Raw genomic sequence first — 115,343 nt, 5'->3', positions numbered from 1 at the left:
TTAAATGCTCTGGTTGCATCTGTGAGCATTTCTTCAGCATTGCTCAGATAGCCATAGCCTTTAATGACATCTGTAACTCTACTATTTTGTTGTTGAATTACTACTCCCATTGTGTAAATTACACCAGGTACAACTTCTTCTCGTCTGGAATTATTTGGTAGCCTACCGCCAATTCCTTGTTGTTGTAATTGTAAATATCTACCATAAAAATGTAAGCCACCAATATCATTAGCGTTATAGATTTCTCCACAAAAAATATGTGTAAATCCCCGTTGTTTAGACCATATATTGGTTAAATCTGCGAGAAATTGGTCTGGCTTGCGTCTGCCAGGACGTAGTTCTCCGTCACTGGCTTGCTGAATTTTTTGTAGTACCTGTGGGTGAGAAGATAATAATTGTTTAAATTGAGCCGGACTCACCTTTGTACCGATGGGGCCACAGGTTTTTAAAACAGCTTCATCAAAGGAATTGAGTGTTGGTGGTTTTGGTGTGATGTCTAATTTCTGTCCTCTGGGAAAGTGAACAGGAACTGGGTTATCAACATCGTCAAAAAATGGCAATAATTGATTAGATTGAGCCTGAGCAGAAACAGTATTTTGTAATCCTATAAAGCCAGTTAATACTAATATATGTAGGGAAGCAAGTAGTGTTACAGATGATATTTTTGTGTTCATAAAAGCAGTTTAGATGAAATTACTGAGATTTTTTCTAATGGCGAAAAGTTTGGTAATAAATGTGTGAGTGCTAGGTTTAATTTGAACAAGAATTGTGACAGATAAAGGACTAAAAAGCGTATTAATCACACTTACTAAAATCCAATATCTAGAGTGATCTGAGTTAACGCAAAACTACTGATATCATACCTCTATGCATCACTAAAAAACAGTGTATTTGCTGCTTACATTAGAATATAGCCTCAGTAATATAAAGTAGAACTTTTTAAAAGCTCATACTTTTTGAATTTTCCCCTAAAAAAATCAGACACTTTTATGATATCTAACAAAGAAGTGAAGAAATAAAATTGTCTAATTTTTTCGATAATTAAATATATATCTCCTAATGTTTGTAGTTATGCAACTTATTTGCATAATTAAAAATAAATCTCTGAATTTTCACAATTATTAGCTGGAAAAAATAACAATTTATGCCACGACAAATTGCGATTTTGGTGAAAGCGAAAGAACATTTATTTCAGACAGAATTGGTGAAATATGGCGTAGAGTCGGAAAAAGCAGCTAAATTAGCTTATATTCTAGCTTCAGAGCCGGAAAATCAATTTTTAACTAATGAAGAAATTCAAATTTTCACAGATGTTGGTCAAAAGTGGTTACTCACTGTAAAAAGCCACAAGCAAGAACGGTTATCACAAAAACGTAACTAATTAGATGAAGATGATTATGAAGTGAGATGACTATGAAACAACCTTCATTTTGGCGAGTTGTAGGTACTGATTATTGGTCTTTGTTGCTGTTTTTGCTAACTGTTGGTTGTATAGTTGCTTTCTTCTTTGTTGTAACGATTCCCCTGGCATTTTTATCAGGTTATTTTTTAATTAAACGCACTGCCATGATTCGTAATGTTTTTGAACATGGAGTGACAGTTACAGGACAATACGGTTCAGTTAAGAGAATAGTAGGTTGGGTGTAGCGATAGCGTAACCCAACAAAGTATGCGTCAATGTTGGGTTCCGTTCCTCCACCCAACCTACACCAGTCTAAGTTGTTGCCTTAACTGAACTGTATTGAGTTACAGGATTAATTACTAAAAAAAGATTTACCAGAGATGAAATATAAATAGAGACGCGAAATTTCGCGTCTCTAAAATTATAGAATGTGGGATAAGTTTAAACTTTTTTCAGCCAGCTAAACATTGCCCGTAAGTCTTTACCTACTGCTTCAATGGGATGTTCAGCTTCTTGACGACGCATAGCGGTAAAACCAGGTTTACCAGCTTGGTTTTCTAACACAAATTCTCTAGCAAATTGTCCTGATTGAATTTCGCGGAGAATTTTCCGCATTTCGGCTTTGGTTTGTTCGTTAACAACTCTAGGGCCGCGAGTGTAGTCACCATATTCTGCGGTGTTAGAAATGCTATCACGCATTGTGGCTAAACCACCCTCAACAACTAAGTCAACAATTAATTTGACTTCGTGCAGACATTCAAAATAAGCTAATTCTGGCTGATAACCAGCTTCAACTAAGGTTTCAAAGCCAGCTTTGATTAAGGCACTCAAACCGCCACATAATACTGCTTGTTCGCCGAATAAGTCGGTTTCGGTTTCTTCGCGGAATGTGGTTTCGAGAATACCAGCACGAGTGCCGCCAATACCTCTAGCATAAGCCATTGCGCGATCGCGTGCTTGACCACTGGCATTTTGATACACTGCAAACAACGCAGGTACGCCTTGCCCTTGTTCATAAGTCCGGCGCACTAAATGACCAGGGCCTTTGGGCGCAACCATCACAACATCAACATCAGCAGGTGGTAAAACTTGTCCAAAGTGAATGTTAAAACCGTGGGCGAAAGCTAAAACATTTCCAGCTTCTAAACTAGGTTCAATTTCGTTTTTATAAACTGTTTTTTGAACTTCATCCGGTAACAAAATCATGATGAAGTCAGCCGCTTTAGCAGCATCGGCGACATTCTTCACGGTTAACCCAGCAGCTTGGGCTTTTTCTGCTGACTTACTGCCCGGATATAGCCCAACAATCACATTCAAACCGCTATCTTTTAAATTTAAGGCGTGAGCATGACCTTGGGAACCATAGCCGATAATAGCAATAGTTTTTCCGGCCAAAAGGTCTAAATTGGCATCTTCGTCATAGTACATCCGGGCCATAGAAGCATCTCCTGTCAGCAAGCATCTTCAATTATTTATTGGCAGGCTTTTGATCTTACCCCAAATTGAGTAACTAGAGATACATTATGGAAGATTGAATTTATAGTAGGGAAATGGGAACAGATTTTAACGCCCCTTGAAGTTTATTTCTGAAATTACGTTGCTTGATCGATTTTTTGAATTTCTGCTGGCGAAAGTTTAATATCAACGGCGCGTATCGAGTCTTCAATGCTGGAAATTTTGCTGGCGCCAGGAATTGGTAAGATACTGGGTGATTTAGAACGTAACCACGCCAACACAATACAGTATACCGATACACCTTTGGCTTTGGCTAGTTGGGCGATCGCTGCAATATCTTGCAAATCTTGATGGCGACGACGGCCACCAAAAGGACTCCAAGGCAAAAAAGTTAATCCTTCTTGTTCACAGTAGTGCAACACACCATCAGTTTCTGGCTGTCTTTGCCACGGGCTATATTGATTCTGCACTGAAACAATATCCACCACATCCCGCGCCTTTTTAATTTGTTCTACCGAGAAGTTAGACACACCCACAAACCGAATCAAACCTTTATCTACGGCTTCTTTGACAGGTGCAAGGGACTCCTCAATAGTATATTGCGGATCTGGGGAATGATATTGCCACAAATCGATAGGTGTTTTGCCTCCCAAAGCCTCAAAGCTGACACGAATAGTCTCACGTAGATGTTGTGGGTTGCCATTATTTACCCAGTTACCATTGGGACGCATCAAACCGCCTTTGGTGGCGACAATTACATGACTTACATCACCTTGATAGCTAGTAAGTGCTTGATGAATTAATTTCTCGTTGTGGTGCTTATCTGATTCATCCTTGCAGTAAGAGTCAGCCGTATCAATAAAGGTGATACCTAAATCTAAAGCCCGATGAATAACTTCAATTGATTGGGCTTCTGGAGGACGATTATATACCGACATCGGCATTCCACCCAAACCAATTGCACTGACAAATACACCTGTTTTTCCTAGTTGTGTTGTTTCCATCTTTTAGTTTTTGCTGACTACATTATTACTTATATAAACGGGTCAGGCATATTTTGGTATTCATCTAGAGATAGGGATATAATTCACGCACAGGCGCAGAGAGTCTAATAATTAATCACAAACTAAATTCTGCGGCATCATCTTCATCAACACCTACAGTTTTACCTACCGTTGTAGGCTGGAATTGAGAACCATGAATTAATTCTTTAAATGACATTTGAGGATTTTGATGCAGGATATTTAATACACTAATAAAATCCCGCACAATTTCACCGGGCGTTAGTAAGGCTTCTGCACCTAATCGGTTAACAATTTCTTGTAAAAACTCTTGTAATTCTTTATTATTTAACGGCTTTTCTGTACCGTAGTGAGTTGTATGAATTTCTGTGAGACGTTGTAAAAGTGTCGAAATTTCTACTTGACTCAACGGGTTTAATCGAATTACAGGCCCTAAAAACTCTTGAACATTAGCTTGGGTGGCAAAGCGGCTTTCTTTTGTGCGTCTACGCCATGCTTGATCGGCAAATAAACCTCTATTTTGGTCTTCTAAAAACTTAGTTGTCCCACCTATAAAAATACCTAAGTGCTCGGCTTTGCATTGCATCGTATCGTTAAACATTGCTAGCAGTCTATTGTAATTCTTTTCTCTGGTAACTGTAGTAGAGATTTGATATAAATTTACTGCTTCATCCAATAAAACTAAAAGACCTTTGTAACCTATTTCTGCCACAAATTTGCCTAATAATTTAATGTAATCGTACCAACTTTCATCATCAATAATTACACGTACACCCAAAGCTGCTTTGGCTTCTGTTTTGGTGTTAAATTCTCCACGTAACCAACGCAATGCTGCATTTTTTAAATTATCGTCATCTAACCGATAACCACGCCAATAAGCAATAATGACGTTACCAAAATCAAACCCGTGAACTAAGTCTTCAATATAGTGAACTACTTCTCTAATTTTGGCTTCAACTTGGTCATCAAACCCCTCATCAGTAGGGCGTAAATTTGTTTCTTTAGCAACTTCTTGCTGAATTTTATTAATCCAACCTTCTAAAATTGAGACTATTGCACCACCATCAGGACGAGTTTTGGTGGAAAGATGACTCATTAATTCTCTATAGGTTGCTAGACCTTCATTGTTACTACCTGCGAGGCGGCGTTCATAGGATAAATCAGCATCAGCTACTACAAAACCTTGCTCCATTGCACGGTTGCGAATCATTTGTAGAATAAAGCTTTTACCTGAACCATAGTTACCAATAATAAAGCGAAATGCTGCTACACCTTCTGCAATGTCATCGAGGTTTTGTATCAGGCTTTTAAGTTCATTTTCTCGACCGACTGCTATATGTTCAACTCCTAATCTTGGTACTACTCCCGCACCGAGGGAATTAATTAAAGCAGTGGAAATTTTCTTCGAGATTTTGAGCTTTGCCATGTATTTCACTTTACCGGAGGTTGAATGCAGAGGCATATAGAGTTATAGCTATGTATATGCCCAGTTACTCACCATTTTACGATAGCAGACTTTAATTTGATGAGGCAGGTCTACCCATGAGGTCTTGATACATAGCAAGCATTTTTCTGACGTTGGCTTGATGTTCTTGATAAATTTCGGGTGTGTCTTCACCTGGCTCAATGATTAATTCCCCAAGTGCATCATTAGCACGTTCATTAATAGAGTCGATTAAGAGATTGGGCATTGTAATATTGGCTTCGGCAATCTGTTTAATTATAGCTTTGGGATTATCTTCTTGAATAATCGCTCGGAGAACTTCGATTTCGTGACCTGGTAATTTTTCTAACAAATTAGTCCATTCTTCTGGTAAATTTTCATTGATTTCTTCTGAAGGTGCAATTAAGTCAGCAAAGGGAAATAATTCAATTTCATCTTCCGTTGCAATATTGTCAGCGATATTTTCTAAATTAAAAGTTTCTGTTTGTTGTAAGAGTTCCCAAACTTGATTTTGCAATAAATCGCGTTCGCTGTGGAGAACTGAAATCTGTCCGGTTAATTGTTGTAATTCTGATTGTTTGGCGGCGATTTGGTGATTTAATTCTGTAATATTATTGACAATAATATTTTTTTCTGTATTGGTATTGGTTAATATTTGATTTTGTTGGCTAATTAGAATTTCTAGTTCTTGAATTTCAATTCTCAATTCATACATTTTTTCTTCGAGTTGAGGTTTTAGCCGTCCAAGCAAAGTTAAGCTGTTATCAATTTCTGCTTTGTCTTGTCGCAGTGTCTCAATTTGTGTTTGTAACTGGGCCATTTCTGCCCGGAGAACATTACTATTTAGTTCTAATCGGCGTTTTTCTGCTGTCAGATTAGCACAACTATTACTGAGGTCGGTGTGAGTTTTTTCTAGTGTTTGAATGGTATTTTTAAGGTTGTTAGCTTCGGTTTCTAATTGTTTTTTTTGGCTAGCGCAATTACCTAACTCTCGATGCAGGCTGTCTCGTTGGTTACGAGATTCATTAATTTGATTTTGTAATTGCTGCGACTCGGCATAAATTAAACTACGATGCTCTTCGATTTGTTTAATTTCTCGATAAATGCGATTTTTTAATGCTTCTTGCTCTTTGATACGTTTACGCAGTGTTAATAGTACTAGCATTTCATGGTTTCTCCGCCGTTTATCGACAAATAACGCCGCGGCATAAGTAGCTAGTACACTAATTATAGCTGTGAGAAAGGCTCTACCAAAATCCCAGTTGGGAACGAGGCTGAGACCAAAACTGACACTAAAGGCAACTATGCCCAAGAGAAATCTATTACTTAGTATTACTGCTTGCATATTGCTGGTTTTTAGCAAAGTAAATCTCATGCGGAATTCATCATTAATCAGATTGATTGTTAGTTGGATTCAAGAGGGACATATCTGCTTTTAAAAAATCAATAAATTGCCTAGCGGTACGTCCAGAACGACCATTATGACGAGTTGCCCACTGTAATGCTTGATATTCTAAATCTTCTGGGCTGATATTGATTTTAGCTTGTGCTGCTAAATGACGAATAATTGTTAAATATGTCTGTTGATTTGCTGGCTCAAAGGTTAGGGTTAAACCAAAGCGATCGCTAAACGATAATTTCTCTTGCATGGTATCCCAAGCATGGACTTCTTCGTGGTCTTTGGGTGCGGGTCTATCAGCAAAATACTCCCTAATTAAATGGCGACGGTTAGAAGTAGCATAGACAACTACGTTTTGTGGTCTGGCGGTTAAGTTACCTTCTAAAACTACTTTCAAGGCTTTAAAGGCATCATCATCTTCTTCAAAGGATAAATCATCTACAAAGATGATGAATTTTTGTGGTAAACCGCGTAACTGTTCTACAATTTTGGGTAAGTCTTGTAAGTCAGATTTTGTGACTTCTAATAAGCGGAGGTTGCGTTCTCCGTACTCGTTCAATAAGGCTTTGACTAAGGAAGATTTGCCGGAACCGCGACTACCATAAAGTAATACGTGCAGTGCAGTTTCACCAGCTAATAAAAACTCGGTATTTTTCAATAAAGCATCACGCTGCCATTCATAACCTACCAATGTACCCAGCTTAATGGGGTCAGGGTGAGGTATGCCGATAAACTGTCCACTGTGCCAACGCAAGGCGCGATATTCGGCAAATATCCCTGCACCAAATTTGCGGTAATAAGTGGCTAACTCTGGTACTGCATCAGCCCAGTTTTCCCAATGTTGTAAATAAAAGGTTTGTTGAGTGTTGACATCCTCCTCATTGTGTTCTTGATACCAGACAACAGGGGATACAGGTAAATGTGCTACAGCTTGCACCCACTGGCTTAAACAAGCACTGCTGCATTCATACAAGCTTTGTAATATATGTAAATCATTCTGGGCTGCGGCTACTAAAGCTGGCGGTAACTCCTGAAAGTCTTTTTGTTGCGCTTGTTGGCTAAAAGGATTTTCACAAAACAGTATTTGCGAAATTAAATAGTCTTCCCAGTTTTGATTTCGCGCTGCCAAGGCGTGAAAGTAATTCCCATAGGCTTGAAGACAGCCTCTAGCATCGGCATCAGTGTAACGTATTGCTTGCAACAGTTCTAAAAAAGCGATCCCGGCTTCGCTCTGGAGAACAGATTGGTAGAGTAAAAGAGATGCTGCTTGACGCTGGAGGAATTGAACCTGGGTATAGGATGAAGGACTTGCCGTTGGCATCGCTGAAATATCCATCAATCAACAAGGTGATGTAGCTCAATAGCTATGGTAAATTGTCTGCCGACCTTGGCAGGAAAGTCAAAATCTACATAGGGCTTAACAATGAATTTAGGTATAATTGCTGCTCTTGCCTACGGCATCTTAGCAATTGTTGGTGGCATCATTGGTTATGTTCAGGCTCGTAGTCAGGTTTCTCTAATTAGTGGTATTGTTAGCGGTTTGTTATTGATTTTAGCTGCTTACTTTCAACTCCAAGGGCAAAGCTGGGGGTTGATTTTGGCTGCTGTGGTAACTGGTGTTTTGGTAGTTGTGTTTGCTGGAAGGTTAGCGAAGACACGTAAATTAATGCCAGCCGGGTTGATGACTGGTTTAGGTGTTTTGGCACTGGTTGTAATGGTGCATCAGCTTTTGGTACTGTAATCTTTGATAGTACATTTATATTATTTTACATCTGTGGCGATCGCTAGTACAACAAGGCAAAAGTAAAAAGAAACAATACACATATCTTGCACGCCTGCGACTGAAGTCGCGGCTACACAGACAAAACCCGCCTGCGCGGGTTCCAAACCCTTGATATTGAGTTAGTCCGCATAGGCGGACTTCGTTTGTATAGCCGCGAATTCTATTCGCTGGGGCTAGGTGCAAGATGTGAAAATAGTAAGACCACAAACCTTTTAGCAACTTCAGATGGTCACTGAGCTTTGTCGAAGTGTGGTCTGTTTATTTCCGCCAACCTGTACTAGTAAACAAAAGCTTAGATTAAATTTTTGCGATCGCGTAAATGTCATCAAATAATAATATTTGATGATAGAAAATTCATTATCTTCTTCTAAACCATCCGGTTTTGTTAATTAACTAATGATAAATAAAAATAATATTGCATCTTAATGATTGCAGTTTTGGGTAGAACCGCGAGTTTAGCTTTTGAATAGCCAGGGATTTTCTGCTTGGACTCGGCTGCGAATGCAATTAATTTCTACAAAGATTTTTTTAGAGTGATTTTAAATGTTGACTGAGTAATGAATACTCATATTTTGCTATAGCATTTGTATTTAATTTATCAAATTAAAATTGATTTGAAAAAAAGTAACTATTACAACACTAATACTTAATCTTGGTGAATAAATCAAACAATCAAATATTTGCATTTAAAACTAGTATTTTTTCAAGAAAACATAAATATGTTTTTTGCCATTATGGCAGTTTTAGATTTCATAAATAATGTATTAGTAATTTATGCACAAAATTACTTATATCCAGGCACTTACAGCACTCTACTTAAACTCGCAAAGTAAAAAATATTCTGACAGTAATTAATTGATTTTCTCAGCAGTTTTACGAGTAGGAAATAATATATGTTATTATCACTATCTTCTCAAAATGTTATTCAGTATTTGCAAGCAGCAGGACTGTGTAGCTTAGAAGATGGCATAACAGATAAGTCTGAGTTGCCAGGAAGTAGCAAAAAGAATTTCAATTTAAGAGTGACTTTGGCAGATAATCACAAACTACTCATTAAGCAAGAAAATCGTTTAGCTAATGAGAATCATCCCCACGAATTTTTTAATGAGTGGCTATTTCAGCAACTACTGAGCAAGTTTCCTGTGTTAGGTAATATTGAAGCGATCGCATCATTAGTAGTACATTATGATGCAGAAAATTATATACTTGTCCGCAATTATTTAAGTGACTATCTCGCACTCCAAGATTTTTATCAAAATCATCATCTTTACCCAGTAGAAATTGCCACAGCTATCGGTACAACAATAGCAAGTTTACATCGCGCGACTTTTCAACGCCGAGAATATCGGGATTTTATGTTAACTGCACCTGAAGGAATGTTTCGCTATCATTTTTACAACCCCGCACAGGGTATAGAATCACTTACTCCCGAGATTTTTGGTGCAGTTCCTGAAGAAGCATTACAATTTTATACTTTCTATCAAAGATATGAGAGTTTAGAATCTGCGATCGCAGATTTAGCTTATGAATGGCAACCATGTTGTTTAACTCACAATGATTTGCAATTAAACAATATTTTGTTACATTCTCGCTGGGATAAATTAGATAATTGTCTAGTAAAATTAATCGATTGGGAAGCTTGCGCGTGGGGAGATCCCGCATTTGATTTAGGAACTTTAATCGCTAGTTACCTCAATATTTGGCTGTCTAGCTTGGTAGTAGATCCTATCTTAGATTTAGAAGAATCCTTACAGTTAGCAATCACACCCCTAGAAATTATTCAACCTTCATTGCTAGCTTTAATCCAAGCATATTTTCAGGAATTTCCGGCAATATTAGAACATCGGCAAGATTTTATAGCACGAGTCATTCAGTTTGCTGGACTAGGATTAATTCATCAATTACAAGCGAAAATTCAATTTCAACAGCAATTTGATAATGCTGATATGTACGCGCTACAAGTCGCACAAGACTTACTCACTACCCCTGATAAATCTGTAGCCACTATTTTTGGCGTTTCTGAATCAGCTATTGTGGTAACTATGGCAGAACCGCATCAAATTTATCAACCCCAAAAAGAGCAAAAATTAATTCCTTTATACTACACAAAGACTCGTCTCCGTGGATGCTAAAACTTACTCATTTGTCATTTTACTTAGTAAAAATGCAGTAGCCTAAAGTATAAAATTTCATACTTCATACTTCATACTTCATACTTGTTTCATGCCAAACTCTACCAACCAACTGTTAAATTCTCTCGTTGATATTGCTAGTAATATCCAGATTGAATCTAACTTTTCAATTCACCATCCTCATTACCAACCGTTTGCTCTACCTGCCAATGTAGCAGACAGATTTCAGCAGAATTCTCCTGTTTTAAAACAGAAATATCTTACTTTGTTACTGCGTAATTTCCTTTATGGTATTTATTACAATGGGTCTTTACAAAGCACTTTAGCTGTCAATACAGAAACATCTCATGGCTTAGGAAATCAAAATTTAGGAATTGATTGGGAATTTTACGAACAGCTACACACTCACAACCACGGTAAAGGATATTTTGACTCTAGTTGGCAAGTTTTACGTCAAGAACCTGATGGGAGTATGGCTGTAACTAAAGGTGGTTTAACATTATATGTTGAGCCAGATTGCCATCTTAAACCTAATAGTAAATCTGCTAAACCTGGTGATTCCGTTGCAATTTGGATGCCAAAAAATCATCTGCAAAATGGTTGTTATGTGGCGGTGAGTGATGTGGGACAAGAACAACAAACCCTAGATACAGATTTGGGGATAGGGCGGATTTATTTTAATATTACGGCAACAGGGGCGATCGCACTTATGGATACCCTCACGCAGCAACTCAACAAAGCCACTCTGCCGTTTACTTTTCAAGTGCTATATAATCCTTGTGCTTACGGACGTTACGACTCAGGAATACTTTATTTTGAGCGGGAAGATTACCCAGCAATTCATCAAATTCTTCAGGCTGTATATGCAGAATTTCAAGCTGATTTTCAGCCAGAAATTCCCTTATTCACCAAGTTTTTAGCTCCAGGTTTGAGTTTAGCTGAAGAACCCATCCAAAAATTTGCTGCACAAGAAAGTTTCGGGATGAACCGTTGTCAAATTGTTGCTCATGCTTTGTTAGAAGTTTGGCAAAAAGGTAAGGATGCAATTGAGGAGCGGATGAAATCTATTGAAAAACACTTTGAAATGAACTCAGTTGACTTGCAACGTCCTTATTTAAATCCTAGTTCTGACGATATTTACTACCCCTTAAATTAAGTAGGAATTACGTAAAAACTTTCTTCAACTTTGATTACTCTGTGTTCTTTGCGTCTGGAGTGGTTAATTTTTGATTAATTTATGTAACTTCTGTAACTTTTATATTTACAGTAATATGATTTTGGATGGCAGGCTATAAGCCTGCTATTTTGTTTTTTAATTTTTCATTTAAAAAATATGCCTTTTACCTATAACCGTACCGTTCACTTTGCTGACACTGATGCGGCAGGTGTAGTTTTTTTTGCTAAAGTTTTGAGTATTTGTCATGAAGCTTATGAAGCGTCTATTGCAGTTTCAGGAATTGATCTTAAGGATTTTTTCACTCATCCTTTAGTGGCTTTTCCTATTGTTCACGCTAATGTTGATTTTTTTCGTCCTATGTTTTGTGGAGATGAATTAAGTATTAATTTAATTCCTCAAAAATTAGGGGTTGATAAGTTTGAGATTGCTTATGAAATTTTGATTGCTGATGTACTAGTTGCTAAGGCAATTACTCGCCATGTTTGTATTGATGTGAAAAGTAGAATTAAGCAAGAATTAACTCCGGAAATTTCACAGTGGTTGGCAGCGAACCGCAGAGACGCAGAGGGCGCAGAGAGAAGAAAATCGCGTGAGGCAATGTAAGTTAATTGGGGATTTGAGAGGAAAAATTAAGTAGTATTTTTTACTCTTCACTTTGGCTTTTTTCGACTAATTGGTCTAACTCAAACTGCATCTTACTCACAACTATGTTGTAGCATTGATCAACATAAGCGCGATCGCTTGCGGCTTCTCTACCGTAACGTTCAAAAACAATTGGTGGGCAAACTTGTGTGTGAATAGTTACCGGGAAGGGAATATTAGGCAACGGGCCAATCGCTAATCCCCAAGGCCAACCTAAATAAATTGGAAATACTACCGGATCGATATTCAACAACCAAGGCATTCCTAACTCATGGAGTCGATGCACATTTTTGTAAATATCTGCCAAAACAATTAATGTATCATGCGCCCCTGTGGAAATTACAGGCACAATCGGCACATTTTCTCGCAGTGCCAACTTGATAAAACCTTGCCGCCCGGCAAAATAAATTTTATTTCTTAAAGAATGGGGTCGAAATACATCTTCGGCTCCGCCTGGGTATACCAAAACACTTGCCCCAGAACGTAACGCAGTGTAAGCCATCTTAGGATGAGCCATGATTGCACCCGTCTTGGCAACTAGTTGAGCCAGTGGCGGAACAACTTCCCATACTCTAGGATGCATCAAACCATAAACAGGTTGTTCCACACCGAAGCGTTGAAACCAGTCGTACATCATCATCAACATATCAGGCGCAGACAGTCCACCATTATGAGAACCAACAAACAGGACTTTTTGATCAGGTTGGATGTGATGCCAACCACTAGTTTGCACCCGAAAATAATAATGATAGAAAAAGCCCAATAGGGGCATTATAGATTTGATAAAGTTTGGGTCTCGCTCATCTAAAGACCAACCGAGTTTTTTGTCCAATGTATGTTGCTTTTGTAACATGAAAAAATATTAACAGTATTTATAAAAGTCTGACTAGGGCTTTTTGATGTGGCAGAACCAGTAAGGTCAGTTTTACGCAGATCATCATTCAATTATGAATGATTCAGATGTTGCTACATACTGCTGGAAACGCTTTCCGCAGCTTCTAGATTAGAGATAATATCTCCAAAGCAGTAATTTCTATCATCTATGACTCAAGCCGTACCCAAGCTAGTAAACTTTGAGGAATTCGTTGATTGGCTGCCCGAAAATCCTGGGGTACGCTACGAACTACATAATGGAAATATTATTGAAATGGCGCAACCAGTAGGAGACCATGAGGAAGTTAAAGGTTTTTTGACAATCAAGCTGAGTGCTGCAATTGACCGATTAAACTTCCCCTACATTGTCCCTAATCAAGCTATAGTTAGACCTCTGGAGAAAGATTCTGGTTATTTTCCCGATGTGTTGGTGCTAAATCGTGCCAATCTGGCAAATGAAAAATTATGGAAAAAAGAATCTATTGTCAGTTTAGGCGCATCAATACCATTAATTATTGAAGTTGTCTCAACTAACTGGCGGGATGATTACCACTTAAAATATGCTGATTACGAAGAGATGGGTATTCCCGAATACTGGATTATAGACTATGCAGCGTTGGGCGGACGCAATTTTATCGGTAATCCCAAACAACCAACAATCTGTGTCTGTAATTTAGTGGATGGAGAATATCAAATCAACAAGTTTCGAGATAGCGATTCCATTATCTCCCAAACTTTTCCTGACTTGAATCTTACCCCAACCCAAATTTTCCATGCTGGTTTGGTGTAGCGGGGAAATTTATATTCAGCACTATGGTAAATACTCCGCCCCTGGGCGGTCTTTTAACTCAGCACCCAGCACTTTCAATTCAGCACTCTTCATATTCAGCAGGTTGTGATACGCTATCTGCGATGAGAGTATAAAGGTACTGAAAATGACTAAGCTCAGGGTGGGATTGCTGTTTGGCGGACGTTCTGGAGAACATGAAGTCTCGATTAGTTCGGCAAGGGCGATCGCAAAAGCGTTAAGTGCAGACCAAAATGCTAGTAAGTACGAAATTTTGCCTTTTTATATTCAAAAAGATGGTCGCTGGTTAGCAGGAGAAGCACCACAAAAAGTGCTAGTTTCCGGTCAACCCTTACTAGAATCGCCAGACTCGGCAAGCCCCGAACATAATCAACTAACAAACGCCCAAAGCCAAACCCTCGGCCGTTGGCAATCTCCTTCCCAAGTTGCAGAAGTGGATGTTTGGTTTCCCATTCTCCACGGCCCCAACGGAGAAGACGGCACAATTCAAGGGTTATTGACGTTAATGCAAGTTCCTTTTGTGGGTTCTGGGGTGTTAGGTTCAGCGTTAGGGATGGACAAAATCGCTATGAAAATGGCATTTGACCAAGCTGGATTACCTCAAGTTAAATATAAGGCGTTAACCAGAGCGCAAGTTTGGTCAAATCCTTGTGTATTTCCCAAGCTGTGCGATGAAATAGAAGCGACATTGGGCTATCCCTGTTTTGTCAAACCTGCTAACTTAGGTTCATCAGTAGGTATTGCTAAAGTGCGATCGCGTTCTGAATTAGAAACTGCCCTTGACCAAGCCGCCAGTTACGATCGCAGAATTATTGTTGAGGCGGGAGTTGTCGCCAGAGAAGTAGAATGTGCCGTATTAGGTAACGACCAACCACAAGCTTCTGTTGTCGGTGAAATTACCTTTGACAGCGATTTTTATGATTACGAAACTAAATATACCGAAGGTCGAGCCGATTTATTAATTCCTGCACCGCTTCCCGAGAATATCAGCCGTCAAATTCAAGATATGGCTTTACAAGCTTTTGCGGCAGTGGATGCAGCCGGATTAGCTAGAGTTGATTTTTTCTACGTGGAAGCCACAGGCGAAATATTAATTAATGAAATTAATACATTACCCGGTTTTACAGCTACGAGTATGTATCCCCAACTTTGGGCTGATAGCGGCGTACCCTTTACAAAATTAGTCGATAGATTGATACAACTAGCTTTAGAAAGACATTCTCCGGTTGGGCAAAAGCAAGAAATATAACACTTACCTATGACATCGGCTAAATACCCAGTCTCTAGCCTCTAACCCCTAACCTCTAACTGTGTCCCTAGGCAGAAATAACTATAGTGATTTTGGATCATGAATTCTTTATCTGCCTGACTCACAAATTGGCTAAAAGTACTGATTTGAGCGAAAAAGTGAGAATTTTATCGCTTCAGGTTTACAAAAAAGCTACTTTATACCAAAATCTGGCTACGGATACTGGATAAGTAACTCCTCAAGTACAATCATGGGACGAGAAGGGTACTAACTGGAAAGCGATCGTGGAAAAAAGTCAAAGTGTAAACCATGAGCCAACCCAACTGATAGAACCCAAACCAGAACCGACGAAAAGTCAATTGGGTTCCAAAGGTCGCTCAAATATTGTGATTTATCTACTAACACAGCAACCTTGGCTGTTGTTAGTGGGATTATTTACTGCAATGCTTGGTACAGCGACTGTGGCATATTACAGCCTTAGTCATGTTGGTGGCGTAGAACAGGCACAATCAGAACCACTGCCTGTGATAGTAGAAGAACCAGTAATAACTGAACGTAGCAATCCTACACCGTTCTGGATGGTGATGGCGATCGCACTCAGTTGTGGTAGTGGCTGTTATGTAATATTTCGGCTGTTTAACCGTCCTCAACAGCGTTACAAAGTTCTCAAACGCGTCACTCAACAATCTTTAAAACCCATCTCTCAACCAAGATGGGAGGTACAAACATCTAAGCCTTTGCCAGCGATGGCATCACTACAACCACTCAACCAAACTAAAACTAAATCTCTCGTGGCGGTTTTGCCACCAGCACAACAATATCGTTTAGATAAAGGAAAAGAATCGCTAGCAGAGTTAATGGATATTCGCAAAGAACATTCTTTATCAACACTTTTACAAAAATACTAATGTAATTATCACATCATAACCATTAACTCTCAGGGTACAGGATTCTGTACCCTGATTAATTTGTAATCACACATAGCTGTATTAGCCAAGTTATTACAATATTTATACCTCCTAGAAAACCTGCCAAAATGGCAACATAGCTTAGAGAAACCAAGCTAAATTTATCAAAGATAAACGACTTCAAGGGTTTTGTTATCAGGGTCTACCAAGCAGCTACATTACCTTGTTAACTACCTAAAATGTATTTTCAACTATTGAATATATACATTAAGGATAAAATTTCAGAGTCATCATCTGAGACAGATTTATTAATTTATCAGGCTTGACATTTGCTGCAATAGGAAAATGTAAATTGTATAGACGTTACCGTTTTCTTACACTTAGCCCCCCTAAATAAAGGGTAGTGTCTGTACATATTCCTGTACGCTACAGCAGCGAATGTTGAGTGGGAGAATTAGGCGTTTGGTATGCCTACTCCCACTCTCTTTTTATTTTTGAAATGCCTAGATCCCTAACTGATAAAAAAATCACGATTTTAATAGGGATTAATACACTTTAAATGCTGACAACCCAAGTTTTGAGTCATCATTGCAGATAATTGTTCCGAAGATTGTCCATCAAGATTTAATTCTTGCTTTTCCTAAATGGATGAGCTTATCGAAGCTAGCAGACGATATATAACAGGTGATAGATAAAAGTTCATCATTTTCTGATTTACTCTTCCCTACCTAAAAATTTGTTTCCTGCAAAAACTCTACAATAGCCGCATTGATGACTTGCGCCGAACCAGTAGAAGCATCATGATAACAGTCAGACAAAATTTGAAACTTAGAATGAGCAATACATTGATGCAGTTTTTCTCCATGACTAGCAGGGAACCAACTATCTTTATCGCCCCATAAAATTAATGTGGGACATTCAATATCAGTTAGCTTGCTTTGAATCCTACTCAGCATATTTGGTTGATTTGCTTGTAGATTTTCAATTTCCTTGGCCGCTAGTTGTAAATCTTCAGCAACTTTTACTAAAGTTCCCGGCATTTCTACAAAAGGATAAGTTATCCAATAAACATCTTCTGACGATAAAATTGATGGGTCAAACAAGACTCTGCGTCTTTCAATTGCCATAATTTCTCTAACTATGGGTGCAACTAAATATGGCAATCGTAAAGAGTCTATTGCTTGTAATAACTCTATTGGTGTATGCGCCAATACTGACATAGCCCAATGGGGCAGACGTTCCGCAAAAATAGGTACATTAACTACTATTAATCGCGCAATTAAATCTGGCCTTTCTTCTGCCAAAGCTAAGGCAACTAATCCCCCTAAAGACTCGGCGACAACGACAGCAGGTTCATCACATAATTCTTGAATAATCCGTTCTAATTCTATTACTTGATGACCATCATGTTCCCGTCGATAACAGGGTTTTTCAGAAAAGCCAAACCCTTTAGCATCAAAACAAATAACCCGAAAATATTTAGATAGAGGGTCAACACTATAACGCCAGTTATAGCTCCAACTACCCATCCCGTGTAACAAAATTAAAGGCTTACCTGTACCTTTTTCTCCATAAGCAATTTGTACAGGATATCCTTGAGCATCAGTAATAATTAAACTTTGCCGCCCTTGAGGAAAAGTCGCTTGCCACCAATCTTTCATGCTTTTAATATTTCAATCTCTAAGCCCCAGTCAATATTCGCCACAATGCGCTAATTAATATTACTGGTATTGTAATTAAAACTATGCCTATTAATAATAGACTAAATAAAACGAATACGACAAACCACGTATCTGCTTTTTGAGTACTGCGGGGGCTTTTTAAGTGTTCTTCTAACAGCTTAATGTTATATTCATTAGCTTTCCACGCAAAATCAAACAAGTCTCCAGCTACAGGTAAACTCCCAACTAAGCTATCAATAATTATATTTAAAATCATTCTGCCTAAAGTAGCTTTAGGGGTGTTTAATCTTGCAGCTTCTAAAATAATATAGGCGGAAAATATTAATCCTAAAACATCACCACCAACAGGTAAAAGCCCTATGATGGGATCTAAACCCACACTAAATTCTGTACCAGGAATAGTGATGGCTTTGTCCAGCACTCTACTCAGTTGGCGCAGTCGCCTTAAGGTCAGTGCTTTAGCATCAGGCTCAATATGAGAAAACTGTGGGTAAGAATCAGGCATGAAAGCGATCGCTTCTTTTTGGTTGAACCGTTCAATATTTTACTGCTGTGGAGCAATTTGACAAGAGTTTGTCTTAATATTTAGTTTAATCAAAATTTCGTTCTGTTTCCGGCTGGGGAGCTTTTATCTGAGAATTGCGCATATCTTCACCAACAATCACGTTCATCTGGTCGCCGATAAGTAAAACCGCAGCACTCATCCATAGCCACAGCATTAAAACTATAAAAGTCCCGACAGTACCATAAACTTTATTGTAATTACCAAAGTTGGCGACATACAGCCGAAACAGCGCCGAAAGTATTGCCCAGAAAATAGCCGCTAAAATTGCCCCTGGCATAATTGGTGTGCCTGAATTCCATACACTAGGGCCGTAGCGATAAATAAAACTAAAAGTAGCAGCAACAATACCTAAAGTTACAGGCCAGCGTAACAATAACCAAAGATGTAATAAAAAAATTAAAGAATTGTGTTGGTATACAACTATTCGTAATACTAAATCGCTGACAAAAACAAAAAAAGAAGCCAACATTAAAAGTAAAATCGTGCCGATTGTTAAGCCTAAAGATATCAGTCTGGCTTTCCAAAAAGGGCGTATTTTCTCTGGCGGAATTTTATGAATTTGATCGAAAGCAGTCATGGCTGTACTGACTGCACCAGAAGCAGTCCAAATAGCGATCGCAAAACTCACAGAAAACAAACTACTGTTTTTAGAATGGGCAATTTCTCTGGTAGTAAAATCTCGAATCAAAATCATCGCTTCATCTGGTATAACTTGGCTTAATAACGCTGCTAGCTGTCTAAACGTATCTTGTAAAGACTCTGCCAATAAGCCAATAGCTGTTAATACCGCCAGAATTGCCGGAAATAAAGACAACATTGCATTAAAGGCAATCTCAGCAGCCAGTCCCAAAAGTCGGCGTTCAATTGTCCGCGCTAAAGTTTTTTTGAGTGTGCGCCAATTGAGATGACGAAAGAAGCGGACAAAACGAGGCTGAACCATGATTTCTCGTGATTTCTACTGAGTATCATCCCATAATCTGCCAGATATACACAGCGATCGCATCTATCTTTTTAGTTTTTTAATGGCAGCATTCACCAGAAATACAGAAATATTGTCACAATAATTAAAAGATTTAGATAATTTCATATTTTTATTAATTAAGTAAGTTCACAAAATCTTGTTCTATTCTTCATAAATAAAATTAAAAATTTCTCTTCTTTCATTTAGCTCTAAATCTTATCCATGCTGCTGTTTACAGCTTTAAATTTATTTTGCAATATTTAAATTTTTTAAATCTGCAGACAATTACTACTTATGAATAACCATGATTTTTGTTATTCATAAAGTAGTGATTTATATATGGTTATTAACTGTTGTTTTACCTGATAAGTCATTTATTAGTGTGAAGTGATCTCGGTTATTACTATTAAGTGATCGCGGTCACATTGTTTTTATTTTTGTTAAACAAAAACCTAAATTATGCCTAATTCAACATTTAATCTCTTTGATTTAAACGGTACTAACGGCTTTACTATCAACGGTACGCAAACGATTGGTTACACGGGTGTTTCTGTTAGTAATGCTGGAGATATTAATAACGATGGCATTGATGATCTAATTATCGGAGCTAATTTTGCTGATGGTACTGATGGCACAACTGATGCCGGACAGAGTTATGTAATATTTGGTAGCAAGAATATCGGTGTTAACGGCACTTTTAACCTCGCTAGCCTCAACGGTACTAATGGTTTCGTTATTAATGGCAAATCTCCGTTTGACTACTCAGGTAATGCAGTCAGCAAGGCGAGAGATATCAACGGCGATGGTATTGCTGACCTAATTATTGGGGCTAACTATGCTAGTCCTGGCGGTAAAAAACGTGCGGGGCAAAGCTATGTAGTTTTTGGTGGCACAAATGTAGGGAGTAATGGTACTTTTAACCTCGCTAACCTAAACGGCACTAATGGTTTTGTCATTAATGGCATCAATCAAGGTGATGATTCAGGTATTTCTGTGAGAGATGCGGGAGATATCAATAACGATGGCTATAATGACCTAGTTATTGGTGCTGATTATGCCACTGCTAATGGTAGACAATTTGCGGGACAAAGCTATGTGGTATTTGGCGGCAAAAATGTAGGTAGTAGTGGCACAATTAACTTGGCTCAATTGAATGGTAAGAATGGCTTTACCATCAACGGATTGAATGCTGCTGATTTTTTAGGTGTTTCTGCTAGTCATGCAGGCGACATCAACGGTGATGGGATAGATGACTTAATTGTGTCAGCATTCCTGGCTGATCCCAATGGCAACTCTAGTGCGGGGCAAAGCTATGTAGTATTTGGCAATGCCAATATAGGTAGTAGCGGTAGTGTTGCTCTTTCCACCCTCAATGGTAGCAACGGCTTTGTGATCAATGGCATTGCTACAGGTGACTTCTCTGGTAGATCAGTTAGTAGTGCAGGAGACTTTAACGGTGATGGTTATGACGACCTGATTATTGGCGCAGATGGAGCTGATCCTGATGGAAATTCTGCGGCTGGGCAAAGTTATGTAGTGTTTGGCGGCACAAACGTAGGGGCTGGCGGTCGCCTCAACCTTTCTGAACTCAATGGGACTAATGGCTTTGTCATCAACGGTGTTGCTGCTGATGATGGTTCAGGTTTATCAGTTACCAGTGCTGGAGATATTAACGGTGATGGCTATCAGGACTTGGTTATCGGCGCGCTTAGAGCTTCTCCTGGTGGCAAATCGTATGCTGGGCAAAGCTATGTGGTCTTTGGTGGCACAAATGTAGCGAGTAAAGGTTATCTAAACCTCTCAGAATTGAATGGTAGTAATGGTTTCGCCATCAATGGCATTGCTGCGGGTGATTTTTCTGGTGTTTCTGTTAGCAAAGCTGGAGACATCAACCACGATGGAATTGATGACGTAATTATTGGGGCTTATTTAGCTTCTCCCAATGGTATTACTAATGCTGGACAAAGCTACGTTATTTACGGAAATGTTGCTCCTATTCTTGACCTCAATGGTACTAATGCCGGAATTAATCACACCGCTACTTTTAATAGTTCAGCGATAAAAGTTGTCGATACTGCCAAACTGAGTCTGAGTGATAAAAATACTGCCACTCTCCAGCAAGCCACTATTAAAATTACCAATCTCTACGATGGTCTAGCCGAAAGCCTGACTGCTAACACAACTGGTACAGGAATTACTGCTAGCTACGATGCTAGCAAAGGTATTTTAACTTTAAGCGGTCAAGATACAGTAGCAAATTACCAGCAAGTTTTAAAGACAATTACTTATAACAATAGTGCGGCTTCTCCTAACCTAAGCAGCCGGAATATTGAGTTTGTTGTCGATGACGGACAAGCCCATACCAATACTAGTCAAGTTGCTATTACTACTGTGAGTTTTGTTCATAAGTATGTATACACAGGCACTTCTAAAGATGATATTTTGACTGGTAACGCTAGTCGAAATATCCTGTTTGGCAGAGGTGGAAACGATACTCTTAACGGCGAGGGTGGCAATGACGTTCTCGTTGGTGGTGCTGGTAATGATACTCTCAACGGTGGTGCTGGATATGACAGCTTGATTGGCGGTAGTGGTAGCGATCGCTTTGTATTTAACAGCGATAAACCTTTTAACCGTGCCGACTTGGGTGTAGATACTATCGTTGATTTTCGTCGTCATCAAGGCGACAAAATTGTGCTAGACAAAACTACCTTTACTGCTCTCACAACTGCACCTGGTAATCAGCTTAATGCTATTGATTTTGTTAGTATTGGTCGCGGTACTAATCAACAACCGTTACTTCAAGGAACTAGCCAAGCCGCAATTATTTACGATTCTATTAACGGTCGGTTATTCTACAACGCTAATGGCATTTTGCCGGGATTTGGTGATGGCGGTCTATTTGCAGAACTTACTGGTTCTCCTACTCTGACTGCATCAAGTTTTGTAGTGCAAGCTTAAAGAAGGCAGGAGGTTAAATTTCTGACTCTAGAGCAGATAAATCTTGAGTAACTCTGTTAATAGTTCTATGGGATGGGTATCTTATGCCTATCCCTTGTCTATAATTTCATCTACCAAGTCTTCATCAATAAAACAGGTAAGCATCTATGGCTCAAGATTTGACACAACAGTGGTTAGAAGAAATTCAAGCACTTAAACGACAATTGGCACAAAAGCAGCTTGACCTAAATTCTGCGTGGGAAAGTGCGGAAAAATGGCGCAAACTTTACAATACAGAAGCCGAACAACGCCGCACAGACGCACATCTTTTCCAACAGACGATCGCATCTCTGAAAACAGAAATTCACAAACTGCAAGGTATCGATACATCAATACTTGCTGATGGTAAAGCTACAGCTGCGATTCAAGCAGAAGTTAAACAAATTCAAGCTGTGGAGGAATTGCAGGCGAAACTCATTACTGTTACCAAAGAACGCGATCGCCTCTTGCAAGCTTTTAAAACTGAACAAGAAAATCACGCCCAAACGCGTAAAAGCCTAACCACTGCTTTAGGCGATGCGATCGACAGCTTGGCACGGGAAAGGGCGGAGAAGTCTGAAGTCTGAAAAAAGTCTGAATTATGAAGTCTGAAGTCTGAAAGTTAAAACCTGTCGCTTCAAAATTTGATTCTTTACGTGCCACAAAATTCATCCCATGAATCAGCACATTTCATACTTCATACTTCACACTTCACACTTCTTAAAATCCCATCGCCTCAGCTACGGCTTTTAGGTCTGCGGGAATGCCTTGTTTAAATTGGCTGTGATTGTGCTTAATTGCTGTGTCTGGGTCTTTGAGTCCATTACCTGTCAGGACACAAACCACTGTTGCGCCTGTTGGTACTTGGTCTTTGACTTTTAACAAGCCTGCTACAGAAGCCGCACTGGCTGGTTCACAGAAAACTCCTTCTGAGGATGCCAACAGCCGATAAGCCTCTAAAATTTCTTCATCGGTGACAGCATGGAAACTGCCTTGGCTGGCAGATTGAGCGGCGATCGCTTTGTCCCAACTTGCTGGGTTGCCGATGCGAATCGCTGTGGCGATAGTATCAGGATGGGCTACTGGTTGACCGTGAACTAAAGGTGCTGCCCCTGCGGCTTGAAATCCCATCATTTGCGGTAGGCGATCGCATTTTCCGGCTTGATGATATTGACAAAATCCCATCCAATATGCTGAGATATTGCCTGCATTTCCTACAGGGATACATAGCCAATCTGGGGCATTACCTAAGGCATCAACTACCTCAAAAGCTCCTGTTTTTTGCCCTTCTAAGCGGTAGGGATTGACCGAGTTCACCAAAGTTACCGGATAGCTTTCTGCCATCTCGCGCACAATTTCTAGGGCTTGGTCGAAATTCCCTTTAATGGCTAGCACTTCCGCCCCATACACCAAAGCTTGGGCTAATTTACCAAGAGCGACATAACCATCAGGAATCAATACAAAAGCCTTCATCCCGCCGCGTCGCGCGTAAGCGGCAGCGGCCGCTGAGGTGTTTCCTGTACTAGCACAAATTACTGCCTTTGCCCCAGCTTCCTTGGCTTTGGAAATCGCCATAGTCATTCCCCGGTCTTTGAAGCTACCGGTGGGGTTAAGACCGTCATATTTGACAAACACGCTTACTTGTCTGCCAATGCGCTGGGCGATCGCAGGCGCCGGAATCAAGGGTGTATTACCCTCTAAGAGAGTCACAACGGGCGTTTTTTCGCTGACAGGTAAGTACTCACGATAGGCTTCTATCAGTCCGGGCCAAGATTGGCGATCAGATTTAGCAACAGACAAGCTCACAGTCACAGGATTTAACAGGTTTTCGCTAAAGATTTGCAAATTCGGAAGCTTCAGAAAGCAAATTTTTGCCCTCTGCTGCCATATTGTAGATTTTGGATACTAAAAGAAAATAACCTCTTTTAGTCTAAGTGTTTTATTGATGATTGTATATTTATGCAGAATGTTAGTTTACCATACTCAGCACGCAGCACTTTGAGTAGGGAACAAAACTAGGTTGATTGTTGTCACTTATCACAAAACCAGAAAAGTATTAGAGGATTTGATGAAAACTATACAATCATTTAACAATCCTTAAACCAACATTACTATAATATTTAATATTGGTGTGAGTTGAGTTGTGTATCTATTTAATAAGCGATGTCTACTTTATCTACAGTTTCCGAAAGAAAATCCCAAGCTACCTTGGTTAGTGACTTAAATAAATCTTTTTATCAAGCAGATCAGCAAGCAAAGTTTAAAAATCTCCAAGCAGAGATTGACTCTCTGTTAGAGCAATTACAAAATTTAAAAGAGCAAAAACTAGCTGAACCTGAATCAGAAGCAGAAATTTAATCTGATTGAGGCGAGCGCCAGAATTTATAGCAATCCCATTTAACTAGCTAAACTGCCAATCAAAGCAGCACCCAGAACTCCCACAAGGATTGCTATAGAGCCTCTGATTTTAGGCAACTTACTCAAAGCGTTGATTTTTATCTGACCAACGCTGGAGATTGTAACTTTGCTCACTTTCTACGAGCAAAGTCAAAGATTTTTCATGGGCTAATTTAGCGATCGCCACTAATGCATGTGGGCTATTATTTTGAAAATCTGTATAAATAACTTTACCGCTATCAGACACAATTAACGTCCGGGGGCGCTGCTGTTGTTGATTCTGTGACTTGTCAGATAGGGTATCTTTTAGGGTAGCGATCGCTTCAGCTGAGATAGTTAATACAGTCTCAGGCTTGTTGTTGTTGGTTAAGTCGATGGTTTGCACAGGCCAGTCAGCTAACTTTTCTTGTAATTGAGAAAAATCAGGTACTTCATCTGGTGTGACATCTCCCGACTGTTGCAAATAACGCCAGAGAATTGGTAACAAAGTCTTCACGCCTTGAGGATTGTGCCGCGCCAGTTCTGCTACAGTAATCGGGGAAGGTTCCACCCATTCTAAAGCTTCCTTGGTTAAAGCTAATGGGCGTGAGCCAGAATTATTATTTTGACTTTCTGGTATTGCTTCACCAGCTGCCAACAACTGCAAATCACCATTTTGAAACTGTACACCTTTGATAGTCGCAGTCGTTCTTTTTTGTTCTCCGTTGGGTAGGCGGGCAATTATTCCAATAGTAGAGTCAACATTAATCCCCAAACTAGCCCACAAAAATTTGCTTGGGTCTTTTTTTTGTGAGTGTACATCCTCAAACGGATAATTCAACCAACGTTTACCATCTTGAAATGCCCTGACTGTGATGCGATACCAAACTTGATTTTCCGTGAGTTTCAGGTCAGATGACGCATCTGCCAATAGCCATTGCTGGGGTTTAACTTGAGAGATGACTTGTGCTACACCTACAATTTTGCTGGGATGATTAGCTGGGATGTAAGATTTTGCAATCTCAGCATTCAGCCGTTTGATTAAACTTTGAATCTCATCCAGAGTTTCTTCTGTCATTTTTGGTTGTTTTTTCAGCCAAGCGTTCGCACTGTCTTCTCCCTGTTGTACAGCTAATATCAATGCCCCCCAGGCTAGCACCTCTGGTTGTTCGGGGTTAACTTGTAATGTGGCGACTGTACGATTCCACAGCTTGCCTTTATCGGCTTTTAGTAGAGTAGAAATTTCTTGGATATTTTGCGATGATGCTTTAAATACTTTTAAAGCCTTGCTCCAACGACCATCAATCAAGTCTGCCATAACTTGTTCGCTGGGACTCGCCCAAGTTTTATCGGCTTGTGCTTTGGTGATTTGAGAGTATAAACCAATCAAATCGAGTTGAGCTTGGGCTGTGGGTGGGAAAGCGACTTTGCGTTGTTTTTGGATTGATTGTAAAGATTCTAAAGCTGTTGTCCATAAACCACTACGGGCAACTTTTAACGCATTTTGGTACGTCTTATCTTGAATGGCTGGTGTTTTGAGACTAATTTTTTCTAACTGAATTGGGTTGAGATATAAATTTGTAGGTTTGACTTGGTAAATTTGTAACTGCGGTTCTAAACCCACTGTTTGGTTAATGACTAATTCCTGACCACTACCACCTGTAACTTCTTGCCATTTAGGCAATTGAGCGTTTGCAGTCTTCCAAGTTAAGAGTTGTTGGAGGTTACTGCGATCTGGATTGTAGTAGAAAATTTGACCGTAGGAAATTGTAGTTTTGCCCAGTTTATATTGACCCCGCAAATTAAACCAAGCACCCTTGGCTGGTGTCTCACCTTCAAAGCGTTGCACTTGGGTAAGAGGCAAAAAAGTCGTGGTTTCGTCGTTTTCTGCAGTTTTATCAATCAACGATTTTTCGATCCCAGCGATGGATAGTTGCGTAGCCAAACGATAGTATTTTTCTGATTTTGATTGAAACTCTGTGTCTGTTGCTAATTGATACACCCGGAGTGCAACTAGTTCTTGACAGTCTGACTGACAATTAGCCCGTTGCTGAAAAATCGGTAATAAAAATGAGTTTTCGCCCTGATTTAAAGGTAAATTCGTCCCGGATGTTTGTTGTTGTTGCTGTAAGCTAGTTTCGATTTCTGCCAAGGTGTGGGGATGTTCACTATAACCAAAAGGTATTTGCGCCCATTCTGGTAAAAACCTGTTCATCCAGCTAATTTTTTCTGGATTAAAGATAAATAAGGTACTAATCCAAGTAAAAACCAAAATTAACCCAGCACTGGTAGTTAATACAGCGATCGCTACTGTTGATGATAGCAAAGCTCCCTTTTGTGCCTCTGATGGGTTAGCTTCGACTTCTGGGGAAGCTTGAGTACGTCTAAAGAATTTTGGCGATAGCTTGCGCGAGCGATGTGCCATATTGCTTCTGAATTAATTTACTAAATTCGGGATTATTTTTTCTTTTATACTCGCGCTTTCCCGGAATGACTAGGCTTGATTTTGTCTCATCTAGTACAAAGTCGGTAAAAATTCTCATGTCAAAATTGATAATTTTGCTTACACTCAAGCTTCAGTGTGGTGTAGAGAGCATAATACCTTGAAAGCTATATTTATTCATAATAATTTTAGATTCTGGCTGTTGATATCTTTCTTGGTTGCCGGATTCAATAGTGTATCAGAAAAAGCTCTGGCTCAAGATTACACTAGTAACGAAGCCGCAGAAAGTAAAAATTTAATTACAAATTATCAAGATAAATCTGTTACATCATTAGCAGAGAATTCTGTACAAGAAAATACTGAACCGATGGCTCAAGTCACATCGGTTTCACAACTCAACGATGTGCAACCGACAGATTGGGCGTTTGCGGCATTACAATCTCTAGTAGAACGCTATAACTGCATTGCTGGTTATCCGAATAATCAATTTCGTGGCGATCGCGCTGTTAGCAGATATGAATTTGCCGCAGGGATGAATGCCTGCTTAGACAGAATCAACGAAATCATTGCATCTTCAACCGCAGAATTAGTCACCCGGGAAGATTTAGCCACTATTCAACGTTTGCAAACCGAATATGGCAGCGAGTTAGCAACTTTGCGGGGGCGAGTCGATAATTTAGAAGCCCGCAACGCTGAACTCCAAGCTAACCAATTTTCGCCGACAACCAAACTGAATGGGCTGTTAATTGTCGGGATTCAAGGGCGGACTTCTAACCGTGCTGATGTTAAGCCAAGAGATGGCATCAAAGATACAGATGATCCTGGTATTAACACAAATATTGTCACTTTTTCCTATCTGGGTTTAACTAGCCAATTGACTCCGAGAAGTTTCTTATTTACAGGATTGTTGGCTGCGGATGGTAGCAGTAAGCCTAGATTAAGCAATGATGTGGGACTAAGCTACGAATATCCTACAAATAATAAATTAACCATCACCGACCTGAATTATCGCTGGTTAATTACTGACAAATTAGCCTTAATGGTGGGAACAGAAGGCGTAAACATGAGTAATGCTTTCCGTGGCCCTAACAGAGTGGAAAGTGCCGCCACAGGCCCGTTATCATTGTTTGCCCAAAGAAACCCGATTTTAAATACAGGTTTTGGTCATGGTGGCATTGCTTTAGATTGGCAATTTGCCAAACGTGCCAGCTTGCAAGCTTTGTATACTAGTTACACTCCCGGAAATCCAACTCAACGCAATGGTTTATTTGATGGCAATACCACAACAGCCGTGCAGTTGCTATTAACACCGATTGATACGGTGGATTTGAGTTTGTATTATGTCAATAATTATGCTTCTGATGGTTGTTTGCTAACTTTTGTGGGTGATGAGTGTTTGACAGCAAATAATCCAAGTATTGGTAAGTCAGCCCCCTTACAAACCAACGCTTATGGAGCTACTGTCAATTGGCAAATTTCGCCCCGTGTAACTTTAGGTGCGTGGGGTGGCTACACTAAATCAAATATTCCCGGGCAATCGGGCCATGTGGAAACGACGAATTACATGGTATTTCTCAATTTTCCTGATTTGTTTGCTAAGGGAAATTTGGGCGGGATTTATGTTGGGCAACCTCCAAAAATCACTAGTAGCAGTTTACCTGTGGGGAATAATGTTCCCGACTTTATCAATACAGGTTTAGGACGTTCTGGCGGACAACCAGGCACAACTACGCAAATCGAAGCTTTTTATCGTTTTCGGGTAACAGACAACATTAGTATCACTCCTGGGATCATTCATATCATCGAACCAGGACATACACCAGACAGCGACCCGATTACTATTGGTATTCTTCGCAGTACTTTTGCCTTTTAGGGTGAAAGATGGGCCAGGCTGGCGACTACAGCAACTAATTGTGTGGGTTCTAGGGGTTTGGGAATGTGCATTTCGTAGCCACAAGCGATCGCTTTGATTTTGTCTTCTTCCCTGGCAAAGGCTGTAACTGCAACAGCCGGAATATGACTACCTATTTCCATTTCCTGTTCTCTGACTTTGCGGATAAAATCGTAGCCGTCTTCCTGGGGCATCCCGATATCGCAGAGAATAGCAGTGGGTTTCCAGGTGAAGACTGCTTGAATTGCTTCGGCAGCTGAAGCACAGGTACGCACTTCGGCCCCTTGTTGGATGAGTACGGCTGAGAGGAGGTCGCGCGCGTCTGGTTCGTCATCTACTACTAACACCCGCATATCTTGGAGTTTGTCAAGGCTTTTGCCTAGTGAAAGCTGACCATCCACAGATTGTAAGAATGAATCACTGCTTTGTTGGCGAGTGATGAGGGGAAGTTTAATTGTGAAAGTTGACCCTTGAGCGATACCTTTGCTATCAGCTTGCACTGTGCCACCATGCAATTCGACTAAGTGACGGACAATTGCCAAACCCAGTCCTAAACCGCCAAATTCTCTGGTAGTTGAGCCGTCTGCTTGGCGGAAGCGATCGAAGACATATGGTAAGAATTCTGGTTTGATACCTATACCAGTGTCGCTGACAATAATCTCAGCCATTGAATTAGTTTGCTGAAGTTCTACAGCAATCCTTCCACCCTCAGGGGTAAATTTCACCGCATTCGACAGAAGATTCCACACTACTTGCTGAAGCCGATTTTGGTCTCCTAACACAGGTTCAACGTTAGCTAGTTGTAGCTGTAAATCAATATTTTTCGCTTCAGCTGCGTGACGGATGGCATCGATCGCACTCATAATCACAGTGGCTAAATTTAGTGGTTTTGCTTCGAGGCGCAGTTTGCCCACTATAATCCGCGATGTATCCAAGAGGTCATTTACCAATTGTGACTGGGCTTTGGCGTTACGTTCAATAGATGCGATCGCGTCTGAGGTGATAATAGCCGTAAGCACGTACCGCAACTTGCCATTACGCATGACTGGTACGCGCACCGGGAACGCCCATTGGTGCTTGAGACGCGATAATGCGAGATACCCCACTGTCGGTTGGTGTGTTTGCACTACAAGCCGCACACTTTCTGGCTCATTTGCTGAGGGTAAGGCAGTACCGAAGGGACGACTAGTATTCAAGACTTGTTGTTCGTCTGGAGTTAAGAGAATCGCACTCAACCAAGTTGGCTGCGTCTGCACCGTACGCTTAGCTTCGTGATAAAAGCCTTGTAAGTCATTTTGGTCGATTTTGTTAGATGCCGCCAGTGCTTGTAATGTTCTGGTTGTAATGGCTACTTCGCGCTCTACTTCTTGCGTGAGATTGCGGGCGGCTAGAGCCAAGCGACGTTCTGATTCTCCACGCTCGTTCAGCGAGAGTTGATGTACAACTGCAACAGCAAAAAGGACAACAGGCAGTAAAGTACCTGCAACCAGCAACACCAAGTGCCACTTCAAAGCCAGTGTACGCCTGCTGAAAGTATTTAAGTTAGATTTTATACTTAATTGACGTGAACCAATTTCTATTTGTGAGGTAGATTTGGTTTCCTTTGCTCTTGTCATGCTCTTTTGCTGAAAGCACACTAAGTAATTGTGTACTGTAATGCTTGGATTATAACTATCAATTTATCTTTGACTAATTAAGTCGGTGGAAAAACAAACTATATGAAGAAAGGTAAATTGAATTAATATCCACGTCTCTCCTAGCTTCAAGATAGTAATCGCTCTTAAAGACTCTAAATTAATCAACAATTGGCGATTTTTGATTGTTATTTAATCTACACTGATGCTAAGTGTCTTACTGATTTTCGCTTTTATTAGCGTTTCAGCTTTTTTATGCTTTTTTTAGCTGATTTAATTCAAAACAAATTGATTTTGAGGCCAGTAATTAGGGTAGCGATCGCCTAAATTTTCTGCAAATATGTAGCTTGTATTAATGTGAGTAGATTCAGTATAATTTAATGTTTATCTAATTTTACCTAGTTATAAAGAAAAAAGGTTTGGCTCACCACCAAACCTGAATATAAATCCAGTGCATAACAACATCCCGCACCTATTTACTCATGTTTTTCACTCTAAAGCATCTTCCTCAGGGATGTATCCAAAACTTGTAAAAACTGATATATAGATAGTATTGGTATTATTAAATACATCTAAAATAAAAATCATTTATAGCGTTTCCTAGTCTGCTGAAGTACAAATTTCTGCGTACCTCTGCGCTTAACTCTGCGACCCTCTGCGTTTCAAAATATTACCTGTACCTCACTTAACTGGGAATCGCTATATAGTAAATATTGTAAAACTTAAAACTGCTGATATTGCAGACATAATATCCTTTTAACTAAATATCCAATCATCAAGGATAGCAAGGGTGCAGAGGTTATACCAATTTGCAATTCGCAATGCGCAATTCTCAATTAAAAAGAGAGGATTAGCAAGAGTTTCAGGATTTATATTTGTATCAGATTTTTCGTGAAATGGTATTACACCGAGAGAAAAAGATTCTTGATGAGAATTTTGGCACTTGTTGGTTGAATAATTTAATTTCTGGAAGCCTTTAAAAAAATTACATAAATATCTACTGACTATTTCTGTCAATGGTTAGTAGTAAATAAATCAAAAATTAGTAAGGAGAAAAGACGGGTTTTATCCCGTCGCAATAGCTTGAAAGGGGCAATACACCTTGGACTCTGGAAATAATGAAATTTAAATTTTATAGTCCTTCAGGAAGACTGATTTTATATACATAAATACAGCAATTTATTACGGTATTTAAGTTTTTTATTCAGTCCTCACTTGGAGTGTTTATTAATTTAGCAACGGGAAATTTTAAAAAACTGCCAAAATGCCACAATTTTCGCTACAAAAACTACTGATTTTTAATAATTTTAGTTGAGCAATTAACATTTTTATTAACTGCTGAGGGAGAAGTAACAAATTTTACTTAATAGGATTTAGACTCTTTTCCATAACAGTTACTTATGTAGCTTTAACTCTCATTGCCATTCCATGATGATCTAAGATTGTTGGGTATTCTCTAGTTTGCGATCGCCACCCTTACCTATGATTGAAGTCGAACATCTCAGTAAAACATACGGTTCTACCCCAGCAATTACTGATGTGAGCTTTAGAGTTGAGCAAGGTGAAATTTTAGGCTTTTTAGGCCCAAATGGCGCGGGTAAAACCACAACCATGAGAATTTTAGCAGGTTATTTACCTGCAAGTAGTGGCACAGCGAAAATTGCTGGGTTTGATGTCCATGAAAATTCTTTGGCGGTGCGTCAGCGAATTGGCTATTTACCAGAGACACCGCCGTTATATCCAGAAATGACGGTAGAGGGATTTCTAAACTTTGTCGCCCAAATTAAAGGAGTACCCGCAGGAGATCGCGTTGCGAAAGTCAAAACAGCGATTGAAAAGTGCAACTTACAAGAAAAGCGACGGGTAATTATTCGCAAACTTTCTAAAGGATATCGCCAAAGAGTCGGCATTGCTCAGGCGATTGTTCACGACCCGCCAGCGATTATTCTCGATGAACCCACAGTCGGACTTGACCCCCGCCAAATCATTGAAGTGCGGAATTTAATTAAAAGTCTAGCGGGGACACACACAATTATTCTCTCTACCCACATTCTGCCTGAAGTGAGTATGACCTGTAGCCGTGTGGCAATTATCAATCGCGGTAAAGTTGTAGCCACAAATACACCAGAAACTCTGATGACCCAGTTGACAGGTGGTTCCGGCTATGAAATAGAAATTGAAGGAGAAGTCAACCTGGCCAAACAAGTATTGCAAAACGTAGCCGGCGTGAGTTTGGTAGAATCAATTCCTGGTCATCACCTGAATGAGGCGAGAGACGGACGCAGTTATTTGCGAGTCATATCTCATCCTGGAACTGAACCAGGAAAGGATATCGCCGCCATCTTAATTCGTGCAGGGTTTGGCTTACAAGAAATGCGCCGAGTGAGCGCGACTTTAGAAGATGTGTTTTTGCAATTGACCACCGAAGAAAAGAATTTTGTCACCGAGGAAGAATCAACAGCCAACGAAGGAGAAGCAGCATAAATGGGTATCGTGCTGGCAAATATTATTGCTATTTATCGCCGAGAGTTGCAGAGTTATTTTGGCTCGCCTTTAGCTTATGCGATCGCTTGTGTATTTTGGTTCATCGCCGGAATATTATTTTTCTTGATTTTGCTGGGGCCGACAGGCTTAATGGCGGAAGCTGCTTATGCAGATTTACAAGGTCAGCAATTTGGCGTACCCATCTCCTTAGATGTTGGTGCGAGATTAGTGCAAGATTTTTTAAATGGGTTAGCGTGGATATTATTGTTTGTGCTACCGATGCTGTCAATGGGACTTTACGCCGAAGAACGCAAACGTGGCACATTAGAACTATTAGCGACATCTCCTGTGACTAATTGGGCGATCGCTGTTGGGAAATTATTAGGAGTAGTAACATTTTTTACTACAATGTTTTTGCCGATGGTATTGTTAGAGGCGATCGCTTTGAGTCGTGCTAACCCTCCTATCCCGCCGACAATGCCTTTGTTAGCACATTTAGGATTAATTTTGTTAGCAGCATCAATCTTGTCTTTAGGGATGTTTATTTCTTCCTTAACAGACAGCACTATTTGGGCGGCTGTCTTTACCTTCGCCGCAGGCTTTTTACTATTATTAATTCCCGACTTGATTTCGCAAAGAATTGGCGGTGTTTTCGGCGAATTTTTGGGGAATTTATCACTCGTTAAACATTACAATACTCTGGTTCAAGGTATTTTTGATACCAGCAGTTTAATTTTATTTGCCAGTTACATCTTTTTGGGAATTTTTCTCACGGCTCAATCAATTGATGCCTTACGCTTCCAAAGACAGTAATAATTTCGGATTTTAGATTTTAGCTGCGGTAATTTTGAATTGTTTAATTACAAATCTAAAAACTAAAATTTCGAGTCAAGGTAAAGAAAAAATGACGAAAAAGATGAAAAAAATTACAAAAAAATCACTTTGGCAATATTTATTTTGGCTAGGCCCATTTTTTTTAATTGCTGGTGTTACATCTGGGATTGTAGCTGGAAATTGGGGAACAATCCCCCTCGCAATCATCAGTTTAGGACTTTTGATTATTGTTCTATGGCTAGCATGGCAAATCCAGCGTCATAATTGGTTTGGTCGCCGTTCTACTCAAGCTGGAACTAATGCCATCATTGCCACTTTATCTGTCATCTTCATATTAGGATTAATTAATTTTTTAGGTAGTCGCTATCATGTGCGTGCCGACTTAACAGAAACTAAATTATTTACCCTTGCACCCCAATCACAAGCCCTAGTTAGTAACTTACAACAGCCTGTCAAAGTATGGATATTTAGTCCAAATCCTAACAACCGCGACAGAGAATTATTAGAAATTTATCGTCGGCAAAACCGCAACTTTAATTTTGAATATATTGACCCTCAAGCTAGACCAGGAGTAGCAGAAAAATTTGGTGTAAAAAATTTTGGCGAAGTTTATCTCGAATCTGGGGATAAACGCCAATTAGTCCAAACTGTCAATGAAAACGAAAGACTTTCAGAAGTTAAATTAACTAATCGCTTACAACAAATTACTAGTTTAACTACAGCTAAAGTTTACTTACTGCAAGGTCACGGCGAGCGCCCACTAGATAATAATGAAGGTGGTATTGCACAAGCTGTCAAAGCCTTAGGTGACAGAAACTTTAATACAGAACCATTAAATTTAGTAGAAAGTACCAAAGTTCCTGATGATGCTGCTGTGGTCATCATCGCCGGCCCCAAACGCGGACTGTTTGACGCTGAGGTGACAGCCTTGCGTGATTATCTTAATCGTGGTGGTAATCTGCTGATGATGATTGACCCATCCACAGACCCTAAACTGGGCAGTTTGTTACAAGAATGGGGTGTACGTCTAGATAATCGTTTAGCCGTTGATGTCTCCGGTGCAGGTGTAGGACTAGGCCCAGCTGTACCCATCATCAATGACTACGGACAACACCCAATTACTAAAGATTTCGGTAACGGTGTTTCTTTTTATCGCTTGGCTAGACCAATAGAAATTACGCCTGTAGCTGGTGTCCAGTCTACACCCCTATTACGTACCAAACCTTACCCTAGTAGTTGGGCGGAAAGCGATTTGCAAAGCGAAAAGTTAGAGTTTAATGCTGATAAAGACCTCAAAGGGCCACTGACTTTAGGTGCGGCATTGACGAAACCATTATCAGCAACAACCCCAACAGCTACACCTACACCTACACCTACACCTTCACCTTCACCCACAGCAGCAACAACCACCACAACTCCCTCACCAGCACCGACAACCCCAACACCAACACCGACAACCACCACAACTCCCTCACCAGAACCGACAACCCCAACACCTACTCCCACAACCACAGAGAAATCTGCACCAAAATTCAAAGAATCAAGATTAGTAGTATTCGGAAACTCTGACTTCGCCAGCAATGGACTATTTGAACAACAACTTAATGGCGATGTGTTTCTCAATTCTGTTACATGGCTGAGTCAACAGGATCAGCAACCTCTTTCCATTCGTCCGAAAGAAGTGAAAAACCGCCGACTCAATTTATCAGGTATCGAAGCTAATTTCTTAGCCGTAACATCCTTGTTATTGTTACCTGCCATTGGTTTATTAGCTGCTGGCTTGATCTGGTGGCGACGACGTTGAGGAAAGACAAAGCCTAGAGATGAATTAAAAATTGATACTTCAGACTTCAGACTTCACACTTCATACTTCAGACTTCACACTTCATACTTCAGACTTCAGACTTCATACTTCATACTTCATACTTCATACTTCACACTTCATACTTCATACTTCAGATGAAATTGCCACGCACGACTTTAATTTTGGTATTGTTGGCGCTGGGTTTGGGTGGTTTTGTATATTTCCATGAAATTAAAGGCGCAACCCAGCCAGAAGAAGCTAAAGATAAACAGCAGCAAATCTTTGCGTTTACAGAAGCGGATGTGCAGTCTTTAACTGTGCAGACTAAAAATAACACTTTGGTTTTAGAACGCAACAATCAATCTAGCAATCCTAAGTGGTTGTTAAAATCGCCAGTATCACAACCTGCAAATGATGCTATTGTTTATTATTTAATGGATTTGTTGGTTAAAGGTAAAAGCGATCGCATTTTATCTACCCCCGCTAACCAACTGGGAGAATTTGGTTTAGACCAACCGCAAGCAACTATTAAAATTAACCTAAAAAATCAGAAAACTCATCAATTAGTTTTGGGGAAATCTGATTTTAATAACCGTTTTGTGTATGCTCAAGCTGACTCAGCTACGCAACCAAATGGCAATATCAATGTATTATTGGTATCTACAGATTTTCAAAATGCCGTAAATAGGGAGCTATCAGAGTGGCAACAAACGCCTAATAATAGTCAATCAACACCATTACCTAGCCTGACTCTACCAACGCCAACTAATACTAAATAACCACAAAAAAGCAACCAGCGATTAGAAATCGCTGCTATACAAACTAAACCCGCTTGCGCGGGTTTTTAGATCCGAATTTAAGTTTGATTTACTATCTTTCACCCTGTCATCTGCCTTTTATGTCCAACTCAACTGCAACCTTGCTGATTTCTTGCCCTGACCAAAGAGGATTAGTCGCCAAAATTGCTAACTTTATCTATGCCAATGGTGGCAATATTATTCATGCAGATCAGCACACCGATTTTTCGGCTGGGTTATTTCTCACCCGGCTTGAATGGCAGTTGGAAGGCTTTAATTTACCGAAAGATTTAATTGCACCAGCTTTTAATGCGATAGCCCAACCTTTAGGTGCAAAATGGGAATTACATTTTTCTGATGCTGTACCCCGTATAGCTATTTGGGTCAGCCGTCAAGACCATTGTCTTTATGATTTGATTTGGCGATATCGTGCCAAAGAATTCGCGGCGGAAATACCTTTAATTATTAGCAACCATCCTCATTTAAAAGTAGTTGCTGACCAATTTGGTATTGATTTTCATCACATCCCTATTACTAAAGAAAACAAACTAGAACAAGAAGCTAAACAACTAGAAATACTCCAACAATACAAAATAGACTTAGTTGTGTTGGCTAAATATATGCAAATTGTCAGCGCAGATTTTATTGCTAAATTTCCCCAAATTATTAATATTCATCACTCATTTTTACCAGCTTTTGTTGGTGCTAATCCCTATCATCGCGCTTTTGAAAGAGGCGTAAAAATTATTGGTGCAACTTCACATTATGTTACATCTGATTTAGATGCAGGGCCAATTATTGAGCAAGATGTTGTGCGCGTCAGCCACCGCGATGAAGTTGAAGATTTAATGAGAAAAGGTAAGGATTTAGAGCGAGTTGTTTTAGCTAGAGCCGTGAGATTACACTTGCAAAATCGCGTCTTAGTTTATGGTAATCGCACTGTCGTATTTGAGTAATAGGGAACAGGACATGGGAAACAGATTTGTTTGCATTTCCTACACGGATTGCTACAGCTTATTACTTTATGTGTATTGTCAGCAGGCAATTAAATCCAAAATTGTATAAGGTGTCAGCGATCGCTACATAATTAAGAAAGATTAAGTTATAGTTAAAAACTCAAAATGAGCCAGACAGCCCTGAATTTAGTAGCTATCTCCATCTTTCTCATGACTTTTTCGGTACTGTTGGGGCCGTTAATTAACTTATCGCCCACAGTACCCGCCCTCGTCACCTTCGCCATCTTGGGAATCGCCACTTTAGATAGTTTTAGTTTTCAAGGTAAAGGCGGAACGATTTTTTTAGATTTGATTGCGGGATTTTCTCAGGAACACCGCGATCGCATTATCCATCATGAAGCCGGACATTTTTTAGTCGCTGACTTACTGGGCATTCCTGTCACTGGTTACACCCTCAGCGCGTGGGAAGCGTGGAAGCAAGGACAAGCCGGACAAGGCGGCGTAACTTTTAATGATGCTGAGTTAGCCGCCCAATTAGAAAAAGGTACAATCAGCGCGCAAATGCTAGACCGTTACTGCACAATGTGGATGGCTGGTATTGCGGCGGAAGCTTTGGTATATGAGCGTGCCGAAGGTGGCGGTGATGATAAAACTAAACTAGCAGAAGTATTAAAAATTATCGGTTTTTCCGAGTCAGCCTTTCAGCAAAAACAACGGTTTCACATCTTACAAGCCAAAAATTTGTTACAAGAAAATTGGGAAAGTTACCAAGCCTTAGTTCAAGCTATGCAACAACGCGCCTCTGTTGCAGAATGTCAAAGTGTTATAAGTCAAAAGTAAAAAGGTAAAAGTAAAAAGAAAAAACAGATAAATTGCTGAGATGAATCTTCTATGCCCTACTTGACTGAGAAGAGTGAAATTTACGATATCGTTGCTAAATATACCCAAGCTACAGCTTTGTGGATAGATACAGAAGTAGCTGAATTTAATAGTCGCCATCCCCGATTATCTCTGATTCAAATATTAGATGATCCCGATGATATGAGTGGCGATCGCGTCTTTATTTTGGATGTATTAAATCAAACTGATGTCGTAGCTGATTTCATTGAGCTAATTATGCTCAATCCCGCTATCAAAAAAGTATTTCATAATGCTAGCTATGATTTAAAGTTTTTAGGTAATAAAAAAGCCAAAAATATTACTTGTACTTTAGAAATGGCCAAGAAAATTCCTTACTATCTCTTGCCAGTTTCTAACTATCAACTCAAAACTCTAGCCAGCGTTTTATGTAACTTCCATCACATTGAAAAAGCCGAACAAAATAGCGATTGGGGACAACGCCCTTTAAGTGAAGACCAAATAGATTATGCTTACCTTGATTGCATTTATCTTGCTCAAGTGCATAGCCGTTTGTTAGAATTAGAAACAGAAAGTAATCCTGATCCAGAAACAGAAAATTTAATAGCTCTCGGCCGCAAATACACACAACTAGAGGAGCAATGGAAGCTATTAAATTCTGAATATGAGCATTTGCAAGAGCGAATTAAAAAAGCTATGCAAACGCAAAATGTATCAGAAACATCCTTTTGTCAGCTGAGTGGTTATGAACGCAAAACTGTTAAAACCCAATTTGCAGAATTAGCTAGGCTAGTACAGACTAAAGGCATAAATTTAGATTTCCCCGTGACATTAACTCAAAAATTACAAAAAGATTTAGGGGCAAATCTCGAAGAACTTTCTGTAGAAATAGATACAAATACAGCTTGGCGGCTGACTTCTAAATCTCAGGAAGAAAATCAAGCAGAATTTTAATAGCTATTTATCAAGTTATAGTAATTTTCAATTAAATTTAGAGTATCAGAAGTTACAACTCAAGATATAACCAATAGCATAAAAAGTAACTTCTAAATTGTTCAATAACAGATATAAAGTTGATAAAGTTCCCGGTTGAGGCGGCAGATATTCGTTATTAAACCTAGGGAATCTCTACGCTGTGCAATCTAATCACATTTGCACATCTGCAAAAATTTAGAATCTCTTCCTATTTAAACAATTAACTACATTGGGTGCTAATTTAATCCAGGTGGGTGATGGTTGAGAGCAACTTATGAAGCTGCTGTTATTGGAGCAAAAACGGGTGAAGTTAAAAACATTGATTGTAGTTGTGCTGGCAACATTAAGTGCAACGCTTGTTTCTTGTAATAGAGACAAGAATGTTTTGGTGACAGAAATCGGGTTCACCCCGCCCGCCCGCCGCACAATTAAAACTTCTCAAGCTGGCGCACTGTATCTTCAAGGGCAGAATCAGCACCTTAAAGGTGATTCCCAAGCTGCGATCGCATCTTACACTAAAGCACTCAACCTAAATCCTGAATATGGTGCAGCCTACAAAGGGCGGGGACTCGTCTACTTTGACTTAGGAGACAAGCAAAAAGCGATTTCCGATTACAACGAAGCCTTGCGCTTTTCTCCCAACGATGCCGAAGCCTATAACAGTCGGGGAAATGCCCGTGCCTCACTAGGAGATAATCGAGGTGCGATCGCGGACTATAATCAAGCAATTAAGCTTTCACCCAACTACGCTGAAGCTTATAATAACCGCGCTAATGCCCGGGCTGCTCTAGGTGAAAAAGATGGTTCCTTGGATGATTACGATCAAGCAATACAATTAAATCCTAAATATGCGATCGCCTATAATAATCGCGGTAACGCCCGTTCCGCCCAGGGAGATAAACAAGGAGCCATAACTGATTACAATGAAGCCATACGCCTCAACCCGCGTTTTGCCCCAGCTTACAATAACCGAGGTAACGCCCGTGCGGCTCTAGGAGACAAACAAGGCGCAATTAATGATTTAGAACAAGCCGCAGCTATATTTCAAAGCCAGAATAATAATGAACTGTATCAACAAGTCATGAATAATCTCAAAGAATTAGGGCAGTAAATAGTAATAGGACTTACGCAGACTCTACGATTTCTTGGCGTTCTTCTCTACGAGACGCTGCGCGAAGGCGACTTGGCGGTTCGATAAATTAAGCTTTTTGAGAATTTTTGCGTAAGTCCTGAGTAAAAAGAAAAAATCCACACAGCCGTTTTTCTTTTTACTATTAGGCCCTAAAGTACGTTTCCTCGCAAAGCTTCAGTATCAATAGGTTTGATTAGGTAAAGTAACAGCAAATTCCCAACAATGGCTGCAATCAAAGGTAGTTTGCGAATCAGCTTCACAAATTTTGCACTAGAACTACGCTCAATCTCTACAATTTTTAAGTTGTAACCCGCACAGCGTTGCAGGCGAGGGAAAAACTGCGGATGTTCAGTATTCAACATCACAGGAAAAGCCCGTCCCGCCGTTTCATTGGTGTGGTAAACAACTTGGCGGTCAAATTCTGTCGCATTTAATCCTAAAGACTTGTAAAAACCAGTCCGTTCATGCACTGTCATCGTGTGGGTAGCAAATACCGACAGTAAGAAAAAGCGACTCCACAACCTAGCTTTCCAAGTCTTCCACAATTGTGGTTGAGAACGTAAAAGAGCTTTAAATATATCCCCGTGGCGGTTTTCGTCCTGACACCAACTCTCAAAGTAACGGAAGATTGGGTAAAACTGGTTTTCCGGGTGCTTTTCTAAATGTCTGAAGATAATGATGTAACGCCAATAGCCGATTTTTTCTGATAGATAAACGGTGTAAAGTACCCACTCTATCGGGAAAAAGGTATAGGTGCGGGTTTTCGTCACCTTGGCTAAATCTAAGGAGAGTTTAAAATCGCCCATTGCTTTGTTGAGAAATCCGGCGTGGCGAGCTTCATCCCGCGCCATTAGTTGAAACATCTCCGCGAGTAATGGACTGCGATTTTTCAACTTGCGGGATAATTCTTTGAACAGTAAGAAGCCGGAAAACTCAGAAATACAAGAGCGTTCCAAATAATCCATAAACGATTGTCTGGCTTCACCGTCAATGTGTTCCCAAGACTTTTCAAACGCTTCATCCCGGACAAAATGGTGGCGGTTGTAATCTGCCCGCATCTCTTCTAACATCGCCTGTAATTGGGAGTCTTGGGCAGATAAATCTAAGTTAGCGGTTTTTTCAAAATTCGTAGTATAAAAACGGGGAGTGAGTAGAGTCTCTTGGCTGGGAGTTTTAGTGCTTGGTTTAGGTAGGGCAGTAACCATTGTTAGTGCGGTAATCAGTTAAATAATTGCATAGCTATTAAGTTATAATACTTGGAGTTCTTTAGCTAGACCTCTTTACATTCCTTCAGCAAATTTTGTGATACTCCATATTTAGGTAATCTGGGAAAGGCTTTGAGGACTTGGGTTGAGATAGTTTATTAAGTTTTGAAACTTCTGTGTTTTAAAATCGCTCAATAACTATAAAGTTATTAATCAGTGGTAATCACCCCTACTCAAAGATTTAGAGGTTTTGACATGAGTCGTCATTGGGATAATTCTCTGCAAGAATCTGCAAATCACACAGCATTGCTCTCATCACCTAACAACACCATACCCAAAGATTCACGGGTGCGAGTGCAACAATTCATGCAGAACATACAGGATGAAATCTGCACAGGATTAGAACAACTTGACGGTAAAGCACGATTTCACCAAGATTACTGGGAGCGCGCAGAAGGCGGTGAAGGACGTACCCGCGTCATTCGAGAAGGACGAGTTTTTGAACAGGGTGGTGTCAATTTTTCCGCAGTTTGGGGAAAGAGTCTCCCGGCGGCGATTTTGGCGCAACGTCCAGAAGCGGCTGGACATGAATTTTTTGCGACGGGAACCTCAATGGTTCTGCATCCTCGCAACCCATACGTGCCAACAGTACACCTCAACTACCGCTATTTTGAAGCAGGCCCGATTTGGTGGTTTGGTGGCGGGGCTGATTTAACGCCTTACTATGCTTTTACTGAGGATGCGATACACTTCCACAAGACATTTAAAAATGCTTGTGATGCCCATCATCCAGAGTATTATCCAACCTTCAAACGCTGGTGTGATGAATACTTTTATTTGCGCCATCGCCAAGAACAAAGAGGTATTGGTGGTATTTTCTTCGACTATCAAGATGCTAACGGTAGTCTTTACGTGGGTTCGCAAACTGAGAGTGATGCAGCAGTTTACAGTCAGCAAGTAGGAACTGTTTCTCGGAGTTGGGAAGATATCTTTGCGTTTGTCCAGTCTTGCGGCAAAGCTTTTTTACCTGCTTATTTACCGATTGTAGAACGGCGACAAGAAACAGAGTATAGCGATCGCCAGCGTCAATTTCAACTTTATCGCCGGGGTCGTTACGTCGAATTTAACCTAGTTTATGACCGAGGCACAGTGTTTGGTCTGCAAACCAACGGCCGCACAGAATCGATTTTGATGTCCTTACCACCTCTAGCACGCTGGGAATACTGCTATGAGCCAGAACCAGGTTCACCCGAAGCCCAGCTAACCGAAGTCTTTCTTCAACCTCAAGATTGGGCGAATACCTGTAACCTCTAACCTGTAACCTCTAATATGAAGGTTTTGCCACAAACCGTTAAATTCGATGCCGATTTACTAACAAAATACGATCGCCCTTTACCTCGTTACACTAGCTATCCCCCTGCTACAGAGTTAAAAGAAGATTTTGCAGAGATAGACTTTAAAGCAGCGATCGCATTGAGGTGACACCTGTGGGAAGATTACTCATTCGCAATATTGCTGCTGTATTTGATAACTATCTTGAAGAGCGTAATTTTACTGGCTTTTCTAAAGCTATTTGAAATTGTAAAAGAAATTGGGATTAAAGAGATTCCAATTTCTTATCTTATAAATTAGTGGTTCTTGAGGAAGTATTTAGTGACATTTCATTCATTTCAAACTCTGCCAGAAAATCCACAGCCTTTGCGGATAAATTGGCCAACTGTGGCTTTTTTTGCGGGAATTCATGCACTGGCATTACTAGCACCTTGGTTTTTTTCTTGGTCTGCATTAGGAGTAACTTTATTGCTGCACTGGTTATTTGGCAGCATTGGAGTTTGTTTAGGATATCATCGGCTACTAAGCCATCGCAGCTTTAAAGTACCTCGCTGGTTAGAATATGCGATCGCCTTTTTAGGTGCATTATCTCTCCAAGGAGGGCCTATTTTTTGGGTTGCTGGACATCGTTTGCACCATGCTTATACCGAAGACGAATACAAAGATCCTTACTCTGCCAGTAAAGGTTTTTGGTGGAGTCATATCCTCTGGATTTTTTATCCTCGTCAAGAGTTTTTTAATTTTGAATGTTACCAACGATTTGCGCCTGACTTAGCGCGAGATCCCTTTTACCATTGGCTAAATCGCTACTTTTGGTTATTACAAATTCCCGTTGCATTATTGCTTTATGCCCTAGGCGGTTGGTCATTTATTATCTATGGCGTATTTGTCAGATGTGTGATTCTCTGGCATACAACGTGGTTTATTAACTCAGTAACTCATATGTGGGGATATCGCAGCTTTGAAAGCAATGATAATTCCCGTAATCTTTGGTGGGCGGCAATTCTAACTTATGGCGAAGGCTGGCACAACAATCATCACGCTTACCCTCATGTCGCCAAGTGTGGCTGGCGTTGGTGGGAAATTGATGTTACTTGGTGGGCGATTCAATTGTTGAAAATACTGGGTTTAGCCAAGGATGTGAACTTGCCACCTGCTAATGCTGTTTCCCTTTCAAGTTGATGCCTGGAGACCGCAGGGGAGCAGGGGGCAGGGAGCAGGGGGAAGAATGAAAAACAAATGAATTTGTAACATCAGGGTAGGATTTGTAAGTTTTTTCAACACTTACACCCCTAAACCCTAATTCTTTGTCGAAACTCGCCAAATCTTAATAGTATTGTCTTCACCACCACTGACAATAGTTTGACCGTCAGGAGTGAAGGCGACAGAGGTCACTGTATTTTCATGTCCCTCTAATGTGTGGATGACTGCACCAGTAGTTAAGTCCCAGATTTTGATGGTACGATCGCGGCTGGCACTAGCTAGAGTTGTACCATCTGGGCTAAAAGCTACACAAGTAACGGTGTTGGTATGACCATTGAAAGTGCGGATGACTTCTCCTGAGGCGACATCCCAAAGTTTTATAGTGCGATCGCGGCTGGTGCTAGCCAAGGTTGTATTATCTGGACTAAAAGTAACAGATGTAACTGTATTTGTATTTCCTATGAGGGTACGTGCTGGCTCGTTTTGATAGAGTTTCCACAATTTGATAGTCTTATCAAAACTGCCACTAGCTAAGTGAATGCCATCAGAACTGATAGCAAGCGATCGCACCCAAAATTTATGTCCAATTAATGTTCTAATTAATTTTCCTGTGGTTAAATTCCAGATTTTAATCGTGTTGTCATCGCTACCACTGACTAAAATTTTGCCATTGGGACTAATAGCTAATGCTTGAACAGAATCGCTATGTCCTTCTAAGGTGCGAATAATTTCACCTGTGGTTAAATTCCAAATTTTGATAGTTTTGTCATCACTACCACTAACTAAAATTTTGCCATTGGGATGAATTGCGATCGCATTCACTTTTTGAGTATGGCCATTGAGGGTAAATAATTCTTGGGCAGTATTTAAATTCCAAACTTTAATATTGGATTCACTTTCGCCACTACTGGCAATCGTTTGACCATCTGGGCTGACAACAACAGATACTACATATTTGCTATGGGCTTTAAAGTTATTTGCTAACGAAATGCTTTCTATCGGATGATTAGGTGGTTGAATAAAAACTGCTTCGCCTGTATCAGAACTATGTTTTGTCTGCTTTAACCTCGATAATAAACTAGTTTGAATTCGATGATATTGTTGATACCAAGAATCGCTAAATCCAAATAATAAAATCAAAGCACAGGTCAAGACTAAACCTTTCAATAAAACATATCTAAACGGCAAAGCTTTTGTTTGCGGTACAGATGATAATTTTCCTGATGATTGTCCCGCAGGTGGTAAGGCAAGTGGCTGTTTCGGCAGTAAGTCTTTAATAACTTCATCTGCCGCTTGATAGCGTTGATTTAAGTCTTTTTGTAATAGTTTATTCATCACGCCATCAAATTCTGGCGTTAATGGACTACGTAAATATTGTCGCCAGTTATTCACCCAGCCATAGCCATGTTCCATCCACAATTGAAAGGGAGAAACGCCTGTTAAAAGATGAAAACAGGTAGCACCCAAACTAAACAAATCGCTAGATGGGAAAGCTTTACCATCTCTAATTTGTTCTAGTGGGGAATAACCATGCGAACCGATAGATGTGCCACTCTTATTTTTAACTTTTTCAGTTAATTGTTTAGAAGAACCAAAATCAATCAAGCTTAATCTGCCATCATAACGACAGCGAATCAAGTTTTCTGGTTTAATATCTCTGTGAATGACACCGCGATCGTGTATAAATTTGAGAACAGGTAATAAATCTAGTAAGATTGCTTGAATCTCGTTAGGTTTATAAGCTTTACGTTGCTGTAACTCCTTTAATAAATTTTGTCCATTAATAAACTGTTGCACCAAATATAAACAATTATCTTGTTCAAAATAAGCAATTAGTGTGGGAATTTGTGGATGTTCACCTAGTTCTTGTAATCGCTTGGCTTCTTCAGCAAATAATTCCATTGCCTTTTTTTGCGACCAAGTTCCTTGAAATTTTGGTGCTAATTGCTTGATTACACAAAGTTCATTGAGTTTATCTGTATCTTCTGATAAATAGGTTCTGCCAAATCCCCCCTCATCGGAAAGCACCCGAATCACCCGGAAGCGATTTCTTAACAGTGGGACTAAGGTAGTTCCACAAGTTTGGCAAGACTTCTTTCCTTTGGGATTTAAGGGATTTGGGCAATCGGGATTTAAGCAGCAGATCATGATCTGACAGGCGCGACTGCGTAAATATTTATATGAAGCGAACCCCGAAATTTCCCTTAATAAAATTGACCCTCGTGGAGATATGGTAGATAACGCTGGTGTTGGGGACTGGGGAATTACTTTTATAGTTAATTTTGGTAAATGCTAATGAGTTTTCCTCAATATCGAAAAACTACGAGAGTCCTTATTTTAATTTTCTCGATTATATATGAATCTCAGTAAAAATATTTTAAACCGTCAGATTTTAGTAGAATTTCTGATATGTTCCAGCAAAATAGATTAACTTATACATCGTCAAAATTAATACTTGAAGTTGCTGGAATTGATATTAGCTATCAGTACTTTTTCCCTGATCAAAATCTTAATTTGATACAGAAGATAGGTAACAATTTAACTGGCGATTTGATTGTTTATTGTTGAGTTTAGCTTTCCATTCCCGAATTGCGATCGCAGTTCTGGCTGTAGGTGAGAGGTATTGTGGAGTTGGCTCTTTTGGTAAATACTGGGTATTACTGAGGGGTTTAGTAGTTAAACAGTTAGTTAGATTCTGTAAGTTATTTTCCTGATTTAAAGCCTTAACTACATCATCAACTGTTTTGAAGCGATCGCTTAACGAAAACTTCACCATTTTTCCTAAAACTTGGGCAAAGCTATCACTAATATTGACTTCTTTTTGCCAACAAATTTCACCTGTGATATCTTGATCAAAATCTAAAGGCCCTTTACCTGTCAACAAATATAGACAAGTCATTCCCACCGCATAAATATCACTAGCAAAAACTGGACGTAGCGCGAATTGTTCTGGAGGTGCAAACCCCATTGTCCCGACAAAATTAGTAGATGCAGTTTTATGGTTAGAGCTGTCCGCATTATCAACCAATTTCTCTTTAACTGCACCAAAATCGATCATGACTAAACGTCCATCATCTTCACAACGCAACAAATTCTGCGGTTTAATATCCCGATGAATCACGCGATTTTGATGTATGTATTGTAAGATTGGTAAAATTTCTCGGAGAAACTGTTTTACTTTTGCTTCTGTTTTGGGGCCATTGCGTTGTAAATCCCGTGCTAAAGTATAGCCCCGTACAAATTCTTGCACTAAGTAAAACTCACCATTGTTTTCAAAGTAGTCTAAAAGCATGGGAATTTGGGAATGGCTACCTAGTTGAGCCAAAGTTTTCGCTTCTTGTTCAAAACGCTGACAAGCTTTTTCCCAACTTTTACTACTAGTGGTTTTCGGACACAGTTGTTTAATAACACATAAAGGATATCCGGGTAATAGGGCGTTTCTGGCTAAAAACGTAATCCCAAAACCACCTCTACCTAAAACTCTTAATATCGCATAGCGATCGCGGAATAACTGTTTTGAGCCACACAACTGAGCCAGTTGATTTTTTTGTAAACTGTACTCATCTTGAAAATTGGTAATTTTTTCAGAAAAGCGATTCATGGCTCAAAGACAGTTACTTCGTGTTGTCTTCAATGTAACTACAAAAACATTTTTTTGCCAGTAGCATTACTGGAACTTTGCAAAATTCTCACCTGGCGCAAAATATCCTCGGGAAATTCCAATCAAAAATTTATAGTTTTCACAGCACTTTATCTGGATTACTTAGATTTCTGGCAAAAAAGAATGAAGGCTGAAACAAGATATAGACAGTTTCAGACTTCAGACTTCACACTTCATACTTCCCTACGGTACTTCAATCGGAATGAGGGCATTTTCTGGTAAATAATTAGAGAAACGTCCATCATCGGCTAGCACCAAAACCAAACGCAAGGGGTAATCTGGCGGCACTTGCAAGTCTGCCCAAGGCACGGCTAACTCTAAACAAGTGTCGAAAGCTACTTTGGCCCGGCTAAATCGGGGATGCCATTGATAGTGTTCTGCGGCTTCGCGGAATTGTACCGATTGTGTCAGTAAGTTAATTTCTAATTGGTGGTGGTACAAATAATTAGTTGGGGCTTGATCTGGTACATCAGCTAAGGGAATTGGGCTGTTGTGCATTGTCTTGTCAGGATAAAACCACAGCAAATTTAATTCTGGTGGTAAATCCTGCCCTGGCACAGCACCACTTTTAAAGTCAATCCGTAAATAAAAATTTAGGTGATCTACACCGTACCAAAGTCTTTGCACAATGCTGCTGTTGTGCATTGTGCCTCTTGCACCACCAATTTCTATACGTCCGGCTTTGTCCCAGTCTTGCTCGTCGCCTCTGCCATCAATAATTGGGTGAATAAAGCTTTGTGGAACATAATTTGCCCGAGCTTCATGCACTTCTACTGGTTGTCTGAGATAAGCAGGTATGGGTTCATTTAAGGCTTTATAAATGCCGTACAAGTGTTCTCGAAATAATTGGTCGAAGATGGCATCTTGATTGGAAGAATGTCCTTCACCAAACCACCAAAACCAGTCGGAACCTTCTGCAGCATACAATGCTTCCCAAGCTTCGGGGTTATTTTCTTCTGTGGCTTCAGGATGACTAGCGAGCATTTCTCTAGCTTCGGTGAGGTAGTCCCAGGCGCGGTTTTTGGCGGGGTCGCCTATCCATGTGGTAAAGCTGCCATCTACCCAAGAACCACTGTGCAGTTGTTCTCCAGGAATTGTGGCTGTGGCGGGGAATTGCTCGAGGAATTCGGAGACGGTGACGAGTTTGAGTTGCGGGTCATTACTCAAGCTTTGATATAAAGCTTCTAGCAAGAGTTTACCGTCTTGGGGGTAAAATTCCCAGCAATTTTCGCCGTCCAAAGCGATGGTGACTAGCCACGGTTGTTCGCTGGGGTTTTCTCTTTGTTTTTTAGCGATCGCTTGCAGGTGTCCCACTAAATCAGCAGCAGCTTGTTTAGCTGGCATTGACCCATAAGTAAAACCTATTAAATCAGATAAACGGTGGTCGCGGAAGACAATAGACAAATCACCTGCTGGGGTTGTCAAGCGATAAGGTCGATACAGCAGTTCTGGCTGCTGGACGTTTCCTGCCCCATCTCGGTGGAAGAAGTGTTTTAATGTCCACCCTAAAACAGCTTCATCTGAGCAAATCCACTTAAAGCCTTGTTTCACAATGTAGGGCAGTGTTGCCGGGCTGACGGATTGTTCAGAAGGCCATAAACCACGCGGGTCTTGCCCGAAGCGGTCTTTATATAAATCCCAAGCTTTTTGTAAGTGACGCGGGATGTCTTCTGCCCACTGAAACCGACGTTTGGGTAATGTCATATTTGGCACAGCTACCCGACCGGAGTTGGTATCAGCTAGCAAAGGCATAATCGGGTGAGTGTAGGGCGTTGTGGTAACTTCTAACTGCCCTGTTTGCTGCATTTTTCGGTGTTGGGGAATGATGCGGCTTAATATTTCTCGCTGTTTTGAGTAAATTCGTTGGCGATCGCTTAAAGTAAAATTCCGCCCTTGTTTTAACCAAGCGGCAATTTCTGGGTCATCCCAAAACAAAGGGTCAATCCAAGCTAAGTTATGCCAAGCCAGCAAATCACTATAATCTTGCAAATCCCAATTTGCTAAACACCAAGCTTGCCCTTTCTCTTGACGTTGCTGATATAACTGACCATACCGAGGATGTGGATCAATTAAGGTATGGTGATTAGCATCAAAAAAGTGTTGAACAATAAATTCTCTCTGTTGCTGTGTTAACTGCTCAACCGGAGTCAAACTAGCTGTTAAATAAGGGTCAAAAGCAGTACCAGCAATGTAATCTTCCAGTTGTAATATCAAAGATGGTACTAAATTCACCGTTTGGTGTAATTTTGGATACCGTTCCAGCATTAATATTAAATCTAAATAATCCTTCGTACCATGCAAACGCACCCAAGGTAAGCGGTACTGCTGACTTGATGAAACTGAAACGCCGCTGCCAGGAGATTTGTACAGCGGCTGATGTTGATGCCAAATAAAAGCAACGTAAAGCGGATGGGACATAAGCAGTGATTGGGGAAGAGGAAAGTATGAAGTATGAAGTATGAAGGATGAAGTATATAGATACCCTTGAGGTGGCTTCCCAAAGGGTAGTATGAAATTTCATACTTGAGACTTCATCCTTCAACCTTTTTTTACTACTCCCTAAATAACTTGCTCGACTTCAGCAATTTCGGGAATCATTTCCTTAAGGCGACGTTCCAGACCCATTCTCAGGGTCATTGTGGAACTTGGGCAAGAACCACAAGCACCTTGTAACCGCAATCTGACTACAGGGCCATCAAGTTCTACAAGTTCCACATTACCGCCATCAGACATCAAATAAGGGCGCATTTCATCTAAAACGGTTTCTACGTTGTCAATTGTCAATTCCATTGTTTTAGACCTGTGAAGTAGTGACGATAAATGAGTATGAGTTGCGTATAGCTTTAATTATTACCAACTCAATACCTTGAATTTCGTTTTTTAGCTTTGTTAAATCAATCCTAGATCCAATTGCCCCTAGATTGTCTGTTGTCTTTGTTTCTTTGCTATAACTTATGCACAAAGCTTAGTTGTAGAGATTGGGTATAAGGGTGTGGAGTGAATGGGTTTTGCTCAAAACCTTGTATCTAAACTCTTAATTTTTTCCAACTCTTTTTCTTAAGTTCATCAACCTACCCCCTACTCCCTATTCTCTACTCTCTACTAATTAGCAAGCACAATCTAAGTTGGTGTCAGCCGACGATACAATTACAGGTTGTTGATATAAAGGTACTGTGAAGGTGACGGTAGAGCCAAGTCCTTCACCCAAGCTGTAAAAATGTACTTCACCACCCATAGCTTCAATGAGTTTTTGAGATATTGCTAACCCCAAGCCAGTACCACCGTATTGACGAGTGCGGGAACCATCAACTTGAGAGAATAGTTGAAAGAGTTTGTCTTGTTTGTCTAGCGAAACACCAATCCCGGTGTCAGCGACTCTAACTCTAACCATCCCTGGGAGTTGTTGTTCTTGGAATTTGATTTTTTTCTGGACTATATCGGCGGTGATGGTGATGCCGCCTTCATGAGTAAACTTGATGGCATTGTTGACCAAGTTGAGCATCACTTGGAGTAGCCGTTGATAATTGCCTTGAACGATAATTTCATCACTTGTTGAAGGTCTTTGCATCCGGAAGCTGAGGTTTTTCATTTCTGCTTGGGGACGCATAAAACTTTCTACACCACAAAATAGCTCGTCTAAATTGACGGGAACGCAATCTAGTTCCATTTTGCCTGCTTCGATTTTGGCAATGTCCAAAATATCATTGATGATGTTGAGCAGGTGGATGGATGATTGATGCGCTTCTAAAAGAAACTGATGTTGTTCTTCCGGATCATCTGCCATCCCTTCTAGAATCAGCTTCAAAAAGCCTATCATGCCGTTGAGGGGGGTGCGAATTTCGTGGGAAACGTTAGCCAAAAATTCGCTTTTGAGGCGGGAGGCTTCTTCGGCTTTTTGACGCGCTGCTTCTAATTCTTTATAGAGGGTAGCATGAGCGATCGCCGTTCCTAATTGATCTGCTACTTCTGCTGCTAATTCTAGCTCTGCATTTGTTAACGGGTAACATTCATCTCGCAGACTTACTGCTATTAAGCCATTTGCTTGGTCTTGATAACAGGTGGCGACTATCAAAACTTTTTGCTGGGGACATAGCGCATATCCCGGTACTTCCATCACCACCGGCTCAAGGGTTGCTAAAGCTTGAGCAAAAGCAGGCTCAGAAGTTACATCTATTTCTAAGCCCAGCATCGAAGAGCGATCTGGCTGATGATACTCTGCTATTACCCGGACTTTTGAGCTAAAGGGCTGATAAGGACAAATAATACAGCGTTCTAGCCCTAGGGCTTTTCCCAAACTATCTACTGTTTGTTGCCAAATTACGTCTAAATCTAAGGTTCGCCGAATGTTCCTGGTAATTTTATTTACCAATTTTTGATGTTGTTGCGATCGCAAAGCCAACTCGATTGGTTTTGGTACTGTTGATGCCGTACTTGCTGCTCCTTTTTGGACTGTTGCTTGCAATAACCGTCCCATAACTAAAACTGTGTTAGCAGTATTTCCCAATGACGGCATCATTGGCGTAATTACTAATTCCAACTCACACAACTCTTGGTGGCAGCGAAACCAACATGGAAACTTTTCTGGAACCAAACTTTCTAAAATTCGGTGTACCTTTTCTAAATAGGCTACCTTATCTACGGGAGCAAAAGTTTCTTCCTCATGGTCGCCATTGACTACTTGCTCAGGGTTTAAGCCTAGGAGTTCGCTATGCTGCCAATAAAATGTCAGGTAGCGTCCTGTCCCATCTTGCGTGTATACCAACTCTGAACTGAGAGTTGGTAACGAGCCATTAGCCTGATTAGCTGTGTTTTCCTGATTTTGAGAAAATAAGTTTGGCAATTGGGAGTTGGCAGTAATAGTCATTTAATCGAGTTGGGTAGACAAATGGCAACTCAATAAAGTTTTGCTCAAGCTGCTAAGAGCTTCTGCATACTTACATTGGGTGTTTTAGCTGTTCTGAAAAGGCGGATTGACAAACTAGAAATTTGTTTTTTTCTCTAAGAGAAGCTGTTTTGTGGATGTTAATCATTCCATTCACCCCTCGGCGGCACAGGTGTACGATAAGGAGTCCGAGTTAATTCATCATCTCGAGAAAATTCGCCCCGCAACCATTGACGAATTGCTACCTCAATGACTTTGCTGGGGTCATTGGTGAGATGTTGAATTTGCTCTAGTAACTCGGAATCTAGCCGGACAGCGATTTCTACCTTATCGGTTTGTCTTTGTTCCGCGTCGGTAGCTTTCTCTTTCATATTCATAGGTTTTATACTCTGAGATTGTTTTGTCTAAAGCTTTGTAAAGTATTTCTACTCACTTTCGGGTTCGTTTACTGACAAATCTTCAAGGTATGCTTACATAGTTCCCCGAAATCTTACCAAAAGTAACAACATAATGTTTTAAGTGGCAACATTCATAGAAATGGCTAGACAACGCTTTAGAAATTTTGTCAGTAAATCAGTAGATTTGAGCATTTACAGAGTGTAACTGCCCACGACATCTACACTATGTACTTATATATTCATTGTAAGCTGCTGATTGATCAATACTTGTAAGGAAAAATAGACTTAATTATTAGTCAATAGTCATTGGCCATTTGTCATTGTCCCTTCCCTGTACTTCTATACCCTACTTCACACTTCATACTTCACACTTCACACTTCATAGCAGCGTCTTGGCTAAGAAAGCATTAAAATACATTAAGTAAATCGCTCTTTATAACCTTGGTTGCTGCTTCAGCAAAGATAGTATATGACTGACGTTCCCGCAGTTCGCATTCGCAATTTTTGTATTATTGCTCACATTGATCACGGGAAATCAACCCTAGCCGATCGCCTGTTGCAAGCTACCGGCACTGTTGATGAACGGCAGATGAAGGAGCAGTTTCTCGACAATATGGATTTAGAACGGGAGCGCGGCATTACAATTAAGCTGCAAGCTGCCCGGATGAATTACACTGCTAAAGATGGTCAGCAGTATGTATTAAATTTAATCGATACTCCCGGACACGTAGACTTTTCTTATGAGGTGTCGCGTAGTTTAGCGGCTTGTGAAGGGGCATTGTTGGTTGTAGACGCGTCACAAGGTGTAGAAGCACAAACTTTGGCGAATGTCTACTTGGCATTAGAGCATAATTTGGAAATTATTCCAGTTTTGAATAAAATTGACCTGCCTGGTGCAGAACCAGACCGGGTAATTGGTGAAATTGAAGAAATTATCGGTCTAGATTGCAGTGGGGCAATTTTAGCATCGGCAAAAGAAGGGATTGGGATTGATGAGATTTTAGAGGCGATCGTTGAACGGATTCCGCCCGCACCCGACACAGTAAATGAACGCTTAAGGGCGTTGATTTTTGATAGCTATTACGACTCCTACCGAGGTGTAATTGTCTACTTCCGGGTGATGGATGGGCGCGTGAAAAAAGGCGATCGCGTTTATCTCATGGCTTCTGGCAAAGAGTACGAAATCGACGAGTTGGGTGTCCTTTCTCCCACGCAAAAGCAAGTTGATGAACTGCACGCCGGGGAAGTAGGTTATTTGGCAGCAGCTATCAAGGCCGTAGCTGATGCACGGGTGGGTGATACCATTACTTTATCTAATGCTAAAGCAGAAGAACCTTTACCTGGTTACACCGAAGCTAACCCGATGGTTTTTTGCGGGATGTTCCCCATTGATGCTGACCAATTTGAAGACTTGCGCGAAGCCTTAGAAAAGCTCAGACTGAATGATGCCGCACTGCACTACGAACCAGAAACTTCGAGCGCGATGGGTTTTGGCTTCCGTTGTGGGTTCTTGGGCTTGCTGCACATGGAAATCGTGCAGGAACGCTTAGAACGCGAGTATGACTTGGATTTAATTATTACTGCGCCTTCAGTTGTTTACCGTGTAACTACTGTGAAAGGCGAAGAGTTATATATTGATAATCCTAGCCATTTACCTGCACCCAACGATCGAGAGAAAATCGAAGAACCCTACGTCCAAGTAGAAATGATTACGCCAGAGGGCTACGTCGGTACGCTGATGGAGTTGTCACAAAATCGGCGCGGTGTCTTCAAAGATATGAAATATCTCACCCAAGGGCGCACCACCTTGACCTATGAGATACCTTTAGCAGAAGTTGTCACCGACTTTTTTGACCAGATGAAATCGCGATCGCGCGGTTATGCCAGTATGGAATATCATCTCATCGGCTACCGCGAAAATCCGCTAGTGAAGTTGGATATCATGATTAACGGCGACCCCGTTGATTCCTTAGCGATGATTGTCCACCGTGACAAAGCTTATAATGTCGGGCGGTCAATGGCTGAAAAACTCAAAGAATTGATTCCCCGCCATCAATTTAAAGTGCCAATTCAAGCCGCCATTGGTAGCAAAGTCATCGCCAGCGAACACATCCCCGCCTTACGCAAAGACGTACTCGCCAAGTGTTACGGTGGTGACATCAGCCGGAAGAAGAAACTATTGCAGAAGCAAGCCAAAGGTAAAAAACGGATGAAGGCTGTAGGTACAGTCGATGTACCCCAAGAAGCATTTATGGCAGTCCTGCGTTTAGACCAAAATTAATTAGGCTGTTATTAGCTATATTCTTTTCAGAAATAACCTCAGGAATGTGTAAGAGAGTCTTGGATATTTTCTTTACATTCCTTTTGTTTTTTGAAGTGTTCCGCGCTTGTTCACCAGTCAATTTCTGAGCCGGAGCGTATTACATACTTACCAATTACAAGAGGCGACCAAATTAGCGACAATTTCAACTAATTCCTCTGGGTCAACTGGTTTAGAAACATGAGTCTGAAAACCACATTCTAAGGCATAAACACAACTTTCGCGATCGCCATACGCTGTTAAAGCAATAGCTAACACTCGTCCACCAAAATCTGGTTTGAGTGCGCGGATTTTGCGAATCAAGCTGTAGCCATCTTCCCCAGGCATACTAATATCACTAATTAAGACATCAGGTTGCAATTCAGGTAACACTTTCAACGCTTCTAGGGCTGATGCAACGGCTACAACCGTAGCTCCATCTGCTTCTAATACAGTAGCAATGTAAAAGCGGCTATCATCATCATCCTCAACTACGAGAATGCTTAAGCCAGCCAGTGGAAAATCAGATTGCATAAAAAATATATTTTCTGTGTGTTTTAGGGATACTGATATAAAAATGTCAGATGCCAAAAATAATTGAATATTGCTTTGTTTAGGATGATGCTCTAACGCCTACGGAATAGGGTTTATGTAAAGTCTTCAAATCGTAAAAATTTTTATATAGTTCTAATTTTTTAATGACTATGTATCAGTTTGCTTGGCTGGCACTAATTATATTTTATAGGTAACAAAGACCAATCAGATAATCTAAATTGCAGTTTTTATTACTACATTAATATCAGTAATTATTCCCAAAAATTTTATTTTATTAAGTAAATTATACAACGAACAGTGTGCGGCAAGTAAACTAAATTACACATTATTATAAGTAGTATGTATCCTAAATAATTCAGTAATAAAAATTGTGATATTACTATGAGAATTTTTGGGAACAAACAATAATCACTTGCAGTCAAGGCACACACGCCAAACATGATACCAACTCAGAAATATTAGATTTGGTATTAGCACATATCAATGGAACTCGAAAATTAAATTGCTCATTATCTGCGGAGGAAGTAGATATGAGGCTAGAAGTAAAATTCCTAGTCTTTAATTACTGCTATTAGCCTTCAAGATGATGTCTTATAAGTATTGCTGGTAAAGCAATACAGAGATTTGTCGTGGTAATAAACCGCTATTTGTTACTGCTCGTAAAAGCATTTTGACAAATACTTTGTGGCAATTTTTTGAAAATTAGCCATAGATTTTGTCTGGCAATATTTCGCAAAATTAAGCTGAAAAGTGCGAAATATTGTCCGAAATCTGCAATGGAAAATTTGCTCTAAACAATGTTTCTTTACTCAATTTAGGTGAGTTATGAATAGTCAAAATATCAGGAAAACATCTATCAACTTTGTGAAATCTTTTTTAGCAGGTGCAGTATTAATGACAGCTTCTGTTGGCCCTGCTTTTGCTAGTGACAAAGTTGAAATTATGGGTGCAGAATATGGTGGGAACGGTTGCCCTGATGGCTCTGCTAGTGTGAGCGTGAGTCCTGATGGTCAAGAATTAAGTATTCTCTTTGATCAGTTTATTGCTGTAGGAAATAAATCATCAGAAAGGCGTAAAAGTTGTAACTTGAGCATTCCTATTAAAGTGCCTCAAGGATTCCAAATTTCTCTCTACGATGCTGATTACCGTGGCTATGTTGCTCCTAGTACTACTGGCAGACTAAGAGCAGAATACTTTTTTGCAGGTCAACGTGGCCCAGTTTTTTCTCGGACATTTCGTGGCGAAACTGACTACAACGTTCGAGATCAACTAGTGACTGTTGCTGATGTTTGGTCACGCTGTGGCGACAGTGTAAATATGCGTGTGAATGCAGCTATGACTGCTAATGGAGGAGGTATGGCAACGGTTGATTCTTTTGACCTAGCTCATCGCGGGTTGGTGTATCACGTCAAATATCGTCAGTGTCGTTAGATAGCTTAAAAACGAGGAGTTAATCAACCTTGAACTTGAATAGTGCTGGTGAAAAGTGCGATCGCATTCTTAGCCAACACTATTCAAACAAGAGATTGCTTTTCTCTCACTACCCGTATTTGCTCTATTTCCTAAGTATGATTAGCCTCTCCCTCATCAGCATGATGAAAGACTTCAGAAAGTTAATCACTTTAAAAGAGTGATTTTTTCTAGAAAGTTCTTCATCAAGAGGTCTAACCATGACACAGAAAAATAAAATTCGTTACGCAGTTGTTGGTTTAGGGTGGTTTGCTCAAGAAGCCGCCTTACCTGCATTTGCTAATACCGAAAATTCTGAATTAGTTGCTTTGGTTTCTGATGACCCAAAAAAACTGGAAGAACTGAGCAAAAAGTACAAAATTCAACATAAGTATTCTTATGAGGAATATGAAGATTGTTTGACAAGTGGAGAAATTGATGCAGTATATATTGCATTACCCAATCACTTACATTGTGAATACACTGTCAGAGCGGCAAATCAGGCTATTCATGTGCTGTGTGAAAAGCCAATGGCTGTAACCGAGCAAGAGTGCGAGGAAATGATGAAGGCGGCAAAAGATAACGATGTCAAACTGATGATTGCTTATCGATTGCATCTAGAACCAGCTAACTTGCAAGCTGTAGAAATTGTGCGATCGCAGCAAATTGGTGAACCACGGATTTTTAACTCTGTGTTCTCGCAACAAGTAGTAGACGAAGGCAATATTCGTTTGCGAGATGTCACTGGTGGCGGCACAATCTACGATATCGGTATTTATTGCATTAATGCTGTACGCTATCTATTTCAAGATGAACCAACTGAAGTGTTTGCTGTCGCGGCCAATAAAGGAGAACAACGCTTCAGCGAAGTCGAAGAAATGAGCAGCGTGATTATGCTCTTTCCCAACGAAAAACTAGCAACATTTACCTGTAGCTTTGGAGCCGCAAAAGTTTCTACTTATCAAGTTGTAGGAACTAAAGGCGACTTGCGATTAGAATCTGCCTATACATGGCATGGAGAAATCAAACACTACTTAACTATTAATGGAGAAACCCAAGAGCGTAACTTTGAAAAACACGATCAGCTAGCAGCTGAATTCACCTATTTCTCAGATTGTATTCTCCAAAATCAAGACCCAGAGCCATCTGGAACAGAAGGATTAAACGATGTTCGGATTATTCAAGCACTCTACAAATCCATTGAAACAGGTCAACCTGTAAAAGTAGAAACCCTCGAACGTTCTCAACATCCTACCTCAGCACAAACTATCAAACGTCCTGACAATCAAGGAAAGCCAGACTTAATTCATGCAGCTTCACCCTCCGGTGATTCTTAAAGCAGCTTGAGATTTTGGATTCTGGAAAGAGAAAGACAAAACTCTTTCTCTCCCTCTTCATAAGCTCCCTGCTTATGGCAACTTAGATGTGTGCGGAAAATTTAGTAGACGCATGTGCATAAGCAGGTAATAGTAAGCAGTAAACATAGCTGCTGAAAAAATTTGTCCACCCCAGCCATTATGCCAAAAATCAAATGAGCTTCCATCCCAATACGCAACAGCAATTGCCAGTAATGCAATCCGAGCCGTGTTGAAAGTGAAAGCTAAAACGCATCCTAAAAAGCATATTTTGATGATATGTAAACTCTTAAGTCTGTAAGCAATACCTATTAACAGACTAGTCATCAACATTAATACTATCAAATCAAATCCATTACAGCCCCATCCAACTTCTATACTACCTGTAGGCAATTTCACCAATGTTCCATCTAAATTGCTCGGATACCCTATCATCTGAAGTGTTAAATTTGCACTCCAAGCTTGGATGTAATCCATTGTTCTTTCAGGAGTTAAGGCTCGCCATAAATATGTGGGTAAAAGATATATCCCAGGATAGATACTTAAAAGTATCAAAACAATTGTTCGTTTATAGTATTTAAAAAATGTTATTCCCCAAGTACTAAGAATAATACCTACTAAAATTACCAACCAAACTAATGCCTGAGACCACCCTTTGTGAAGACTAAGAGGAAAAAGACCAACTCCAAATAAAATTAAACTATGCCCTAGCCGTCGTTGCATAGTTCCTGGATTGAAATGAGTAAGTTTATTTTTCTTTTGCCATAGCTCCTGTAGTGCCAGGTAAGCCGCAGTAGCAGTCAACAAAGGGAACGTCATCCCACTTATTGAGAACAGTATCAGTGTCTTTAACCAAGAAAATAAATAATAGTATAAACCTACAATTAGACCACAAAAAACAATCCGATTGTGCAGGCTTTTATAAAATAAAATTAATATTTTTTTGATAATCAAAATATATCTTTTGTAAAAATTCCAATAAATCATATTTCTGTGTTTATTAGCTATAAATTAAGTAAAAAAACTAATCAATCTACTTTATAATTACCTAAAATTAGCTAAATAAAATTTACTTAAAAGTAAAGCTAGATGTCAGTGAGACAATTATGATTGTTCTCACTGTTGTTATTTTAGAAGTCAACAAATAATTTATTCTAGCTCCATCTGCTTTTGTTCTTGGCGATTTTTGCGTATTAAGCTTAAACCTAAAGCAGCTAACCCTGGAATTAAAATAGGTACAGGCACATCCCTATGATTTCCGTCCTTCGTTCTGTTGCGATTAGCAGTATTGATGACTGGAGGATTATTTGAGTAATTCTCAGAATTATAGCGACCAGAATTATTAGGATTATTATTCCATGTGAACCAGGGTAGAAATCCTAAAAACCATTTAACTTCCAAATTTCTAGATGTCCTGGAATTTGCTTGTGTAGATTGATTTGGGGTATTTTGAGCCTGTGCATAATCTTGAGGAACAAATATAATACTTGTAGCCATAGATGTAGCTACCGCTATGCTTAAACATACGGTTTTCAACTTCATAGATATTATTCTCCTTAAAAATTTCTATTTTTTATTGGATAAGTATTACTACAACTTAGGTACTAATTTTTCCTGAAAGTTTAATATTTGTTCATCTGTCTATAGTTGTATACAACATAGTAAATTCCTCATTCTATAGATAGAATATTTGTTTTTTTGCTAGATATTTTTAATCAAAAATATAATTAGCAAAATATTTGTATGCTAATGAACAGCTATTAACAAAACACGGAGAAATTATGTTTGAGTATTTAAGCGGATACAAACATAAATGTATATCTCTTAAGAGAAAATTATGTATTACAACAATTGCAAATCAAAGCTATGCTTGTATCAGCATAATTGTCCAAGCAGCTAATAGCTGAAACGAATGACTGGGTTGAAATAATAAAAATGTTTTACTCAAAAAAAGCATTCTCAGTAAAGGGACATAAATAATTGTCTATAAGACAAGGCAGGAGAAAAAAGTCATCAAATAAGAGTTTTTTAGCTATTTTGTCCAAAAATTGTCTAATTAAGTTTATTTGTGTCTTTTTACTGATTTTGAATTGGATAAAGTTCCGCAGTAGCAAAACTGATTTTCTCAGTCGCTATTAATATTGAGTTTAACAAATCAATACGGTGCCAACCATATTTTTTTCTCTTATCTATCTAAAAAATCAGATTTAGTAACAAAATTATATTTCTTTACTAGATTAGAGATAAGAACTAATTTAGCAATAAATTTATGTTATGTGTATGTTTAGAGTTATGACTAAAGTCATGTTTAGATTAGTGACTTTAGCCAGATATTTTTTTTAAAATATGAGCTTTAATAATAATGTAAGCAACTAAATGGGCTATAAGAGCTATTGCTACTAAATGTGGGAGTTTAGTAGAAAAGATGACTCTAGGGAAAGTTAATACTTTCCCTATTTTTATATAATAGTAAATAGATATATCAATATTATTTGATTTATAAATTACTCAAAGAGTAAGAAGGTAGGTAGTAAATTTGTTAACTTTTTATTTAGTACGGCTAGATACAAGAAGTAAACTTTTGAAATCCCTAAAAATAAAGTAATTAATAACTATTCAAACGTGAATTTAGCCAAAATAAACTTTATTTATAAATTTTGATAGAATTACTTGGTTTAATACAACTATTTTTTAAGTAATAAATAAAAAATGAGCTAATTATCTATTATAACAGGATTTTAATATTATTAACTACTGAAATATAGAAAATATTCAGGGATGATAAGCAAGAGATTTGAATGTAACTCTTGCCTAGACTGCTATATAATATAGAAAGATAGTAGGCTATCTATGCTAAACCAAAATCCGTAAAAGTTAGCAGATAAACAGTTATCCTAGTAATTAAACCTTCAAAGTTAGGATAAAAATGTGGGTTTTCTCTAATTAGATAAGGATATTAAAAGTCAAAATTTTTCGTAATAAAGGAATGTTGACAAAGTTGGCAACTAATAAAGAAAAAATATTAGTGGTAGACGACGAACCCAGCATTCGTCAGATATTAAAAACGCGCCTATCTATGATTGGCTATGACGTAATTTCAGCTAGTAATGGAGAAGAAGCTTTAGAAGCTTTTCGAGCTTACGATCCTGATTTAATAGTTTTGGATGTCATGCTACCAAGGCTAGATGGCTATGAAGTATGTCAAGAGTTACGTAAAGAGTCTGATGTCCCAATTATTATGCTAACAGCCTTGGGAGATATATGCGATCGCATTACTGGCTTAGAAATTGGTGCTGATGACTATGTAGTTAAACCATTTTCACCTAAAGAGTTAGAATCACGCATAGCCAGAGTATTAAAACGACTCAAGAAAACTAGAGCCAGTAACGCTTCTAGTCCAGGAATAATACATCTGGGCAAAATCATCATTGATACGAACAAGCGACAAGTCTACAAAGATAACGAGCGCCTTCGGTTGACGGGTGTAGAATTTAGCTTATTAGAATGGCTAGTTAGCCATTCTGGAGAAGTTTTTTCTCGGAGTGAGATTTTGCAGCAGGTGTGGGGCTACACTTCAGAAGATCGTGTAGATACAAGAGTAGTAGATGTGCATATCTATCGCTTACGCGCCAAATTAGAAGACGACCCAAACAACCCCAAACTGCTTTTGACAGCTAGAGGTAGCGGTTATCTTTTTCAACCATTTATGGAATCAAGACACAAGCAATAATCATTAAGCATTGCTCAAATAACATACAGGTAAATAATTCTAGAGATATAGCTCAACTTGCTGATAAAGCTTAATTTTTTAAGTTCTAATCAATCTTTAGACATTGCCTAAAATAGCCTTTTCAGCAGAGGTATAAAATTCAAATGATTGATAAATTAAAAGCATAACAATTTTAAGTGCTACGTGATGGCACAAGGAGTTTGATATGTTGCCAATGTTGATGCTGTTTGCGAGTTATGCTTTAATCTCTACACTTTTTATCGCTAAAATCGAATAGTCTAGGATATGAATTTATCAGTTGACTAAAATTTTTATTTAGTCGCAGATAAATTAAATTCGGTATTTGTTTTTTGCAAATATAAATTGCCTCTTATAATTTTCATCTATTTTTTCCATGTTGTTCGACCTTCTCTTTCGTTTCTACCTCGGTTTGTTTCACCGAGGTTTTTTATTTGGTCAAATTTTAATTAACACATCAGTTGAGATAAAATAAAGCGTAGATAGCAAGACCTAAGGCACTTACTGTTATCTAAGCAAATAAAATCTCGGTTATTGTACTATTTGCCTGGGAGAGAGTAGTACAAGTAAGTGATATATGATTAAGATGGCAATGTTCAAATTTTTAATTTTCGCTTGACTTTATATCAATTGGCTGATGATGAATAAATCAAAAAATGCCCAAATAGTATTAACACATCAACTAGACAATATTTTTATACATAATTATGGAAACCCAGATTCAACAACAAGAATATAGTAATCCTCATACTGCCGATAACATAATGACAGTTCAAAGTTCAGAGCCAGGTAGTCTAGCGAAAATATCCAAGGCTAATGCTGCACATCCCCAAGCATCAAATAATGGCAGCAAGATTTCTGATTTTTGGCAGCAATTACCAAAAAGGATAGTGGAATTTTGTCGGGAATATCAGCTGCAAGTCATGAGCTTTGCTGTACTAGTAGTAATGTTAGTCGGGCTGAGATTTGTGGTAGCAGTCATAAATACAGTGAACCAACTACCTGTAGTCGCTACATTTTTTGAACTAGTTGGAATTGGTTATGTAAGTTGGTTTGTCTCTCGCTATTTTTTGGCAGAGAATAGTGAGAGGTCTTAACTTTACATGATGACACCAACCTCCGAAAAGTTGAGGTCTGGAAGGATTAAAAATTTAGAGATATGTCAACGCAACTATCGGCACAAATGTTTGCTGCAATTACTGTTGATCGCAGCAAACATAGTACTTTATAAGTATCTGATGCGATCGCCTGTTAGATTAATTTGTTAACTTTTGTTTCGATTTCTCTGCTAAATTTGCCTCAAGTAGCTGGAGTTTTATTTTTTCAATAAATATAAATTTTTATTAAATTAATAGTATTTAAGACGCATAAAAAGAATCTTGCAGTATAACTTATCAGGACTGAAAGCAAGTTAGAAGCAAAAATTAAATCATTCCTGAAAATCCTAATTATCATTAATATTCTTGCTATTTCTGACTTAATCTTTCTTTTCCCTTCAATATAGTAAGGAGATATCTTAAAAATGCAAGGTCTTTTTAAACAAACTGCTATGCTTTCAATGACTGCAATGATCGCATTTTTGTTTACAGGTTGTGGAGAAAGTAAAGTTGCCCAATGCAACAAAATTATTAAAGTTGCTAATCAAGCAGTGAGTCTAAGTCAAGAATTTAGTAAAAACCCCCAACGGGAAAAAGGCTCTAAAGCCTTGACAGAAGTGGCTAGTAAAATAGACACAATTACTAATGAAATGAAAGCATTAGTAATTAAAGATGAAAAATTACAAGGCTTTCAAGGACGCTTTCTCAAACTTTATCAAGATACTAGCAAAGGTTTAAGAGATACCGCAGCAGCTATTGATAAAAAAAATCTCAAAGCTGCCAATGCTTCTTTAGCAACTCTCAGCAAAAGTAGCAGTGACGAAAGTGCAATAGTCTCCGAAATTAATGGTTATTGCTCTGGTAAATAAAGATTTTTGGCGTTGCCTAAATGCGGTATGAAATCATAAAATTCTACTTTTAAAACTCTTGCTCTTTGAGTCTTTGCGCGGCAGTCGCTACCCTGCGGGAACGCTTTCAGCGAACAAGTCGGCAGAGCCGCCCAACGCGCTACCTTGCCTCTGCGTGAGATAAAAATCATCCCATTAATCAGCAACGCCAGATTTTTATGTCAATTGCCAAAAAGAATAAATAAGACCTCAGAAGTCTGTCGCCGGGGGACAGGAAGAAAGGATTAAAAACCAATGGGTTTAGTAAGTATACATCCGTCAAAATCCAGTAACAAAAATGTTATAGCGATTCCCAGTTAAGTGAGGTACAGGTAATATTTTGAAACGCAGAGGGTCGCAGAGTTAAGCGCAGAGGTACGCAGAGATTTGTACTTCAGCAGACTAGGAAACGCTATAGAAGACTTAATCTCTTTTTTCAGGGTAACAATAGACCAATCATTTTAAATTACTCTTAAATTCTGACTTCTGACTTCTGGGTGCTGAATCCTTACTGGATCTATATTCAGGATTTTCGTGAAATGGTATCACCACGCAGTTGTCTCCCCGTTGTGGCAACTGGCGTGGAAAAATCGCCCACGCCAGTATTCTCCTCTACGTGAAATCATCCCGCATACAACACAGATTGGATGCTATCTCAGTACTCAGCACTTTGCTATACCTACAACAGTGGTAATTTGCGCTTCAAGACCACTCACACAACATAAAACTACTCTGTTATTATAAATATTTTACTATGATAACCATAGAAATTATCAATAGATTTGATTGTTAATTATCTCCAAAAATAGTATTTACTATAATTTGATGCGGCAAAAATGATAAAAACTTATGTTTTGATTAGCTAAATAAGCAAAACTAATTATTTAATTTGAAATTTAAAGTTAGTAAGATTAGCTTGCTAAAACTGCTTTAAATTAATTGTTCAATAGCGTTAAAACATTGCCCTCAAGTTTTGAATATTTCACATAGCATAGGGAGTGATTATGGCAAAATATCTGCTAGCTTTTCCTAGTGGGATAGCTTTAGTGTGCCTTATTAGTGGTTTATTACCTGTACAAGCATTAACAAATGCAGATTTAGCAGATAAAAATTCAGAAATTAATCAAACTAGTAGCAATCATCAACAAAGTGAATTGCTCATTAGTGACAATGCCAATACTCCTGATTTATCATCTGTCGCTCAACCAGAGCAAAATGCGGTTTTAGCAACAGATTCTGATGCTAATTCTTCCCAACCATCAAAGGAACTTGCACAAGTCACATCTGTATCTCAATTATCTGATGTGCAACCGAATGATTGGGCATTTCAAGCATTACAATCTTTGGTCGAGCGCTATGGTTGTATTGCTGGTTATCCTAATAGTACCTATCGCGGCAATCGGGCGATGACTCGCTATGAATTTGCTGCTGGCTTAAACGCTTGTTTAGAACGCATCAATGAACTAATTGCCACTGCAACTACTGATTTAGTTAAAAAAGAAGATTTAGCAACCTTACAAAAACTGCAAGAACAATTTGCCGCAGAATTAGCGACATTACGAGGTCGAGTAGATGCTTTAGAAGCGCGCACCTCAGAACTAGAAGCTAATCAGTTTTCTACTACGACTAAACTCAACGGTGAAGCGATTATTGCTGGTGTTGGTGCTACTGGCGGCGCACCTGGTGGTAGTGATTCTAACATCATCCTTGTCAACAGAGTGCGGTTAAATCTCACAACCAGCTTTACAGGTAAAGACTTATTAATTACTGGCTTGCAAGCTTATAATTTTTTGGGTGGTACTACTGGCGAGGGTAGCTTGCAAAGGAGTTTGGGATTAGCTTCACCTGTACTGAGTGCAAGTAGCGCGCGTACAAGTTTTGAACCTCAGTTTCCTGGTTTGAATGTGAGTAATTTATCGAGCGTTGGGGCAAACAGTGTCCAGCTTTATAAATTACTGTACATTACGCCTATTAGTAACAAATTTACTGTCTTTGCGGGAACTGCGGCGGAAACATCTGATGCTTTTCCTGCCATTACACCTTTTTATGGTGAAGGACAGGAATCAATTTCTCGGTTTGCGAATTTAAATCCGGTGTTACGTGTCTCTGGCGGAACTTCGGGTACTGGTCTAGCATCAGCAGCCGGATTTATTTTTAATATTTCCCCAAATTTAGATTTTCGCGCTTTATACGGCAGTGTTAATGCCAACTTGCCCCAAAAATCACCTGATGAAGCAATACCAGGTTCAGGCGTTTCTACTACACCTTTGGGTGCTGGTGTGTTTAGCGGTAGTAGTGTTATAGCTGCACAGTTAACCTTCAAACCATTTCGTGATTTAGATGTTGGCTTAAACTACGCTCACAGTTATCACGAAATCAATATTTTAGGTACAGGATTAATTAGCAGTGACATCGGTGCTTTAGCTGGCGTTTCGGTGGGTACACCTGTCACACTCAATTCTGTGGGGGGTACAGTAACATGGCGTTTTTCTCCCAAGATAGCTTTATCTGGCTACGGAGCAGCGATCTTTGTTGATGCTTCATCTAATAGTATCGATGCGTCTACTACCTTTACTAGTTGGATGGTAGGACTTCACTTTAATGATTTATTCAAGACTGGAAATGCGGCGGGGATTATTTTTGGTCAACCGCTTTATCGTAGTGATGCGAGTGGCAGTGCAGTACTGACACCAGCAGGTGATAATCGCGCTACTCCTTATCATTTAGAAGCTTATTATCGCCTGAAAGTGAGCGATAACATTAGCATTACTCCTGGTGCGTTTGTTTTATTTAACCCAGAGGGTAACAGCAATAACGATACAACAACCGTTGGCGTACTCCGCACTACATTCACATTTTAATGACCGAAGCCCCTTTGGGGCGCGGGTGTAGGGTGTAAGGAAAAAACCATTAATCAAGAAAGGCACAAAGGCACAGATAAAATTCTCTGCGCCTTTGCGCCTTTGCGCGAAATAATTACTTATCTGCTACACCATCTCAGATGAAGTTTGCACTACTGGCTGCGGCTGCGGCTGGAACATGAACAAGGAGTAAACTACATCTCGGCGGATGTTGACCATCATATCGAGGAATAGCTCATAACCCTCGCTCTTATATTCAATTAATGGGTCTTTTTGACCGTAACCACGCAAGCCGACAGACTCACGCAAAGCATCCATCTGTTGCAGGTGTTCCCGCCATAGGGTGTCAATGCGCTGCAAGATGAAGAAGCGTTCGGCTTGGCGCATCAGTCCTGGTTGAACTTGGTCAATTTGCGCTTCTTTCATGTCGTAAGCAATTCGCACCTGTTCATGGAGGAATGCTTTAATCTCAGTCACAGACATATCTTCTAACTGACTTGCCTGCATATCTGCTAGCAAATAGACGAATTCTTTGACTTTATCAACCAGCTTTTCTAAATCCCATTCTTCTGAGGGCAAATCTGGGTTGATGTAATAGTCAACGATGTCGTCCATCGTTTTTTCGGCGTATTTGATGACTTGTTCTTTTAAGTCTTGTCCTTCTAAAACCCGACGACGTTCGGCGTAGATGGCGCGACGTTGGTTGTTCATTACCTCGTCGTATTCAAATACTTGTTTACGGATGTCGTAGTAGTAGGTTTCGACTTTTTTCTGTGCGCCTTCTAAGCTGCGGGTAAGCATTCCTGACTCGATGGGCATATCTTCTTCGACTTGGAAGGCGTTCATTAAGCCAGCGACGCGATCGCCTCCAAAAATCCGCAGTAAGTTATCCTCTAAACTGAGGAAGAATCTGGTGGAACCAGGGTCGCCTTGTCGTCCGGCGCGTCCCCGCAACTGGTTATCAATCCGCCGTGATTCGTGACGTTCTGTACCAATTACGTGCAGACCACCAATTTCGACAACGTTATTATGTTCGCTGCTGGTGAATTCTTCATATTCGTGCTTGACACGATTATACGCATCCCGCAATTTCTGAATCACTGCGTCTGTGGTGGGGGCTTTTTCCGCCGCTACTGCCACTTTATCTTCGGCTTCTAGTTCTGGTAAAGAGCGATCGCCATATTCCCGCACAGCAAAATCTACCGCTTCTTTTAGCTGTTGTTCAGTTTCTTTAGATAGTTGGGTGGGGAAGATTTCTGGCGAAGCTCTCCAAGTTTTCACCTTTTTCCCTGGTGCAAAGCCTTGACCAGCACCATGTCCACTTGGCATACTACCGCTAGCCCTTTGCACGCCAAACACATCTTCGTCTTCTGGTTTGACGATGCGGGGCATAAAGTATTCGCGCAACTTCAGACGCGCCATATATTCGGAGTTACCACCGAGGATGATGTCTGTACCTCGACCCGCCATGTTGGTCGCAATAGTTACAGCACCTCTGCGTCCTGCTTGCGCGACAATTTCCGCTTCCCGTTCCACGTTTTCGGGGCGAGCGTTTAGCAATTCGTGAGGAATTCCCGCTTGTTTTAGCAGTTGGCTGAGGTATTCTGATTTTTCGACACTCGTGGTTCCTACGAGGACAGGGCGACCGAGTTGGTGCATTTCGGCACATTCTCTAGCGATCGCTTGCCATTTCCCTGCTTCTGTTTTGAACACCATATCCGACAAATCTTGTCGTCTTCTGGTTCTGTTGGTGGGAATGATACTGACTTCTAGTTTGTAAATTTTTTCAAACTCAGCTTCTTCGGTCTTCGCTGTCCCTGTCATCCCGCCTAACTTGGGATACAGCAAGAACAAGTTTTGGTAAGTAATGGTGGCGAGAGTTTGGGTTTCTGGCTGAATTTCTACGTGTTCTTTAGCTTCAATGGCTTGGTGAAGACCATCACTCCAGCGTCTTCCCGGTAGCACCCGTCCGGTGAATTCATCAACAATTACCACTTCACCGTTGCGGACGATGTAGTTAACGTCTTTCAAAAACAGTTCTTTAGCTTTAATTGCATTAAAGACAAAGTGCGCCCAAGGATCTTCAGGGTCGAATAAATCTGTCACCCCTAAAAGCTCTTCTGCTTGGGCAAAACCTTCATCTGTCAACAAAACGTTACGAGCTTTTTCATCAACTTCGTAATGTTCATCTTTTTTCAGAGTCAGGGCGATTTCGGCAGCTTGCAGATATTTTTCTGTCGGTCTTTCTACCTGACCAGAAATAATCAGTGGTGTCCGTGCTTCATCAATTAAAATCGAGTCTACTTCGTCGATAACGCAATAGTTAAAGGGGCGCTGTACCACATCAGCCATTGAAGTGGCCATGTTGTCGCGTAGGTAGTCAAAGCCGACTTCACTATTTGTAACGTAAGTAATATCACATTCGTAGTTTTTCTGGCGCTCGCTGGGGGTCATGCTCGCCTGAATTAGTCCCACACTCAAGCCTAGGAAGCGATGCACCTGTCCCATCCACTCCGCGTCCCGGCGAGCTAGGTAATCGTTAACAGTAACTACGTGTACACCCTTACCAGTCAAAGCATTTAAATAACTTGGCAAAGTTGCTACTAGGGTTTTACCTTCCCCAGTTTTCATTTCTGCGATTTGTCCAGTATGCAGGATGACACCGCCTAACAGCTGGACATCAAAGTGCCGCAACCCTAAGACTCGTCTTCCTGCTTCTCTAACCACGGCAAAGGCTTCTGGGAGAATGTCGTCTAGGCTTTCGCCTTTAGCAAGACGCTGTTTGAATTCTCCGGTTTTACCTTTTAAATCCTCATCAGAAAGAGCTTTAATTTCTTCCTCTAAGAGGTTAATTTCCGTGACGTAAGGTTGATATTTTTTTAGCTTCCGAGCGTTGGGATCGCCCAACAAGAGTTTTAACATGGCGGTTATGGAACTAAATCAAGGGGGATGGGAATTAAAGCTTTGGTATTGATTATAAGAATTTAACCTAACCCAGCCTTTTTAGCAGAGGATGAGTAGGAAATGAGAATTTGCCCAAAACAATGAAATAACCTAGATCAACTAAGTCTACTAAAAGATTGCTTTTATTTTAGGTTGATTATCGAAACTCTATTAATAGTATCATTTTGGCTTCAACTGGGGCAGAGAACGCCGACTAAGGTGAGTAGCGATCGCCGACTGGGGTATTTTTTGAATAGGGGTGTAGGGGTGTAAGGGTTTTGACATCTACCCTTACAACAGTTGTATGCAAGTGTCTTGAGATTATTTATTGCCGCACACTAAGCCAAACCGAACCAACCCGCGCTGATAACCGCGACTCATTAAGCCCAGCGATAACGCCCCTTGAATGGTATTCCAGCCAGAACGCAACAAGCCAAAAATTGCACCCGGTGTTAACGCCGAATCAATTACCACATCCCAAAAGGGAGCGACAGCAGTTGACCAGTCAGCCGTGCGGATATTATTTAATGGTAGTTGATGGGCAATTGCTTCATACTCTGGCAACGAAATTACATAAGGCAAACAATACACTCGGTAGATATCTTGTAAATGCTTTTGTTCATCTGCGGTTAATGGTGCTGTATCAGTTGGTCGATGACACCATGTCACCATAATTAAAGTTCCGCCCGGCTTTAATACCCGATAACACTCCTGCATAAACTTGGTTTTATCGGGCATATGTTCGCCACTTTCTAGCGACCACACCAAATCAAAGGTATTATCTGCAAAGGGCATGGCTTGAGCATTAGCCACTAAAAACTTACTTCTGAGATTTAACATCATTTCTTGGGCGCGTTCTGTGGCTCTCGCCGCTTGCACAGGGCTTAAAGTAATACCTGTAGTCGTAGCATGAAACTTTTGGGCTAAATATAAAGAACTGCCGCCAATACCGCAACCGACATCCAAAATATTAGTTGCAGATTCTACACCAGCCCAATTCAGAATTTCTGCAATTAAATCGATTTGCGCTTGACGACGGTCTTTTTTTAGCGTTCCATCTGCACCGTAGTAGCCGTGGTGCATATGTTCGCCCCAAATTTCTTCCCACAAACCAGAAGAAGCATCGTAAAACTGCTGAATTTGCTGATATAGTGTTGTACTCATAAAACAAATAATGCTAAGACAAAGCAGATGTTTAAATAAACATACTGGTAGGCTACCATGTGTGTTTTTAATTAAATAAAGTTGTTGTTCTTTCTAGGAGGATTGAATAAACCCAACCTGGAAGCATTTAGAGGCTCTACCTGAATATGACTGTTTCGCGGACAATTTGCTTGGGCTTTCTGGCTGTCATCACTTTAGGAACTATTTTGTTGATGCTGCCTATTTCCACTAGTGATGGCAGTTGGAATAACATAGTCGTGGCATTATTTACTTCAACATCTGCCGTATGTGTGACGGGTTTATCAGTAGTTGACCCTGGGACTTATTTTTCTTTTTGGGGACAACTGTTTATTGCCTTACTAGTGCAAATTGGTGGGTTGGGTTATATGACAACTACAACCTTTTTGATTTTGCTAATTGGGCGCAGATTTGACCTTAGACAAAAAATGGCGATTCAACAAGCCTTAGACAGACCAGGGATGCATGGTAGTGCCCAAGTTATTCGCTCAATTATTGCCACAACTTTAATTTTTGAAATCACAGGCATATTTTTATTACTGCCTGCTTTTGTGCCGCAATATGGTTGGTCACAAGGGCTATGGTTGGCAATTTTTCATAGTGTTAATTCATGGAATAATGCCGGATTTAGCCTATTTAAAGATAACTTGATTGGTTATCAAACATCTGTGTTAGTTGTCTTCACAGTGACCGGATTAATTATTTTTGGGGGTATTGGTTATCAAGTCATTTTAGAAATGTATCTTTGGGTACGCGATCGCATCCTCAAACAAAAGACAAACTTGGTACTTTCTTTAGATTTTAAAGTTGCTACTAGTACAACTTTAATTCTTTTATTTATCGGCACAGTTGCTTTTTTCTGCATAGAGTTTAGAAATCCTGAAACCTTTGGTCAGTTAGGTTTAGGTGGTCAATTATTAGTAGCTTGGTTCCAATCTGTAACTCCTAGAACTGCCGGGTTTAATACTATTGATATTGGCAAAATGACCACTGCGGGTTTATTTATTACGATAGCTTTAATGTTCATTGGTGCTAGCCCTGGTGGTACAGGCGGCGGCATTAAAACCACAACTTTGCGAGTGCTTACTAGCTGCACTAAAGCAATTCTTCAAGGCAAAGAAGAAGTTTTATTGTATGACCGGAGCATAGCAATCTCGTTAATATTAAAAGCTGTGGGTGTGTTAGTTGCTTCTGTAGCCACGGTAATTTTATCAACTGTGATGATCTCTCTCACAGATCCAGAATTAGACTTTATTCAAATTCTCTTTGAAGTAGTATCGGCTTTTGCTACAGTTGGGCTTTCTACAGGAATCACTAGTACAATTTCTACAGCAGCTAAACTAATAATAATAATTACTATGTATATCGGTAGAGTAGGAGTTCTACTCTTAATGTCAGCTATTTTAGGCGACCCTCGTCCTAGTAGAATCCATTATCCTGAAGAAAACTTACTAGTAGGATAACCGTACCAATTACTAATTCCATTAACTGAAACTGGTAAGATATAAGTCACTAGGCAAAAAATAAAAATTGTTACGTCAAGTTAGATTGAGTATTTTTTTGTCCTAAATACAGGGAGCGTTAATTAAGGATAGCAACTGTGAATCTTGCATCACTAGGTTTTTTTCGCAGTTTACGTAAAGATAATCAGCAATTTGCCGTAATTGGGTTAGGTCGCTTTGGACGGTCTGTTTGTTCAACACTGCATAAATTTGGTTATCAAGTGCTAGCAACAGATGTTGATGAAAAAAGAGTTTCTGAAGCTTTGACAGAAGAAATAGTAAGTCATGCTTTGCAACTAGATTCAACAGAACCAGCCGCCCTCAAAGAAGCAGGGATTTTTGAATTTGATACTGTCATTGTAGCCATTGGTAACTACGTTCAAGAAAGTATTATTACTACTCTCAATGTCAAAGAGGGTGGTGTACCTCATGTTGTCGCCAAAGCATCTAGTGAAGTTCACCGCAAGTTATTAAAAAGAGTTGGTGCAGACCATGTTGTGTTTCCAGAATACGAAGCGGGCTGTGCTTTAGCGCGTACTCTGACTAAACCTTCAATATTAGATAGATTTGACCTCGACCCAGACCATAGTATTGTTGAGATGATTGTTCCCGATGAATTTCATGGCAAAACCATTACCGAAATTCAACTACGGAATCGTTATGGTTTAAATTTGCTGGCTGTCAGTCAAGATGGCAAATTTGCAATTAATCCCGACCCTCACAAGCGACTCGAACGCGGTTCAGCAATGGTGGTAATTGGCTGTAATAAAGATATTAATCGCTTACCGATTTAATGCGCTGACTGAGGAACATAGGAATTACACTTAAGTATATGGTGTAAAACCTGAAGCAAGAATTTTGTTTTGTTTAGTGGTTATGAATTTAATAGTTAAAGATTTAGCGGCAATTGATGATAAACTTTCTCAGCGTCATATTGACCTTGACCCGGCAGGCTATTTCATCATCTATTTAGATAGAGGTGAGGGACTAATTTATGCCAAGCACTTCACCAATATTATTGATGAACGTGGTTTAGCGGTAGATCCCGAAACAGGTAAAGTCATTCCTGCCAAAGGTAAAGTAGAAAGAACCAATACCACAGTTTTTAATGGCAGAACAGCCAAAGAACTTAGCGTGAAAATTTTTGAACAAACTCAACCCTGTCCAGTTACTCAGTTAGACCATGCAGCCTATTTAGGGCGAGAATTTGTCCGGGCTGAAGTAGCTTTGGTGACAGGGCACGAGTATGTTCAAGACTGAGAAAAGTATGAAGTGTGAAGTATGAAGTGTGAAGTAAAAAATTTCAGCCTTCAGACTTTAGACTTCACAATTATCAGTTTGCTGGTGGTTAATTTACTTGACCAGAGTTGGGGATAAGGAAAGTATAAAGTATGAAATTTCAGACTTCATACTTCATACTTTAGACTTCAAAATTAACCGTTTGATGGTGGTTGATAGACTAGATAGATGTAGTAAGTCGCCATCGGGATAATGGTTGCAGCAATTAGCAATCCTACTACCCAAGCAGTTGCGTTACCTTGGTCGGTATCTTCTGCTTTTGTGAAAGTGCCTTCTACCTGTACGTTATCAGCAATTTGTGGTGGGCCGGGATCGGGTTCACCAGAGAGAACTTTAACTAAGCGATCGCTTGCATCCAAAAATGCCTGATTATATTTATCACCGTTGCGTAATGGTGCAGCTAGGGTTTCTGTAGCGACACTTTCAGCAATAGCATCCGTCAGCAAAGACTTGACTTTATCCCCGGTAATAACCGCAGTGTTGTTAGTAACAGTATCCAGCACTAACAAAGTTTGGTTTGCTTGCGCCTCTTTGGTGGGAAACCATTTTTCAAACAGCCCTTTAGTAAAGCTTTCTGAGGTTTCACCATAATCTAAACGGCGAATAGTGACAAATCGCACTTCATTGCCAGTTTTCTTGGCTAAATCTTCAAAGGCTCCACTAATTTTACCTTCGTTGATGCGACTTATCACTTCACCTTGATCTACAACCCAGTCACCACCGGGGGTTAAATTCGGAATTTGATACACACCAGTGGCTAACGCCGGGGTAGCCAAAAGTGATGCACCAAGAATAATTGCCAGTATTGGTGTTAGCAGCCAAATGATGTATGTTTTAATGCCAAATACTGTTCTGAGGAACTGTTTCATTGGATTGATCCTAAGACAGACTAGCACCAAAAATACTACACAATCAATGACAAAATCACCCTGTTCAGGAATTTATCTATGTTGAAGGGAACAGAAAAATTGGGTGTAAGGGTTTGGTGTGTAAGGATTTTGAATAAGTACACCACTGAACCTCCATACCCTTGATTTTTCGTTTTGATGCGTAATTCCTAACCCATTCTTAACAGACAATCTTTGTGCGTAAATCATAGTTCAGTAATTTTTGTACTATGAGGCTAAATTCCAATGTTTAGCGCGGACTTTACCGAGAATTGAAGAACTTTATGATATAACCGAATTTCTGTCTTTCTCACTGCTACAAAAAGTTATTTGTGAGGAAAAGGGTGGTTTTTTTCCGGTTTCTAACCCAGAGTGCAGACAGAATTCTATGAAGAAGCAATTTTATTGATACAAGAATATGCCGCAGAAATCAGCCGCTTTGAAGTTTGTGATTTTACTAGGTTTTGTTAGCCTTTGTGCTGATGCTACTTATGAAGGCGCACGCAGCATTACGGGGGCTTATTTGCAAGTATTAGGTGCAAGCGGCACTGTGGTAGGCTTAGTAGCGGGTTTTGGTGAACTCATTGGATATGGTTTGCGCCTAGCCATTGGTTATCTCAGTGACCAGACACGCAAGTATTGGGGTATTACAACTTTAGGATTTATTTTGAATACTGCTGTTGTTCCATTACTAGCTTTTGCTGGCAGATGGGAAGTAGCCGCAGGTTTGATGATGGCAGAACGCACAGGTAAAGCCGTGCGGACTCCCCCGCGAGATGCACTCCTATCTCATGGTGTGAGTCAAATTGGCAGAGGTTTTGGCTTTGGTTTGCATGAAGCAATGGATCAAACCGGGGCTGTGATGGGGCCTTTAGCAGTAGCAGCAATGGTATATTTCCAAGGAGAGTATCGCAACGGCTTCACAATTTTGATTGTACCTGCGGTGTTGGGATTGATTGTGTTATTGGTTTTGCAATTTTTGTATCCCAACCCCAGCGACTTGGAAGTCGAAGATGAAACGAGTCAAGAAGACGGCATCCCGCGAGCTTTTTGGATTTATCTGGGTGCGGTGGCGATTATTGCGGCTGGTTATGCAGATTTTCCGTTAATTGCTTTTCATTTCCAAAAAGGAGATATTGCTTCTGGGCAAACAATCCCGTTATTTTATGCCTTGGCAATGGGAGTTGATGCCGTAGCTGCACTGATATTTGGCTATTTATTTGACCGCGCAGGTATTTCGATTTTGATGGTTGCGGCTTTTGTTTCATCGTTGTTTGCGCCGTTGGTATTTTTAGGCAATACCCAGATGGCGTTGTTAGGCATAGCATTTTGGGGTATTGGGATGGGGGCGCAAGAGTCGATTTTAAAAGCTGCGATCGCAGGACTCGTCCCCAAACACAAACGCGCCACAGCTTATGGTATCTTCAGTACAGGCTATGGTTTTGCTTGGTTTTTAGGCAGCACTTTAATGGGTGTTTTGTACGATCGCTCCATCACCTTATTAGTCATCTTTTCAACTGCAACTCAACTACTCGCAATTCCCTTCTTTGCTTGGGTACAATTGCAAGCGAATAAATCCCAACCAGAGTTAACAGATAAACCTGTTTAAATCAAAGAATCTGGGTCTATACCCAGGTTTCTTAATCGTTCTGCTAATATTTGGGCGCGTTGTTCTACTTGTTGCACCCGTTCTTCCGCTTGTTGTACCCGTTCTTCTGGTGCTAACAAACGCCTTCCTGATTCGTCATACCAGTAAAGCCACTCTCGCGTAATTCCTAAATAAGTTCCTCGTTCGTAACCTATTTTTAAACCTATTTCTGGTAGCCAAACGGGATTTCCTGGAAGTAATTTATATTTACCATCTGCTAAATAATAGACTTCCAAACGCGCTTTTTGTCGCCGCAGAGGATTGTAAATCACATAATACAAAATTCCCAACTGGGCATAAAATTCTCTTTTACTAGAATATTCTCCCCGACGTTTGTGCGAAACTATTTCTAATACCATGATTGGTACGCGCCGTTCTTCCCAAAGCACATAGCTAAGACGCAAGTTTTCATCTAATATTCGTTCTACTCCCAGGCTTAAAAACCCGTCTGGAACAATGGCTGGTTCATCAGGATCGTAATAAATCCCCATATCAACGCCAAAAAACCAGTCCATACGCTCTGGCCAAGCCATAGCTAAAATAGCTTTGAGTAATCCGGGAATTAAATCTTGTAATTCGTTATCCACAGGGGTATCGTCTGAGTCGGGCAAATCCTCAGCCGAGGGTAAGCAATCCAACGGATCGTACTGTAGCATAATTGAATAGCCGCTTATCACCTAGTTTTAGTCTAATTAAATTAGGTTGGAGTTTGCAGAATTTTAAAAGTGCGTAGAAAGAAGCTCTGTTTCTTGTCGTCAGACATCGCCTTTGATGATGTTATTAAATTAAACAGCGTTATGCTGCAAACACAACGCTTTTTCTCAATTCAATGTTTATTTAATCCTGCTTTGCCTGTATTCGTCTGCGTAACTCTGCTTCTATCTCTTCATCTGTAGTACAAAGCACTCCTGGACGTTGAGCTAATCTATCCATTAAGGCGTGAAATGCTTCAATATCTTGCGGATGATATCGAACATAATCCCTTAACTGCTCATCTGACATTGCTTGATAATTTTGATTGCTCATGGATGATGAACCTCCCCGTTTGGGTAGATTTCTATTTGTATTGTGTCACCAACTAAAACGTATATTCGCTTTGTCCTTTCGTCCATCCTGACTACGTTGATTGCTTGAAGCAGGTTACTAGCACTTACTGTTACACGGTATAAACTCCGTAATTGTTGTACTGTTGGTTCCATTTCCTCCTATTTCCTTCAACTACACTCCTCTTCCTTTGCGTTCCTCTGCGTTTAAAATTTTTTCCCCACAAACCAACCCACAACACCCAAACCCAACAACAAGGGTGTTAACCAATCACCCCAACGCACGTATAAAGTCTGCGTTTGGCGGCGATATATAGTCTCTGCGTGAGTTTCATAGGTGTTATAGCCAGATATCCACAAAGTTCTACCGTGGGGATTGACAAAGGCAGAATAGCCTGTATTTGTTGCCCTTGCTGACCATCTATCAGTTTCAATTGCCCGCATGATATCCTGAGCATGATGCTGGAATGGCATAGCTGCACTGTAATGGGCATCGTTAGAAGAACTGAGGATAAATTGCCCACCCGCCGCAGCTTGACGGCGAAATATTTCAGGAAATGCAGATTCGTAACAAATACCTACAATTGCCCTACCAAACGGTGTATCAAATATCTGATTGGCTGCACCATGAACTTGGTGTTCATTCAACGGTGACAAGCGACTAATTAATTTCCCCAAAATTTCTTCAAAGGGTATAAATTCGCCCAAGGGTACTAGTTTAGATTTATCGTAGCGGCTGGTAACTTCACCCTGACTATTAACTGTAAATAAACTATTTGTATAACTGCGTCCTTTTTCCCCAAATGCACCAACCCAAATTACTACGCCTTTTTTTTGGACTGCGGAAATTAAGGGTGTATCTTTAAAGTTGCGTTCAAAGATAGGTAATGCACCTTCGGGTGTCAGGACTGCATTAACACCTTGTGCGGCGAGAGTTACATAGCCGTTGGTGTAGCCTGTAATGGCGCGGCGATAACCTTCAGGTTTGACTTTGATTTTGTTGGGGATGTTACCTTGAATGATGCCAATTTTTAAGGCGGCTTCTGGTGGTTGTGCTATGGGTTGACTGTATAGGTAAAAGCCTATTAGGTGTAGGGTGATGAATAATGCTGTGGCTGAGGTTAAATATTTATTTACGAACCGCCGAGGCGCAGAGTTCGCAGAGGATAGGTAGGCTTCGGCGATGAGGCCGTTGATTGAGGCGATCGCAGCTGTTACAGTATTAGGGCCAGAGAGTTGACCGAGGTGTAAAATTACTAAGTTATGCGGTGATTGAGTGTAAGCTAGAGAACTCCACCACAGGGAACCAGAACTCCATAAACTTTCTAAGCCGCACCATAAGGCTGTACCAATCAACACCCGTAACCAAGGTTTTGACTGATTCAGGCGTGCCATCACCGCACCCCAAATAGTAACGAATAACCCGCCCCACAGGCTAATAAATCCCCAGCAAAACACGGTGATAGCTAAACTCGGCCACCAAGGTACACCCAACCAATCCATCGGGTGTATCCCGGTAATCCAAAAGAGGGCGACGCTGTGATAACCGACACCCCAGAGTAAAGGTAAAAGGTAAAAAGTCAAAGGTAAAAAAAAGGATTTTTGCTGTTTACCTTCTAAATGATGTTTACTTTTTTGAACAACTATTACCCAAAGTGGGGCTAAGGCTATCCAAGCCAAAAACCACGCACCCACAGGCGCAACGGTTAGCCCCATCAAAACGCCACAGAGTAAGGATAAAGTGTAAAGTCGAAAATCTGAAAACAGCTTTTTTATCTGATATTTCATACTTCACACTTCATACTTCATACTTCATTCCGCTTCTTCTGTATCACCCGTATCAGGCGGTACGATCGCAACTCCGGTAATGGCATCGTCTTCATCCAAGCGTTGAACTCTCACACCTGTTGCCGATCGCGATTGTATGGAAATCGCATTGGTAGCCTGCCGGATAATAATACCGCGATTTGTGACCATCATGATTTCGTCGTCGTTGTTGACGATTTGCAAGGTGGCTAATTTGTCTTTGGTTTTACGGTTTTTGAATTTAGTCGCCATTAAACCTTGACCTGCGCGGTTTTGCAAGCGGAATTGTCCGACGGGAACACGTTTCCCATAGCCGCCCATTGTAATAACTAGTACCCAAGGGCCGACACTACCGTTAGCTGCTACTTCTGCGGTTTCTTCGATAATTTCGACTTCTTCGGTTTCGATTTCTTCGATGTCTGACTCTTCTGTTCCCGTGTCGAGTGTGTCTAAAATAGCGGCGGGAATAATATCCATCCCCACAAGTTCATCGCCGGTTTTGAGTTTCATCGATTTTACCCCGCGTGTCGCCCTACCAAGAGGACGCAGTTGTTCGTGGGTACATCTAAAGTGAATGGCCATTCCCAAACGCGAACCAATGATGATGCTATCTTCAACTCTGGCGCGACGTACCCAGCGCAGTTGATCTCCTTCTTCTAAGGAAATAGCAATTAAACCATTGGCGCGAATATTACTAAAGGCGGCTAATGCGGTTTTCTTGATGTTGCCACCTTTGGTTAGCATGACTAAATATTCGTCGTCGCTGAATTCGTCAACGGGGACAATGGAGGTGATTTTCTCTTCTTTGGGAATGGGTAACATCTGGACGATGGGTGTACCGCGACTGGTACGAGAACCCACAGGAATTTGATAAGCTTTGAGACAGTAAACTACACCGCGATCGCTAAAGAATAAAACACTATCGTGGTCGCAGCAAGTTAAGAAATGCTCTACTGTATCATCATCTTTGACTTTGGCGGCGGCTTTTCCTCTGGTGGCGCGGCTTTGCGCTTCAAAGGTATTCACCGGCATCCGTTTGATATAACCTTGTTCTGTTAACAGAATAATTGCCTTTTCGTTAGCAATTAAGTCACGTTCATCAATTTCGCCTTCAGCGTGGGTAATAATTGTGCGTCGGGGTGTGGCGAAGTTGGTTTTAATTTGGGAAATTTCGGTTTCAATAATTTCTAAGATTCTTTCCCGCCGCGCCAAAATATCTTGTAAATTAGCGATTTGTTTTTGTAAATCTTCGTGTTCTAGGCGAATTTTATCGGCTTCTAGGGCTGTTAATCGCCGTAACTGCATTTGTAAAATTGCGTCGGCTTGAACTTCTGAAAGTCCGTAGGTTGTAATTAATTCCCCTTTGGCTGTCGGTGCATCCGGCGCATGACGAATTAAGTTAATAATTGCATCTAAATGAGATAAGGCAATCAATAACCCTTGCAAAATATGGTCGCGTTCTTCAGCTTTTCGCAGTTCGTATTGGGTGCGTCTGGTGATGGCTTCGATGCGGAAATCCAGGAAGACTTCTAAAAACTGCTTGAGGGTGAGAATTTGCGGTTCCCCGTTCACCAACGCCAGCATATTTGCCCCAAAGTTGGCTTGTAGTGGGGTTTGTTTGTAAAGGTTGTTCAGGACGACGCGGGGATAAGCATCGCGCTTGAGTTCGATGACAATCCGCATCCCGTCGCGATCGCTTTCGTCACGGATATCTGCAATGCCTTCGATGCGCTTATCATTCACCAATTCGGCGATTTTCTCAATTAATGCCGCTTTATTGGTTTGATAAGGCAGTTCGGTGACGATAATTGCTTCCCGTTCGGGACGACCACGCTGTTCGATGGTTTCGATATTGGCAACACCGCGCATGGTAATCGAACCGCGCCCAGTTGTATAAGCTTCTTTAATTGCTGATGTGCCGAGAATGTGCGCCCCAGTCGGAAAGTCTGGCCCAGGGATATACTGCATCAACTGGAGGTCGGTGATTTCGGGGTTATGAATCAACGCGACTACCCCGTCAATCAGTTCGCCTAAGTTGTGGGGTGGAATATTTGTCGCCATCCCCACAGCAATTCCCGATGAACCATTGAGTAGCAGTTGGGGAATGCGGGATGGTAAAACTGTTGGTTCTTGTTGGGAACCGTCGAAGTTATCCGCAAAGTCTACGGTTTCCGATTCAATGTCTTGGAGTAGGGCGGCGCTGGTTAAAGCTTGCAAGCGACATTCTGTGTATCGCATTGCGGCTGGGGGATCGTTATCTACCGAACCAAAGTTACCATGTCCGTTGATTAAGGGCGATCGCATGGAAAAATCCTGCGCCATCCGCACCAAGGCATCATATACTGCTGTGTCGCCGTGGGGGTGATATTTACCCAACACTTCCCCAACCACACGGGCGCACTTTCTAAACGGGCGATCGTGCGTTAAACCTAACTCGTGCATAGCGTAAAGAATACGGCGATGCACAGGTTTCAGACCATCCCTGGCATCTGGTAGCGCCCGACCTACTATCACACTCATGGCGTATTCCAGATAAGACCGGGACATTTCGTTCCGCAGATCCGTTGGGATAATCCTCTCCTGTGAGGTTGTCATAACCTAAAAAACTCCAAAAATCGTAGAATTTAGCCTTTACAATTGGCGAAGCGTAAAATTATTCCAAATTACTCTTGAATAATTGACATATTTTGATACAATTCTAGCACGTATTGTTTTTTTTCGCCCGCAAAGCTAACCTAAAATATCTCGTTAAATCATGGGTTTGGGCATGATAAATAAGAATTGACTCAGAAATATTTAGTTAAATAAAATAATTTACTTAGTTTACGCCGAATAAAACTGAATTTACCCAAATTCAAGCAATAACAACACCTACCTTCAGGTAGAGGGAGGGAATTACTTTTAATAGATGAATACAATAGAAACGACCAGCAGTAAAAGCAATAATGTCAATCAAATTACATTATTACTTTTGTGATTAGTTTATCCCGATGATTGTACTGCTGTTATTTAGCAAGTTTTACTTTTCCTATTCACAGTTAAATCAATATTTGCGAGGCTCTAATGACATTTCAACAATTAGCAATAGGTAGTTATTTTCGCATTCCTGGGGTCAGTTATGGTTATGTTTACCGCAAGGCTAGCTATTCTTGTTGCAGTCTTAATGCCTTATTACAACCAATCCGTCCAACAACCAAAGTGATTCCCCTAAATGCTCAAGAAATTGCCAAGTATTTTGCAGATAAAAAAGAATTTCTTAATAACTGCCGATAGTAAAATTGATTGACATTTTTTTCAGTAATAAGTTCAAATAAAAGCTCAATACACTAGTTAAACTCCATCTGCTAAATTGAAATTGCTAAGGAAAAACTAGCTGAATTTCGTTTTTGGCTATGTACTAAGTTTCATTGAGGCTAACTTGGAAACATTTACCCAAAATTATTAATTAGTGAAGAGCTTCTTTTTGAGATTTAAGTTGGGCAGCAATTAAAGGAACTTTAGGGGCAAGAAAAAATCCCATCAAGCTAGCAAATAAAATTGGTGTAAAAGGACTAAAACCAGTTAGTTTTGATAACAGCAAAGTTGTACTTATAGGTGTGCGTGTCACGGCTGCATTAATCGCCGCCATTGTACAAATCATCGCCAAAGCAGGATTGATCCCCGGAATTAAAGTGACAATTGCTTTGCCAATGCAAGCACCAGTAAAAAATAAGGGAATAATAAATCCACCGCGCCACCCACCTGTTACTGTCAAACTGATGGTAGCTATTTTACCCAAAGCTAAAGTTAACAAAAAAACAACAGAAAAGTTTGTGTTCAGGACTGTTTCTAATTCTTCATGACCAAAATAACGGGTGAGGGGCAAAAAAACTGCTAATATAGCAAGTCCCAGTCCGGCTAGTGTGGTGCGTACATAGATGGGGACGGAAATATAGGCAAAAAGTCTGTCGCAACTGCGAAAAATCCCCATGAAAATCCATCCGCAGATCGCCCCAATGATCCCAAACAAGATAGCTAAGGCAAAATCATCGATATTTTCTAAGCGATATTGGGGAAAATGCCAAGTTGGTGCAATTCCCAAACGCGTAATCGCCGCAAATACCAAATAACTTGCACAACTAGACACAATTGCAGGCATTAAAGCTTCGTAATACTCCACAATATGCTGATGATGCAAGATTTCTAAAGCAAAAATCGCCCCACCCAAAGGCGCGCCAAATAAAGCCGTAAAACCAGCCGCCATCGCCGCCAAACTAATCGATCGCAAATCTTCACCTTCAAGTTGGAGGCGATCGCCTACCCAAGTCCCAAAAGAACCTGTAACTTGTACTAATGGGGCTTCTGGGCCAGCACTTCCACCAGCCGCAATACTAACTAACGAAGCCAAAATCATCGATGGATTTTTACGCGCATCTAAGCGTCCCCCGCGAAAGTGAATATTATCGACAATCACGGCAATTTCACCTGGATTACCCAAAAAATGAATCACTAGCCCCACAATTAAACCAGCTAGTGGCATCACAATTAGCAGGCTAACACCTTGGAATTGATGTAACTGGTGAGTTAAAAGTTCTAAAATATTCCAGTACAAACCAGCAAACAGACCACAAGCAGTTCCCACCATAGCCCAACTTAGCACCCATCGGGAAATCATCAAGGGATTTCGCCTGGCCAAGCCAAACATCTGCGCGAATTTCCAACGTTGAGTTTGATTATCTGTGGGGGGCTGATTTGGTAGCACTACTAAGTTCCTATTTAAAAAGAGTGAAACTTAAAATACTGAATATTTCTGTACTTTATGGTATATGCTATCTGCCTCTACAAACCGAAGGACAGCCATCAACTTTACTGTTGCAACCGATAAACTCTACCAATGGTAAAAATCTCCTACATAAGATTAAAGTTCTTAGAGATTAATGCGGAGGAAGAATGAATTATCGCTATAGCATGATTATTCAATGGTCAGATGAAGATAAATGCTATTTAGTCCACTTACCAGAATTTCCTTGGCAACAATACCAGACTCACGGCACAACCTATGAAGAAGCCGCGAAACACGGACAGGAAGTACTGGAATCACTCATTGAATGGTATCAAGAGCAGGGAAAGCCTTTACCTGAAGCTATAGCTTTACCCGAAAAACCGTTAAAAGTAGCGTAATCATGTTGGAATTCTCTCACACTTCGTACATAAAAATTTAAGCCCCAAGATAGTGTGTGCTGGGCAACTCTATTACCTAAGCTTGGTCTAGAAATGGGAGATAAAACTAATGAATAAAGAAACAGTTCCTAGCCAAGCCGAAAAAATGAATCCCGAAGGTGACGCATCGCAATTAAGCCCAGAAACACTAGATAAAATCAAACATCCAGCGAAAATGGATGATGTAATTCGGGAACAATCAGCCGAGGAACGCAGAAGTAACCCGGCTTTAGTACCAGAAATGCTGGATGAACCGACTGATGAAATGATTGGGTTTACCAAAGAGTAGAGAGACGGCTGGGGATACAATAGCTTCAATCATCTTGCTTATTGCTCCTTATGCTATCGGTCATTTATTCTGATGAGTTTTTAAATCACAAGACGGGAAACTATCATCCAGAAGCACCAGAACGTCTGACGGCGATTGTCAAAGCTTTGACAGAAACTGCGTTTGCAGAAAAAATCACTTGGCTTTCGCCTACTCCCGTCGCCGACAAGCCATCATTGATGTCTTTGTTATTACAAGCACATAGCCCAGCCTACGTGAAAAAAGTTTGGGAAATTGCTGCTAGTGGTGGTGGTTATTTAGATGGTGATACGCCAGTTTCTCCCAAAAGTTATGATGTGGCGTTGTTGGCGGTAAGTGCTTGGTTAGATGGCATTGATATAGTTTTATCTACAGAAAACCCAGCGTTTGTGCTAGCGCGTCCACCGGGTCATCATGCTGAAAGTGATGCGGGAATGGGGTTTTGTTTATTTTCTAATGCAGCCATCGCGGCGTTTTATGCTTTAGAACATCCTGAAGTTAACCGTGTCGCTATTTTAGATTGGGATGTGCATCATGGTAACGGTACGCAGGCGATCGTCGAAACTAATCCCCAAATCGCCTACTGTTCTCTACATCAGTATCCTTGTTACCCTGGCACTGGTAGAGCCTCCGAACACGGTTTTCATCATAATGTTTTAAATATTCCTATCCCCCCTAATAGCGATATCAGCGTATATCAGCCACTTTTAGAAAGAAAAATAGTCCCATTCTTAGAAGACTTTCAAGCAGATTTATTAATTGTCAGTGCAGGTTATGATGCCAATGCTGCCGATCCTTTAGCAAGTATTAATTTACAACCAAAAGATTATGGTTTATTTACTGATTACTGTTTAGGTATAAATCGGAAAATTCTTTTTGGGTTAGAAGGCGGTTATGATTTTTCGACTCTTTCTCAGTCCGTCGTTGCCACCATTGAACGCTGTTTAGTCTAATTGAAACTTATTCTTTATCCCAGGGTGGTCTGAGTCAAGTCCACCCAAAAAAAGCAGCTAAATTTAATACATTCTCAAAAGATTATTTATTACTACAAAATCATCTATATATAGTGGTTTTACTGAAATGAATTGAGAAAGTTGATCAGTTCGTTTATTGATTATCTTTACAATTGTTTACATTTAAACTAACAATCATTGCTATCGAGTTAACTATAATTTTCTATCTTTACTAGAGATAAATTAATCAAAAATTTTGTTGAAAAAAACTGCGGAAAGTAAAATATAAATTTATCACTATTTTTTTTCAGTACATATTAGCCGTAAACTTGGCTGTTTAAGGCTGAATTAGCTAAAAAACAAGGTTTTTGTGGCTCTTGACCAGTTGAGGAGTTAAATAGTTTTAACTAATATAAGTTAATTGATTTACTAAATTGACAGGCAATTTTCCGGTAAGTAGGGACGCATAAATTTCTACATCAAAAAGATTCTGTATTGTTTGCAACTAAAAATTGCGCAATTTCATAGAAACTTCAGAAAGAAAAAGTTAGAAAACTCTTATTTCAGAGCTAAAGTTTTGTTAAGATGCAATTGCTAGCAAATTTTCAACGGGAATCCTTAGTCAGAAAGTTGAAAACATAGTCGTACTAGCCCCATAAAGTTCAAAGGTGATGCAATGACCACCTACATTTTTTTTGATGATGCCTTGCGGATGCTTACTAATGCCTATTTGATATCAGCTATACTGCTAATAGCTGCTTCAGGTATCGGGTTAGCGGTGATTGAAACAATTGAAAAAACAGGAGAACGTTAATTTGAAAAATTGACGGTGTACTCCTTGTCATAACCCTGACGCGTAGGTGTTCACCGAAAATAAATCCTGGGAACACTAAACATTGAAAGTCTCAAAGCGTTGCAGGTTTACCTGCTGTTAGGGAACACACAGGTAACTGTACGCTAATGAGACAAACATCCAGGAGCATCGATTATGAATTTATTAAACACAGTCTTGGGCATGGACAATCAAAGCCCAGAAGTGTTGACATCGGCAGAAGCTTTTGCGGCTATTGCAGTAGTCGCCGTTACTCCAGACGGTCTGTTGTCAGAACAGCAAGTTCTGAATATATCTTCTGTGCTATCGCGGATTAAGCTGTTTAACACTTATTCTGAAGATGCTATTAATCAGCTTTTAGAGAAAATCTTAGGTATTCTCAAACACGATGGTTTTAATGCCTTATTTAATGCGGCGAAAGAATCCTTATCTCCCGAATTACGAGAAGTCGCTTTCGCTGTCGCGGCTGATTTTGTGCTAGCTGAAGCGGTGGTGACAGAGGAAGAAAAAAATTTCTTAAACGATTTATCCCATGCTTTAGGCATTCAGTATGAGAATGCTATAAAAATTTTGCAAGTATTAATGCTCAAAAATCAGAGATAATAGGTTGTAGGTTGATCAACAATCTAAGATTTGGCAATTCTTAGATAACCTGACTGATATAAAACAGATTTGGCTGCTTAACTTCCAGTTGCCTATCCTGTGCTACTGCATAGCAAAAAAATAAACTCCAGTATACCTATCGGATATAGTGGATTATTAAACTAAATTTGAGTATACTTTTCTTAATAGTAAATTATTAAATTTCTGTCATGGCGATCCTATTACTAGAAGATGGTTCAGTCGAGAGCGACTTAAGTGAGATAGTTAGCGAACTTGCTCCTATTGGTGTTCATCTGAAGCACTATGACCCAGGGACATCGTTGCTTTTCCCCAGCTTACTAGAACAGGACGTTTTAAATAATTCCGAGAAACACTACATTGTTGATTTGCATAACAGCGTCTTTGAATTTCTCCGACACGAAAATGGCTCTCTTTGGTGTGATTTGCTGAATGTACATCCAGGCGTGCCGAATCTTCAGATGCTGCTCAATGCTTACAGCCATTATCATACTCATACTTCGGCTGAACCGCTTTATGTATTGGCAGGCGAAATGATTTTTGGATTTGTTAGACCTGATGGTAGCCAAATACAGCTTTTAGTTCAGCCTCAAGACTATATTTATATCCCCGCAGAAGTTGAGCATTGGTCTAGTCTAACAGCATCATTAAGTTTTAAAGCTGTGCGTTATTTCACTTCTGCGGAGGGTTGGGTTCCTAATTACACTGGTACTCAGTTAAATGATGCGCTCAAGCCGCAGTAAGCAATGTTTATAGTGAAGTGGTGCGGAGAATGTCACGCTGAGGTTTGTCGCCATCAAGATTGATCTGAATAAATGGCGGATGCTTCAATAATATCGGCTCTCCGCCTTTCCCAAAAAAAACAACAACACTATCAACCAATACATGATGGCAGTTTGTTTATATGTATTGGTTGATTAATTTGTAATTTTTATATTAATTTAATGCAGTTTTTACATGGGTTGGCTGAGAGGATGTTTTAAAAGTATTGGGCGAATATAATTCGCTACTATACAAACAAAGTCCGCACTTCGACAAGCTCAGTGACCACCTGCGCGGACTAATGAAAAATCAATAGTTTTGAACCCACGCAGGTGGGTTTTGTCTGTGTAGCCAAGCCATTGCGTTGGGCGGGTTCCCCGACTTGAAGCAAATGGCGCGCGATTTCTAATCGCCAAGACAAGTAATAAATTAGACTTTTAAAACAACCTCTGATATCGTGTCCGGTTAAAGACTTATCATCAAGACCGCAGGGGTGTAAGGGGGCAGGGGAGAGGTGTTGTCGTTTCTGCACAAATTTATCGAATCACCACTGATTAGCCGCACATGATATGAAAAATTTCTTGGCTTAGGGTAGGGAACAGATAATTTTCTACTTTGCTGATTAATGCTGAAGCTGGGCGATCGCTGCTAGCATTTGTTGGTAGTATTCGATATTTCCTTCTTGATAATAGATATTGGCAGATTGTTGAAAATCAGCGATCGCACCTTGATAATCTTGTAGTTGACGGTAAATATCAGCGCGTAACATATAAGCCGAAGCCCAATGGGGATGACGCTGCAAGGCTTGGTGTAAGTCGGTTAAGGCTCCTTGCAAGTCTCCTACTAAAAAGCGGCTACGACCCCGATGATACCAGTCTTCTGCAAAACTCGGATCGAGGGTAATGGCTTGGGTGTAATCTTCGATGGCTTTTTGATATTGTTTGAGAGCGTAATAAGCACTGGCTCGATCGCTATAAAAGGCCGCAGATTTAGGATTAATTTGTAATGCTTGCGTATAGTCAGCGATCGCACCTTGATAATCTTGCCAAGCATAGTGCAGAGAACCCCGATTGTAATAAGCCTCAACTAATTTGGGGTTAATTTTTAATGCTTGATTGTAATCTGCCATAGCTCTTTGCTCGGCTCTCAAAAAGCGTAGGCAATTTCCCCGATTGCAGTAAGCTTGGGACAAATCAGGCGCAAGTTTAATGGCTTGGGTATATTCTTCGACGGCGGCTAAATAATCTTGTAGAGCTTCGCGGGCTAACCCTCGACCATAATATGCTGTGGCTAAATTGGGGTTTAGTTGCAATGCACGATTGTAGTCGAGAATTGCGCCTTGATAATCTCCCAAACAACGACGAGCCGTAGCTCTATCGCAGTATCCTTCAGCAAAGTCAGGATGAATTTTCAAAACGCGATCGCTATCTGCTAACGCGCCTTGATAGTCGCCTAGTTGACAACGAGCCGAAGCGAGAAAACCATAAACTAAAGCAAGAGTGGGATTTTTGGCTAAAGCTTGTTCATAATCGGCGATCGCACCTTGATAGTCGCCCAAGGTTGCCCGCACCAAACCCCGTTCGTAGTATGCTTGAACATCTTCGGGATTTAAATAGATAGCTTGGTTCAAGTCCATCATCGCTGCGGGATAATTTTTGAGGCACGAATAGACTAACCCGCGATTGTAGTATGCTGGGGCAAAATGTGGATTAATTTGTAATGCTTGATTGTAATCAGCAATTGCACCTTGATAGTCTTTTAAAGCATAACGAGTATTGCCTCGGTAATGGTAAGCTTCGACTAAATTAGGATCTAGTTGTAATGCCTTTTCGTGATCGGCGATCGCTTGCTGATATTCTTCTAACATATGGAAGATATTGCCTCGACTGCTATAAACAGCAGCATACTGGGGATACCACTGTAATGCTTGCTGAAAATCGGCTAAAGCTCCTTGATAATCGTTATTATCGCTTCTGGTGATTCCACGAGCATGAAACGCCCTGGCGATATCAAAATCTATATGTGTCACTAACTCAGGATTAATTTCAATTGCTTGGTGATAATCTGCGATCGCTCGGTCGTAATCGCCCAATGCACAGTAAACATTTCCCCTGCCGTGGTGCGATTCTGCTAAGTTAGGATTGATGGACAAAGCTAACTCGTAATCTGCGATCGCATCTTCATAGTCGGCTAGAGAATAACGACTATTGCCTCGGTTATGGTAAGCTTCAGCAAAATTTGGATTAATTTTAATTGCCTGATCGAAATCGGCAATGGCTCCGTAATAGTCGAGAAACGAACTATACAGTATATTTCCCCGGTTATAGTAAGCTTCAGCAAAGTTAGGATTTAACTTGATTGCCTCCGTATAATCGGCGATCGCTCCTCGATCATCTCCTTGTAAATTTTTGTTGAAACCCCGGTTGAAAAAATCGACAGCATTCATCTATGTCACTTGGGCTGTAAAACTCCCGCCCCATAATTTTAGGATGGGTGCTGTTTCGTATCAATTGATTTAGGCGGATTTTCACAATTTCACCTGTAAATATGAATTAACGATTAGCTGAGTACAGCAAAAATACGGATACCATTCTACTCCTGTATTCAACAGGCAGGGATAGATATCTTAATATTTGTATTTTGTCTTGCTGTTTTAGTTAGTAAAAAGGTTATTAATAACAAAACACAGTAAAATTCAATCAGAGATAAAGAGGTAATCAACCAATGAATATTTTGGTCGCACCTGAAGATGAGCAATTTAATAAATTTCGGTTTGAATTAGGAAAATATACAAATACTCACGAAGTATTTAGCAACCCAATCAAAGTAATAGAAGAAAATACGCATCGGCCTACAGACATAAATCAAAAAATAACCATAGAAGATGAGCAACTGTGTTGCCGAACTTTTAGGGATCGCTCAATGGCAGAAGGGTGTAATCATACAGAAGACTACACTTATACAGAGTTAATCGAAAAATGATGTCCTAGCAAGTTTAAAGAAAGCAAATTTAATTTGCTAAGTATTTATACTGCATTCTTTAATTAACCAAATTACTCTAATTTGTGATTTACGAAAAACTTTGTTTATATAACACCCAAATTTTAAGGTGATTGTTGAATTAGGAAAACAAAGTTTACAAACTAGAGTAAATAAAAAATTTTGCAAAATTGGGTTTTGAGAAAAGCACATAAAACAAATAGATAAACACAGTGATATTTTCTGTGTTTATCTATTGTGTTTGATTCAATCAAACCGACTGTTAAATTAATTCGTTTTATTAACCTAAGCGGTAACTTTCTCTTCTAGAGGTTTAAAAGTCTTTTTGGTAGCACCGCAAATTGGACATTGCCAATCATCAGGGATATCTTCAAAGGCTGTACCGGGAGCAATGCCAGATTCGGGATCACCCACAACAGGATCGTAAATCATACTGCATTGACGACAAATCCATTTGCGAGTTTGGGGATCTTCACTTTGGACTCTGGTAGTGGCTTGCCCACCGTTTAATACTTCTAAAGCTTCAGTGTAGCGATCGGCGTGGTAATTTTCGATAAATTTGAGTAACCCAAAACGGTGGGCTGCTTCTCGAAATGTATTTGCGTGTTCGCCTGATTCTTGGGCTTGCTTGAGAAATTCGGCGGCGGCGGGGTTATCCCTATCGCTTTGTGCTGCCTGAGCAAATTCAGGATACATTGTAGTATATTCGTAAGTCTCACCTTCAATTGCCAAAGATAAGCAACGAGAGACAATTGCTCGCTTTTGTTCTTCAGTTAAAGCGGCCGCATCTTTGACTACTAGTTCTGGATGCAGTAACTCAAAATGAGCAAACGCGTGTTCTGTTTCTTGTTCTGCGGTTTCGCGGAAAAGTTTTGCTAAATCAGAAAATCCCAATTTACTAGCAACCTTAGCGAAAAATAAATACTTGCGGTTAGCCATTGACTCGCCACCGAAAGCTGCTTCTAAATTTTTGAGAGTAGTAATGTTTGATAAATCCATAGTTGGAGAATGCTAGCTAACTGAGATTTACTAGTAATAAAATAGACGCTAAATCAGATAAATGAGCTAATTTTGTCTATCAGAAAACGTTTTATCTAATTTTCTGCCCATATTTCTTTACCTGATTTATCCGTTATTACAGGAAAATTATAAAACAGGAGTCCAAATTCAGAATACTTAACTAACTTGCAGCTCTAAAAAAGGATAATCTGTGTAGCCAACAGCATCAGAAGAGTAAAAGGTTGTTTGGTCTGGCGTATTTAACTGTGCATTCAATTGCAAACGTTTCGGTAAGTCAGGGTTAGCCAGAAATAATTTACCAAAAGATACTAAATCGGCATGATTCTCTGAGAGAATAGCATCTGCTGTTTGGCGATTATAGCCACCATTAGTAATTAATGTACCTTTGTAGATTTGTCGGTAGTAAGGCGTTAAAGGATGCATCACTTCTCGGTTGGCTAAATCAATTTCGTTAGGTTCCATTAAATGTAGATAAGCTAAATCAAAGCGATTTAGGGCATTAATGACATAACCAAATGTTGCTGGAGGATTTGTATCAGACATTCCATAAAAAGTGTTACTGGGTGAAAGCTTAATACCTACACGGTTTCCACCCCAGACATTAGTAACTGCTTCTACTACTTCTAAAACAAATCGACTGCGATTTTCACTGGAACCGCCATATTCATCAGTGCGTTGATTTGAACCATCTTGCAAGAATTGGTCGATTAAATAGCCAAACGCACCATGAAGTTCTACGCCATCAAATCCAGCAGCTAAGGCATTTTCGGCTCCTTGGCCAAATTGCTCGACAATGCCAGCAATTTCTGGGGTTTCTAAAGCACGGGGAACTTCTAAAGAAACTTTACCATTGGGAGTGTGCAGCGAACCAACACCCGCGATCGCACTCGGAGCCACAGGCAATTCCCCACCGAGCAAAAACGGGTGTGCAATTCTGCCAGAATGCCATAGTTGGAGAAAGATACGTCCCCCTTGTTCATGCACCGCATCAGTAATTAACCGCCATCCCTCTATTTGTTCAGTTCTGTAAATCCCTGGACAGTTGATATATCCTAAACTCAATGGTGAAACTGCTGTACATTCTGTGACAATTAACCCTGCACTTGCGCGTTGGGCGTAGTACGTTGCCATGAGAGCGTTAGGGATATTATCAATTGCCCGTAATCGAGTCATGGGAGCCATGACGATGCGGTTAGAAAGAGTTAATGGGCCAAGTTGAACAGGTGTAAATAGATTGTGCTGAGAGTTCATTGCTTCTGTAGTGAAAGTGCTGAGTGCTGAGTATTGAGTGTTGAGTGTTGATTATAAACTAAGCACTTTGAGTAGTTTCAGGTATCAACATAGTTTGAAAGTCTGCTTTGAATGCTCTAAAACAACAAATCAAGCACAAGAATCGAATATCTCCTCTTTGAACTCGGAACTTTGAGCAAAAAGCATGAACTGTCGAGTTCAAAGGCTGACGCTTGGAGCAAAAAGCATGAACTGTCGAGTTCAAAGGCTGACGTTTGGAGCAAAAAGCATGAACTGTCGAGTTCAAAGGCTGACGTTTGGAGTAAAAAGCATGAACTGTCGAGTTCAAAGGCTGACGTTTGGAGTAAAAAGCTTGAACTGTCGAGTTCAAAGGCTGACGTTTGGAGTAAAAAACCGGAAGTTTCAAGTTCAAAACTCGGAATGCTAATTTCTCCTCTGCTCCCCTGCTTTCCTGCTCCCCCACTAGCCCTCACGAAGAATCTTCTTATCCAAACCAACCTTAAGCAGCCCCGCCATTAACGCGAATGTTCTGCCCAGTTATCCAACGGGCTTCGTCACTAGCAAGAAAAGCCACGACATCGGCAATGTCTTGCACATCACCTAGTTTGTTAAAGGCTGACATTTGGGCTAAACGATTGATTTGTTCTTGGCTTTTGCCTTCGCGGAATAGTTCTGTGTCTGTCGGCCCGGGAGAAATAGCGTTGACGGTGATTTCTTTATTACCTAATTCTTTAGCTAATACGCGTGTTAGCTGTTCCACCGCGCCTTTTGTGGCAGCATAAGCACTATAGGTGGGCAACATCATTGCTGTGGTTGAAGAGGAAAAGTTAATAATTCTGCCACCTGTTGCTAGGTGTTGTGCGGCTTGCTGACAGGCGAAATAAGTGCCTTTGACATTCACAGCAAAGATTTTGTCAAAATCTGCTTCGGTAATTTCTGTAATTGGTTTGTAAACTATTGTGCCTGCATTATTGACTAGAATATCGACTTTGCCAAAATGAGCAATGGTTTTTTGAAAAAGATGTTGAATATCGCTGATATTACTCACATCGGCTTGAAGAGAAATCGCTTGGACTCCCAGATTTTCTATTTCCGCAACGACTTCTTGGGCTTTAGTCGCATTTCCCGCATAGTTAACAACGACAGATGCACCCTTACTAGCTAATGTTAAAGCGATCGCTCTACCAATTCCGCGTGATGCACCCGTGACAATTGCAACTTTCCCTGTTAAAGCTGCCATATAGCTATCCTGTTTGATAAGTGATGATTTGCTGTGAGCTTACTGCACTCAGGTTAAATTTACTGATTACAAAGAATCAGGTACAATCGGCACACCATCTTTGAGATTCAGCAGTCCCGAAACGACTATTTCATCTTTTGGCTGCAAACCTTCGAGAACTTGATAATTGTTACGTTTAATTTCGCCTACTCGCACTCTTCTTTGTTGAGCGATTAATTGCGCTCTGCCTTGGGGTGTTGTTTGTTTTGCCGCGACGTACACAAAAGTGTCACCAGCGATGCGCGCCACTGCTGTAGTCGGAATTAAAACTCCTGCGCGCTGATTCCAAATTACTCTCGCCCTAACTAATTGATCAGTTCTCAGCAGTCCTTGAGAGTTATTAAACAATGCTTTAATTAAAAGCGATCGCCTGTCAACATTGGGATTTTCTGCAATGAAAAATACTCTGCTTGTACCTAATAATTGCCCTTGAGCATTCATCAGTTCTACAGGCATTCCTTTGCGTAATAGTGCCACCCGTTCTAGAGGTACAGAGACATTGACTTCTAAAGGTTTATTTTGCGAGATGGTAACTAATGGTGAGGAAATATTCACAAAATCGCCAACTTTGACAGGAATATTACCCACTGTGCCAGCCAAGGGAGTAGCAATTTTGTAAGACTGTTGAGCTTGTGGTTGTCGCGCCACAGCATCAGCTTGTGATAAAGTTCTTTCAGCTTGGATGATACTAGCTCTTTGCGCCGCAATTCTCGAATTAATCGTCACTAGATTAGCCCTAGCCGTAGACAGCTTACTAGCGTATAAATCTTTCGTCTGGCGAGATACAGCCCCTTGGTCTGCTAAATTGGCATATTTTTCATATTCTTGCTGATTTAGCTGTAGCTCATTAATGTTAGATAACCGTTCTGTTTCTAAAGCCTGTAGTGTAGTCCGGGCATTGTCTAACTGTACGGCAATCATTTGTGCCGCCGCGTTACTGCCCAGCAAAGAAGTTTGTTGCACTCTTGGGTCTATTTGAATAATAGGTGTACCTGTAGCAACTGTGTCTCCTGGCTTGACAAATATCTGAGTGACTTGCCCTGGAATTGTCGGCTGAAGATTAATCGAACGGCGAGACTCTAAACTAGCAATAAAGTCTGTACTGTCTTCAACTGTGCCTATTTGAACTGGCGCAATTTTGACTCTGGTTCCTGGTGGTTGAGAACTAATTGATTGGGCTTGATGTGTAGGACTTAGCAAACGCCAAATTATGGCAGTGCTACCTCCAAATATTAGTATTAAAGCTAACAATAATCTTACCCATCGCCGCTTTTGTGGCGGTGATTCGTCAGCAGTTTGCGAAATTTCATTGACAAAATCAGTTTGAGGTTCAGGGGATGTCATAGCTTACAACTCATCTAAAAACAACATCAATAAAAACTTCATTAAGTTTGACTCTGTTGAGATGCGATTTCCTGATTTAGAGTGAGGAGTAATGGCAAAGTTGAGATTAACTCGTCCAAATATACTGTTTTTAGAGATCATGACCAATCTACCAAAAGGTCAATGATAAAAATTCGGATACAGATGAGTTCTTTAACTGTCTTGTCAGTTATTGCCTAAATGATGATGATACTGTTAAACTCAGGTATTTTAAAATATTTTGAGAAAAATAAAGTAATTAGGACTTACGCAAAAAAACTCTCAAACTCTTATTTCTCCGTGAACTCTGCGTCTCTGTGGTTCGATTTTCCGTAGGCTGTGCGTAAGTCCTGGTAATAAAAAAAACGATAACTAAAGTTACTAAAGTTACCAAAGTTTCACATATTGCTGTTGCAGTATTGAAGTGAGAAATTTTTATTCAAAGTTTACTGGTGTACATAAAGGAAGTAACATTTTTTCAAATTCTTTAGACAAAGCAGTTTGAAATCTTTGGCGATGCTTGAGTTTAAAAAATGGTCGAACTATTTCTAAATTTTTACTAGCAAATTCTCGATGTTCAATCACGCGAATAGCGCGCAAACTACCTAACTGAATTTCTTTTTTGACCATCAATTCTGAGATACCAGTTGCGCCGACACCACTTTCAACGGCAGCTTTGGCCATTTCGCCACTATTGAAGACTAAAATTACATTCAAGTCGCTGAGATTAATCCCCCAATTTTGTAAGGCTTGTTCAAATCGTTGCTGGGTTCCTGAACCTGATTCTCTCATTACCCAAGGGGTTTGGGGAATTTCGGCGATCGCAATTTCTGGATGTTCAAACCAAGGGTGAGTTTTCCCCACGACAATTTGCAAGCGATCGCTCCCCACAATTTCTAGTTCTAAAGTATTCTGTAAGGCAGGCTTGACATCACCTTCTACTAAACCGATGTCAAATTGTCCCATCGCCGTTCCTTCGCAAATTGTTTCTGCATTTGCCAAACTACAGTCAACGGAAATATTGGGATATCGACTTTTAAATTCACTAATCTTACTAGGTAGCCAGTAATTACCAATAGTCAAACTCGACCCTAATTTCAATTCTCCTCGTTGCAAATTGTTTAATTCCCGCAAACCTCGTTCGGTTAACTTCACTTGATCAAGAATTTTTTGTGCTTCTACTTGCAGTAATTTACCAGCTTCGGCCATTTCAATGTGACGACCGATACGATGAAAAAGTTTAACTCCGTATTCTTGCTCTAAATTCTGAATTGCGGCACTGACTGCTGGTTGAGTAATATATAGCTCTTCTGCTGCGCGAGTAAAGTGTAGGTGTTCTGCTACAGCGAGAAAAATCCTGAGTTGCTCTAGCGTCATCCCTGCCATTTGCTTATCCCTGAAAAACCTAATGTCAAAATTTAATCATTTTTATTTATCATTTTGACAAATAAAAATATTTGCTTTTATTAATTCAGTTACGTACAGTATAAAACAAGCCTTTGGCATTGGGAAACATAGCTAAATCCAAATGGGATTTGAGAGTTTGAACAGTTAATTGCTACCTGAATCAATCATCAGGTAATCATCATCTTGAACCAGGATGAGGCATATTTTGTGTTACGAAGGCTGAGGAATGAATCTTTGATTGTTGAGTTTTAATTTACACATATTGGCTAATTTTAAATGGGCGCATACTTATTTAAAAAATAAATACACCCATAGTTTATGGGGCTACTTAAAAAGTATGAGGTTCAACTGTTTTTCATCTAAATAGACTATAGCCAAAGTCTTATAAAGTAAAGCAAAACTACCTAACACGAGTGATTTTTTCATGATTGTGCTAGTCATACTTGTGCTATCAAGATGCGTACATTAAAATAAGTTTTAATCAAAATGTCTAAGCAACTTAAATACTTTTTAAAAGTGCGATTATCGCACAAACTACAAATTTTTGCGAAAGAATTTGGCTATTACTTCCGCATTTTTTGGAGACAAATCTCCTTGGGTTTAAGGGTGTTATTGATGCAATTAGAATCTAAACTAACCGAAGAACAGAAAGAAACTAAAAAGCCAGGACGGCTGAATCCATCACGAATTAGAGATCACCTAGCTAATGAGCGCACCTACTTGGCTTGGATGCGAACTGCGATCGCACTTTTAGGTTTTGGAGTTGTCATCGTGCGTCTGCGGATATTTCAAATTCCCCTCTCACCTAGTCCTGGTAATGGCTGGAAATTGGGGTTAGTCTTTTCTTTGGTTGGTTTAGTAACAGTGTGGTTATCAACAGCACATTATTTTTCCGTACGTCGTGATATTGAAGATGACACCTACGAACCTACAGACCGTTGGGTAATACTTTTTAGTCTAGCAATCATGATTTTGGGATCTGGGGTAATTTATTATGTGTTTACAACCCCCCTTAGCCCTTCAAGTCCCATCATTCCTGAATAACAAAGTGCTAAGTGCTGAGTAAAAATGCTAACTTCTATTAAAAAAAACGAGCGCGGCAGGACTCGAACCTGCGGCCGATTGCTTAGAAGGCAATTGCTCTATCCACTGAGCTACGCGCCCATTATAATATTATGGCTCTAATTTAGAGTCATCTAAAAAATTATATCGTTTTTTGAACTAAGAAGCAATCAAAAAATTGCAGATTTGCTATTGCTAAGGCTAAGATGCTAGTCGCAAGTTAGTCCAGTCATGTTGGATTTTCGATTTTGGATTGACCCCACTATCAAAGGTTAGGGGGGCCAGAGTTTTCAATGGAAAATGGACGGTTTGTTTCGTCCACTATGGACACAAGAGAAACCAAAAAAATCTCAAATCGGAAATTCGCCATCAATCTTAGCTAACTAATGCAGCACAAAGGCTATTGATTAGCTATATTGTGTGGTCAAGGAGACGTTATTTGCGTGTTGCTGTAAATCCTTTGGGAATAATTTACACTAAGGTGGCTAAAGAGCGATCGCTTTAGTTCACCCCAATGACACGCTAAGTAATCGCACCCTTGGCGATGTAACCAAATCAGATTATAGATCGCATATCCACAAAGGCCCTGTGAGGAGTTATTTGAGCGTGCCATGTTTATTCTCAAACGGCAGGATGTTGAAATATCAACCATTCAGCACCCAAAAAGGGATCAGCAGGTGCCGATCCTCCATTATCAGGGGCAAACCTTCCGCTTGATTAGCGTATTCAAAGCCAATCAAGAAGAAGAAGCGCGAACCTTGTGGAGAGATTTAACCGATAATCGCGGTAAAGCTTGCGTCCTCTTAGAAGAACCAGACCGTTTTAGTGTTTGGGGTAAAGTCCGACTAGAACAGTTAGATAGTGATACTGGTGGTCATGGCAAAACAGGCATACTCATCCTCGCCAGTATTTTGTTACTCCAAGCTGTTCACATGGATATTGAAGAGTTTTTAGGCGCTCGACAATTAACATTATTTGAAAAAGATATTGGCGAAGTTTTGCGGCAGCAGAAACTTCCCGAAACATCTTCCCCCGAATCAGTTAAACACTTAGTGACAATAGATCCCCTAGAAGGAACTAAACTTCCAGAGTGGCAAGAAAATCATGTGATTATTTTCTTGCAAGAACTACACAAGCTAGGGAAAACCTATTTTGGTAATGCCAACTTTGCCAACAAAGTAGCGGATAGATTACAGGATATGGCAGAAGGCGAGCGATCGCTATTTATGGCTTGGCTCAATCAATCATCACTGAGTAAACTTTGGCAATAGCTCAAGTAAGTATGAAGTATGGAGTATGAAGTAGGAAAACCCTTATTTATCAAAGGTTAGACATACTCAGTTGCTCATCAATTATTCAAAAAATTACGGTTTTTTTGCACCACTGACGAGCAAGTTATATACCAATAAATTCTTACTCCATCCTTTAGACTTCATACTTCCAACTTCAGACTTCCAGCGTGCATATACATAAGTCAGTTTTTATGAGTAGCTTACACAAAAACCTTCTGAATTCTAAAACTCTTTTTAGCAACCGCAACATTATTTTGGCCGGAATTGGCTGGGGTGTGGCTGCACTATTATATTTTTTGCTATTTAGTGCTAAAATTCCAGGAGCCAACGGCGTAGAAAGTCGTGCCGAATGGTATGTAATTGGCACAAATATTTTTGAAGCCTTAGCTTACTTGGGTGCTGGTATTTTATGCTTAAGGAATTGGCGTAGCCCCCAAATCGTTAGTAGCCGCACTGTTTGGTTGGCAATTGCCATAGGTATGCTTTCTTATTTCCTAGGAGGGATATTTTTTGGCTATACAGAAATTGTTTTAAAAGAAGAACCCGATGTATCAATTGGCGATGTATTTTTTGTATTGACTTATATTTCCCTTGGCGTAGGCATGATTTTAGCTGTGGCTTCGAGACGGATTAATTTAGAAAAATGGCAATGGCTGATTGTAGGAGCAATAGGAGTGTTTGGTAGTTTAGTAGCATGGTGGATTTCTATGCAGCAAACCACACCAACAGAAACTCTAGCAGCCATATTAAACTGGTTTTATGTAGTTAGCGATGTAGTGTTGTTGATTATTGCTACTACATTACTGTTAGCTTTTTGGGGTGGACGAGTAGCTCAATCTTGGAGAATGATTGCAGCGGCCGCCTTTTCGCTCTACATTGCAGATATGTGGTTTAAATTCGCTCAAGGGCCTAACTATCAAAGTGGAGACATCTTAGAAGTGTTTTGGGTATTTAGTGGAGTGCTATTTGGTATGGGCGCTGTTCTAGAACATGACGCTTCTTTAAGTCGGACTCGGCGGGAGCGTGGACGTAAACGAGCTTAGATTTGGTATCTACCGTGAGAAAACTAACAGAATCAGACAAACAAGAAATTCTTAAGTTATATCGAGAAACTGCTGAAACAACCTCGACTTTAGCAGAGCGTTATGACGTGAGCAACTCGACAATTAGTCGTCTGCTCAAAAGTACCTTGCCGGAAGATGAGTATGAATACCTGGTTTCTTTGAAACGGGCGGCTCGGACTCCTGAAGGGAGAGCGCAGGTCAACTACGAACAATTACCTTTGTTGGTTCATAAAGAACCAGAAGTAGAACCTCCTAAGAGTGAAAGCAAACCTATAGAATTGCCCAAACTTAGGTCACAAGAACCAGTATTAGAGCCAGAACCAGACGCAGAACCACAAGATGATACAGAAGAATCATCAGCTATTAGACGCGTCAGGCGGCGTTCCTCAGCAGAGGTAGAAAAACCAAAGCCAAAAATCATCAAAAAGTCGGAGACTCTCAAAGAAGAGCCGCCAGAAATTCCCATCATTTCCAGCCCCATCTTGGACGACGACCAACCCAAAGTGGCTGTCTATGCAGAAATGCTGGGTGAAGAAATATTGGACGAGTCTGAAGATTTAGATGATCTAGATGACGATCTAGATGATGATTTAGATGATGAAGATTATGAGGAAGATGACGATTACTTTGAAGAGCCAAGACCATTAGTTACAAGACGTAGGTTAGGCGAAGCACCAGTACAAGTTTTACCATTGTCGGCAGCTAATTTGCCGAGAACTTGTTATTTAGTTATTGACCGTTCCGCAGAGCTAATTACCAGACCCCTCAAGGATTTTGGTGATTTAGGGCAAATTCCTACCATTGAAACCCAGCAAAGAACGCTGCCGATATTTGATAACCATAGGGTGGCGAAACGCTTTTCCACCAAGCGCGATCGCGTGATTAAAGTTCCAGATAGTAGAATGCTACAAAAGGCTCGGACTCATCTCCAAGCTAAAGGTATCACCAGACTGTTAATTGATGGTCAGGTTTATTCTTTGTCTACAGTCTAAGAAAGTGGGAGTAGGGTTAGGGGAATAGGGTGTAGAAACTTTTTCCCCAGCCCTGTTCCCTAATTATGAGTATAAACAGCCATAGCAAAACGCCTTGCTAAATTGATGATGTCCTGTTTACGGGCAATGGAGTTAACCCACTGTTGGGGAATACCTTCAATACCGTAGTAAATTCCGGCTAAACCGCCTGTGACAGCCGCAGTTGTGCCTGTGTGTTCGCCTAAGTTGACAGCCTTTAACACTGCTTCTGCATAGGATGAGCTATTTAATAAACACCATAATGATGCTTCTAGAGTGTCAATGACATAGCCGCCAGATTTCATCTCTTCAATTGGGAAGCTGGCAATGTCACCACCCAATACCCTAGCAAAATGCAGCATTTCGCTTGCAAATTCTGCATCAGAATAGATTGTTTGGATTTTTTCTAAGCCTTGTAAATAAGCTGTTAGCAGGTCTGAGCCTTGTAGTAGTTCAATAGCGATACTAGTATAAATGCCGCAGGCAATTTGCGATCGCAAATGAGCATGAGTAATACAAGACACTTGATGCACCCGCGAAATTAACTCTGGGAAATCTAAAGTTTTGTGGCAATAAGCCATCGGCAAAATTCGCATCAACGAACCATTACCATTACTCATTTCACTAGTTCCCCCAGCTTCTAAAGGCGGAACTCCTTGATTAATACGCATAATAGCTGCATGGGTACTTTGACCAATGCCAAATATTTCCCCTCTTGGAGTCCAGTAGGCTTGCTTATACCAACGCCAAAAACACAAAGCTATAGCATCTATAGAATATTCTCGACAAAGGCTCTCTGCCAAGCAAAACGTCAACGAACTGTCATCTGACCAAGTTCCTGGCGGTTGATGCCATGTGCCGTAACCTAGCATCTTCGTGACTGGGGATTTTGTTCTTTCAGCCCGGCTGGTAAACTCCACAGGCACACCCAACGCATCACCGACACATAAACCCATCAACCCAGACAATGTTTGTGTAGCGGTTAGCATTCTTCCATCTCCACGAAAATTGCCGAAAATTAACACTCAATCCGAATAAGTTGTGAAAATTGAAATCTGATAAATTAACTTTATATATTTCTGCTATAGCTTATTGCTATTGCTGCTACAGCCATTGGTGTAAATTCTAGTAAACCTGATCATCATCAAAGTTAATTAAGCATTTTATGGAGTGGATAAAATTACTTTTGAGGTGATTATGTGCCACTTTTCTAAGCGCATACTTATTTGGCTGGTAAACAACAAGACCAGCAAATCTTGAGATAATTTTAGTTATGCAAGCTAATAATTATATCAACTCCACTATTCAACTTGCTGCTACAAACGCTTCAAAAATTTTATAGCTCGCCCAAATTAAAAGGAACCTTTTTACACAACTTTCGACCTGGTATATAACAGCAAAAATTACAAAATTTTCACCAAATTATGAAAGGTTTATTGCGGTCTTTTATGACAATCTCTGCATTGTCATCTTTAGCCATTGTTCCTCTATTTCTCAATGCAGGCCAAGCTGCTGCAGAACAAAAAAAAGGTACTGATGCTAGTTATATTGGTGCTGGTGTTGCCGCCAATGTTACTAATGGTGGACTGAATAATGATGCGGCAAACTTTGGTGGGAATATTACAAGCCGTGTCAAATTAGGCAGTACTCCTTTTTCGGCACGCGGTAACGTTCTCTGGAATAAGAATACGACGAGTATTATTCCCGAAGTTTCTGTAGATGTCCCAATTGCTAACAAAACTAACGCTTTTGTGACTGGTGGTTATTCTTTTGTCGAAAAAGATGGCGCGCCTAGTCCCTTAGGAAATAGAGATTCTGTCGTAGTTGGTGCTGGTGTAGAGTCAGAAGTTGCTAATAACTTTCTACTTTATACCAATGCCAAGGTAGGACTTAGAGCTTATCAAAATAGCCCCGCTTCTGCTGTTACTATCAATGGTGGTATTGGCTATCGGTTTAAATAAGCGTCGTTAGTTATTAGTAATTTGCGACCATCAAGAGAATTTTAGGAACTTAAACAAGATTACTCTTAAAATTAGCCAAAAAACAGTTTTTCTTCTGCCTGCTAACTGGCAAGTGATGGGTAAAATTAAGAGTTTTTAGCTTTTATCCCATTTCACGAAAATCCTGATACAAATCCATCTTTCTCCCTACCTCCTGCTCCCTGCCCCCCTGCGACCCATTTGTATCAAACTGAAAGTGAATTGGTATTAGTCTCTGGCTTTGCTTTCACTAATGATGAAATCTAGTATTTCCCGGTCAAAAGTCAACAAAAAACTACCAAGTTTGAGTTGATTTACATCGCCTACTTATATATGCTGGTCTTGTTAAGTGTGACACCACTGACAAAGCCGGCTTTTTGGCGTGTTAAAATTGTCGTATTCATCATATTTCCGACCGAATTACTGGGAAACACTCAGCCGCAAAATTTATAGCTTGGCTCTGATAGCTGCTTTATTGACAATACTATACAACTCTAATGGTTAAATCTGCTCCTCCTCCACTTGCCAGTCGTAAGCCCTCAAAAGTAGAAGGCATCAAAGAAAATAGTAATTTTTTGCGTGAACCTGTAGCAACGCAGATCCTTGAGGATACTACTCACTTTAGTGAAGATGCGGTTCAAATTCTCAAGTTTCATGGCTCCTACCAGCAGGATAACCGAGACAATCGTGTTAAGGGGCAGGAGAAAGATTACCAATTCATGCTGCGGACAAAAAATCCGGGTGGGTTTGTGCCGCCAGAACTGTATCTGGCTTTGGATAAGTTGGCTGATGAATATGGGAACAGCACATTACGCGCGACTACCCGTCAAGGCTTTCAATTGCATGGGATTTTAAAGAAAAATCTCAAAGCTGCCATTGCCACTATTATTAAAAATCTGGGTTCTACTTTGGGTGCTTGCGGCGACATCAACCGCAATGTTATGGCCCCTCCAGTTCCCTTCAAAAATCGTCCTGAGTATGGGTATGCTTGGGAATATGCCCAAAATATCGCTGATTTACTCTCTCCCCAAACTGGTGCTTATTACGAAATTTGGCTAGATGGTGAAAAAGCCATCAGCGCAGAAGAAGACCCACAAGTAAAAGCCGCACGTCAAAGTAACGGTAACGGCACAGTGATTCATGACAGTGAAGAACCACTGTATGGTACTTACTATATGCCACGCAAATTCAAAGCTTGCGTGACAGTACCAGGGGATAATTCGATTGATTTGTATTCCCAAGATTTGACTTTGGTAGTAATAACCAATCCGCAAGGGGAATTAGAAGGTTTTAATGTCTTTGCAGGTGGTGGTTTAGGCAGAACCCACAATAAAGAAGAAACCTTTGCCAGATTAGCAGACCCCATTTGCTATGTAGACAAGGCAGATGTTTACGACATAGTTAAAGCCATTGTGGCGACTCAAAGAGATTATGGCGATCGCACTGACCGCCGTCACGCTCGGTTAAAATACTTACTTAATGATTGGGGTGTAGATAAATTCCGCGCCAAAGTTGAGGAATATTTTGGTAAACCAGTCACCCCCTTCAAGCCACTGCCAGAATTTAAATATGAAGACTTCCTCGGCTGGCAAGAACAAGGCGATGGCAAGTTATTTTTAGGTATCTCCATCGATAATGGTCGGGTAAAAGATGAAGGTTCCTGGCAACTCAAAACCGCTTTGCGGGAAATTGTGGAGAAATTTAACCTACCCATCCGCCTGACACCCCATCAAAACCTGATTTTCTGCGACATCGCCCCAGAGAATCAACCAGCCATTCAAGAAATTCTTGACCGTTGCGGCGTAGTCACAGACCCTGGGAAAATCGAACCGCTATTTCGTTACGCAATGGCTTGTCCAGCATTGCCTACCTGCGGCTTGGCTATCACCGAATCAGAACGGGCAATACCAGGAATTTTAGAACGAGTGCGGGTGCTATTAGATAAAGTTGGTTTACAGGATGAGCATTTTGTCATCAGAATGACAGGCTGTCCCAACGGTTGCGCTCGTCCCTATATGGCAGAATTGGCTTTTGTTGGTAGTGCGCCAGAATCTTATCAAGTTTGGTTAGGTGGTTCACCACATCAAACAAGGTTAGCGCAACCAATTGTCGAGAAGTTGCACCACAATGATCTAGAAAGCTTTTTAGAGCCGATTTTTGTTTACTTTAAAAAATCACGGCAAGGTGAAGAAAGCTTTGGCGATTTTTGCGATCGCGTTGGCTTTGATGCTATACGTGAATTTGCCGCCCAATATCAACCGGAAACTGTCGCAGTCACAACAGAAGCAATTACACCCAAAACAGTAGCCACCAAGAAAAAAGCCGCACCTAGCAGATCCCGTCCTCGCATTAGCCTTTATGACGAGGTTTACACCAAACTCAAGGAAACTGCTACCAGTGAAGGTAAATCAATGACTGAAATAGTCAACACAGCATTAAAAGCTTACTTCCAGATAGATTAAAACAATCTCTGGAAGAAATAAAGCTATGCGTTGGAGTTGTCTTAAAACTCAATGGTTTTAATTTAAAGCACTTGTTGTTCCCCCTTTATCAGGGGGACTCTCATCAAAGAGCAGTTGAGATGGAATTATGAGCACAGTAACGAGAATGAGAACCTAAGGACTTTTTCGTGAACTTTTCCAGGCTGTTGACCAAAGCTAATGACTAAGAAGTGTGATTTACTTGATTGCCAAGTCAAGCCTAAATTATTAGAGTGAAGTTAACAGGTCTTAATAGTTCTTTTTAAAAATTGTGCAGGAAGATTTTAGGTTAATTGTTGATTTAGTATCAGTGTTGGCAGTTGCAGCCTGTGGCGGACTGTTGGCATCCTTTTTACGCCAACCTGTGCTGTTAGGGTATCTCATTGGTGGGATGGTTGTAGGGCCAGCAGGGCTGGGGCTAATTAAAGAGGTAGTTCAAGTAGAAACCTTGGCTCAGTTTGGCGTGGCTTTCTTATTATTTGCCTTGGGTGTAGAATTTTCCTTTGCAGAACTGAAAAAAGTCAAAGCGATCGCGCTTGGTGGCGGCGGGCTACAAATTGCCTTAACAATCCTAATTACTGTAGTGGTGTGTGGGGTAACAGGTGCTTGGGGCAGCTTACCAGCTAAAGGTGTTTTCTTGGGATCAATTCTTTCCTTATCTTCCACCGCCGTAGTCTTGAAATGTTTGATGGAGCGCAACGAAACCGAAACGCCCCACGGACAGGTAATGCTGGGGATTTTGGTAGTACAAGACTTAGCTTTAGGACTGATGCTTGCCGTCTTACCTGCGCTGCATGAACCAGGTGAAGTTATTGGTATGGCAGTGTTAACGGCTTTAGTGCGGATTGGTTTATTTGCCGCCGGGGCAGTAGTAGCAGGTATTTGGTTAATACCGCCATTACTGCGAATGCTAGCCCGCACGGAAAGCCGAGAATTATTTTTACTGGGTGTAGTTGCTCTATGTTTGGGTATTGCCTTACTCACAGAATATTTAGGCCTGTCCATTGAGATGGGAGCGTTTGTCGCAGGCTTGATGATATCGGAGGTGGAGTATTCTGACCAAACTTTAACTTATGTCGAGCCACTCCGAGATATTTTTGCCAGTTTATTCTTTGCTGCTATTGGAATGCTGATTGACCCAGTATTTTTATGGAACAATCTGGAATTAATTTTAGGGTTAGTAGCACTGGTATTTGTGGGTAAGTTTTTGATTATTACCCCTTTAGTTAAGTTTTTCCGCTATCCGTTGAAAACAGCTTTAATTGCTGGGTTGGGACTCGCTCAAATTGGGGAATTTTCCTTTGTACTAGCTAGTGAAGGGCAAGCACTGGGATTAGTTTCCCGACGCATATACTTATTAATTTTGGGAACTACCGCAGTCACCCTCATACTCACACCATTTGTTTTGCGGCTACTACCGTTTTTATTTAACTTTGCCGAATCTATGCCTTGGCTCAAACCTTATTTAGCTGGGGAAGGTGAAGCACGAGATTTCTCAGAGGATTTGCCTTTAAAAGACCATATAGTTGTCTGTGGTTACGGCAGAGTCGGTAAAAATTTGGTGAAATTATTGCAGCAGCATAACTTACCTGTAGTAGTGATTGACCAATCCGAAAGTCGTATCCAGCAATTACGTGAAGCGGAAGTGCCTTATGTTTACGGTAATTGCGTGAGTTTCCACGTACTAGAAACTGCTGGTGTAAACCACGCTAAAGGAATGGCGATCGCACTTCCTGACCCTATGAGTACCCGTCTGAGTCTCAAACGCGCCTTAGAGTTATGTCCAGAATTAAATTTGGTTGTCCGCGCTACTCAAGACAAAAATATTGAATTGCTTTATCAATTAGGAGCTAGAGAAGTAGTCCAACCAGAATTTGAAGCCAGTTTAGAAATGGCAACCTATCTGTTAAATGACTTAGGTTTTTCGCCATTTGTCGTCCAGCGAGAAATGCAGCAAATTCGCAACGATCATTACCTAGACTTACGGCCAGAACGTTCCGCTTCCGAAGTTTCCCGCGATTTATACCAAGCTACCCGCGATTTAAATCGTCGCTGGTATCCCCTACCTTCTACTTCGCCTTTAATAGGTATGAGTTTAGAAGAAGCAGAAATGCGCTACTTAACAGGGGTAAGTTTGATGGCAATTCGCCGCGCCAATGGTAATGAAATTGATTATCCCAATAACCAAACTCGATTAGAAGCAGGCGATCGCTTATTAGTTGTGGGTGCAACAGAGGAACTCGCCGCCTTAGAAGAATTCGCTGAGGGTAAAATAGCCGTTCCCGGAGAAAATAGTGCTTGTCAGTGGACTGTAGTCAATGCTGATTCTGATATTTTAGGCAAAACCCTCACAGCCTTAGATATGCAACAGAATTTTGGCATAGAGGTACAAGCAATCCGCCGCGATGGTAAATTTATCCGTCATCCCGATGGCAATACCGATTTACAGGTTGGGGATCAAGTATTATTATGTGGCAACTTACCCAGCCTGAATCAAATACAACCATTATTTATTGCAGCTAGCAAAGTACCTTTATCTATCCCGAAAGTGAAACTTGAGGAGTCACAAACTCTCAAAGAACTTTCACCTTAAAATTTAAGTACTACTTACCTCCAAGGGTGTATGGGTGTAAGTGAGCAAAACTATAATCTCTTGCACCCATACACCCAGCCGCCACCAGCAATTTTAGGTCATCAGTCATCTAATTAACCTTTTGGCTGGAAATAGGCGATCGCGTGCTTAGAAATAGTCGTTTGCTGGCTGTTTTCATCGGCAATACTCACGTAGCTAGGATCTTGCCATAAAATTTTCCCTCTTAGCAAGTCGCCTGTCACCAACTTGAACTCTACCACTGCTGCTTGTTTAACCAGGTTTTGCAGCTGCCGAATGCTAGGCAGTGACGTATCAAATTGAGTTGTCGCCATTTTAGGTGATGATGTATGCACAATCAAAAATTGTTTAAATAATAAGGTTGGAATCTATGAAGGATCAAAGCTAAAAAATGTATATATGAAGCAGTAGGAAAAAATTTCATACTTCATACTTTATACTTCACACTTTCTACTTCATACTTTCCTAATCATTGATAATTCATCATTGGCAAAATGGCAATCGAATTTACTAAGTATCACGGTCTAGGAAATGATTTTATTCTTGTTGACAATCGCGCCAGCGCTTCGCCGATTCTCACTCCAGCGCAAGCCGTCGAATTATGCGATCGCCACTTTGGCATTGGTGCAGATGGTGTAATTTTTGCTTTACCCGGAAAAAATGGTAATGATTACACTATGCGGATTTTTAATTCTGATGGTTCAGAACCAGAAATGTGTGGTAACGGTATTCGCTGTTTAGCTGCATTCCTGGCCGATTTAGAAGGCGCATCCCGCACTCAAGACAAATATCGCATTCATACCTTAGCTGGGACGATTACACCCCAACTCACGCCCGACGGTCAAGTGCGAGTGGATATGGGTGTACCGCGACTCCTAGCTGGCGAAATCCCCACTACTCTGGGAACAGGTGATGCCAAAGTAGTTAATCAACCCCTAGAAGTAGCTGGACAAACTTGGGAAGTTACCTGTGTCAGTATGGGTAATCCTCATTGCGTCACTTTTGTAGAAGATGTAGCAGCTATTCCTTTAGAAACTATTGGCCCGAAGTTTGAGCATCACCCAGTTTTCCCACAACGGACAAACACCGAATTTATTCAAGTCGTTAGCCGTGATTACTTAAAAATGCGGGTATGGGAACGAGGAGCAGGTATCACATTAGCCTGCGGTACAGGTGCGTGTGCTTCTTTGGTAGCGGGTGTCTTAACAAACAGATGCGATCGCGCTGCAACTATCGAATTACCTGGAGGGCCATTAGAAATTGAATGGTCAGAAATAGACCAGCGCATTTATATGACTGGCCCTGCTGAACGAGTGTTTATTGGAAAAATTTAATTACACTCAGCTTCTTGCTACAAATTGCCGGAAAAACAACAGACATACAATGCTCTGTTAAGACTTACACCAAAAAATCAAGGGTTTAGGTGCAGAGGTATTCAAAACCATTAATTTGAATTCTCTATCATGCCTAAGAGGTTGTTTGAAAAGTCGGTAATTTTGTAAAAAAGCTCTCTCAGTATACGCATCCGAGGCCATAATTGACCAGAAGAGGCAGGGGAGCAGGGGGAAAGATGAGTAAATTCCCCTGCCAAAAGGGAACAGAGCAACTAAATTTATTTAGGAAAAAAGAAAAAATATGTATTTCGAGACACGTAGTGGAGGCAGTGTCGTGGGCGGGTTTCCCGACTTGAGACGACTGCCGTCAAGAAATACTGCATCCTGATTTCAAGCCCCTACATTTATGTATGGCGTTCTCCCCTCTGCCCCCTGCCCCTTTTCCTCTTGCTGGCAGTCAAAGTGTTAAAAGTGCAGCAATGGTCAGCCAGTTAGTTGGTTTTGATGGAGAACCTTTGATGCAGTGGGTGATGAACTTTTGCCGTTGGATTGTTCGGGTAGTGTTGCGATCACAAGAGGCTAAAGGTTTTGTCTTGCTCAAAAAACGTTTAAGAAAACCTGGTTTCCGATTATTAAAGAATGGTTGTAAGGATTCAGATGGCTTTAATTCATGACTTAGGAGAAGTTTATGCTGGTGATATTACTCCTAGCGATAGAGTAGAAAAGCAACAAAAATATCAATTAGAAAAAGATGCTGTTATGCAAATACTCAATAAACTACCTAATGGCTCCCACTGGATTAATTTATGGGAAGAGTATGAGCAAGGTAAATCACCGGAATCTCAATTTGTCCGACAACTAGATCAATTAAAAATGGTTTTGCAAGCTAGTGTATATGAACACCAAGGACTAGCTAACCTTGAAGAGTTTTTCCAATTTTCTAGTCAGACATTTAATACGCCTGAACTCAATTCTATTTTTCAGGCTCTTGAAGAGTTAAGAAGTAATTTAAATGCCCGCGAAACACAGCCTAACTTAACACAAAAAAATTCGCCATCATCACTTTGTTATGACTGTGCGTTTCATGTAGCTGTAGCAGACAAAAGCGAATGTATTCATCCTGATGAATGGGAAGTTAATTGTGCTACTGTTACTTTTTGTAGTTCTTTTCAACCAAGCGTAGAAATTGACAGTCCTTGTGTAACTTTTGGACAAGATGAGTAAAGCGATCGCTCTACCCATCATCTTAATATACTGCTATTAACCTTTAACTTTCATGTTCTGCCTGATGGTTATCTGTAGTCCTATTAGTTTCTAACAGCCGTGACATAAATACATCTGGCTTTCTACTCATCACAGAAATAACTTTATCAACAGCAATGATTTCATTGATTTTGACAATCATTTCCCACAAAGTATCTTCCTCAGTATCTTTATTATGAGTTCTGTGTTTAAACCATAACAAATCGTCACTAATTTTGATAATTGTTGCAAAATACCACTTATCTCGTATCAATAGCCAGATTTCTTGTTCTAAGTAACTTTGGAGGATTGACTTCACAATAATTCAACTATAAAAAACAATTGTGGTAAATACTATTTTGACAGTCAAGACAATTGCAACGGTGAAACTACTTAATTAGGATGGAAATTGGTAATACATATTCACCTATAAAATTAGATGATTCAGTTAGTTAACAACCTATTTATAGAAATACTGTAAATTATTGATGCTTGTGCTACATCAAGACGTTTTTTAATAGTGATTGTTAGCTGGTAATGTGATAAAACGTCAACAAAAATACATATTTAAAAGAATTAAACTCATGAGTGGCAAACTAATTGTCTTTGAAGGAGTAGAAGGTTGCGGCAAAACTACTCAAATACAGCTTTGTTGTGAATGGCTGCAAAGTTTAGGCTTGGCGGTGGTTGTCACGCGTGAACCAGGTGGAACAATATTAGGTACAGAATTGCGGCGTTTGTTGCTAGAAAAATCAGCAGATAAACCAGTTGCCGAAGTGACAGAATTATTATTGTATGCTGCTGACCGCGCCCAACACGTAGCCCAAGAACTTCAGCCCAATTTAGCAGCAGGAAAATATATACTTTGCGATCGCTACACTGATTCTACCGTTGCTTATCAAGGTTACGGTCGGGGTTTAAGTATGAGTTTAATTGACCAACTTAACCACATTGCCACAGGTGGCTTAACCAGTGACCTGACTATTTGGCTAGATGTCGATGTTGAGATAGGACTACAGCGCAAACGCGGCAGCGTTGACAGCCTAGACCGCATCGAACAGGAAACCATAGCCTTTCATCACCGCGTCAGCCGTGGCTATGCAGACTTAGCAGCCGCTAACCCATCTCGTATTGTGCGAATAGATGGTAGCTTGAGTAAAGAGACTGTGCATCATTTCATTCAAAAATCTTTGCGTCTACATTTCCAAGATTTAGGCTCACAAGACGAGGTATAAGGGTTTATGGGTTTAAGCAGTTATATCTTTGACCAAATAGCAAAACCATATTATTTAAGTTAAAGATTTTTATGTAAAAAACTATGAAAAAAATGGTAGTGTTATTTGTGCTTTATGCAAATAACAACTTATCTGCTGTGTTTTATGAGTGAAGCATCTACACATCAACCACTTTGGATACAAGATAGAGATATTGTAATTGCTGAAGGTGGTAACAATGTTGAGTGGCGATATCAAGAGCCGCCTGATTATTCACGGACAAACCACAATCTGCGGCGCGAAAGCCAATATAATCATCTAGAAGGTTCTTTAGAAGCGATCGTGCAGAATTTAGTCAGAACCTTTGAAATGGAAGCATCTTATAAAAGCAATCCTCAGCAGTGGATATCGATTGTTACTGATAAATTCCGCATGATTACCAACGGCGGCCCTGCTTATACAGCGGAGGAAGTTGTAGACGCAGGAACTTATAACTTATTTTTGGGTGACTCAGATAAATATAAAGCTTCGGAAGAAGACTTTGAAACATCAGCACAAATCTTTCACAAAGCATTCCCTGATGGCTTTTTATGGGAACTAATTGAAGTTTTAGCAGGGCCACCAAATGTTACATTTAAGTGGCGGCATTGGGGAACTTTTAGCGGCCCATACAAAGAACACGCACCTACAGGTGAAAGGGTAGAAATCACAGGTATAAGTATTGCGCGTGTGACTGATGATTTAAAAATTGTGTCATTAGAGCATTTTTTCGATCAAAGTGCGTTTTTAGGTAAATTGGCAACGGGTTGTCCTTTTCATGCTTCATAGGGAACAGGGTTGGGGCAACAGGCAACAGAGTAATTAAAAATAGAGGGAAGAGAGAAGAGTAAATAATTTTTACCTCTTCCCCTAACCCTACTCCCGACTCCCTCATGACTAATTCGTTTTCCCAACTTGTTGGACAACAGCAAGCCATAGAATTGCTGACTCAGGCTGTTAGGCAAAATCGAGTTGCCCCTGCCTATTTGTTTGTGGGGCCAGATGGGGTAGGGCGCAGTTTAGCAGCACGATGTTTTGCAGAATTTTTCTTTTGTAATTATGTAGAAACGCGTTTAGCTGCATCTGTGCAGAGGCGGTTACGCCAAGGGAACCACCCTGATTTGTTGTGGGTACAGCCAACTTATCAATATCAAGGGCAAAGATACACAGCCGCAGAAGCCGCCGAAAAAAAACTCAAGCGCAAAGCACCGCCTTTAATTCGTTTAGAACAAATTCGGGAAATTACAGAATTTCTCAGCCGCCCACCTTTAGAAGCACCAAAAAATGTAGTAGTGCTAGAAGAAGCGCAAACAATGGCAGAACCAGCCGCCAATGCCTTATTAAAAACTTTAGAAGAACCAGGACAAGCAACGTTAATTTTAATTGCGCCTTCGCCTGAGTCTGTATTGCCAACTTTGGTGTCGCGCTGTCAACGCATTCCTTTTTATCGCTTAGACACAGCCGCTTTAACTCAAGTATTGACACACACAGGCCATCTAGAAATTTTGCAGCAACCGACAATTGTAAACATAGCAGCAGGTAGTCCCGGAAATGCGATCGCCTGCTATGAACAATTGCAAACCATCTCCCCTGAGTTACTTCCCGCCTTAACTACAGCACCTAAATCCTATCGCCATGCTTTAGAGTTAGGTAAAAAAATTGACAAAGAATTAGATACAGAAGCTCAACTGTGGTTAGTTGATTATTTACAACATTCTTATTGGCAACAATGGCATCAACCCGGAATTATTCATCAGCTAGAACAAGCTCGTAAATCTCTGTTAGTGTATGCTCAACCGCGCCTAGTTTGGGAATGCACATTTTTAGCACTGTATCAAATATGTAATTTGCAAAATAATTAGACGTTGCACTGCAACGTCTTTTGGCATTGCTGATTAGTGGGATGTTTTTTGTTTCGCGCAAAGGCAAGGCAGCGCGTTGGGCGGCTCTGCCGACTTGAAGCGACTGCCGCGCAAAGGCGCGAAGAATCAATATTTTATTTTTGTTAACAATACCGTTGCCAATTTACGAGGCTTTAAAGCCTGTAGAAACGGCATGAATACGTCCCAAAGAAGTAAGCTTGGCAAAAATCTGATTTAATAAAATAGGCTCAGGA

98 protein-coding genes, 1 tRNA gene and 1 pseudogene (1 of these 100 running past the window's edge) are annotated in these 115,343 nt (G+C 40.3%); 56 read left to right on the top strand and 44 right to left on the bottom strand.

The genetic code is table 11. The features are described from left to right. Positions 1-674, bottom strand: the 5' portion of a protein-coding gene (locus H6G69_RS04645; RefSeq protein WP_190682316.1) for an EndoU domain-containing protein. 148 nt of this gene lie to the left of the window's left edge; 674 of the gene's 822 nt are visible here — the first part of the coding sequence; it begins with the start codon at positions 672-674; the stop codon falls past the left edge of the window. Between the two features lie 470 nt (positions 675-1,144). Here H6G69_RS04645 and H6G69_RS04640 point away from each other — a divergent pair, with 470 nt between their 5' ends. Further along, the gene (locus tag H6G69_RS04640; protein WP_190682313.1) at positions 1,145-1,381 is read left to right on the top strand and encodes a hypothetical protein; all 237 of its coding nucleotides are present in this window, start codon (positions 1,145-1,147) and stop codon (positions 1,379-1,381) included. A gap of 32 nt (positions 1,382-1,413) precedes the next feature. Beyond that, a complete protein-coding gene (locus H6G69_RS04635; RefSeq protein ID WP_190682310.1) occupies positions 1,414-1,647 on the top strand; it encodes a hypothetical protein in 234 nt (77 codons plus the stop codon). 196 nt (positions 1,648-1,843) lie between these two features. Here the strand turns inward: H6G69_RS04635 and ilvC are convergent, their stop codons facing one another. From ilvC to H6G69_RS04610, 5 genes are all read right to left on the bottom strand, one after another. Continuing rightward, complete coding sequence (gene ilvC, locus H6G69_RS04630; protein ID WP_190682307.1) at positions 1,844-2,839, bottom strand: ketol-acid reductoisomerase; 996 nt, start codon at positions 2,837-2,839, stop codon at positions 1,844-1,846. Between the two features lie 155 nt (positions 2,840-2,994). Next, a complete protein-coding gene (locus tag H6G69_RS04625; RefSeq protein WP_190682304.1) occupies positions 2,995-3,861 on the bottom strand; it encodes an aldo/keto reductase in 867 nt (288 codons plus the stop codon). A gap of 115 nt (positions 3,862-3,976) precedes the next feature. After that, positions 3,977-5,305 (bottom strand): ATP-binding protein, encoded by a 1,329-nt coding sequence (locus H6G69_RS04620; RefSeq protein ID WP_190682949.1) that lies wholly within the window; start codon positions 5,303-5,305, stop codon positions 3,977-3,979. Between the two features lie 91 nt (positions 5,306-5,396). Then, positions 5,397-6,668 (bottom strand): tellurite resistance TerB C-terminal domain-containing protein, encoded by a 1,272-nt coding sequence (locus tag H6G69_RS04615; RefSeq protein ID WP_190682302.1) that lies wholly within the window; start codon positions 6,666-6,668, stop codon positions 5,397-5,399. A gap of 43 nt (positions 6,669-6,711) precedes the next feature. Then, on the bottom strand, positions 6,712-8,058 hold the full coding sequence (locus H6G69_RS04610) for an ATP-binding protein (protein WP_242071977.1): 1,347 nt from the start codon (positions 8,056-8,058) through the stop codon (positions 6,712-6,714). Positions 8,059-8,145: 87 nt separating this feature from the next. Here H6G69_RS04610 and H6G69_RS04605 point away from each other — a divergent pair, with 87 nt between their 5' ends. Then, positions 8,146-8,463 (top strand): TMEM14 family protein, encoded by a 318-nt coding sequence (locus H6G69_RS04605; protein WP_190682298.1) that lies wholly within the window; start codon positions 8,146-8,148, stop codon positions 8,461-8,463. 20 nt (positions 8,464-8,483) lie between these two features. Here the strand turns inward: H6G69_RS04605 and H6G69_RS34320 are convergent, their stop codons facing one another. Next, a complete protein-coding gene (locus H6G69_RS34320) occupies positions 8,484-8,609 on the bottom strand; it encodes a hypothetical protein (protein ID WP_277883343.1) in 126 nt (41 codons plus the stop codon). Positions 8,610-9,398: 789 nt separating this feature from the next. Between H6G69_RS34320 and H6G69_RS04600 the strand changes: the two genes are divergently transcribed. The 3 genes from H6G69_RS04600 to H6G69_RS04590 all read left to right on the top strand — a co-directional run bounded on the left by H6G69_RS04600 (position 9,399) and on the right by H6G69_RS04590 (position 12,417). Continuing rightward, positions 9,399-10,637 carry an aminoglycoside phosphotransferase family protein gene (locus H6G69_RS04600; RefSeq protein ID WP_190682297.1) on the top strand — a complete coding sequence of 413 codons (1,239 nt, stop codon included), beginning with the start codon at positions 9,399-9,401 and terminating at the stop codon, positions 10,635-10,637. A gap of 91 nt (positions 10,638-10,728) precedes the next feature. Then, positions 10,729-11,793 (top strand): T3SS effector HopA1 family protein, encoded by a 1,065-nt coding sequence (locus H6G69_RS04595; RefSeq protein ID WP_190682294.1) that lies wholly within the window; start codon positions 10,729-10,731, stop codon positions 11,791-11,793. Positions 11,794-11,970: 177 nt separating this feature from the next. After that, positions 11,971-12,417 (top strand): thioesterase family protein, encoded by a 447-nt coding sequence (locus H6G69_RS04590; protein WP_190682291.1) that lies wholly within the window; start codon positions 11,971-11,973, stop codon positions 12,415-12,417. 40 nt (positions 12,418-12,457) lie between these two features. On the opposite strand, the gene H6G69_RS04585 is transcribed toward H6G69_RS04590, so the two are convergent. Further along, complete coding sequence (locus H6G69_RS04585; RefSeq protein WP_190682288.1) at positions 12,458-13,309, bottom strand: lysophospholipid acyltransferase family protein; 852 nt, start codon at positions 13,307-13,309, stop codon at positions 12,458-12,460. A gap of 189 nt (positions 13,310-13,498) precedes the next feature. Between H6G69_RS04585 and H6G69_RS04580 the strand changes: the two genes are divergently transcribed. From H6G69_RS04580 to H6G69_RS04570, 3 genes are all read left to right on the top strand, one after another. Further along, positions 13,499-14,119, top strand: a complete 621-nt coding sequence (locus H6G69_RS04580; protein WP_190682285.1) for a Uma2 family endonuclease — start codon at positions 13,499-13,501, stop codon at positions 14,117-14,119. 145 nt (positions 14,120-14,264) lie between these two features. Next, positions 14,265-15,386: a D-alanine--D-alanine ligase family protein gene (locus H6G69_RS04575; RefSeq protein WP_190682282.1), complete on the top strand. Its 1,122-nt coding sequence runs from the start codon at positions 14,265-14,267 to the stop codon at positions 15,384-15,386. Between the two features lie 284 nt (positions 15,387-15,670). Then, positions 15,671-16,294, top strand: coding sequence for a hypothetical protein (locus H6G69_RS04570; protein WP_190682279.1), 624 nt, complete (start codon positions 15,671-15,673; stop codon positions 16,292-16,294). A 728-nt stretch (positions 16,295-17,022) separates the two neighbouring features. On the opposite strand, the gene H6G69_RS04565 is transcribed toward H6G69_RS04570, so the two are convergent. From H6G69_RS04565 to H6G69_RS04555, 3 genes are all read right to left on the bottom strand, one after another. Further along, positions 17,023-17,955: an alpha/beta fold hydrolase gene (locus H6G69_RS04565; RefSeq protein ID WP_190682276.1), complete on the bottom strand. Its 933-nt coding sequence runs from the start codon at positions 17,953-17,955 to the stop codon at positions 17,023-17,025. A 19-nt stretch (positions 17,956-17,974) separates the two neighbouring features. Next, positions 17,975-18,481 (bottom strand): DUF4112 domain-containing protein, encoded by a 507-nt coding sequence (locus tag H6G69_RS04560; RefSeq protein ID WP_190682273.1) that lies wholly within the window; start codon positions 18,479-18,481, stop codon positions 17,975-17,977. Between the two features lie 85 nt (positions 18,482-18,566). Beyond that, complete coding sequence (locus H6G69_RS04555; RefSeq protein ID WP_190682270.1) at positions 18,567-19,481, bottom strand: YihY/virulence factor BrkB family protein; 915 nt, start codon at positions 19,479-19,481, stop codon at positions 18,567-18,569. Positions 19,482-19,961: 480 nt separating this feature from the next. On the opposite strand from H6G69_RS04555, the gene H6G69_RS04550 reads away from it, so the two are divergent. Continuing rightward, on the top strand, positions 19,962-22,463 hold the full coding sequence (locus H6G69_RS04550) for an FG-GAP repeat protein (protein WP_190682267.1): 2,502 nt from the start codon (positions 19,962-19,964) through the stop codon (positions 22,461-22,463). A gap of 146 nt (positions 22,464-22,609) precedes the next feature. Further along, entirely contained in the window at positions 22,610-23,068 is a 459-nt protein-coding gene (locus tag H6G69_RS04545) for a hypothetical protein (RefSeq protein ID WP_190682264.1), read from the top strand. A gap of 133 nt (positions 23,069-23,201) precedes the next feature. Here the strand turns inward: H6G69_RS04545 and thrC are convergent, their stop codons facing one another. Then, on the bottom strand, positions 23,202-24,293 hold the full coding sequence (thrC, locus tag H6G69_RS04540) for a threonine synthase (protein ID WP_190682943.1): 1,092 nt from the start codon (positions 24,291-24,293) through the stop codon (positions 23,202-23,204). Between the two features lie 351 nt (positions 24,294-24,644). Here thrC and H6G69_RS04535 point away from each other — a divergent pair, with 351 nt between their 5' ends. Beyond that, on the top strand, positions 24,645-24,839 hold the full coding sequence (locus H6G69_RS04535) for a hypothetical protein (RefSeq protein ID WP_190682261.1): 195 nt from the start codon (positions 24,645-24,647) through the stop codon (positions 24,837-24,839). A 118-nt stretch (positions 24,840-24,957) separates the two neighbouring features. Here the strand turns inward: H6G69_RS04535 and H6G69_RS04530 are convergent, their stop codons facing one another. Beyond that, positions 24,958-27,282, bottom strand: coding sequence for a hypothetical protein (locus H6G69_RS04530; protein WP_190682258.1), 2,325 nt, complete (start codon positions 27,280-27,282; stop codon positions 24,958-24,960). Between the two features lie 178 nt (positions 27,283-27,460). On the opposite strand from H6G69_RS04530, the gene H6G69_RS04525 reads away from it, so the two are divergent. Further along, positions 27,461-29,173: an iron uptake porin gene (locus H6G69_RS04525; protein ID WP_242071975.1), complete on the top strand. Its 1,713-nt coding sequence runs from the start codon at positions 27,461-27,463 to the stop codon at positions 29,171-29,173. Here H6G69_RS04525 and H6G69_RS04520 read toward each other — a convergent pair. Beyond that, positions 29,170-30,807, bottom strand: coding sequence for an ATP-binding protein (locus H6G69_RS04520; protein WP_190682255.1), 1,638 nt, complete (start codon positions 30,805-30,807; stop codon positions 29,170-29,172). The two genes, H6G69_RS04525 and H6G69_RS04520, sit on opposite strands and share 4 nt — an antisense overlap. Positions 30,808-32,307: 1,500 nt before the next feature. Here H6G69_RS04520 and H6G69_RS04515 point away from each other — a divergent pair. The 8 genes from H6G69_RS04515 (at position 32,308) to H6G69_RS04480 (ending at position 40,644) form a co-directional block, all read left to right on the top strand. Next, positions 32,308-33,309: an ABC transporter ATP-binding protein gene (locus H6G69_RS04515; protein WP_190682937.1), complete on the top strand. Its 1,002-nt coding sequence runs from the start codon at positions 32,308-32,310 to the stop codon at positions 33,307-33,309. Then, positions 33,310-34,122, top strand: a complete 813-nt coding sequence (locus H6G69_RS04510) for an ABC transporter permease (RefSeq protein WP_190682252.1) — start codon at positions 33,310-33,312, stop codon at positions 34,120-34,122. A 103-nt stretch (positions 34,123-34,225) separates the two neighbouring features. Then, positions 34,226-35,947, top strand: coding sequence for a Gldg family protein (locus tag H6G69_RS04505; RefSeq protein ID WP_190682249.1), 1,722 nt, complete (start codon positions 34,226-34,228; stop codon positions 35,945-35,947). A 155-nt stretch (positions 35,948-36,102) separates the two neighbouring features. Further along, complete coding sequence (locus H6G69_RS04500) at positions 36,103-36,726, top strand: DUF4340 domain-containing protein (protein ID WP_190682246.1); 624 nt, start codon at positions 36,103-36,105, stop codon at positions 36,724-36,726. Between the two features lie 119 nt (positions 36,727-36,845). Beyond that, positions 36,846-37,700, top strand: coding sequence for a formyltetrahydrofolate deformylase (purU, locus tag H6G69_RS04495; RefSeq protein WP_190682243.1), 855 nt, complete (start codon positions 36,846-36,848; stop codon positions 37,698-37,700). A gap of 165 nt (positions 37,701-37,865) precedes the next feature. Beyond that, complete coding sequence (locus tag H6G69_RS04490; protein WP_190682240.1) at positions 37,866-38,540, top strand: ATP-dependent Zn protease; 675 nt, start codon at positions 37,866-37,868, stop codon at positions 38,538-38,540. A gap of 51 nt (positions 38,541-38,591) precedes the next feature. After that, positions 38,592-39,512: a ribonuclease D gene (locus H6G69_RS04485; RefSeq protein ID WP_190682237.1), complete on the top strand. Its 921-nt coding sequence runs from the start codon at positions 38,592-38,594 to the stop codon at positions 39,510-39,512. A 295-nt stretch (positions 39,513-39,807) separates the two neighbouring features. Continuing rightward, positions 39,808-40,644 (top strand): tetratricopeptide repeat protein, encoded by an 837-nt coding sequence (locus H6G69_RS04480; protein ID WP_190682234.1) that lies wholly within the window; start codon positions 39,808-39,810, stop codon positions 40,642-40,644. A gap of 170 nt (positions 40,645-40,814) precedes the next feature. Here the strand turns inward: H6G69_RS04480 and acsF are convergent, their stop codons facing one another. Beyond that, the gene (gene acsF / locus H6G69_RS04475) at positions 40,815-41,870 is read right to left on the bottom strand and encodes a magnesium-protoporphyrin IX monomethyl ester (oxidative) cyclase (protein WP_190682230.1); all 1,056 of its coding nucleotides are present in this window, start codon (positions 41,868-41,870) and stop codon (positions 40,815-40,817) included. A gap of 255 nt (positions 41,871-42,125) precedes the next feature. Between acsF and hemF the strand changes: the two genes are divergently transcribed. The 3 genes and pseudogenes from hemF (at position 42,126) to H6G69_RS04460 (ending at position 44,384) form a co-directional block, all read left to right on the top strand. Next, on the top strand, positions 42,126-43,184 hold the full coding sequence (hemF, locus tag H6G69_RS04470) for an oxygen-dependent coproporphyrinogen oxidase (protein WP_190682226.1): 1,059 nt from the start codon (positions 42,126-42,128) through the stop codon (positions 43,182-43,184). A gap of 15 nt (positions 43,185-43,199) precedes the next feature. Continuing rightward, a pseudogene (locus H6G69_RS04465) lies at positions 43,200-43,346 on the top strand (coproporphyrinogen III oxidase); the annotation flags it as partial. A 177-nt stretch (positions 43,347-43,523) separates the two neighbouring features. Further along, positions 43,524-44,384 carry a fatty acid desaturase gene (locus H6G69_RS04460; RefSeq protein ID WP_190682222.1) on the top strand — a complete coding sequence of 287 codons (861 nt, stop codon included), beginning with the start codon at positions 43,524-43,526 and terminating at the stop codon, positions 44,382-44,384. A gap of 117 nt (positions 44,385-44,501) precedes the next feature. Here the strand turns inward: H6G69_RS04460 and H6G69_RS04455 are convergent, their stop codons facing one another. From H6G69_RS04455 to H6G69_RS04430, 6 genes are all read right to left on the bottom strand, one after another. After that, a complete protein-coding gene (locus tag H6G69_RS04455) occupies positions 44,502-46,553 on the bottom strand; it encodes a serine/threonine-protein kinase (protein ID WP_190682220.1) in 2,052 nt (683 codons plus the stop codon). 361 nt (positions 46,554-46,914) lie between these two features. Then, positions 46,915-48,006 carry a serine/threonine-protein kinase gene (locus H6G69_RS04450; RefSeq protein ID WP_190682217.1) on the bottom strand — a complete coding sequence of 364 codons (1,092 nt, stop codon included), beginning with the start codon at positions 48,004-48,006 and terminating at the stop codon, positions 46,915-46,917. Positions 48,007-48,249: 243 nt separating this feature from the next. Next, positions 48,250-50,484: a glycoside hydrolase gene (locus H6G69_RS04445; RefSeq protein ID WP_190682215.1), complete on the bottom strand. Its 2,235-nt coding sequence runs from the start codon at positions 50,482-50,484 to the stop codon at positions 48,250-48,252. A 141-nt stretch (positions 50,485-50,625) separates the two neighbouring features. Beyond that, entirely contained in the window at positions 50,626-50,856 is a 231-nt protein-coding gene (locus H6G69_RS04440) for a NifU family protein (protein WP_062293460.1), read from the bottom strand. Between the two features lie 316 nt (positions 50,857-51,172). Further along, positions 51,173-52,930 (bottom strand): ATP-binding protein, encoded by a 1,758-nt coding sequence (locus tag H6G69_RS04435; RefSeq protein ID WP_190682212.1) that lies wholly within the window; start codon positions 52,928-52,930, stop codon positions 51,173-51,175. A gap of 158 nt (positions 52,931-53,088) precedes the next feature. Then, positions 53,089-53,325 (bottom strand): hypothetical protein, encoded by a 237-nt coding sequence (locus tag H6G69_RS04430; protein ID WP_190682209.1) that lies wholly within the window; start codon positions 53,323-53,325, stop codon positions 53,089-53,091. Between the two features lie 490 nt (positions 53,326-53,815). Here H6G69_RS04430 and lepA point away from each other — a divergent pair, with 490 nt between their 5' ends. Further along, complete coding sequence (lepA, locus tag H6G69_RS04425) at positions 53,816-55,627, top strand: translation elongation factor 4 (protein ID WP_190682206.1); 1,812 nt, start codon at positions 53,816-53,818, stop codon at positions 55,625-55,627. 147 nt (positions 55,628-55,774) lie between these two features. Here lepA and H6G69_RS04420 read toward each other — a convergent pair whose 3' ends face one another. Next, complete coding sequence (locus tag H6G69_RS04420) at positions 55,775-56,179, bottom strand: response regulator (protein ID WP_190682203.1); 405 nt, start codon at positions 56,177-56,179, stop codon at positions 55,775-55,777. A gap of 846 nt (positions 56,180-57,025) precedes the next feature. On the opposite strand from H6G69_RS04420, the gene H6G69_RS04415 reads away from it, so the two are divergent. After that, positions 57,026-57,631: a DUF4360 domain-containing protein gene (locus H6G69_RS04415; protein ID WP_190682200.1), complete on the top strand. Its 606-nt coding sequence runs from the start codon at positions 57,026-57,028 to the stop codon at positions 57,629-57,631. A gap of 239 nt (positions 57,632-57,870) precedes the next feature. Continuing rightward, entirely contained in the window at positions 57,871-58,986 is a 1,116-nt protein-coding gene (locus H6G69_RS04410; protein WP_190682197.1) for a Gfo/Idh/MocA family protein, read from the top strand. Between the two features lie 72 nt (positions 58,987-59,058). Here H6G69_RS04410 and crtC read toward each other — a convergent pair whose 3' ends face one another. Further along, on the bottom strand, positions 59,059-59,991 hold the full coding sequence (gene crtC / locus H6G69_RS04405; RefSeq protein ID WP_190682193.1) for a cyanoexosortase C: 933 nt from the start codon (positions 59,989-59,991) through the stop codon (positions 59,059-59,061). A gap of 162 nt (positions 59,992-60,153) precedes the next feature. After that, complete coding sequence (locus H6G69_RS04400; RefSeq protein ID WP_190682190.1) at positions 60,154-60,501, bottom strand: hypothetical protein; 348 nt, start codon at positions 60,499-60,501, stop codon at positions 60,154-60,156. A 1,501-nt stretch (positions 60,502-62,002) separates the two neighbouring features. Here H6G69_RS04400 and rpaB point away from each other — a divergent pair. The 4 genes from rpaB to H6G69_RS04380 all read left to right on the top strand — a co-directional run bounded on the left by rpaB (position 62,003) and on the right by H6G69_RS04380 (position 67,597). After that, positions 62,003-62,734, top strand: coding sequence for a response regulator transcription factor RpaB (gene rpaB / locus H6G69_RS04395; RefSeq protein ID WP_190682934.1), 732 nt, complete (start codon positions 62,003-62,005; stop codon positions 62,732-62,734). A gap of 725 nt (positions 62,735-63,459) precedes the next feature. Beyond that, positions 63,460-63,849: a CAAD domain-containing protein gene (locus tag H6G69_RS04390; RefSeq protein WP_190682186.1), complete on the top strand. Its 390-nt coding sequence runs from the start codon at positions 63,460-63,462 to the stop codon at positions 63,847-63,849. 425 nt (positions 63,850-64,274) lie between these two features. Beyond that, positions 64,275-64,718, top strand: a complete 444-nt coding sequence (locus H6G69_RS04385) for a hypothetical protein (RefSeq protein ID WP_190682184.1) — start codon at positions 64,275-64,277, stop codon at positions 64,716-64,718. 1,022 nt (positions 64,719-65,740) lie between these two features. Next, complete coding sequence (locus H6G69_RS04380; protein WP_190682180.1) at positions 65,741-67,597, top strand: iron uptake porin; 1,857 nt, start codon at positions 65,741-65,743, stop codon at positions 67,595-67,597. Positions 67,598-67,723: 126 nt separating this feature from the next. On the opposite strand, the gene secA is transcribed toward H6G69_RS04380, so the two are convergent. Together secA and H6G69_RS04370 are read right to left on the bottom strand one after the other, a co-directional pair. Continuing rightward, complete coding sequence (gene secA, locus H6G69_RS04375) at positions 67,724-70,519, bottom strand: preprotein translocase subunit SecA (RefSeq protein WP_190682177.1); 2,796 nt, start codon at positions 70,517-70,519, stop codon at positions 67,724-67,726. A 342-nt stretch (positions 70,520-70,861) separates the two neighbouring features. Continuing rightward, positions 70,862-71,704, bottom strand: coding sequence for a methyltransferase domain-containing protein (locus tag H6G69_RS04370; RefSeq protein ID WP_190682174.1), 843 nt, complete (start codon positions 71,702-71,704; stop codon positions 70,862-70,864). A 146-nt stretch (positions 71,705-71,850) separates the two neighbouring features. Between H6G69_RS04370 and H6G69_RS04365 the strand changes: the two genes are divergently transcribed. From H6G69_RS04365 to H6G69_RS04355, 3 genes are all read left to right on the top strand, one after another. Beyond that, positions 71,851-73,185, top strand: a complete 1,335-nt coding sequence (locus H6G69_RS04365; RefSeq protein ID WP_190682172.1) for a TrkH family potassium uptake protein — start codon at positions 71,851-71,853, stop codon at positions 73,183-73,185. Between the two features lie 137 nt (positions 73,186-73,322). Then, on the top strand, positions 73,323-74,018 hold the full coding sequence (locus H6G69_RS04360; protein WP_190682169.1) for an NAD-binding protein: 696 nt from the start codon (positions 73,323-73,325) through the stop codon (positions 74,016-74,018). A gap of 82 nt (positions 74,019-74,100) precedes the next feature. After that, the gene (locus H6G69_RS04355; RefSeq protein ID WP_190682166.1) at positions 74,101-74,484 is read left to right on the top strand and encodes a DUF4346 domain-containing protein; all 384 of its coding nucleotides are present in this window, start codon (positions 74,101-74,103) and stop codon (positions 74,482-74,484) included. 173 nt (positions 74,485-74,657) lie between these two features. Here H6G69_RS04355 and psb32 read toward each other — a convergent pair whose 3' ends face one another. Next, positions 74,658-75,392 carry a photosystem II repair protein Psb32 gene (psb32, locus tag H6G69_RS04350; protein ID WP_190682163.1) on the bottom strand — a complete coding sequence of 245 codons (735 nt, stop codon included), beginning with the start codon at positions 75,390-75,392 and terminating at the stop codon, positions 74,658-74,660. 436 nt (positions 75,393-75,828) lie between these two features. Between psb32 and H6G69_RS04345 the strand changes: the two genes are divergently transcribed. After that, complete coding sequence (locus H6G69_RS04345) at positions 75,829-77,019, top strand: MFS transporter (protein WP_190682160.1); 1,191 nt, start codon at positions 75,829-75,831, stop codon at positions 77,017-77,019. On the opposite strand, the gene H6G69_RS04340 is transcribed toward H6G69_RS04345, so the two are convergent. The 5 genes from H6G69_RS04340 to gyrA form a co-directional block, all read right to left on the bottom strand. Further along, complete coding sequence (locus tag H6G69_RS04340) at positions 77,016-77,714, bottom strand: Uma2 family endonuclease (protein ID WP_190682157.1); 699 nt, start codon at positions 77,712-77,714, stop codon at positions 77,016-77,018. The two genes, H6G69_RS04345 and H6G69_RS04340, sit on opposite strands and share 4 nt — an antisense overlap. A 181-nt stretch (positions 77,715-77,895) precedes the next feature. Then, complete coding sequence (locus tag H6G69_RS04335; protein WP_190682154.1) at positions 77,896-78,084, bottom strand: DUF6887 family protein; 189 nt, start codon at positions 78,082-78,084, stop codon at positions 77,896-77,898. Then, complete coding sequence (locus H6G69_RS34750) at positions 78,081-78,257, bottom strand: DUF6888 family protein (RefSeq protein ID WP_397326881.1); 177 nt, start codon at positions 78,255-78,257, stop codon at positions 78,081-78,083. Before H6G69_RS34750 ends, H6G69_RS04335 begins: the two co-directional genes overlap by 4 nt. Positions 78,258-78,308: 51 nt before the next feature. Then, complete coding sequence (gene lnt, locus H6G69_RS04330) at positions 78,309-79,889, bottom strand: apolipoprotein N-acyltransferase (RefSeq protein ID WP_190682151.1); 1,581 nt, start codon at positions 79,887-79,889, stop codon at positions 78,309-78,311. 24 nt (positions 79,890-79,913) lie between these two features. Then, positions 79,914-82,502 carry a DNA gyrase subunit A gene (gene gyrA, locus H6G69_RS04325; protein ID WP_190682148.1) on the bottom strand — a complete coding sequence of 863 codons (2,589 nt, stop codon included), beginning with the start codon at positions 82,500-82,502 and terminating at the stop codon, positions 79,914-79,916. Positions 82,503-82,970: 468 nt separating this feature from the next. Here gyrA and H6G69_RS04320 point away from each other — a divergent pair, with 468 nt between their 5' ends. Beyond that, a complete protein-coding gene (locus H6G69_RS04320) occupies positions 82,971-83,180 on the top strand; it encodes a hypothetical protein (RefSeq protein WP_190682144.1) in 210 nt (69 codons plus the stop codon). Positions 83,181-83,352: 172 nt separating this feature from the next. On the opposite strand, the gene H6G69_RS04315 is transcribed toward H6G69_RS04320, so the two are convergent. Then, entirely contained in the window at positions 83,353-84,591 is a 1,239-nt protein-coding gene (locus H6G69_RS04315) for a chloride channel protein (protein WP_190682931.1), read from the bottom strand. A gap of 245 nt (positions 84,592-84,836) precedes the next feature. On the opposite strand from H6G69_RS04315, the gene H6G69_RS04310 reads away from it, so the two are divergent. The 6 genes from H6G69_RS04310 to H6G69_RS04285 all read left to right on the top strand — a co-directional run bounded on the left by H6G69_RS04310 (position 84,837) and on the right by H6G69_RS04285 (position 88,562). Then, on the top strand, positions 84,837-85,067 hold the full coding sequence (locus H6G69_RS04310; RefSeq protein WP_190682140.1) for a type II toxin-antitoxin system HicB family antitoxin: 231 nt from the start codon (positions 84,837-84,839) through the stop codon (positions 85,065-85,067). 109 nt (positions 85,068-85,176) lie between these two features. Next, on the top strand, positions 85,177-85,395 hold the full coding sequence (locus H6G69_RS04305) for a hypothetical protein (RefSeq protein ID WP_190550323.1): 219 nt from the start codon (positions 85,177-85,179) through the stop codon (positions 85,393-85,395). A gap of 50 nt (positions 85,396-85,445) precedes the next feature. Beyond that, positions 85,446-86,366, top strand: coding sequence for a histone deacetylase (locus H6G69_RS04300; RefSeq protein WP_190682137.1), 921 nt, complete (start codon positions 85,446-85,448; stop codon positions 86,364-86,366). A gap of 676 nt (positions 86,367-87,042) precedes the next feature. Beyond that, entirely contained in the window at positions 87,043-87,180 is a 138-nt protein-coding gene (locus H6G69_RS04295; protein ID WP_190682134.1) for a hypothetical protein, read from the top strand. Between the two features lie 174 nt (positions 87,181-87,354). Beyond that, positions 87,355-87,801 carry a tellurite resistance TerB family protein gene (locus tag H6G69_RS04290; RefSeq protein ID WP_190682132.1) on the top strand — a complete coding sequence of 149 codons (447 nt, stop codon included), beginning with the start codon at positions 87,355-87,357 and terminating at the stop codon, positions 87,799-87,801. A gap of 209 nt (positions 87,802-88,010) precedes the next feature. Continuing rightward, on the top strand, positions 88,011-88,562 hold the full coding sequence (locus H6G69_RS04285; protein WP_190682129.1) for a cupin domain-containing protein: 552 nt from the start codon (positions 88,011-88,013) through the stop codon (positions 88,560-88,562). Positions 88,563-89,203: 641 nt separating this feature from the next. Here the strand turns inward: H6G69_RS04285 and H6G69_RS04280 are convergent. Continuing rightward, positions 89,204-91,027, bottom strand: a complete 1,824-nt coding sequence (locus H6G69_RS04280; RefSeq protein ID WP_190682126.1) for a tetratricopeptide repeat protein — start codon at positions 91,025-91,027, stop codon at positions 89,204-89,206. Between the two features lie 278 nt (positions 91,028-91,305). On the opposite strand from H6G69_RS04280, the gene H6G69_RS04275 reads away from it, so the two are divergent. Next, the gene (locus H6G69_RS04275) at positions 91,306-91,563 is read left to right on the top strand and encodes a hypothetical protein (RefSeq protein WP_190682123.1); all 258 of its coding nucleotides are present in this window, start codon (positions 91,306-91,308) and stop codon (positions 91,561-91,563) included. Between the two features lie 303 nt (positions 91,564-91,866). Here H6G69_RS04275 and rd read toward each other — a convergent pair whose 3' ends face one another. The 6 genes from rd to H6G69_RS04245 all read right to left on the bottom strand — a co-directional run bounded on the left by rd (position 91,867) and on the right by H6G69_RS04245 (position 97,879). Next, entirely contained in the window at positions 91,867-92,580 is a 714-nt protein-coding gene (gene rd, locus H6G69_RS04270) for a rubredoxin (RefSeq protein ID WP_190682120.1), read from the bottom strand. Between the two features lie 177 nt (positions 92,581-92,757). Further along, positions 92,758-93,852 carry an alkene reductase gene (locus H6G69_RS04265; RefSeq protein WP_190682118.1) on the bottom strand — a complete coding sequence of 365 codons (1,095 nt, stop codon included), beginning with the start codon at positions 93,850-93,852 and terminating at the stop codon, positions 92,758-92,760. A gap of 499 nt (positions 93,853-94,351) precedes the next feature. After that, the gene (locus H6G69_RS04260) at positions 94,352-95,092 is read right to left on the bottom strand and encodes an SDR family oxidoreductase (protein ID WP_190682115.1); all 741 of its coding nucleotides are present in this window, start codon (positions 95,090-95,092) and stop codon (positions 94,352-94,354) included. Positions 95,093-95,158: 66 nt separating this feature from the next. Further along, on the bottom strand, positions 95,159-96,475 hold the full coding sequence (locus H6G69_RS04255) for an efflux RND transporter periplasmic adaptor subunit (RefSeq protein ID WP_190682112.1): 1,317 nt from the start codon (positions 96,473-96,475) through the stop codon (positions 95,159-95,161). A 3-nt stretch (positions 96,476-96,478) separates the two neighbouring features. Continuing rightward, positions 96,479-96,616, bottom strand: a complete 138-nt coding sequence (locus H6G69_RS04250) for a hypothetical protein (RefSeq protein WP_190682109.1) — start codon at positions 96,614-96,616, stop codon at positions 96,479-96,481. A 312-nt stretch (positions 96,617-96,928) separates the two neighbouring features. Then, positions 96,929-97,879 (bottom strand): LysR substrate-binding domain-containing protein, encoded by a 951-nt coding sequence (locus H6G69_RS04245; protein WP_190682106.1) that lies wholly within the window; start codon positions 97,877-97,879, stop codon positions 96,929-96,931. A 507-nt stretch (positions 97,880-98,386) separates the two neighbouring features. Here H6G69_RS04245 and H6G69_RS04240 point away from each other — a divergent pair. Continuing rightward, the gene (locus H6G69_RS04240; protein WP_190682103.1) at positions 98,387-98,944 is read left to right on the top strand and encodes a DUF202 domain-containing protein; all 558 of its coding nucleotides are present in this window, start codon (positions 98,387-98,389) and stop codon (positions 98,942-98,944) included. Positions 98,945-98,991: 47 nt separating this feature from the next. On the opposite strand, the gene H6G69_RS04235 is transcribed toward H6G69_RS04240, so the two are convergent. Continuing rightward, positions 98,992-99,064: transfer RNA gene (locus H6G69_RS04235), tRNA-Arg, on the bottom strand. Positions 99,065-99,573: 509 nt separating this feature from the next. Here H6G69_RS04235 and H6G69_RS04230 point away from each other — a divergent pair. The 3 genes from H6G69_RS04230 to H6G69_RS04220 all read left to right on the top strand — a co-directional run bounded on the left by H6G69_RS04230 (position 99,574) and on the right by H6G69_RS04220 (position 102,310). Next, positions 99,574-100,233, top strand: a complete 660-nt coding sequence (locus H6G69_RS04230; protein WP_190682100.1) for an Npun_F0813 family protein — start codon at positions 99,574-99,576, stop codon at positions 100,231-100,233. A 212-nt stretch (positions 100,234-100,445) separates the two neighbouring features. Further along, positions 100,446-101,297, top strand: a complete 852-nt coding sequence (locus H6G69_RS04225) for a hypothetical protein (RefSeq protein WP_190682096.1) — start codon at positions 100,446-100,448, stop codon at positions 101,295-101,297. 14 nt (positions 101,298-101,311) lie between these two features. Next, positions 101,312-102,310 (top strand): transposase, encoded by a 999-nt coding sequence (locus H6G69_RS04220; RefSeq protein ID WP_190682093.1) that lies wholly within the window; start codon positions 101,312-101,314, stop codon positions 102,308-102,310. Between the two features lie 59 nt (positions 102,311-102,369). On the opposite strand, the gene H6G69_RS04215 is transcribed toward H6G69_RS04220, so the two are convergent. Beyond that, positions 102,370-103,317 carry an ADP-ribosylglycohydrolase family protein gene (locus H6G69_RS04215; protein ID WP_190682091.1) on the bottom strand — a complete coding sequence of 316 codons (948 nt, stop codon included), beginning with the start codon at positions 103,315-103,317 and terminating at the stop codon, positions 102,370-102,372. A 435-nt stretch (positions 103,318-103,752) separates the two neighbouring features. Here H6G69_RS04215 and H6G69_RS04210 point away from each other — a divergent pair, with 435 nt between their 5' ends. The 3 genes from H6G69_RS04210 to H6G69_RS04200 all read left to right on the top strand — a co-directional run bounded on the left by H6G69_RS04210 (position 103,753) and on the right by H6G69_RS04200 (position 109,380). Then, the gene (locus H6G69_RS04210; RefSeq protein ID WP_190682088.1) at positions 103,753-104,289 is read left to right on the top strand and encodes a hypothetical protein; all 537 of its coding nucleotides are present in this window, start codon (positions 103,753-103,755) and stop codon (positions 104,287-104,289) included. A 515-nt stretch (positions 104,290-104,804) separates the two neighbouring features. Then, complete coding sequence (sir, locus tag H6G69_RS04205; protein ID WP_190682085.1) at positions 104,805-106,769, top strand: sulfite reductase, ferredoxin dependent; 1,965 nt, start codon at positions 104,805-104,807, stop codon at positions 106,767-106,769. A 289-nt stretch (positions 106,770-107,058) separates the two neighbouring features. Then, a complete protein-coding gene (locus tag H6G69_RS04200) occupies positions 107,059-109,380 on the top strand; it encodes a cation:proton antiporter (protein ID WP_190682081.1) in 2,322 nt (773 codons plus the stop codon). A gap of 113 nt (positions 109,381-109,493) precedes the next feature. On the opposite strand, the gene H6G69_RS04195 is transcribed toward H6G69_RS04200, so the two are convergent. Then, the gene (locus H6G69_RS04195) at positions 109,494-109,712 is read right to left on the bottom strand and encodes an Hfq-related RNA-binding protein (RefSeq protein ID WP_190682078.1); all 219 of its coding nucleotides are present in this window, start codon (positions 109,710-109,712) and stop codon (positions 109,494-109,496) included. A 180-nt stretch (positions 109,713-109,892) separates the two neighbouring features. On the opposite strand from H6G69_RS04195, the gene dapF reads away from it, so the two are divergent. The 3 genes from dapF (at position 109,893) to H6G69_RS34630 (ending at position 111,956) form a co-directional block, all read left to right on the top strand. Further along, complete coding sequence (gene dapF, locus H6G69_RS04190) at positions 109,893-110,732, top strand: diaminopimelate epimerase (protein WP_190682075.1); 840 nt, start codon at positions 109,893-109,895, stop codon at positions 110,730-110,732. Between the two features lie 410 nt (positions 110,733-111,142). Then, a complete protein-coding gene (locus H6G69_RS33760) occupies positions 111,143-111,406 on the top strand; it encodes a hypothetical protein (RefSeq protein ID WP_242071974.1) in 264 nt (87 codons plus the stop codon). After that, the gene (locus H6G69_RS34630) at positions 111,390-111,956 is read left to right on the top strand and encodes an HD domain-containing protein (RefSeq protein WP_313950121.1); all 567 of its coding nucleotides are present in this window, start codon (positions 111,390-111,392) and stop codon (positions 111,954-111,956) included. The genes H6G69_RS33760 and H6G69_RS34630 overlap by 17 nt, the downstream gene beginning before the upstream one ends. A gap of 43 nt (positions 111,957-111,999) precedes the next feature. On the opposite strand, the gene H6G69_RS04175 is transcribed toward H6G69_RS34630, so the two are convergent. Further along, entirely contained in the window at positions 112,000-112,293 is a 294-nt protein-coding gene (locus H6G69_RS04175) for a DUF6679 family protein (RefSeq protein ID WP_190682072.1), read from the bottom strand. A gap of 265 nt (positions 112,294-112,558) precedes the next feature. Here H6G69_RS04175 and tmk point away from each other — a divergent pair, with 265 nt between their 5' ends. The 3 genes from tmk (at position 112,559) to holB (ending at position 115,089) form a co-directional block, all read left to right on the top strand. Beyond that, the gene (tmk, locus tag H6G69_RS04170) at positions 112,559-113,209 is read left to right on the top strand and encodes a dTMP kinase (protein ID WP_190682070.1); all 651 of its coding nucleotides are present in this window, start codon (positions 112,559-112,561) and stop codon (positions 113,207-113,209) included. A gap of 144 nt (positions 113,210-113,353) precedes the next feature. After that, a complete protein-coding gene (locus H6G69_RS04165; RefSeq protein ID WP_190682067.1) occupies positions 113,354-114,016 on the top strand; it encodes an ester cyclase in 663 nt (220 codons plus the stop codon). Positions 114,017-114,120: 104 nt separating this feature from the next. Then, entirely contained in the window at positions 114,121-115,089 is a 969-nt protein-coding gene (gene holB, locus H6G69_RS04160) for a DNA polymerase III subunit delta' (RefSeq protein WP_190682064.1), read from the top strand. Positions 115,090-115,343 lie beyond the last annotated feature (254 nt).

The sequence above is a fragment of the Nostoc sp. FACHB-110 genome (assembly GCF_014697425.1).
In the GTDB taxonomy this organism is placed as follows: Bacteria; Cyanobacteriota; Cyanobacteriia; order Cyanobacteriales; family Nostocaceae; genus Nostoc_B.
Note: the sequence above shows the minus strand (reverse complement) of the source record. Positions and strands in the feature narration are given on the sequence as shown.

What these genes read in the sequence shown, in the direction of transcription:
- lnt (WP_190682151.1), bottom strand. Translation starts at nt 79,889, where the DNA reads ATGAAATATCAGATAAAAAAGCTGTTTTCAGATTTTCGACTTTACACT.
- H6G69_RS04480 (WP_190682234.1), top strand. Translation starts at nt 39,808, where the DNA reads ATGAAGCTGCTGTTATTGGAGCAAAAACGGGTGAAGTTAAAAACATTG.
- H6G69_RS04490 (WP_190682240.1), top strand. Translation starts at nt 37,866, where the DNA reads ATGAGCCAGACAGCCCTGAATTTAGTAGCTATCTCCATCTTTCTCATG.
- H6G69_RS04590 (WP_190682291.1), top strand. Translation starts at nt 11,971, where the DNA reads ATGCCTTTTACCTATAACCGTACCGTTCACTTTGCTGACACTGATGCG.
- H6G69_RS33760 (WP_242071974.1), top strand. Translation starts at nt 111,143, where the DNA reads ATGGCGTTCTCCCCTCTGCCCCCTGCCCCTTTTCCTCTTGCTGGCAGT.
- H6G69_RS04535 (WP_190682261.1), top strand. Translation starts at nt 24,645, where the DNA reads ATGTCTACTTTATCTACAGTTTCCGAAAGAAAATCCCAAGCTACCTTG.
- hemF (WP_190682226.1), top strand. Translation starts at nt 42,126, where the DNA reads ATGAGTCGTCATTGGGATAATTCTCTGCAAGAATCTGCAAATCACACA.
- H6G69_RS04415 (WP_190682200.1), top strand. Translation starts at nt 57,026, where the DNA reads ATGAATAGTCAAAATATCAGGAAAACATCTATCAACTTTGTGAAATCT.
- lepA (WP_190682206.1), top strand. Translation starts at nt 53,816, where the DNA reads ATGACTGACGTTCCCGCAGTTCGCATTCGCAATTTTTGTATTATTGCT.
- H6G69_RS04335 (WP_190682154.1), bottom strand. Translation starts at nt 78,084, where the DNA reads ATGAGCAATCAAAATTATCAAGCAATGTCAGATGAGCAGTTAAGGGAT.
- ilvC (WP_190682307.1), bottom strand. Translation starts at nt 2,839, where the DNA reads ATGGCCCGGATGTACTATGACGAAGATGCCAATTTAGACCTTTTGGCC.
- H6G69_RS04390 (WP_190682186.1), top strand. Translation starts at nt 63,460, where the DNA reads ATGGAAACCCAGATTCAACAACAAGAATATAGTAATCCTCATACTGCC.
- H6G69_RS04365 (WP_190682172.1), top strand. Translation starts at nt 71,851, where the DNA reads ATGACTGTTTCGCGGACAATTTGCTTGGGCTTTCTGGCTGTCATCACT.
- H6G69_RS04290 (WP_190682132.1), top strand. Translation starts at nt 87,355, where the DNA reads ATGAATTTATTAAACACAGTCTTGGGCATGGACAATCAAAGCCCAGAA.
- H6G69_RS04245 (WP_190682106.1), bottom strand. Translation starts at nt 97,879, where the DNA reads ATGGCAGGGATGACGCTAGAGCAACTCAGGATTTTTCTCGCTGTAGCA.
- H6G69_RS04585 (WP_190682288.1), bottom strand. Translation starts at nt 13,309, where the DNA reads ATGTTACAAAAGCAACATACATTGGACAAAAAACTCGGTTGGTCTTTA.
- H6G69_RS04530 (WP_190682258.1), bottom strand. Translation starts at nt 27,282, where the DNA reads ATGGCACATCGCTCGCGCAAGCTATCGCCAAAATTCTTTAGACGTACT.
- H6G69_RS04355 (WP_190682166.1), top strand. Translation starts at nt 74,101, where the DNA reads ATGAATTTAATAGTTAAAGATTTAGCGGCAATTGATGATAAACTTTCT.
- H6G69_RS04565 (WP_190682276.1), bottom strand. Translation starts at nt 17,955, where the DNA reads ATGAAAGATTGGTGGCAAGCGACTTTTCCTCAAGGGCGGCAAAGTTTA.
- H6G69_RS04300 (WP_190682137.1), top strand. Translation starts at nt 85,446, where the DNA reads ATGCTATCGGTCATTTATTCTGATGAGTTTTTAAATCACAAGACGGGA.
- H6G69_RS04620 (WP_190682949.1), bottom strand. Translation starts at nt 5,305, where the DNA reads ATGGCAAAGCTCAAAATCTCGAAGAAAATTTCCACTGCTTTAATTAAT.
- H6G69_RS04515 (WP_190682937.1), top strand. Translation starts at nt 32,308, where the DNA reads ATGATTGAAGTCGAACATCTCAGTAAAACATACGGTTCTACCCCAGCA.
- H6G69_RS04260 (WP_190682115.1), bottom strand. Translation starts at nt 95,092, where the DNA reads ATGGCAGCTTTAACAGGGAAAGTTGCAATTGTCACGGGTGCATCACGC.
- H6G69_RS04595 (WP_190682294.1), top strand. Translation starts at nt 10,729, where the DNA reads ATGCCAAACTCTACCAACCAACTGTTAAATTCTCTCGTTGATATTGCT.
- H6G69_RS04560 (WP_190682273.1), bottom strand. Translation starts at nt 18,481, where the DNA reads ATGCCTGATTCTTACCCACAGTTTTCTCATATTGAGCCTGATGCTAAA.
- H6G69_RS04285 (WP_190682129.1), top strand. Translation starts at nt 88,011, where the DNA reads ATGGCGATCCTATTACTAGAAGATGGTTCAGTCGAGAGCGACTTAAGT.
- H6G69_RS04310 (WP_190682140.1), top strand. Translation starts at nt 84,837, where the DNA reads ATGAATTATCGCTATAGCATGATTATTCAATGGTCAGATGAAGATAAA.
- H6G69_RS04380 (WP_190682180.1), top strand. Translation starts at nt 65,741, where the DNA reads ATGGCAAAATATCTGCTAGCTTTTCCTAGTGGGATAGCTTTAGTGTGC.
- H6G69_RS04615 (WP_190682302.1), bottom strand. Translation starts at nt 6,668, where the DNA reads ATGCAAGCAGTAATACTAAGTAATAGATTTCTCTTGGGCATAGTTGCC.
- H6G69_RS04410 (WP_190682197.1), top strand. Translation starts at nt 57,871, where the DNA reads ATGACACAGAAAAATAAAATTCGTTACGCAGTTGTTGGTTTAGGGTGG.
- H6G69_RS04225 (WP_190682096.1), top strand. Translation starts at nt 100,446, where the DNA reads ATGAGTAGCTTACACAAAAACCTTCTGAATTCTAAAACTCTTTTTAGC.
- H6G69_RS04635 (WP_190682310.1), top strand. Translation starts at nt 1,414, where the DNA reads ATGAAACAACCTTCATTTTGGCGAGTTGTAGGTACTGATTATTGGTCT.
- H6G69_RS04195 (WP_190682078.1), bottom strand. Translation starts at nt 109,712, where the DNA reads ATGGCGACAACTCAATTTGATACGTCACTGCCTAGCATTCGGCAGCTG.
- H6G69_RS04315 (WP_190682931.1), bottom strand. Translation starts at nt 84,591, where the DNA reads ATGTTTGGCTTGGCCAGGCGAAATCCCTTGATGATTTCCCGATGGGTG.
- H6G69_RS04385 (WP_190682184.1), top strand. Translation starts at nt 64,275, where the DNA reads ATGCAAGGTCTTTTTAAACAAACTGCTATGCTTTCAATGACTGCAATG.
- H6G69_RS04505 (WP_190682249.1), top strand. Translation starts at nt 34,226, where the DNA reads ATGAAAAAAATTACAAAAAAATCACTTTGGCAATATTTATTTTGGCTA.
- H6G69_RS04305 (WP_190550323.1), top strand. Translation starts at nt 85,177, where the DNA reads ATGAATAAAGAAACAGTTCCTAGCCAAGCCGAAAAAATGAATCCCGAA.
- H6G69_RS04430 (WP_190682209.1), bottom strand. Translation starts at nt 53,325, where the DNA reads ATGAATATGAAAGAGAAAGCTACCGACGCGGAACAAAGACAAACCGAT.
- secA (WP_190682177.1), bottom strand. Translation starts at nt 70,519, where the DNA reads ATGTTAAAACTCTTGTTGGGCGATCCCAACGCTCGGAAGCTAAAAAAA.
- H6G69_RS04435 (WP_190682212.1), bottom strand. Translation starts at nt 52,930, where the DNA reads ATGACTATTACTGCCAACTCCCAATTGCCAAACTTATTTTCTCAAAAT.
- H6G69_RS34750 (WP_397326881.1), bottom strand. Translation starts at nt 78,257, where the DNA reads ATGGAACCAACAGTACAACAATTACGGAGTTTATACCGTGTAACAGTA.
- purU (WP_190682243.1), top strand. Translation starts at nt 36,846, where the DNA reads ATGTCCAACTCAACTGCAACCTTGCTGATTTCTTGCCCTGACCAAAGA.
- H6G69_RS04520 (WP_190682255.1), bottom strand. Translation starts at nt 30,807, where the DNA reads ATGACAAGAGCAAAGGAAACCAAATCTACCTCACAAATAGAAATTGGT.
- H6G69_RS04545 (WP_190682264.1), top strand. Translation starts at nt 22,610, where the DNA reads ATGGCTCAAGATTTGACACAACAGTGGTTAGAAGAAATTCAAGCACTT.
- H6G69_RS04230 (WP_190682100.1), top strand. Translation starts at nt 99,574, where the DNA reads ATGTTTATTCTCAAACGGCAGGATGTTGAAATATCAACCATTCAGCAC.
- H6G69_RS04210 (WP_190682088.1), top strand. Translation starts at nt 103,753, where the DNA reads ATGAAAGGTTTATTGCGGTCTTTTATGACAATCTCTGCATTGTCATCT.
- H6G69_RS04580 (WP_190682285.1), top strand. Translation starts at nt 13,499, where the DNA reads ATGACTCAAGCCGTACCCAAGCTAGTAAACTTTGAGGAATTCGTTGAT.
- H6G69_RS04640 (WP_190682313.1), top strand. Translation starts at nt 1,145, where the DNA reads ATGCCACGACAAATTGCGATTTTGGTGAAAGCGAAAGAACATTTATTT.
- H6G69_RS04420 (WP_190682203.1), bottom strand. Translation starts at nt 56,179, where the DNA reads ATGCAATCTGATTTTCCACTGGCTGGCTTAAGCATTCTCGTAGTTGAG.
- H6G69_RS04575 (WP_190682282.1), top strand. Translation starts at nt 14,265, where the DNA reads ATGACTAAGCTCAGGGTGGGATTGCTGTTTGGCGGACGTTCTGGAGAA.
- acsF (WP_190682230.1), bottom strand. Translation starts at nt 41,870, where the DNA reads ATGGTTACTGCCCTACCTAAACCAAGCACTAAAACTCCCAGCCAAGAG.
- H6G69_RS04275 (WP_190682123.1), top strand. Translation starts at nt 91,306, where the DNA reads ATGAATATTTTGGTCGCACCTGAAGATGAGCAATTTAATAAATTTCGG.
- H6G69_RS34630 (WP_313950121.1), top strand. Translation starts at nt 111,390, where the DNA reads ATGGCTTTAATTCATGACTTAGGAGAAGTTTATGCTGGTGATATTACT.
- sir (WP_190682085.1), top strand. Translation starts at nt 104,805, where the DNA reads ATGGTTAAATCTGCTCCTCCTCCACTTGCCAGTCGTAAGCCCTCAAAA.
- H6G69_RS04340 (WP_190682157.1), bottom strand. Translation starts at nt 77,714, where the DNA reads ATGCTACAGTACGATCCGTTGGATTGCTTACCCTCGGCTGAGGATTTG.
- H6G69_RS04280 (WP_190682126.1), bottom strand. Translation starts at nt 91,027, where the DNA reads ATGAATGCTGTCGATTTTTTCAACCGGGGTTTCAACAAAAATTTACAA.
- psb32 (WP_190682163.1), bottom strand. Translation starts at nt 75,392, where the DNA reads ATGAAACAGTTCCTCAGAACAGTATTTGGCATTAAAACATACATCATT.
- H6G69_RS04625 (WP_190682304.1), bottom strand. Translation starts at nt 3,861, where the DNA reads ATGGAAACAACACAACTAGGAAAAACAGGTGTATTTGTCAGTGCAATT.
- H6G69_RS04485 (WP_190682237.1), top strand. Translation starts at nt 38,592, where the DNA reads ATGCCCTACTTGACTGAGAAGAGTGAAATTTACGATATCGTTGCTAAA.
- H6G69_RS04455 (WP_190682220.1), bottom strand. Translation starts at nt 46,553, where the DNA reads ATGATCTGCTGCTTAAATCCCGATTGCCCAAATCCCTTAAATCCCAAA.
- H6G69_RS04450 (WP_190682217.1), bottom strand. Translation starts at nt 48,006, where the DNA reads ATGAATCGCTTTTCTGAAAAAATTACCAATTTTCAAGATGAGTACAGT.
- H6G69_RS04320 (WP_190682144.1), top strand. Translation starts at nt 82,971, where the DNA reads ATGACATTTCAACAATTAGCAATAGGTAGTTATTTTCGCATTCCTGGG.
- H6G69_RS04445 (WP_190682215.1), bottom strand. Translation starts at nt 50,484, where the DNA reads ATGTCCCATCCGCTTTACGTTGCTTTTATTTGGCATCAACATCAGCCG.
- H6G69_RS04400 (WP_190682190.1), bottom strand. Translation starts at nt 60,501, where the DNA reads ATGGCTACAAGTATTATATTTGTTCCTCAAGATTATGCACAGGCTCAA.
- dapF (WP_190682075.1), top strand. Translation starts at nt 109,893, where the DNA reads ATGGCAATCGAATTTACTAAGTATCACGGTCTAGGAAATGATTTTATT.
- H6G69_RS04605 (WP_190682298.1), top strand. Translation starts at nt 8,146, where the DNA reads ATGAATTTAGGTATAATTGCTGCTCTTGCCTACGGCATCTTAGCAATT.
- crtC (WP_190682193.1), bottom strand. Translation starts at nt 59,991, where the DNA reads ATGATTTATTGGAATTTTTACAAAAGATATATTTTGATTATCAAAAAA.
- H6G69_RS04265 (WP_190682118.1), bottom strand. Translation starts at nt 93,852, where the DNA reads ATGAACTCTCAGCACAATCTATTTACACCTGTTCAACTTGGCCCATTA.
- H6G69_RS04215 (WP_190682091.1), bottom strand. Translation starts at nt 103,317, where the DNA reads ATGCTAACCGCTACACAAACATTGTCTGGGTTGATGGGTTTATGTGTC.
- H6G69_RS04250 (WP_190682109.1), bottom strand. Translation starts at nt 96,616, where the DNA reads ATGATCTCTAAAAACAGTATATTTGGACGAGTTAATCTCAACTTTGCC.
- H6G69_RS04555 (WP_190682270.1), bottom strand. Translation starts at nt 19,481, where the DNA reads ATGGTTCAGCCTCGTTTTGTCCGCTTCTTTCGTCATCTCAATTGGCGC.
- H6G69_RS04500 (WP_190682246.1), top strand. Translation starts at nt 36,103, where the DNA reads ATGAAATTGCCACGCACGACTTTAATTTTGGTATTGTTGGCGCTGGGT.
- H6G69_RS04600 (WP_190682297.1), top strand. Translation starts at nt 9,399, where the DNA reads ATGTTATTATCACTATCTTCTCAAAATGTTATTCAGTATTTGCAAGCA.
- H6G69_RS04550 (WP_190682267.1), top strand. Translation starts at nt 19,962, where the DNA reads ATGCCTAATTCAACATTTAATCTCTTTGATTTAAACGGTACTAACGGC.
- H6G69_RS04370 (WP_190682174.1), bottom strand. Translation starts at nt 71,704, where the DNA reads ATGAGTACAACACTATATCAGCAAATTCAGCAGTTTTACGATGCTTCT.
- gyrA (WP_190682148.1), bottom strand. Translation starts at nt 82,502, where the DNA reads ATGACAACCTCACAGGAGAGGATTATCCCAACGGATCTGCGGAACGAA.
- holB (WP_190682064.1), top strand. Translation starts at nt 114,121, where the DNA reads ATGACTAATTCGTTTTCCCAACTTGTTGGACAACAGCAAGCCATAGAA.
- tmk (WP_190682070.1), top strand. Translation starts at nt 112,559, where the DNA reads ATGAGTGGCAAACTAATTGTCTTTGAAGGAGTAGAAGGTTGCGGCAAA.
- H6G69_RS04440 (WP_062293460.1), bottom strand. Translation starts at nt 50,856, where the DNA reads ATGGAATTGACAATTGACAACGTAGAAACCGTTTTAGATGAAATGCGC.
- H6G69_RS04510 (WP_190682252.1), top strand. Translation starts at nt 33,310, where the DNA reads ATGGGTATCGTGCTGGCAAATATTATTGCTATTTATCGCCGAGAGTTG.
- rd (WP_190682120.1), bottom strand. Translation starts at nt 92,580, where the DNA reads ATGGATTTATCAAACATTACTACTCTCAAAAATTTAGAAGCAGCTTTC.
- H6G69_RS04610 (WP_242071977.1), bottom strand. Translation starts at nt 8,058, where the DNA reads ATGGATATTTCAGCGATGCCAACGGCAAGTCCTTCATCCTATACCCAG.
- H6G69_RS04345 (WP_190682160.1), top strand. Translation starts at nt 75,829, where the DNA reads ATGCCGCAGAAATCAGCCGCTTTGAAGTTTGTGATTTTACTAGGTTTT.
- H6G69_RS04165 (WP_190682067.1), top strand. Translation starts at nt 113,354, where the DNA reads ATGAGTGAAGCATCTACACATCAACCACTTTGGATACAAGATAGAGAT.
- H6G69_RS04255 (WP_190682112.1), bottom strand. Translation starts at nt 96,475, where the DNA reads ATGACATCCCCTGAACCTCAAACTGATTTTGTCAATGAAATTTCGCAA.
- H6G69_RS04240 (WP_190682103.1), top strand. Translation starts at nt 98,387, where the DNA reads ATGTCTAAGCAACTTAAATACTTTTTAAAAGTGCGATTATCGCACAAA.
- H6G69_RS04295 (WP_190682134.1), top strand. Translation starts at nt 87,043, where the DNA reads ATGACCACCTACATTTTTTTTGATGATGCCTTGCGGATGCTTACTAAT.